Annotated in this window: 127 protein-coding genes, 11 tRNA genes and 1 other RNA gene (2 of these 139 running past the window's edge); 56 read left to right on the top strand and 83 right to left on the bottom strand. The window is 48.8% G+C overall.

The features are described 5' to 3' along the window. The 8 genes from ehbF to FVF72_RS05305 all read right to left on the bottom strand — a co-directional run. Positions 1 to 1,017: the 5' portion of an energy conserving hydrogenase EhbF gene (gene ehbF / locus FVF72_RS05340; protein WP_013296423.1), read on the bottom strand. 480 nt of this gene lie to the left of the window's left edge; only the first 1,017 of its 1,497 coding nucleotides appear in the window; its start codon is at positions 1,015 to 1,017; its stop codon lies beyond the left edge, outside the window. A 29-nt stretch (positions 1,018 to 1,046) separates the two neighbouring features. After that, positions 1,047 to 1,406: a cation:proton antiporter subunit C gene (locus FVF72_RS05335; protein ID WP_171770416.1), complete on the bottom strand. Its 360-nt coding sequence runs from the start codon at positions 1,404 to 1,406 to the stop codon at positions 1,047 to 1,049. Beyond that, on the bottom strand, positions 1,406 to 1,642 hold the full coding sequence (locus FVF72_RS05330; protein WP_013296425.1) for a DUF4040 domain-containing protein: 237 nt from the start codon (positions 1,640 to 1,642) through the stop codon (positions 1,406 to 1,408). Before FVF72_RS05330 ends, FVF72_RS05335 begins: the two co-directional genes overlap by 1 nt. Next, the gene (locus FVF72_RS05325) at positions 1,643 to 1,897 is read right to left on the bottom strand and encodes a DUF2109 family protein (protein ID WP_048901309.1); all 255 of its coding nucleotides are present in this window, start codon (positions 1,895 to 1,897) and stop codon (positions 1,643 to 1,645) included. A 14-nt stretch (positions 1,898 to 1,911) separates the two neighbouring features. Continuing rightward, positions 1,912 to 2,169, bottom strand: a complete 258-nt coding sequence (locus FVF72_RS05320) for a monovalent cation/H+ antiporter complex subunit F (protein WP_013296427.1) — start codon at positions 2,167 to 2,169, stop codon at positions 1,912 to 1,914. A gap of 10 nt (positions 2,170 to 2,179) precedes the next feature. After that, positions 2,180 to 2,491: a monovalent cation/H+ antiporter subunit E gene (locus FVF72_RS05315; RefSeq protein ID WP_013296428.1), complete on the bottom strand. Its 312-nt coding sequence runs from the start codon at positions 2,489 to 2,491 to the stop codon at positions 2,180 to 2,182. A gap of 103 nt (positions 2,492 to 2,594) precedes the next feature. Beyond that, the gene (locus FVF72_RS05310; protein ID WP_013296429.1) at positions 2,595 to 3,260 is read right to left on the bottom strand and encodes a metal-dependent hydrolase; all 666 of its coding nucleotides are present in this window, start codon (positions 3,258 to 3,260) and stop codon (positions 2,595 to 2,597) included. Between the two features lie 43 nt (positions 3,261 to 3,303). Beyond that, positions 3,304 to 4,035 carry a succinylglutamate desuccinylase/aspartoacylase family protein gene (locus tag FVF72_RS05305; RefSeq protein ID WP_013296430.1) on the bottom strand — a complete coding sequence of 244 codons (732 nt, stop codon included), beginning with the start codon at positions 4,033 to 4,035 and terminating at the stop codon, positions 3,304 to 3,306. A gap of 210 nt (positions 4,036 to 4,245) precedes the next feature. On the opposite strand from FVF72_RS05305, the gene FVF72_RS05300 reads away from it, so the two are divergent. Beyond that, entirely contained in the window at positions 4,246 to 5,430 is a 1,185-nt protein-coding gene (locus tag FVF72_RS05300; protein WP_013296431.1) for an argininosuccinate synthase, read from the top strand. Then, positions 5,430 to 5,699, top strand: coding sequence for a pro-sigmaK processing inhibitor BofA family protein (locus tag FVF72_RS05295; protein WP_013296432.1), 270 nt, complete (start codon positions 5,430 to 5,432; stop codon positions 5,697 to 5,699). The genes FVF72_RS05300 and FVF72_RS05295 overlap by 1 nt, the downstream gene beginning before the upstream one ends. 95 nt (positions 5,700 to 5,794) lie before the next feature. On the opposite strand, the gene FVF72_RS05290 is transcribed toward FVF72_RS05295, so the two are convergent. Next, entirely contained in the window at positions 5,795 to 7,297 is a 1,503-nt protein-coding gene (locus FVF72_RS05290) for a bifunctional ADP-dependent NAD(P)H-hydrate dehydratase/NAD(P)H-hydrate epimerase (RefSeq protein ID WP_013296433.1), read from the bottom strand. Positions 7,298 to 7,412: 115 nt separating this feature from the next. On the opposite strand from FVF72_RS05290, the gene FVF72_RS05285 reads away from it, so the two are divergent. Then, complete coding sequence (locus FVF72_RS05285; RefSeq protein WP_013296434.1) at positions 7,413 to 9,341, top strand: 3H domain-containing protein; 1,929 nt, start codon at positions 7,413 to 7,415, stop codon at positions 9,339 to 9,341. Positions 9,342 to 9,379: 38 nt separating this feature from the next. Here FVF72_RS05285 and fhcD read toward each other — a convergent pair whose 3' ends face one another. The 4 genes from fhcD to FVF72_RS05265 all read right to left on the bottom strand — a co-directional run bounded on the left by fhcD (position 9,380) and on the right by FVF72_RS05265 (position 13,367). After that, positions 9,380 to 10,273 (bottom strand): formylmethanofuran--tetrahydromethanopterin N-formyltransferase, encoded by an 894-nt coding sequence (gene fhcD / locus FVF72_RS05280; protein WP_013296435.1) that lies wholly within the window; start codon positions 10,271 to 10,273, stop codon positions 9,380 to 9,382. Between the two features lie 281 nt (positions 10,274 to 10,554). Then, positions 10,555 to 11,631: a sensor histidine kinase gene (locus FVF72_RS05275; RefSeq protein WP_147671389.1), complete on the bottom strand. Its 1,077-nt coding sequence runs from the start codon at positions 11,629 to 11,631 to the stop codon at positions 10,555 to 10,557. Positions 11,632 to 11,790: 159 nt separating this feature from the next. Further along, entirely contained in the window at positions 11,791 to 12,807 is a 1,017-nt protein-coding gene (locus FVF72_RS05270) for a UPF0104 family protein (protein WP_013296437.1), read from the bottom strand. 68 nt (positions 12,808 to 12,875) lie between these two features. Further along, a complete protein-coding gene (locus tag FVF72_RS05265) occupies positions 12,876 to 13,367 on the bottom strand; it encodes a metallophosphoesterase (RefSeq protein WP_333473121.1) in 492 nt (163 codons plus the stop codon). A 151-nt stretch (positions 13,368 to 13,518) separates the two neighbouring features. Between FVF72_RS05265 and FVF72_RS05260 the strand changes: the two genes are divergently transcribed. The 4 genes from FVF72_RS05260 to FVF72_RS05245 all read left to right on the top strand — a co-directional run bounded on the left by FVF72_RS05260 (position 13,519) and on the right by FVF72_RS05245 (position 16,542). Continuing rightward, complete coding sequence (locus tag FVF72_RS05260) at positions 13,519 to 13,740, top strand: TRAM domain-containing protein (protein WP_013296439.1); 222 nt, start codon at positions 13,519 to 13,521, stop codon at positions 13,738 to 13,740. A 148-nt stretch (positions 13,741 to 13,888) separates the two neighbouring features. After that, complete coding sequence (locus tag FVF72_RS05255) at positions 13,889 to 15,319, top strand: TrkH family potassium uptake protein (protein WP_013296440.1); 1,431 nt, start codon at positions 13,889 to 13,891, stop codon at positions 15,317 to 15,319. A 122-nt stretch (positions 15,320 to 15,441) separates the two neighbouring features. Next, positions 15,442 to 16,092, top strand: a complete 651-nt coding sequence (locus FVF72_RS05250; RefSeq protein WP_013296441.1) for a TrkA family potassium uptake protein — start codon at positions 15,442 to 15,444, stop codon at positions 16,090 to 16,092. A gap of 120 nt (positions 16,093 to 16,212) precedes the next feature. Next, positions 16,213 to 16,542 (top strand): hypothetical protein, encoded by a 330-nt coding sequence (locus tag FVF72_RS05245; protein ID WP_013296442.1) that lies wholly within the window; start codon positions 16,213 to 16,215, stop codon positions 16,540 to 16,542. A gap of 177 nt (positions 16,543 to 16,719) precedes the next feature. Here FVF72_RS05245 and FVF72_RS05240 read toward each other — a convergent pair whose 3' ends face one another. From FVF72_RS05240 to FVF72_RS05190, 11 genes are all read right to left on the bottom strand, one after another. Beyond that, the gene (locus FVF72_RS05240) at positions 16,720 to 17,340 is read right to left on the bottom strand and encodes an MBL fold metallo-hydrolase (protein WP_147671388.1); all 621 of its coding nucleotides are present in this window, start codon (positions 17,338 to 17,340) and stop codon (positions 16,720 to 16,722) included. Positions 17,341 to 17,366: 26 nt separating this feature from the next. Further along, a tRNA-Trp gene (locus tag FVF72_RS05235) sits at positions 17,367 to 17,508 on the bottom strand. Positions 17,509 to 17,526: 18 nt separating this feature from the next. After that, positions 17,527 to 17,598, bottom strand: a tRNA-Cys gene (locus tag FVF72_RS05230). Between the two features lie 46 nt (positions 17,599 to 17,644). Continuing rightward, entirely contained in the window at positions 17,645 to 18,055 is a 411-nt protein-coding gene (gene hjc / locus FVF72_RS05225; protein ID WP_013296444.1) for a Holliday junction resolvase Hjc, read from the bottom strand. A 96-nt stretch (positions 18,056 to 18,151) separates the two neighbouring features. Next, positions 18,152 to 18,448, bottom strand: a complete 297-nt coding sequence (locus tag FVF72_RS05220) for a hypothetical protein (RefSeq protein WP_013296445.1) — start codon at positions 18,446 to 18,448, stop codon at positions 18,152 to 18,154. 237 nt (positions 18,449 to 18,685) lie between these two features. Next, positions 18,686 to 18,761, bottom strand: a tRNA-His gene (locus FVF72_RS05215). Positions 18,762 to 18,779: 18 nt separating this feature from the next. Next, positions 18,780 to 18,863: transfer RNA gene (locus tag FVF72_RS05210), tRNA-Leu, on the bottom strand. A 44-nt stretch (positions 18,864 to 18,907) separates the two neighbouring features. Next, positions 18,908 to 18,982: transfer RNA gene (locus FVF72_RS05205), tRNA-Glu, on the bottom strand. 18 nt (positions 18,983 to 19,000) lie between these two features. Continuing rightward, positions 19,001 to 19,074 (bottom strand) — tRNA-Ile (locus tag FVF72_RS05200). A 4-nt stretch (positions 19,075 to 19,078) separates the two neighbouring features. Then, positions 19,079 to 19,151 (bottom strand) — tRNA-Asn (locus tag FVF72_RS05195). 140 nt (positions 19,152 to 19,291) lie between these two features. Further along, positions 19,292 to 19,690 (bottom strand): zinc ribbon domain-containing protein, encoded by a 399-nt coding sequence (locus FVF72_RS05190; RefSeq protein WP_147671387.1) that lies wholly within the window; start codon positions 19,688 to 19,690, stop codon positions 19,292 to 19,294. A gap of 78 nt (positions 19,691 to 19,768) precedes the next feature. On the opposite strand from FVF72_RS05190, the gene FVF72_RS05185 reads away from it, so the two are divergent. From FVF72_RS05185 to hisE, 5 genes are all read left to right on the top strand, one after another. Then, positions 19,769 to 20,770: a radical SAM protein gene (locus FVF72_RS05185; RefSeq protein WP_147671386.1), complete on the top strand. Its 1,002-nt coding sequence runs from the start codon at positions 19,769 to 19,771 to the stop codon at positions 20,768 to 20,770. An 81-nt stretch (positions 20,771 to 20,851) separates the two neighbouring features. After that, positions 20,852 to 22,201: an Asp-tRNA(Asn)/Glu-tRNA(Gln) amidotransferase subunit GatB gene (gene gatB / locus FVF72_RS05180; RefSeq protein ID WP_147671385.1), complete on the top strand. Its 1,350-nt coding sequence runs from the start codon at positions 20,852 to 20,854 to the stop codon at positions 22,199 to 22,201. Between the two features lie 5 nt (positions 22,202 to 22,206). Beyond that, positions 22,207 to 22,446: a DUF504 domain-containing protein gene (locus tag FVF72_RS05175; protein WP_013296449.1), complete on the top strand. Its 240-nt coding sequence runs from the start codon at positions 22,207 to 22,209 to the stop codon at positions 22,444 to 22,446. Position 22,447: 1 nt separating this feature from the next. Then, positions 22,448 to 23,257 carry a CBS domain-containing protein gene (locus tag FVF72_RS05170; protein WP_013296450.1) on the top strand — a complete coding sequence of 270 codons (810 nt, stop codon included), beginning with the start codon at positions 22,448 to 22,450 and terminating at the stop codon, positions 23,255 to 23,257. Next, positions 23,247 to 23,537, top strand: coding sequence for a phosphoribosyl-ATP diphosphatase (gene hisE, locus FVF72_RS05165; RefSeq protein ID WP_147671384.1), 291 nt, complete (start codon positions 23,247 to 23,249; stop codon positions 23,535 to 23,537). The genes FVF72_RS05170 and hisE overlap by 11 nt, the downstream gene beginning before the upstream one ends. 117 nt (positions 23,538 to 23,654) lie before the next feature. Here the strand turns inward: hisE and FVF72_RS05160 are convergent, their stop codons facing one another. Next, entirely contained in the window at positions 23,655 to 24,224 is a 570-nt protein-coding gene (locus FVF72_RS05160) for an N-acetyltransferase (protein ID WP_147671383.1), read from the bottom strand. Positions 24,225 to 24,531: 307 nt separating this feature from the next. Between FVF72_RS05160 and FVF72_RS05155 the strand changes: the two genes are divergently transcribed. Continuing rightward, positions 24,532 to 24,864: a helix-turn-helix domain-containing protein gene (locus tag FVF72_RS05155; RefSeq protein ID WP_305054846.1), complete on the top strand. Its 333-nt coding sequence runs from the start codon at positions 24,532 to 24,534 to the stop codon at positions 24,862 to 24,864. On the opposite strand, the gene larB is transcribed toward FVF72_RS05155, so the two are convergent. Continuing rightward, complete coding sequence (gene larB, locus FVF72_RS05150; protein WP_147671382.1) at positions 24,865 to 25,614, bottom strand: nickel pincer cofactor biosynthesis protein LarB; 750 nt, start codon at positions 25,612 to 25,614, stop codon at positions 24,865 to 24,867. A 139-nt stretch (positions 25,615 to 25,753) separates the two neighbouring features. On the opposite strand from larB, the gene hypF reads away from it, so the two are divergent. Beyond that, a complete protein-coding gene (gene hypF, locus FVF72_RS05145) occupies positions 25,754 to 28,054 on the top strand; it encodes a carbamoyltransferase HypF (RefSeq protein WP_147671381.1) in 2,301 nt (766 codons plus the stop codon). Between the two features lie 96 nt (positions 28,055 to 28,150). Here the strand turns inward: hypF and FVF72_RS05140 are convergent, their stop codons facing one another. Continuing rightward, positions 28,151 to 28,654 (bottom strand): ArsR family transcriptional regulator, encoded by a 504-nt coding sequence (locus FVF72_RS05140; protein WP_013296456.1) that lies wholly within the window; start codon positions 28,652 to 28,654, stop codon positions 28,151 to 28,153. 108 nt (positions 28,655 to 28,762) lie between these two features. Here FVF72_RS05140 and FVF72_RS05135 point away from each other — a divergent pair, with 108 nt between their 5' ends. From FVF72_RS05135 to FVF72_RS05120, 4 genes are all read left to right on the top strand, one after another. Continuing rightward, positions 28,763 to 29,287 (top strand): nucleotide exchange factor GrpE, encoded by a 525-nt coding sequence (locus tag FVF72_RS05135; RefSeq protein WP_013296457.1) that lies wholly within the window; start codon positions 28,763 to 28,765, stop codon positions 29,285 to 29,287. A gap of 14 nt (positions 29,288 to 29,301) precedes the next feature. Further along, the gene (gene dnaK, locus FVF72_RS05130) at positions 29,302 to 31,143 is read left to right on the top strand and encodes a molecular chaperone DnaK (protein ID WP_147671380.1); all 1,842 of its coding nucleotides are present in this window, start codon (positions 29,302 to 29,304) and stop codon (positions 31,141 to 31,143) included. Between the two features lie 81 nt (positions 31,144 to 31,224). Further along, the gene (dnaJ, locus tag FVF72_RS05125) at positions 31,225 to 32,355 is read left to right on the top strand and encodes a molecular chaperone DnaJ (RefSeq protein WP_147671379.1); all 1,131 of its coding nucleotides are present in this window, start codon (positions 31,225 to 31,227) and stop codon (positions 32,353 to 32,355) included. A 321-nt stretch (positions 32,356 to 32,676) separates the two neighbouring features. After that, entirely contained in the window at positions 32,677 to 33,096 is a 420-nt protein-coding gene (locus tag FVF72_RS05120; protein WP_370511816.1) for a hypothetical protein, read from the top strand. A 102-nt stretch (positions 33,097 to 33,198) separates the two neighbouring features. Here FVF72_RS05120 and rnpB read toward each other — a convergent pair. From rnpB to FVF72_RS05100, 4 genes are all read right to left on the bottom strand, one after another. Continuing rightward, positions 33,199 to 33,498: RNase P RNA component (gene rnpB, locus FVF72_RS05115), an RNA gene on the bottom strand. Positions 33,499 to 33,528: 30 nt separating this feature from the next. Next, positions 33,529 to 33,603, bottom strand: a tRNA-Met gene (locus FVF72_RS05110). Between the two features lie 92 nt (positions 33,604 to 33,695). Next, entirely contained in the window at positions 33,696 to 34,160 is a 465-nt protein-coding gene (locus FVF72_RS05105; protein WP_013296461.1) for a hypothetical protein, read from the bottom strand. A gap of 15 nt (positions 34,161 to 34,175) precedes the next feature. Continuing rightward, positions 34,176 to 34,589, bottom strand: coding sequence for a membrane protein (locus FVF72_RS05100; protein WP_013296462.1), 414 nt, complete (start codon positions 34,587 to 34,589; stop codon positions 34,176 to 34,178). 86 nt (positions 34,590 to 34,675) lie between these two features. Between FVF72_RS05100 and map the strand changes: the two genes are divergently transcribed. Further along, positions 34,676 to 35,566: a type II methionyl aminopeptidase gene (map, locus tag FVF72_RS05095; RefSeq protein ID WP_013296463.1), complete on the top strand. Its 891-nt coding sequence runs from the start codon at positions 34,676 to 34,678 to the stop codon at positions 35,564 to 35,566. Positions 35,567 to 35,644: 78 nt separating this feature from the next. Here the strand turns inward: map and frhB are convergent, their stop codons facing one another. The 4 genes from frhB to frhA are packed head-to-tail and all read right to left on the bottom strand — an operon-like array spanning position 35,645 to position 39,029. After that, entirely contained in the window at positions 35,645 to 36,490 is an 846-nt protein-coding gene (gene frhB, locus FVF72_RS05090) for a coenzyme F420 hydrogenase subunit beta (RefSeq protein WP_013296464.1), read from the bottom strand. Positions 36,491 to 36,502: 12 nt separating this feature from the next. Continuing rightward, positions 36,503 to 37,330: a coenzyme F420 hydrogenase subunit gamma gene (gene frhG / locus FVF72_RS05085; protein WP_013296465.1), complete on the bottom strand. Its 828-nt coding sequence runs from the start codon at positions 37,328 to 37,330 to the stop codon at positions 36,503 to 36,505. Beyond that, positions 37,327 to 37,803 carry a coenzyme F420-reducing hydrogenase, FrhD protein gene (gene frhD / locus FVF72_RS05080; protein ID WP_147671377.1) on the bottom strand — a complete coding sequence of 159 codons (477 nt, stop codon included), beginning with the start codon at positions 37,801 to 37,803 and terminating at the stop codon, positions 37,327 to 37,329. The genes frhG and frhD overlap by 4 nt, the downstream gene beginning before the upstream one ends. Positions 37,804 to 37,811: 8 nt before the next feature. Further along, positions 37,812 to 39,029 (bottom strand): coenzyme F420 hydrogenase subunit alpha, encoded by a 1,218-nt coding sequence (frhA, locus tag FVF72_RS05075; protein WP_147671376.1) that lies wholly within the window; start codon positions 39,027 to 39,029, stop codon positions 37,812 to 37,814. Positions 39,030 to 39,269: 240 nt separating this feature from the next. Here frhA and FVF72_RS05070 point away from each other — a divergent pair, with 240 nt between their 5' ends. The 4 genes from FVF72_RS05070 to FVF72_RS05055 all read left to right on the top strand — a co-directional run bounded on the left by FVF72_RS05070 (position 39,270) and on the right by FVF72_RS05055 (position 40,637). Then, the gene (locus FVF72_RS05070; protein WP_147671375.1) at positions 39,270 to 39,710 is read left to right on the top strand and encodes a PepSY domain-containing protein; all 441 of its coding nucleotides are present in this window, start codon (positions 39,270 to 39,272) and stop codon (positions 39,708 to 39,710) included. Then, entirely contained in the window at positions 39,710 to 40,420 is a 711-nt protein-coding gene (locus FVF72_RS05065) for a proteasome assembly chaperone family protein (RefSeq protein WP_255503638.1), read from the top strand. The genes FVF72_RS05070 and FVF72_RS05065 overlap by 1 nt, the downstream gene beginning before the upstream one ends. Positions 40,421 to 40,465: 45 nt before the next feature. Next, positions 40,466 to 40,540 (top strand) — tRNA-Arg (locus FVF72_RS05060). Positions 40,541 to 40,562: 22 nt separating this feature from the next. After that, a tRNA-Arg gene (locus tag FVF72_RS05055) sits at positions 40,563 to 40,637 on the top strand. Between the two features lie 83 nt (positions 40,638 to 40,720). Here FVF72_RS05055 and FVF72_RS05050 read toward each other — a convergent pair. From FVF72_RS05050 to hpt, 16 genes are all read right to left on the bottom strand, one after another. Beyond that, on the bottom strand, positions 40,721 to 41,881 hold the full coding sequence (locus tag FVF72_RS05050) for a TIGR00375 family protein (RefSeq protein WP_147671373.1): 1,161 nt from the start codon (positions 41,879 to 41,881) through the stop codon (positions 40,721 to 40,723). A gap of 28 nt (positions 41,882 to 41,909) precedes the next feature. Beyond that, complete coding sequence (locus FVF72_RS05045) at positions 41,910 to 42,683, bottom strand: proteasome assembly chaperone family protein (protein ID WP_147671372.1); 774 nt, start codon at positions 42,681 to 42,683, stop codon at positions 41,910 to 41,912. An 11-nt stretch (positions 42,684 to 42,694) separates the two neighbouring features. Next, positions 42,695 to 42,859 carry an RNA-protein complex protein Nop10 gene (locus FVF72_RS05040; protein ID WP_147671371.1) on the bottom strand — a complete coding sequence of 55 codons (165 nt, stop codon included), beginning with the start codon at positions 42,857 to 42,859 and terminating at the stop codon, positions 42,695 to 42,697. Then, on the bottom strand, positions 42,856 to 43,635 hold the full coding sequence (locus FVF72_RS05035) for a translation initiation factor IF-2 subunit alpha (RefSeq protein ID WP_013296473.1): 780 nt from the start codon (positions 43,633 to 43,635) through the stop codon (positions 42,856 to 42,858). The genes FVF72_RS05040 and FVF72_RS05035 overlap by 4 nt, the downstream gene beginning before the upstream one ends. A 14-nt stretch (positions 43,636 to 43,649) precedes the next feature. After that, entirely contained in the window at positions 43,650 to 43,829 is a 180-nt protein-coding gene (locus tag FVF72_RS05030) for a 30S ribosomal protein S27e (protein ID WP_013296474.1), read from the bottom strand. A gap of 14 nt (positions 43,830 to 43,843) precedes the next feature. Beyond that, the gene (locus FVF72_RS05025; RefSeq protein WP_013296475.1) at positions 43,844 to 44,122 is read right to left on the bottom strand and encodes a 50S ribosomal protein L44e; all 279 of its coding nucleotides are present in this window, start codon (positions 44,120 to 44,122) and stop codon (positions 43,844 to 43,846) included. 142 nt (positions 44,123 to 44,264) lie between these two features. Continuing rightward, positions 44,265 to 44,939, bottom strand: a complete 675-nt coding sequence (locus tag FVF72_RS05020) for a DNA replication complex GINS family protein (protein ID WP_147671370.1) — start codon at positions 44,937 to 44,939, stop codon at positions 44,265 to 44,267. Positions 44,940 to 44,958: 19 nt separating this feature from the next. Continuing rightward, the gene (gene pcn / locus FVF72_RS05015; RefSeq protein ID WP_147671369.1) at positions 44,959 to 45,693 is read right to left on the bottom strand and encodes a proliferating cell nuclear antigen (pcna); all 735 of its coding nucleotides are present in this window, start codon (positions 45,691 to 45,693) and stop codon (positions 44,959 to 44,961) included. A 51-nt stretch (positions 45,694 to 45,744) separates the two neighbouring features. Further along, positions 45,745 to 46,173, bottom strand: coding sequence for a hypothetical protein (locus FVF72_RS05010; protein ID WP_255503637.1), 429 nt, complete (start codon positions 46,171 to 46,173; stop codon positions 45,745 to 45,747). A 48-nt stretch (positions 46,174 to 46,221) separates the two neighbouring features. Further along, the gene (locus tag FVF72_RS05005) at positions 46,222 to 46,536 is read right to left on the bottom strand and encodes a transcription factor S (protein WP_147671368.1); all 315 of its coding nucleotides are present in this window, start codon (positions 46,534 to 46,536) and stop codon (positions 46,222 to 46,224) included. A gap of 78 nt (positions 46,537 to 46,614) precedes the next feature. Further along, entirely contained in the window at positions 46,615 to 47,034 is a 420-nt protein-coding gene (locus FVF72_RS05000) for an NUDIX hydrolase (RefSeq protein ID WP_013296480.1), read from the bottom strand. 9 nt (positions 47,035 to 47,043) lie between these two features. Next, positions 47,044 to 47,643: a DUF99 family protein gene (locus tag FVF72_RS04995; RefSeq protein ID WP_147671367.1), complete on the bottom strand. Its 600-nt coding sequence runs from the start codon at positions 47,641 to 47,643 to the stop codon at positions 47,044 to 47,046. 9 nt (positions 47,644 to 47,652) lie between these two features. Continuing rightward, positions 47,653 to 47,910: a DNA-directed RNA polymerase subunit L gene (locus FVF72_RS04990; protein WP_013296482.1), complete on the bottom strand. Its 258-nt coding sequence runs from the start codon at positions 47,908 to 47,910 to the stop codon at positions 47,653 to 47,655. 13 nt (positions 47,911 to 47,923) lie between these two features. Next, complete coding sequence (locus FVF72_RS04985) at positions 47,924 to 48,493, bottom strand: exosome complex RNA-binding protein Csl4 (RefSeq protein ID WP_013296483.1); 570 nt, start codon at positions 48,491 to 48,493, stop codon at positions 47,924 to 47,926. A 244-nt stretch (positions 48,494 to 48,737) separates the two neighbouring features. Next, entirely contained in the window at positions 48,738 to 49,727 is a 990-nt protein-coding gene (dph2, locus tag FVF72_RS04980; protein ID WP_013296484.1) for a diphthamide biosynthesis enzyme Dph2, read from the bottom strand. An 8-nt stretch (positions 49,728 to 49,735) separates the two neighbouring features. Next, positions 49,736 to 50,317, bottom strand: coding sequence for a hypoxanthine/guanine phosphoribosyltransferase (gene hpt / locus FVF72_RS04975; protein WP_013296485.1), 582 nt, complete (start codon positions 50,315 to 50,317; stop codon positions 49,736 to 49,738). 152 nt (positions 50,318 to 50,469) lie between these two features. Between hpt and FVF72_RS04970 the strand changes: the two genes are divergently transcribed. From FVF72_RS04970 to FVF72_RS04930, 9 genes are all read left to right on the top strand, one after another. Next, positions 50,470 to 51,798 carry a signal recognition particle protein Srp54 gene (locus FVF72_RS04970; protein WP_013296486.1) on the top strand — a complete coding sequence of 443 codons (1,329 nt, stop codon included), beginning with the start codon at positions 50,470 to 50,472 and terminating at the stop codon, positions 51,796 to 51,798. A gap of 26 nt (positions 51,799 to 51,824) precedes the next feature. After that, a complete protein-coding gene (locus FVF72_RS04965) occupies positions 51,825 to 53,033 on the top strand; it encodes a tRNA pseudouridine(54/55) synthase Pus10 (protein ID WP_013296487.1) in 1,209 nt (402 codons plus the stop codon). 189 nt (positions 53,034 to 53,222) lie between these two features. Beyond that, positions 53,223 to 53,513: a 50S ribosomal protein L21e gene (locus FVF72_RS04960; RefSeq protein WP_147671366.1), complete on the top strand. Its 291-nt coding sequence runs from the start codon at positions 53,223 to 53,225 to the stop codon at positions 53,511 to 53,513. Positions 53,514 to 53,518: 5 nt separating this feature from the next. Further along, positions 53,519 to 53,860 (top strand): RNA polymerase Rpb4 family protein, encoded by a 342-nt coding sequence (locus tag FVF72_RS04955; RefSeq protein ID WP_147671365.1) that lies wholly within the window; start codon positions 53,519 to 53,521, stop codon positions 53,858 to 53,860. Positions 53,861 to 53,899: 39 nt separating this feature from the next. Continuing rightward, positions 53,900 to 54,481: a DUF655 domain-containing protein gene (locus FVF72_RS04950; RefSeq protein ID WP_147671364.1), complete on the top strand. Its 582-nt coding sequence runs from the start codon at positions 53,900 to 53,902 to the stop codon at positions 54,479 to 54,481. Positions 54,482 to 54,507: 26 nt separating this feature from the next. Beyond that, positions 54,508 to 55,326: a 16S rRNA (adenine(1518)-N(6)/adenine(1519)-N(6))-dimethyltransferase RsmA gene (gene rsmA, locus FVF72_RS04945; RefSeq protein ID WP_147671363.1), complete on the top strand. Its 819-nt coding sequence runs from the start codon at positions 54,508 to 54,510 to the stop codon at positions 55,324 to 55,326. Between the two features lie 67 nt (positions 55,327 to 55,393). Then, complete coding sequence (locus FVF72_RS04940; RefSeq protein WP_147671362.1) at positions 55,394 to 55,834, top strand: hypothetical protein; 441 nt, start codon at positions 55,394 to 55,396, stop codon at positions 55,832 to 55,834. After that, a complete protein-coding gene (locus FVF72_RS04935; RefSeq protein ID WP_147671361.1) occupies positions 55,831 to 56,034 on the top strand; it encodes a helix-turn-helix transcriptional regulator in 204 nt (67 codons plus the stop codon). The genes FVF72_RS04940 and FVF72_RS04935 overlap by 4 nt, the downstream gene beginning before the upstream one ends. Then, entirely contained in the window at positions 56,021 to 56,638 is a 618-nt protein-coding gene (locus FVF72_RS04930) for a HemK2/MTQ2 family protein methyltransferase (protein WP_255503635.1), read from the top strand. Before FVF72_RS04935 ends, FVF72_RS04930 begins: the two co-directional genes overlap by 14 nt. Here the strand turns inward: FVF72_RS04930 and dapF are convergent. Continuing rightward, entirely contained in the window at positions 56,622 to 57,494 is an 873-nt protein-coding gene (gene dapF, locus FVF72_RS04925) for a diaminopimelate epimerase (protein ID WP_147671360.1), read from the bottom strand. The genes FVF72_RS04930 and dapF overlap by 17 nt on opposite strands. Positions 57,495 to 57,499: 5 nt before the next feature. Continuing rightward, on the bottom strand, positions 57,500 to 58,786 hold the full coding sequence (lysA, locus tag FVF72_RS04920) for a diaminopimelate decarboxylase (RefSeq protein WP_147671359.1): 1,287 nt from the start codon (positions 58,784 to 58,786) through the stop codon (positions 57,500 to 57,502). Between the two features lie 84 nt (positions 58,787 to 58,870). Here lysA and FVF72_RS04915 point away from each other — a divergent pair, with 84 nt between their 5' ends. Further along, positions 58,871 to 59,278 (top strand): NUDIX domain-containing protein, encoded by a 408-nt coding sequence (locus FVF72_RS04915; protein WP_147671358.1) that lies wholly within the window; start codon positions 58,871 to 58,873, stop codon positions 59,276 to 59,278. Between the two features lie 29 nt (positions 59,279 to 59,307). On the opposite strand, the gene FVF72_RS04910 is transcribed toward FVF72_RS04915, so the two are convergent. Continuing rightward, on the bottom strand, positions 59,308 to 60,474 hold the full coding sequence (locus tag FVF72_RS04910; protein ID WP_147671357.1) for an acetylornithine transaminase: 1,167 nt from the start codon (positions 60,472 to 60,474) through the stop codon (positions 59,308 to 59,310). A 79-nt stretch (positions 60,475 to 60,553) separates the two neighbouring features. On the opposite strand from FVF72_RS04910, the gene FVF72_RS04905 reads away from it, so the two are divergent. After that, positions 60,554 to 60,979 (top strand): peptidylprolyl isomerase, encoded by a 426-nt coding sequence (locus FVF72_RS04905; RefSeq protein WP_013296499.1) that lies wholly within the window; start codon positions 60,554 to 60,556, stop codon positions 60,977 to 60,979. An 82-nt stretch (positions 60,980 to 61,061) separates the two neighbouring features. Here FVF72_RS04905 and FVF72_RS04900 read toward each other — a convergent pair whose 3' ends face one another. From FVF72_RS04900 to hisF, 4 genes are read right to left on the bottom strand one after another with little or no spacing between them, the layout of a single operon-like run. Then, a complete protein-coding gene (locus tag FVF72_RS04900) occupies positions 61,062 to 61,571 on the bottom strand; it encodes a GAF domain-containing protein (RefSeq protein WP_147671356.1) in 510 nt (169 codons plus the stop codon). Position 61,572: 1 nt separating this feature from the next. Continuing rightward, a complete protein-coding gene (locus FVF72_RS04895; protein ID WP_147671355.1) occupies positions 61,573 to 62,067 on the bottom strand; it encodes a hypothetical protein in 495 nt (164 codons plus the stop codon). 34 nt (positions 62,068 to 62,101) lie between these two features. Next, positions 62,102 to 63,031: a DNA glycosylase gene (locus FVF72_RS04890; protein WP_147671354.1), complete on the bottom strand. Its 930-nt coding sequence runs from the start codon at positions 63,029 to 63,031 to the stop codon at positions 62,102 to 62,104. A gap of 7 nt (positions 63,032 to 63,038) precedes the next feature. Continuing rightward, positions 63,039 to 63,878, bottom strand: coding sequence for an imidazole glycerol phosphate synthase subunit HisF (hisF, locus tag FVF72_RS04885; protein WP_013296503.1), 840 nt, complete (start codon positions 63,876 to 63,878; stop codon positions 63,039 to 63,041). 132 nt (positions 63,879 to 64,010) lie between these two features. Between hisF and FVF72_RS04880 the strand changes: the two genes are divergently transcribed. Beyond that, a tRNA-Arg gene (locus FVF72_RS04880) sits at positions 64,011 to 64,086 on the top strand. A 53-nt stretch (positions 64,087 to 64,139) separates the two neighbouring features. Here FVF72_RS04880 and FVF72_RS09315 read toward each other — a convergent pair. From FVF72_RS09315 to FVF72_RS04870, 3 genes are all read right to left on the bottom strand, one after another. Next, positions 64,140 to 64,406, bottom strand: a complete 267-nt coding sequence (locus FVF72_RS09315; RefSeq protein WP_013296504.1) for a dTDP-4-dehydrorhamnose 3,5-epimerase family protein — start codon at positions 64,404 to 64,406, stop codon at positions 64,140 to 64,142. Then, on the bottom strand, positions 64,381 to 64,533 hold the full coding sequence (locus FVF72_RS09520; protein WP_370511839.1) for a hypothetical protein: 153 nt from the start codon (positions 64,531 to 64,533) through the stop codon (positions 64,381 to 64,383). Before FVF72_RS09520 ends, FVF72_RS09315 begins: the two co-directional genes overlap by 26 nt. Positions 64,534 to 64,663: 130 nt before the next feature. Further along, the gene (locus tag FVF72_RS04870; RefSeq protein ID WP_013296506.1) at positions 64,664 to 65,251 is read right to left on the bottom strand and encodes a flavin reductase family protein; all 588 of its coding nucleotides are present in this window, start codon (positions 65,249 to 65,251) and stop codon (positions 64,664 to 64,666) included. Between the two features lie 413 nt (positions 65,252 to 65,664). On the opposite strand from FVF72_RS04870, the gene FVF72_RS04865 reads away from it, so the two are divergent. The 5 genes from FVF72_RS04865 to FVF72_RS04845 all read left to right on the top strand — a co-directional run bounded on the left by FVF72_RS04865 (position 65,665) and on the right by FVF72_RS04845 (position 68,778). After that, positions 65,665 to 66,057: a hypothetical protein gene (locus FVF72_RS04865; protein WP_013296507.1), complete on the top strand. Its 393-nt coding sequence runs from the start codon at positions 65,665 to 65,667 to the stop codon at positions 66,055 to 66,057. A 263-nt stretch (positions 66,058 to 66,320) separates the two neighbouring features. Then, entirely contained in the window at positions 66,321 to 67,178 is an 858-nt protein-coding gene (locus FVF72_RS04860) for a C39 family peptidase (protein ID WP_147671353.1), read from the top strand. Between the two features lie 5 nt (positions 67,179 to 67,183). Beyond that, positions 67,184 to 67,663: a hypothetical protein gene (locus tag FVF72_RS04855; RefSeq protein ID WP_147671352.1), complete on the top strand. Its 480-nt coding sequence runs from the start codon at positions 67,184 to 67,186 to the stop codon at positions 67,661 to 67,663. A 270-nt stretch (positions 67,664 to 67,933) separates the two neighbouring features. Continuing rightward, positions 67,934 to 68,179 (top strand): hypothetical protein, encoded by a 246-nt coding sequence (locus tag FVF72_RS09415; protein WP_255503634.1) that lies wholly within the window; start codon positions 67,934 to 67,936, stop codon positions 68,177 to 68,179. Between the two features lie 251 nt (positions 68,180 to 68,430). Next, the gene (locus FVF72_RS04845; RefSeq protein ID WP_147671351.1) at positions 68,431 to 68,778 is read left to right on the top strand and encodes a hypothetical protein; all 348 of its coding nucleotides are present in this window, start codon (positions 68,431 to 68,433) and stop codon (positions 68,776 to 68,778) included. A 628-nt stretch (positions 68,779 to 69,406) separates the two neighbouring features. Here FVF72_RS04845 and FVF72_RS04835 read toward each other — a convergent pair. Both FVF72_RS04835 and FVF72_RS04830 read right to left on the bottom strand, forming a co-directional pair. Then, on the bottom strand, positions 69,407 to 69,922 hold the full coding sequence (locus FVF72_RS04835) for an FmdE family protein (RefSeq protein WP_013296514.1): 516 nt from the start codon (positions 69,920 to 69,922) through the stop codon (positions 69,407 to 69,409). A gap of 31 nt (positions 69,923 to 69,953) precedes the next feature. Next, on the bottom strand, positions 69,954 to 71,708 hold the full coding sequence (locus tag FVF72_RS04830; protein ID WP_013296515.1) for a helicase C-terminal domain-containing protein: 1,755 nt from the start codon (positions 71,706 to 71,708) through the stop codon (positions 69,954 to 69,956). Between the two features lie 92 nt (positions 71,709 to 71,800). Here FVF72_RS04830 and cobI point away from each other — a divergent pair, with 92 nt between their 5' ends. Further along, positions 71,801 to 72,499 (top strand): precorrin-2 C(20)-methyltransferase, encoded by a 699-nt coding sequence (gene cobI / locus FVF72_RS04825; protein ID WP_013296516.1) that lies wholly within the window; start codon positions 71,801 to 71,803, stop codon positions 72,497 to 72,499. 52 nt (positions 72,500 to 72,551) lie between these two features. Here cobI and FVF72_RS04820 read toward each other — a convergent pair whose 3' ends face one another. After that, positions 72,552 to 73,301 (bottom strand): V4R domain-containing protein, encoded by a 750-nt coding sequence (locus tag FVF72_RS04820; protein WP_013296517.1) that lies wholly within the window; start codon positions 73,299 to 73,301, stop codon positions 72,552 to 72,554. Between the two features lie 123 nt (positions 73,302 to 73,424). Here FVF72_RS04820 and FVF72_RS04815 point away from each other — a divergent pair, with 123 nt between their 5' ends. The 3 genes from FVF72_RS04815 to FVF72_RS04805 are packed head-to-tail and all read left to right on the top strand — an operon-like array spanning position 73,425 to position 75,594. Continuing rightward, complete coding sequence (locus FVF72_RS04815) at positions 73,425 to 74,639, top strand: FprA family A-type flavoprotein (protein ID WP_013296518.1); 1,215 nt, start codon at positions 73,425 to 73,427, stop codon at positions 74,637 to 74,639. A gap of 5 nt (positions 74,640 to 74,644) precedes the next feature. Next, positions 74,645 to 75,058 carry a ferritin family protein gene (locus FVF72_RS04810; protein WP_013296519.1) on the top strand — a complete coding sequence of 138 codons (414 nt, stop codon included), beginning with the start codon at positions 74,645 to 74,647 and terminating at the stop codon, positions 75,056 to 75,058. Between the two features lie 2 nt (positions 75,059 to 75,060). Continuing rightward, positions 75,061 to 75,594 carry a rubredoxin gene (locus tag FVF72_RS04805; RefSeq protein ID WP_013296520.1) on the top strand — a complete coding sequence of 178 codons (534 nt, stop codon included), beginning with the start codon at positions 75,061 to 75,063 and terminating at the stop codon, positions 75,592 to 75,594. A 103-nt stretch (positions 75,595 to 75,697) separates the two neighbouring features. Here FVF72_RS04805 and FVF72_RS04800 read toward each other — a convergent pair whose 3' ends face one another. Beyond that, positions 75,698 to 76,474: a hypothetical protein gene (locus tag FVF72_RS04800; protein ID WP_048901312.1), complete on the bottom strand. Its 777-nt coding sequence runs from the start codon at positions 76,472 to 76,474 to the stop codon at positions 75,698 to 75,700. Between the two features lies 1 nt (position 76,475). Continuing rightward, on the bottom strand, positions 76,476 to 77,828 hold the full coding sequence (locus FVF72_RS04795; RefSeq protein WP_013296522.1) for an FAD-dependent oxidoreductase: 1,353 nt from the start codon (positions 77,826 to 77,828) through the stop codon (positions 76,476 to 76,478). 139 nt (positions 77,829 to 77,967) lie between these two features. Here FVF72_RS04795 and FVF72_RS04790 point away from each other — a divergent pair, with 139 nt between their 5' ends. The 6 genes from FVF72_RS04790 to tusB are packed head-to-tail and all read left to right on the top strand — an operon-like array spanning position 77,968 to position 80,721. Beyond that, the gene (locus FVF72_RS04790) at positions 77,968 to 78,360 is read left to right on the top strand and encodes an arsenate reductase ArsC (protein WP_013296523.1); all 393 of its coding nucleotides are present in this window, start codon (positions 77,968 to 77,970) and stop codon (positions 78,358 to 78,360) included. Continuing rightward, positions 78,361 to 79,008 (top strand): DUF166 domain-containing protein, encoded by a 648-nt coding sequence (locus FVF72_RS04785; protein WP_013296524.1) that lies wholly within the window; start codon positions 78,361 to 78,363, stop codon positions 79,006 to 79,008. A gap of 57 nt (positions 79,009 to 79,065) precedes the next feature. Beyond that, positions 79,066 to 79,431, top strand: a complete 366-nt coding sequence (locus FVF72_RS04780) for a DsrE/DsrF/TusD sulfur relay family protein (RefSeq protein ID WP_013296525.1) — start codon at positions 79,066 to 79,068, stop codon at positions 79,429 to 79,431. Between the two features lies 1 nt (position 79,432). Continuing rightward, on the top strand, positions 79,433 to 79,789 hold the full coding sequence (locus FVF72_RS04775) for a DsrE family protein (RefSeq protein ID WP_013296526.1): 357 nt from the start codon (positions 79,433 to 79,435) through the stop codon (positions 79,787 to 79,789). Between the two features lie 9 nt (positions 79,790 to 79,798). Then, positions 79,799 to 80,398 carry a (Fe-S)-binding protein gene (locus FVF72_RS04770; RefSeq protein WP_013296527.1) on the top strand — a complete coding sequence of 200 codons (600 nt, stop codon included), beginning with the start codon at positions 79,799 to 79,801 and terminating at the stop codon, positions 80,396 to 80,398. Then, positions 80,398 to 80,721, top strand: a complete 324-nt coding sequence (gene tusB / locus FVF72_RS04765) for a sulfurtransferase complex subunit TusB (RefSeq protein WP_013296528.1) — start codon at positions 80,398 to 80,400, stop codon at positions 80,719 to 80,721. The genes FVF72_RS04770 and tusB overlap by 1 nt, the downstream gene beginning before the upstream one ends. 74 nt (positions 80,722 to 80,795) lie before the next feature. Here tusB and feoB read toward each other — a convergent pair whose 3' ends face one another. The 4 genes from feoB to FVF72_RS09410 form a co-directional block, all read right to left on the bottom strand. Beyond that, a complete protein-coding gene (gene feoB, locus FVF72_RS04760) occupies positions 80,796 to 82,742 on the bottom strand; it encodes a ferrous iron transport protein B (protein WP_242451276.1) in 1,947 nt (648 codons plus the stop codon). Positions 82,743 to 82,752: 10 nt separating this feature from the next. Beyond that, on the bottom strand, positions 82,753 to 82,983 hold the full coding sequence (locus FVF72_RS04755) for a ferrous iron transport protein A (protein WP_013296530.1): 231 nt from the start codon (positions 82,981 to 82,983) through the stop codon (positions 82,753 to 82,755). 132 nt (positions 82,984 to 83,115) lie between these two features. Next, complete coding sequence (locus tag FVF72_RS04750) at positions 83,116 to 86,565, bottom strand: cobaltochelatase subunit CobN (RefSeq protein WP_242451227.1); 3,450 nt, start codon at positions 86,563 to 86,565, stop codon at positions 83,116 to 83,118. Positions 86,566 to 86,570: 5 nt separating this feature from the next. Further along, entirely contained in the window at positions 86,571 to 87,110 is a 540-nt protein-coding gene (locus FVF72_RS09410) for a hypothetical protein (RefSeq protein ID WP_242451226.1), read from the bottom strand. A 246-nt stretch (positions 87,111 to 87,356) separates the two neighbouring features. Between FVF72_RS09410 and FVF72_RS04745 the strand changes: the two genes are divergently transcribed. Both FVF72_RS04745 and FVF72_RS09260 read left to right on the top strand, forming a co-directional pair. Next, positions 87,357 to 87,668 carry an ATP-binding protein gene (locus FVF72_RS04745; RefSeq protein ID WP_187239618.1) on the top strand — a complete coding sequence of 104 codons (312 nt, stop codon included), beginning with the start codon at positions 87,357 to 87,359 and terminating at the stop codon, positions 87,666 to 87,668. A gap of 203 nt (positions 87,669 to 87,871) precedes the next feature. Beyond that, positions 87,872 to 88,021, top strand: a complete 150-nt coding sequence (locus FVF72_RS09260; RefSeq protein ID WP_160322870.1) for a hypothetical protein — start codon at positions 87,872 to 87,874, stop codon at positions 88,019 to 88,021. 33 nt (positions 88,022 to 88,054) lie between these two features. Here the strand turns inward: FVF72_RS09260 and FVF72_RS04740 are convergent, their stop codons facing one another. Both FVF72_RS04740 and glp read right to left on the bottom strand, forming a co-directional pair. Continuing rightward, positions 88,055 to 89,212, bottom strand: coding sequence for a site-2 protease family protein (locus tag FVF72_RS04740; RefSeq protein ID WP_013296533.1), 1,158 nt, complete (start codon positions 89,210 to 89,212; stop codon positions 88,055 to 88,057). Between the two features lie 74 nt (positions 89,213 to 89,286). After that, positions 89,287 to 90,501, bottom strand: coding sequence for a gephyrin-like molybdotransferase Glp (gene glp, locus FVF72_RS04735; protein ID WP_147671347.1), 1,215 nt, complete (start codon positions 90,499 to 90,501; stop codon positions 89,287 to 89,289). Between the two features lie 97 nt (positions 90,502 to 90,598). Here glp and FVF72_RS04730 point away from each other — a divergent pair, with 97 nt between their 5' ends. From FVF72_RS04730 to FVF72_RS04720, 3 genes are read left to right on the top strand one after another with little or no spacing between them, the layout of a single operon-like run. Then, a complete protein-coding gene (locus FVF72_RS04730; protein WP_147671346.1) occupies positions 90,599 to 91,504 on the top strand; it encodes an ABC transporter ATP-binding protein in 906 nt (301 codons plus the stop codon). Further along, on the top strand, positions 91,505 to 92,587 hold the full coding sequence (locus tag FVF72_RS04725; protein ID WP_147671345.1) for an ABC transporter permease: 1,083 nt from the start codon (positions 91,505 to 91,507) through the stop codon (positions 92,585 to 92,587). It abuts the gene before it with no gap. Beyond that, positions 92,584 to 93,708, top strand: coding sequence for an ABC transporter permease (locus FVF72_RS04720; protein WP_147671344.1), 1,125 nt, complete (start codon positions 92,584 to 92,586; stop codon positions 93,706 to 93,708). Before FVF72_RS04725 ends, FVF72_RS04720 begins: the two co-directional genes overlap by 4 nt. 190 nt (positions 93,709 to 93,898) lie before the next feature. On the opposite strand, the gene FVF72_RS04715 is transcribed toward FVF72_RS04720, so the two are convergent. From FVF72_RS04715 to FVF72_RS04700, 4 genes are read right to left on the bottom strand one after another with little or no spacing between them, the layout of a single operon-like run. Next, on the bottom strand, positions 93,899 to 94,459 hold the full coding sequence (locus FVF72_RS04715) for a diacylglycerol/polyprenol kinase family protein (protein ID WP_147671343.1): 561 nt from the start codon (positions 94,457 to 94,459) through the stop codon (positions 93,899 to 93,901). Between the two features lie 8 nt (positions 94,460 to 94,467). Then, positions 94,468 to 96,612, bottom strand: coding sequence for a phosphoribosylformylglycinamidine synthase subunit PurL (gene purL, locus FVF72_RS04710; RefSeq protein ID WP_147671342.1), 2,145 nt, complete (start codon positions 96,610 to 96,612; stop codon positions 94,468 to 94,470). Between the two features lie 2 nt (positions 96,613 to 96,614). Next, positions 96,615 to 99,752 carry an isoleucine--tRNA ligase gene (gene ileS / locus FVF72_RS04705; protein WP_147671341.1) on the bottom strand — a complete coding sequence of 1,046 codons (3,138 nt, stop codon included), beginning with the start codon at positions 99,750 to 99,752 and terminating at the stop codon, positions 96,615 to 96,617. A gap of 22 nt (positions 99,753 to 99,774) precedes the next feature. Beyond that, positions 99,775 to 100,980: a methionine adenosyltransferase gene (locus tag FVF72_RS04700; RefSeq protein ID WP_013296541.1), complete on the bottom strand. Its 1,206-nt coding sequence runs from the start codon at positions 100,978 to 100,980 to the stop codon at positions 99,775 to 99,777. 93 nt (positions 100,981 to 101,073) lie between these two features. Between FVF72_RS04700 and FVF72_RS04695 the strand changes: the two genes are divergently transcribed. Beyond that, the gene (locus FVF72_RS04695) at positions 101,074 to 101,439 is read left to right on the top strand and encodes a DUF192 domain-containing protein (RefSeq protein ID WP_013296542.1); all 366 of its coding nucleotides are present in this window, start codon (positions 101,074 to 101,076) and stop codon (positions 101,437 to 101,439) included. Between the two features lie 40 nt (positions 101,440 to 101,479). On the opposite strand, the gene FVF72_RS04690 is transcribed toward FVF72_RS04695, so the two are convergent. The 7 genes from FVF72_RS04690 to FVF72_RS04660 all read right to left on the bottom strand — a co-directional run. Beyond that, positions 101,480 to 101,872 (bottom strand): HEAT repeat domain-containing protein, encoded by a 393-nt coding sequence (locus tag FVF72_RS04690; RefSeq protein WP_013296543.1) that lies wholly within the window; start codon positions 101,870 to 101,872, stop codon positions 101,480 to 101,482. Positions 101,873 to 101,978: 106 nt separating this feature from the next. Continuing rightward, positions 101,979 to 102,674, bottom strand: a complete 696-nt coding sequence (locus tag FVF72_RS04685; protein WP_013296544.1) for a dihydromethanopterin reductase (acceptor) — start codon at positions 102,672 to 102,674, stop codon at positions 101,979 to 101,981. Then, positions 102,675 to 103,946, bottom strand: a complete 1,272-nt coding sequence (gene glyA / locus FVF72_RS04680) for a serine hydroxymethyltransferase (protein ID WP_013296545.1) — start codon at positions 103,944 to 103,946, stop codon at positions 102,675 to 102,677. 192 nt (positions 103,947 to 104,138) lie between these two features. Next, a complete protein-coding gene (gene hdrA / locus FVF72_RS04675) occupies positions 104,139 to 106,118 on the bottom strand; it encodes a H(2):CoB-CoM heterodisulfide ferredoxin reductase subunit HdrA (RefSeq protein ID WP_147671340.1) in 1,980 nt (659 codons plus the stop codon). 182 nt (positions 106,119 to 106,300) lie between these two features. Then, positions 106,301 to 107,200 carry an AEC family transporter gene (locus FVF72_RS04670; RefSeq protein ID WP_013296547.1) on the bottom strand — a complete coding sequence of 300 codons (900 nt, stop codon included), beginning with the start codon at positions 107,198 to 107,200 and terminating at the stop codon, positions 106,301 to 106,303. A gap of 27 nt (positions 107,201 to 107,227) precedes the next feature. Further along, positions 107,228 to 108,163: a DNA repair and recombination protein RadA gene (gene radA, locus FVF72_RS04665; protein WP_013296548.1), complete on the bottom strand. Its 936-nt coding sequence runs from the start codon at positions 108,161 to 108,163 to the stop codon at positions 107,228 to 107,230. 21 nt (positions 108,164 to 108,184) lie between these two features. Then, positions 108,185 to 109,634, bottom strand: the 3' portion of a protein-coding gene (locus FVF72_RS04660) for an OB-fold nucleic acid binding domain-containing protein (protein ID WP_147671338.1). The gene runs 929 nt beyond the window's last position; 1,450 of the gene's 2,379 nt are visible here — the last part of the coding sequence; its start codon lies beyond the right edge, outside the window; it ends in the stop codon at positions 108,185 to 108,187.

Genomic DNA, 109,634 nt, shown 5'->3' with positions numbered 1-109,634 from the left:
CGATATGCTGGCTGCGGTTCCAAGGCCAAGGCCTATTCCAATGTACCCGAGTTCACCCACCGCAAGGAAACCTATCATCCTCCTTAGATCCGTCTGCATGAGTGCCATGCTTATACCAAGAACCATCCCTGCCAGTGAGAAGAACACCATGGCCCACCTCACAAGAGGCATATGGTAGAACATTCTCAGTATGACCAGTGCAAGGGCTGTGAAGGTGAAGACAGAGAAGGCCTGAAGAAGTGCAGCACCATGGGGCAGGGCCTTGCTGTAGACCGCTGATTTGATGGTGTGGAATGGTGGGAGCCCCGTTCCGTAGAGCCACCCGAAGAGTATGAGTGATGATGCAAGCAGGAATAGGGGGCTGCCAGGGTTAACAAGGCCGCTTCTCATTGAAAATACTATATCTGATATGTTAACGTTGCCTGTCAGCGCAAGGAGTATGGCCACCCCCAGGAGGAGCATGGGGGCTGCCACTCCACCTATCATCATGTATTTGAGTGCGGTTTCATAGCTGCGCTCCACCCCCGAGCAGAGTATCACACCAACCTGTGCAAGTGCCGCTATCTCAAAGAAGACATAGAGGTTGAATATGTCATCTGTGAGGACTATGGCTGTAACAGCTGCCGTTCCCATAAACATGAGGAATGCGTAGACGCCTGAAGGTTTCCTGACCTCATTGAGGGATGTTAAAACTGCCAGGAACGCCACGATTGATAGTATGAGCAGGAATATCCTCTGGGCACTTCCAAAGAGGTATGTTATCCCCGGGTGAAACGAGTAGAGGTACGATGACTTTACGGAGTCGGGCAGCCCTGATGCAATGGCAGGATTCTCTGATAAGGGGGCGTAGCCCCCAAAGTAATGTGCACCGTACCCTGCAAGGAGGGGTATGATTGGAAGCAAGATTGCCACTGCAACAGCCAGTGCCTTCACGGTTCTGTCCCTTCCATGAAGGAGGTTAAGTAGAAGTGCACACAGAATCGGTAAAACCACCATGACCGGTATAAGTGGATTCATAATTTCTCACCTGTTAAACTCCTGATTTTTCACTCTTCCAGCACCTTGGACGCGCTTATGGTGCCGTGTTTATGGTAAAGGATTATTATTATGCCGAGCATCACAGCAAGGGTGCTGGCCCCTATAACTATGCTTGTGAGTACAAGTGCAAAGGGCAGCGGGTAGGATGCGTTCTGTGCAAACCATGTCCCTGACATTCCTGGAAGGTAAATGTAGACTATGCCCCCGGGCCTGTAGCCCAGTGTCACAAGGAAGAGGTTAACGCCGTCGGCTATGAATGAAAGGGCTATAACCTTCTTTATGAGGTTGTCTATGAATATCACGGCCACAGCACCTATGACCATGAGACTTCCTGCTGTCAGTAGGGATGCCAGCTGTAAAGAGATCATCATTCTTCCTCCATTCTCATTGTCCTGTAAGCAGCAAGTGCAAAGAAGACAGGTATAATTGCGGATCCAACTATCGCCTGTGTCAGTGCCACATCAGGTGCCAGTAGCAGCTGGTAAAGGGCGGCTATCGCAGCCCCGGGGACCCCTGTGAGTATTGCTGCCTTCAGGAGGTCCCTCTGGACCAGTGCAAGCACCGCTCCAAGTATTGCTATGATCATTATCACGTATTCGATCATCTAATCCCCCTCCCCATAATAGTGGGCGTTTGCTATTGCATGTGAGACGAATGGTGCCAGTATGAAGTATGTTGCGGCCAGGAGTGGTTCTCCAAGGGCAAGGAGTGCCAGTATGCATGCAACATCGGCAATACCCAGGACGTGGATCCTTGCATACAGGACCCTCTCTATATCGTCCCTGAATCTGAGTATACCTATGGCTGCCAGTATCACGAGTATGGATGAAATGATCAGGATAGCGGACCTTAAAATCATGATGTACACTTCTATCAACCCCTCAGAACCCTCGCAAATGCTATGGTACCAACTGGCCCCAGAAGAACAAGGGCATAGGCTATATCACGGCAGAAGCCAACCCCATAGATCCTGTTTATGAGTATGAGTATCGTTGCGGTGGCCAGACTGAACGCTGATATACCAACAAGGCCCATCCCTATGCTCTTTCTTGTTGCGATCCTCACCGCTGCAATGGAGAATACTGCCAGTGAAGCCAGGAGAATATATTCTGATATCATCAGCAGATCCATGAAAAACCCCCTATTCAAGCATCCCCCTTATGTAGGGCTCGAATGGTATTATGTCCTCCCTGCTGCGGGGATATATTGCAGCGACCTTCAGGATTCTGTTCTCAGAATCAAGGTCAACCGAAAGTGTTCCTGGTGTGAGGGTTATGCTGTTTGCAAGTATCGTCTGGGACACCGGTCTTGTGAGTTCAGTCTCTATTTCCACTATTACAGGCTCAATGTTTCCATTCAGTGTTTTTACTGCCACGTCAGCTGTTGCCTTAAGTATCTCATATATCAGGACCAGGAAGTAGGCGATACCGTACAGAATCCTTGTGATAAACATTTTATAGCTCCCTTCTATTTAGTACCAGTTCTAATTAACATGATTATTTATGATAATATAAAGTTTTCTATATAAATCGTAATAAAAATGTGATAGTCGTTGATTACAGCAACAGGAGCACGTAGAGTACCACAAGGGCCCAGAAAATCAGCATAAGGATCCCAAAGCCCTTTCTGAAGGTTCTCCCTGAGAAGGGCCTCATGAACCTGACCCCTGATGGTGTGAAAGAATCAAGGACATCATGGCTGATGAAGCCAATAAGGAGGGGTCCCATTATTGTGTAGAGATTCATTGTGGGAAAATCCGTGAGGAAAACCCCAAGAAGAGTCAGAAGTACGAATGGTAAGATCATCACCCTGTTAAGGAACATGAACCCCAGAACCGTGAGTATGACCATGATTGATGCCTTCCCATCAAGGCCCAGTGACCTCAGAAGGAAGAACACCGATAGAACAAACACCGTCAGACAGGCAGAGATTATGAGGGCCCCCAGAATTGAATGTGTGAATCCCCTGTGCCTTGAAAGGTAGAATATGAGGGCAAGATCCATGAGGGCAATCCCCGCAAGGTAGGGAAGACCCAGGATATAAAATACAAGGAATATCACAAGTCCAAAAAGAAACACCGTTGACACATTCTCTGATTTAACCTCATGGTCCATATCCGGAATCATGGACCCCAGAAGTGCCAGTGCAACCGGGAAAACCGCCTGGAAAATTGGGGACGCCATTATGATTGAAAAGGCGGCATGTTTCTTATATGAGGACACTGACCCACCCCGCTCTACTGAAGGAACACATCCAAACACCTCATCATGATAGAATACCCATGTACTTCAGGAAAAGCCTCATCTGCAGGAGCGACCTCCCGTCACTGCCCTCCCTGACAACTCCATTCTCAGATAAAACCTCACAGGTTACAGAGGGGATGCCGGCAAGATTGCATTCATCCTCAAGGGCCCCCCTGTAATGGGAAGACGCCTTCTCATAGCATAGAAGTTTTGATGAGGTCCTTGAAGTTATGTAACGGGCTATCTCCATGCTTTCATGTTCAGGTTCCTCTGAACAGAAAACCCCCTCAACGCCGGGTTTGCTTCCAGGTGCCGTGGAGTGGAAATCTGCAAGGGCATCCACCCCCATCTCACATGCCCTCCTGAATATGGAATTTGTTACAGACCCCCTGATACTGGCCGAGCGGTTCAGATCATGGCCCGTGAACCATCTGCTGTTCTTCATCGTTGCCCATGGGGCAGCAAATGGTATCACATGAACTGTCCCCCTGATATCCATGGATAAAAGCTGTTCTGAAAGCCTTACAGCCGCTACCTGTGGGGGTATCTCATTGCCATGGACCCCAGCCACTATCATCACCACTGGCCTCCCCCCTCCAAAGGTGAGCATCACTGTACCCTTCCGGGAGTACTCTGCCAGTTCAAGGGAAAGTTCTGAGCTTAAATGTGGCCGTAGAGCATCATTGAGAGTAACATCACCCCCCGAGCCCTCATGTACAGTTGAAATTTTGATCGAGTCCTCCCTCACAAACATCATGGTCACCACGCACAGAACCATAAACCTAATAGAGTATCAGGGATCCCCATTGCAGATCTCTCAGTTAACCGGAAGCGATGATAGCACCTTGACCCCATCCATATGGGTCTCCGGCTACACCGGGGACAGACTTAATAACACCTACCCATTATATCTATAATGCTGGTAATAAAAACATGAGTATTTGATTCTTATAAGGTGATTGTTATGGATAAGGTGGTTCTTGCTTTCAGTGGAGGTCTTGACACATCTGTATGTATCAAGCTCCTTGAGGAAAAATACGGTATGGAAGTCATAACAGCCTGTGTGGATGTTGGTCAGCCGCGGGAGGAGGTTGAAAGACCAGCAAGGGTTGCAGAGGAACTCGGAAACTATAAACACCACACAGTGGATGCAAGGGAGGAGTTTGCAGAGAACTACATATTCCCCGCCATAAAGGCAAATGCAGTATACGAGGGCTACCCCCTCAGCACGGCCCTTGCAAGACCCCTCATAGCAGAAAAGATAGTTGAGGTGGCCGAATCCGAGGGCGCATCTGCAATAGCCCATGGATGCACAGGTAAGGGGAACGACCAGTTCCGTTTTGAGGCGGTTATAAGGTCAAGGACAGACCTTGAGGTCATCGCACCCATAAGGGACCTGAACCTCACAAGGACAGAGGAAATGGAATACGCCAGATCCTGCGGCATACCCCTGCCCTCCGATAAGCTCTACAGTATAGACGAAAACCTCTGGGGGCGTGCAATAGAGGGCGACATCCTGGAGGACCCCATGGTGGAACCACCTGAGGACGCATTCCAGTGGACAAGGCCCATCGATAAAACCCCTGAAGAACCAGAGGTGGTCGAGATTGAATTCAGGAAGGGTGTCCCAGTTGCACTGAATGGTGATGAGATGAAGCCCCTTGAACTCATAGGCCTTGCAAATGAAATCGCTGGTAAACACGGGATTGGAAGGGTTGACATCATGGAGGACCGTATCATAGGTATGAAGAGCCGGGAGATCTATGAAACACCCGCAGCCTTCCTCCTCCTGGAGGCCCACCGGGCCCTTGAGCAGCTGACACTTACCAGGAGCGAGCTGCGATTTGCTGATATAATCAGTGGCACCTATGCTGAACTCGTCTACAGTGGACTCTGGCATGACCCCCTCCGTGAGGACCTTGATATGGCAATAAACCACATGCAGAGGCGTGTAACCGGAATGGTGAGGGTCAAGCTACACCGGGGCAGTATGCGGGTCATAGGCAGAAAGTCACCCTACAGCCTCTACAGTGAGGAGATAGTATCCTTTGAGGACAAGACCCTTGACCAGAGGGAGATGGCAGGAATGGTCAAGAACTACGCCCTCCAGGCAGGGATATACAACAGGGTATGCAGGAAGGAGAACTGATGGAAGGGTTCTCATTCCTTGTTCTCATTGTGGTTGCCACATTCATAATTGCGGGGGGTCTTGCGTCCCTCAGAATACTTTTTGGTGTTGGAAGGAAGATACTGGCACTTGCAGGAAACATAGTGCTTGGTATTTTTCTTCTTTTTGGTGTTAATATACTGCCATTCGTAAACATCCCCATCAACCCTCTTACAGTCCTTGTGGCTGGTTTTGGTGGGGTGACGGGAGTCGGGATACTTCTCATTGGAAACATCCTTGGGCTGGTCTGAGGATACCCCTTTGATATTATTTTTGACGGCGCAGTGTAAAGGAGGCCCCTGTCAGCCTCCCCTTGCTATTAATTCAACTCTTACTTTTTGATGGCTCAGAAACCATAGGTCCGCATATCCATTGCCCCTGGAATAAAATCATGGATATCTGATGCTAAAAATCCTGTTCCATATTTCTCCATTGCCAGTTCCCCTGCCTTACCATTTATGAATGCTGCAAGTGAGGCGGAATCAAATGATGAAAGCCCCATTGCACATAGACCCGCAGTTAAACCAGCAAGGCAATCCCCTGTACCACCAACAGTCATCCCCTGGCAGCCCGTCCTGTTGAGGCGGAATCTGTCACCCTGGAATATCATGTCCACATGGCCCTTCAGAAGAACCGTTCCCCTTATCCTTGAGGAAACAGAGCTGAAGGCAGCCACCCGTTCACTGAAATCGGCGTATATCTCGGATCTGAGTTTAAAGAACTCCCTGAATTCACCCATATGTGGAGTTACAGTTAGATCCCTGTAGTCAGTGACATGGGAGTAATCAATCAGCCTGAGTGCATCGGCATCGAGTACCAGGGGTTTCCCCATTTCCTGGAGTGCTCCAATAAGTTCTCTGAAAGTTTCTGATGTTGATTGGTGCCTACCAGCCCCACAGCCCACAAGAACAGAATCGGCATTTTCTGCAAGTTCCAGGAGCTCCCCCAGGGACCCTGGCCCTATATATTTACCCTCAAGTTTCCTGACTATTAGATCAGGTGCGATGGATTTGATGGCGCTGGCTGCGCTGCCCGGTGCTGCAACGGTTACAACGTCTGCACCTGCCCTCAGTGCGGAGATGGCTGCGAGTGCAGGGGCCCCTGAGTAGTGATGGCTTCCACCGATAACCAGAACCCTCCCGTTTTCCCCCTTATGACTCTCAGGGCTCCTGGAGGGTATTCTTAGAAGATCCCCTGGACCCACAAATACCTCGGCTGCCCTTGGTATCCCTATGTCCCTCACCACGATTTCGCCTGTGATGGCAGGGTCCGCCTTTTCAAGTCCATCCTTCATCCTGTGAAAAGTCACCGTAAGGTCTGCAGATACAGCAACATCATCCACGGTACCAGTCTCTGGGCTGAGTCCGCTTGGTATATCCACAGAAACCTTAAATGCGTCTGAAAGGTTTATGAGTTCAATGGCTGACCTTGATGGTTCCCTTATAACCCCCCTGACACCCGTGCCAAGTACTGCATCAACAACCACATCTGCATCCACAGGAAAAAGCTCAGATGAATCACTGACTGCCCTTACACCGAGTATGCCTGGCTCCGGCTGCATGGCCATGAGAACATCCCAGTTACGCCGTGCCTCCGCTGACCCTATCCTTTCGGGGTGCGTGAGTAGGAGAACCTCAACCTCGAATCCCATGTTAAGGAGATGCCGTGCGGCAACAAACCCATCACCACCATTTCCCCCCGATCCGCAAAATAATATGACCCTTCCTCCATCCGCATAATTCCCTATCTCCTCTGCAACTGCCCTTCCAGCAGTCTCCATAAGGGAAAGTCTTGGAATACCAAGGTACTCGGCATTAATATCAGCTGCTGCCACATCAATCGGCTTCATGACTGTTTCACCATCCTTAGAATTTCAGGGTTAATTCCAGAGCCCCCACTCCAGATACTCTGAATTTATATTATTGACTGACAGATATTTAACATATCAAGAGGCGAGGTTTCCCATGCCACCCAAAAGGAATCTGGTGGAGAATATCCCATACGTTCCCCTATCAGTCATATACTATGCCCTCGCGGCTCTGGCGGCTCTCATAATTTATGGTATACTTGGCTCAATGTACATAATGGGTCTTGACCTCTACAATGCCATCTACTTCACAGTGATCACCATCGCCACTGTGGGTTACGGGGACATAACACCAGTCACGGTATCCCAGAAGATATTCTCTGTTACCCTTGCCCTTGGTGGTGTGGGACTCATAGCCTATGTTCTAAGCTTAACCGTTTCGGTGATCACGATGACACTGCAGGAGACCATATCAGGTGCCCGGATACGGAGGTTAATGCAGTCAATGAACAACCACTTCATTCTCTGTGGTTTTGGCCGTGTTGGATCCGCCGTTTTTAAGGAACTCCAGAAAAGGAATCAGAAGACCATAATAATTGAGAAGGACCGGGAAATAGTGGAGAAGGAACTCTGGGAGGATCCCAACGTACTTGCAATACCTGAAAGCGCCACAGATGAGGATACACTCAGGGCTGCCGGCATAAAGAGGGCCCGTGGGGTTATAATAACAACCGGGGATGATGTTGACAACCTCTTCATAACCCTCACCTGCAGGGAGCTGAATCCAGACATATGGATCGTGACAAGGTCCAGTAAGAGGGAAAACATAAAGAGGCTCTACCGTGCAGGGGCCAACCGTGTGATCTCCCCTGAGATCAGCGGGGGTGAGGACATCTACTTTGCAGCCATGGAGCCCACCATGGTGAAGATAACAGTTAAGCATGATGTTGAGGATATTGGAAAGGAGGCAGAGATAATACTCAAGTATGGCTGCACACTGGAGGATATAGAGTACCACCTCCCTGAGTTCAAGGAGCCCCTGGTGAGGAAGATCGGAGTATCCAAGAAAAAGGAACTTGAACGGTTTTTAAATGCCCTTGAGGGAGACCCCTCCAGAAAGAGCTCCCTTACAAGGATCTATGAGTCTGTGAGCGGAATACACTCCCACTGGATATCCGGGCCAGACCGGGAGAGTATAGATAAGGTCATAGATGAACTCAGAGAGGAGGGTATCCTTCTCGGCGTTAACCTAGATGACAATGAGATAAAGGAAGTTGCAAGGAAGCATGGGCGGCTTGTTGAGATAATAATTAAACCTGAGATGAGCATTGTTGAAAACCACGGCGTGGATGATATAAGAAGGGAAGCAGAGATCATAATAAAGAATGGCTGTACAATCGAGGACATAGAGTACTACCTTCCAGGTTTCTCAGAGCCCCTCAGAAGAAATGTGGGTGTTGACTCAATTGAGGACGTCGACCGTTTCATAAAGACCCTCAGGAGTGACTCCCGTAAACTGGAATCCCTTGACAGACTCTACACCCTCTCAGGTGGGGGCATACATACACACAGGATATCAGGACCTGACGCAAAAAGCCTTGATAGGGTGGAGGAGGAGCTCAGGAAGGAGGGTTTCCTCATAGGAGTTAATCTGGACCTCGCTGAGATCAAATCCATAATACAGGAATCAGGAAGGGTTGTTGAGATGCTCCTGAAGCATGACCTGGGTAACATGGACGACAAGGAGACAATTATAAGGAGGGGCGGTCGAATCCTTGACTCAAAGCACTACCTTCCAGGGGTGAGGCAGGTGGTCACAAGGAACCTCAACATACGGAACATGGATGACCTCCGGAGGTGCCAGGAGGAACTTGAAAAGCCAGACGCCAGGAGATCCCTGAAGGCCCTGTACAGCATATCAAGGAATATACACTCACACACCGTCGCTGCAAGTGACGTTAAGGTTATAAAGAAGATTGAGAGGGACCTCGAAAAGAGGGGTGTGCTCCTTGGTGTTAACCTCTCTGAAGATGAGATATGGGACATAGTTGAAAGTGAAATGATGGAGAAGTTCTGCATAGAATAAAAAATGCTTCAATTCTTAAAAATAAAAAAATAGAGTATTTAGAAGAGGTCATGGAGTTTGATCTGGTATGCTCCAAGGTTGCCGCCGTAGTTCCCTGCACTTATCTTAATTATGCCTGGAACGGTACATGCGGCCTTTATACCTTCCTTCATTGCCTCCCTTACAACCTCTTCGTTGACACCGTCTATAACTATCTCATATACCCCGTTGACGTTTTCAGGTATCTCGCTGCCCTCAACCTCATCCTTGAGTGTCACGCACATCTTCTCATTGGTTGAGGCGTTGAGGAACTTGTACTTGTTTGATCCAACCTTTGAACCTGAAGCCACCACACCACCGGGGAATGGTGTTACCGTGCCTTCAACTGCGGCTATTGCATCCACTGCAGCCTGGGCCGCAAGGAGGGCTGATGCCTGACTGTCACCCATGATGAAGAAGTTTCCGCCTGCAACCCCGTCCTTTATTCCAAATTCGCTTTCAATGAGGAAGTCGCCTGACATTATCGGGATTGAGTGGATTTTCCTTCCATCAATTTCAAGTTCCTTCTCGTAGCCATCCCCGAAGAACTTGAGTTTGAATCCCACATTGAGCTTCTCGTCCTCGTCATCGAGAGCATCGAATACTGCGGTTGTTGGTGCTGTAAGTATACCCATCCCTATCCTTTCAAGGAGTTCATGGTCCAGGTTCTTCTTTGATGGGTTGCAGATCATTATTATGTATCCGGGCCTTCCATCGGGTGTCTCCTCTGGTGGAACGTAGCAGTCTATACCTGCCTCTGCAGGGCACCCTATAACAGATGTACCGTAACCTGTTGCCTCGGTTGCAGCTATCTTTGCAAGTTTTTTGGTTGCTGCAGTTACAAGGACCCTTGAAACCTTGATACCGAAGGCCTCCGCAAATGTATCCTCTATTTCAACACCATTTATCTCCATAATTATCACCTAGTTGATTTAGTGGAAGAACTGCTAATATATTTTTCTAATTTTGTTTAGGTATTAAGGCCCGTTCAAAAATCAGTTATCTTCTCAGCACCCCAAGGGCACTTTAAATGAATCTAAATGATCTTCTGCAGAATTAAAAGTACTAAACCGCCGCCTTGAATCTACATGATGTTTTACAGAATTAAAAGTGACTTTGATGAGAAAACCTATCAGTAAACCAGAGTAAAGAATTGCAGGAATTATCCTCATGGAGGTTTAATCCAAGATGTGCTTCATTCACCGTCAGCGAGTTTTAGTACCTTTATCCGGAAACATGTTCCAGGTGAGAGCCTGTAATCAACCTTTGCCTCTATCTGATTCAGTAAACTCCTTACAAGCTGCAGACCCAGTGAATCTACATTCTCAAAGTCCACGTCCTCAGGGAAGCCACGACCATTGTCCCTGACCTCAAGCATGTAGTGATCATCCTTATTCCTGAAAACAGCCCTTATCTTTCCATCCTGTCCCTCGGCAAAGGCGTGTCTGAAGCTGTTGGATAGTAGCTCTGAGAGTATCATCCCAAGGGGCACCGCCAGGTCAAGGCCCATTTCAGCATCCTCAAAGTACATCTCAAGTCTCACATTTCCTGGTTCAGGGGAGTATGTGCTTAAAATCCCTGAAACAATGCTCCTGGCATACCCTGCAAAGTTTATTGACTCAAAGGATCCCTCATGGATAAACTTCTCATAAGCTTTCCTTATTGACCTTAAACGATTCTGAGTATCTCTGAGGAGCTCATAATCATCCTCGTCCTTTATATAAGGGAACTGGAGATTAACTATGCTTGTAATAAGCTGAAGGTTCCTGTCGATCTGCCTGTAGAGGCCATTTATTGTATTCCTCAGTTCAGATATCGTTTTACGGAGCTCAGCCACCTCATGAATCTTTTCTGAGGCATCCCTAGCAGTTACAAGGATAAAATCCTGGCCTGATAGCTCCAGGGGCCTGAAGCTCAATTCAAGGGGCACATCCCGGCCATCTGCATCCATGAACTCCATGATGGTTGTGCATGGGCGGGGTTCCTCGGCCAGACGGTCGAGTATTATCCTCAGCCTGGACTTCTGAATGAGGGGAATCACCCTCAATGTTGGAAGGTACCTTCCCCTCAGATTATCAGGATCATACCCCAGCTTATCAGCGAAGGAATTACTCAGGTCAAGTATGAAACCATTTATATCCTGTAATATCCAGGGTTCAGAAGATTCCAGAAGGAGGTTGAGGTAATCCGGTGATGAACGTATTTCCTCCACGAGGTTCTCATACATTTTTTCGTCGTGTAACTTATCGGTTAAGAAAACCCTTTCAAGCATGATTATCCCCCTAACCTGCTGCAGCGGTCCATCTATAAATCTGATTATTGGCCCATAAATCTTTTTCCAGTGTTGTGTCAGTTCACAATAACCCTGAAGTTTTACATCAGTTTCCCGGATACTTACCAGAGTAGTCAAATGAGTACTATGTTGACCTCCCTAAAGTTTCTCCATCAGTTTCTCAGATACAGAAGCCCCAAAGTAGGGTAGAGATGCCACACCCATTGCTGAGATCATCCAGAAGGATATGAGTCTCTCAACCACAGTTACAGCTGCGCTGACAGACGGCGATACGCCTGCTGCCGAATAGAAGACTATCATAACCCCATCAACGGCACCAAGGCCCCCTGGAAGGAGCGGTATCATGCCAATGAGTGTTGCCAGTATGAAGACCTCGGCTATCACAATAAGTGAGACGCTTGTGCCAAATGCCTCAAATACAAGGTATACCCTTATGATCTCAAGGATCCAGAGGAGAAATGAAAGTGGTATTCCATACAGCAGCACTCTCCTATCAGCCAGCATTATCCTCATGGTGCTCTGAAATTCCCTGAGAGCATTCATTAACCTTTTTTCAAGTTTTTCATAGTTCTTTCTGTAGAACCTCCTTACAATGCCAAGTATCCAGCCAAGTATCCTCTCACCGGACTCCCTGTCAATGGATATGTAGAGGGCCAGGAAGAAGGCCGCGGTTATTATTATAACCGAAACTATAAGTGCGACCACTATCCATGGTGACAGTTCAAAGTAGAGCACTATTGCGACTATGGTGAGTATGGCCAGAAATATAAAGGGGAATGTGTCAAGACCCCTGTCTGCTATCACGGTTGCAAAGGCAGCCTCCATTGAAGCCCTGGAGTATTTTCCAAGTATATATGCCCTTACAGGTTCACCCCCACCCCTTGCGCTCGGTGTGAGGTTATTTATTGCCATTCCCACAAGTAGCATTGGAAAGAGGTGCCTTTTTCTTATGTTTATCGAAACAGCCCCCGTGGTAATGGCCCACCTCACTGTGAAAAGGCCGAGAATTATGAATTCCAGGGCAACCGCCATGATTACATAAAGGGGGTCCGCCTTCCGTAGGGCCTCCTCAATCTCCCCAGGCCCTATGACAGATATCATAACCGCAAGGGCCAGTACCCCTATTGCAATAAGAATTGCGCCTTTGTGTTTCATTTAAACCATCGATATCCTTTCTCAGATATTATATCATGCATTAAGACCTGTCTGTTTCAGAGAGTAAATCAAAGCCTTACAAATTCACACGAAAGCCTGTCTGTGTCAAAGAGCGCCAGTGTACTCTCCCCTGAAAGGTAACCGCAGAGTTCACCTGGATTAACCTTTATGGTTTCTGCGCTCACAATGGTCTTCTCATGGGTGTGGCCGGTTACCACAAGGTCGTATCTACCACATCCAGCAACACAGTCAAGGATCTGCCTGTTATGGCCATGTATAACCGCTATTTGCAGGCCATCAAATTCCAGTTCCTTAAAGTCAGATAGCTCTGTGAGTTCAGAGTACGCGGCACGCAGCCCATCCCTTTCACCATCATTGTTTCCAAATATGGCCTCAAATCTCATCTCAAGTCTTCCAAATTCCTGTGCAGTGAATGGTGATATTAAATCCCCTGCATGTATAACAAGATCCACAGATTCCCTGTTGAATAAATTGACCGCCTTCCTTATTGAATCAAGGTTATCATGTGAATCAGCCACCAGTCCTATCAAACAAACCACCCGCAAAAGATACAGTGATCCTACATACATTTATATACTATGATGTTTAAGTTTATGTATGGGATGCGGTGAGGTCATTGATTATTTCTTACTGTTTCTGGTCGGAAGTAATTATATGATTTTGTGCGTCCCTACTTAAGGATGTGATGAATTGTTTGGAGATAGCTACTACAGGAAGGAAACCTACTCCACACCAGTAAATGTTGGTGAGGAGTATGAAGTTAAAATTGAAGACCTCGGCAGAGATGGCGATGGAATAGCCCGTGTTGAAGGTTTTGTTGTTTTTGTACCTGGTGCAGGTGTCGGAGACGAAGTTAAAATAAGGATAAGTGCAACCAGGCGCAAGTTTGCTTTCGCTGAAGTTGTAGAATAAACTGGATTGAATTTTATATAAACTGGAGTAGATTTATTCTACCCAAAGAACTTTATTTTTTGCCTACTCCCCCATTGAAGTATTACCATCTCTTTATCCATTATTCTAAAAATTTATATTGGAACACCCCCATTCTTTATATGGTAACATGAGATACGTTGGAAAGAGGGACCTTTTTACCGTTGGAAAGTATCTTGGCAATATAATGCAGGGGATAGGCTTCGTTGTTGCGTTACCCCTCATTGTTGCACTGATCTACGGTGAAGGCAATTTTTTAAGTTTTATTGTGCCCTCAATTATCTCGCTCAGCATTGGAACTGTGCTCAAGAGATATTCCCCTGAGGAATGCGCCATACGCCTGAAACATGGTATGATGGTTGCATGTCTTGCCTGGCTCTGGGCTGGATTCATAGGTAGCCTCATAATGATGTCAGCCCTAAACATCGATTTTGCAAATGCCTTCTTTGAGAACATGTCTGCCTGGACCGGCAGTGGACTCACAGTTTTCTCCAACGTTGAAGCGCTCCCAAAATCAATTCTATTCTTAAGAAGCTTTGAACAGTGGATTGGTGGGCTTGGAGTTGTTATAGTTGTTATAGGTGTCCTCATAAGGCCAGGTACAGCTGCTGCACGTTTATACAAGTCCGAGGCAAGGGAGGAAAGGATAAAACCCAGCATAGCAAACACCGTCAGGACTATCTGGTGGATCTACCTCACCTACACGGTCCTCGGGATCGTCCTCTATGGGCTGACAGGGATGCCACTCTTTGATGCCATCAACAACACCCTCACAAACCTCTCAACCGGGGGAATGTCCATAAAGAACCTCAACATCGGCTACTACCGTAGCGATGCCGTCTACCTTGTAACCATGTTTCTCATGATACTTGGGGGGACAAGCTTCCTTGTGCACTACCAGGCAATAAAGGGTAGATTCTCAAATGTTCTGAGGGATATACAGCTGCAGGCAACCTTTGCCTTTATAATCCTTTTCACAGTTCTTTCGATCTACATTGGGGGCGTGGCCCCCCTTGAATCCGTATACTATGTAATATCGGCCCTCAGCTGCACCGGTTCAAGCATAAGTTCAACCAGTCAGATGGTTGCCTGGTCAGGGTACTTCAAGATAGTTCTAATAATATGCATGCTCACAGGTATGGCTGCAGGTTCAACCACGGGGGCCGTGAAGATAATCCGTGTCATAACTGTACTTAAGGGTGTCTACTGGGACATCATGAGGATACTGGCACCTGAGGGTTCGGTTATACCGAGAAAGATATCATGCAAGTCTGTGAGTGACGCTGAGATAAGGGAGGCCGGGTCATACATAAGCCTTTACTTTATCCTTCTCTTTTTCACATGGTCGGTTCTTGTAACCTATGGATATGACCCCCTCAACTCCCTCTTTGAGGCTGCCTCTGCCCAGGGAAATGTTGGGCTCAGTATGGGGATAACCAGTTTCAATCTGCCCCTAATACCGAAAATGGCCCTCATACTCAGCATGTGGCTTGGAAGACTCGAGATAATCCCTGTTCTTGTATTAATACGTGGTTTTGTGGAGGCCTTCAAGGTTAACTGAGAGCCGAGAATAAGCGCGTTGTCATTATCTTCACTGAAAAACCTTATTAATGATGACGTTTAACACAAGTAAACACGAGTAATGATTATCTTTATTCTGCCTGAAGTCTGAAAGGTGTGGATATGTATGTTGTTATAATGGGCGGAGGAAGAGTTGGTTTAACACTTGCAAACCTCCTTATATCAGATGGAAATGATGTAACTCTCATAGAAAATGATGAAACACTCTGTGCCAATGCTGCAGTTGAACTGGACGCCCTTGTGATCTGTGGTAACGGTACAGACATTAAAACCCTTGAGGAGGCCAACATAAACAATGCAGATGTCTTTGTTGCGGCCACAGGAAATGATGAGGCCAACCTCCTAAGCTGCATACTTGTGAGGGAGTACAATATACCAAAGATCATAGCAAGGGTCAGCAACCCTGACCACGAGGACGCCTTCAAGAAGGTTGGCATAGATCACGTTATAAGCCCTGAGAGGACCGCTGCAGGTTACCTTGAGAAACTGATAACAAGGCCAAAGGTGGCTGACCTCATCGTCCTTGGGCATGGGGACGCCGAGATCCTTGATATGGAGATAAAGAGCAGTAAAATTGTTGGGAAGAAGGTCAAGGATGTTTCGCCAACTGAAAAGTACATCATCGTGGCCATATACAGTAACGGTGACCTCATCATACCCCAGCCAGACATGGTCCTTGAGAGGGGAGCCAAGATATCCGTACTTGTAAAGACAGAGGCTGTGAATGAGGTTACAAAGAAATTCACAGGCTAAATACTCTCAGTATTTTTAATTTCATTGCTTTTACTGAATCAATCCCTCAAAGATCAACCTGATCCGTATAAGCCATAGTTAGAAGGAGAATTGTGATTATACGTGGTGAACTATGGTTAAATGGTACTTCATGGCTGGCCTCATTACTGGACTGGTCACAGGTATTCTGATTGGCACTACCTTGAGAGCTGGATTTCAGACGACACCCAGACACACCTTGATGAAGGTGTAGAGTACACTGAGCCATTAAATGGGACGGCCATTATATCATACAAAAACACCTGCTCTCAGCTCAACCTATCAGACGTTGAGGAGAACCCATCCTTTCTAAAGGAGCGAAGGGTGTGGGTTGATGGAATAATATTCAGGAAATATGAATTTGAAAGTATCAACAGAACAGTGACCCTAGGTACTCAGCGTATCCCCAGGGCCCGGTTACGTGCTTGTTAAATATGGTTCACCAAGTCCCTGAAAAGCGGGGACCATGTGAGGGTCTACGGCGAGTATTTCTATCCAGCAGTGGATAAAATCACGCCTGAACTCATGAACAGGAAATTGCCGGGGATAAAGGCCGTTTACATACAGAAAATGGAAATAACATTACCCCAAATCTCGGACCCAAACCATTTACCCTATTCCAAGGAAGGCCGCAGCCAGTTCCACATGCATTGAACCGTTATCAACCCATGGCCCGTGCCCAGGGAACAGGTACTCGATGTCGAGTTTCATGAGTTTTTTAATGGACTCTGCGAGTTCATTTATGTCTCCGCCAACATCAACCCGACCGAATCCCCCATCAGCAAAAACCGTGTCCCCTGAGATAAGGGATCTACCATCATACAGACATATGCATCCTGGTGTGTGGCCGGGTGTGTGGATAACCTCAAAGTCACCTATGAAGTCCCCATCCCCAAGTTCAACAGCCACTTCCATTGGCTCCATGGATGCCGAGAACATGTAGGCAACCGTCTTCTCGTCGTTCCCCTCCCTGAGTGCTTCTGCATCAAGACTGTGAATTGCTATATCTGCATTGAAGAGCCTGTTTCCCCCGGTATGGTCAAAGTGGCAGTGGGTGTTCACTATATGTTTTATGCTGCCAGGCTCAACACCGGCCCCCCTTATCCTCCTCATGAGGTTATCAGGGTTCATTCCAGTCCCTGTATCAACCACCGTGTCTCCAAGGATGTATATGTTAGAATCAAAGAGTGTTCCTTCAATCGCTATTATATTATCAAATTTCTGTATCATGAAAGCGCCTCAGAAAAAGGGAGTGATGGGGTCACTGGGATTTGAACCCAGATCCTAGGATTTCTCTTGTCTCAGTACTCCAATCGGTCATCATACTGTAGTCAGAGCGCGCATTTTCTTCAAAGACAACTGGAGTCCCAGATGATAGCCTGGTTACACCATGACCCCATTTGATAGAAATGTTGAAGCCAAGGGTGAGATTTGAACTCACGTGTAATGGATCTGCAGTCCACCGCTTCGCCACTAAGCTACCTTGGCATAGAGTAACTAATATCAGAATTAATATTTAAAGTTTGCGGTCCCCTCATCTGAGGCGGGTCTGCCTTTCACGGCCGGTGATCTCATGTATATCCCTGCCCCTCTCAAGGGCAATATCAAGGTCAAGCCTGTAATTTTCCGATGGTGTCATCTCAAGGTCAGCCGGTGAAAGGAAAATCCAGTCCCTGTACCTGAATTTTACCCCGATATAGGGTTCTGCACCGAACATCTCTGAAAACTCCAGAAGCCCCTTTATCTTCCCTGAGTCAATGTATATGCGCTCACCGGATGTCATCTTAACCTCGATTGCAAGGTATATCTCTCCGTTCCCTGCAATGATGTCAGGGAGGGGCTTTTTTGTGGCCCCACCAGAGGCCGGTGCTCTCATGGCAGCAAAATCCTTTTCCCAGAGGAGTTTTACAAGGTCCCTCTCTCCCCGCGATCCATCCCTAACCATTAAAACACCCTGAGACCCACAATTCTTCCTTCCCAGATACACTAAATAACACTCTCTATCCTCTCTCCAGACACATTAAACAACAACCTGGACACACTAAACAACACTCTCTATTCTCCTCGCCCTGAAGGTCCCCCTTCCACTGTCACTGAGCCAGTCAATGAGCGCATCCTTTACAATGACATTCTGGTCATGGAGATGGATGTCAACTGTCAAACCGGACCTGTTGAACCTCTCATCAGAGGGTATGAAACGTATAAATGTCCCTGTAAAGTGGTACCTTGTTTTAAGGAACCACTGTGTCAGGTATATGCCCTCCATGATTCCTATCTCCTCGCCCTCCTGGATCACGGTAGCCCTGAAGGAGGCGCAGGTCCTTTCAATACGTATCATATAATCAGCCGTGGTGTTCTGAGATAATCTGATCTACGGAATCCGTAGCCGGTACTGAAAATCTTCATCATAACACAATAAATAATTTTCCATGGATGATTAATAAAACCTCTAAATGGATCGGTGATTTCACCTGGATCGCGGATAATCAGATGGATGACAATAAACCGTGTGCCGGTGCCCGAACTTTATATTTTCCAGAAGTTGATTCAGAACAGAAAAAATGATTGATGAGAATGGGGCCGGGGCCGAGATTTGAACCCGAGTCGCGGGATCCACAGTCCCGAAGGATAACCACCTACCCCACCCCGGCAGTTGAATTCTATCACAGTGCGGGGGCAGGGATTCGAACCCTGGTAGGCCTACGCCAACAGGTCCTAAGCCTGTCCCCTTTGGCCAGCTCGGGCACCCCCGCAGCAATGATGCTCAATATGAAGAATAATCATAAAAGGTAAGAAATGCTCCGGCCGGGATTTGAACCCGAGTCTTCGGCTCGAAAGGCCGAAATGATTGGCCGGACTACACTACCGGAGCCTCTGATTACCGATTAAGTGGGCCCAATGGGATTCGAACCCATGGCCGCCCGGTTATGAGCCGGGCGCTCTACCTGGCTAAGCTATGGGCCCATGACGCCGCCGACAGGGCTCGAACCTGTGACCAATCGGTTAACAGCCGAACGCTCTACCTACTGAGCTACGGCGGCACCTGCCAAGTACAAGTCCTTGCTTGCAACAAACCAGTGGTTTGTGGTGCACATCCCAAGGCGTACAATTAGATTTATACCCATCATATATAAAGTTTTCGGTTTAGCAGTGGTTTTGCAGACACCCCCTGAGGATGGGGTCATATGCTGAATAATGCTGATGCCGCAGCCGCCATCAGAAGAGCCGCGAACACAATCATCAGTGACTGGGACTTTCTCCTGGAGGAGGAAAGCACATAGATTACAGATACCATGAGGGCTGCTATAGCACCCATGAATCCAAATATTCTGCCAAGGATCACCATGAGGATCACAAGCACCAGTGCGCCGCGCAGGGCGGTATCCCACTCGAAACCCTCCTTTCTGGCATCACTGAACTCTTTCCTCTGGAGCTCCCTTTTAACGGGGCTTTCCCTGAAATCTCCAGACATGAACCTGGATTTGAGTGGTTTTTCCTCAAGGAGGGTTCCGCAGTTCCTGCAGAACCTTGAGCCCTCCCTGTTCCTTTCGCCACAGCTTGGGCAGTAAACCATATCCATCAGCCTCAATGTATCAACATCAAAGCTTATCTCAACGAAAGTTTATAAAGGTATTCTGCAGAGCAGAGAGTGTCAGATATGAATGTTATAGAATCACTGAAGGAAATGGATATACTCAAATTGATGAACAGGGCCAGTGAAATCACCCTCAAACATCATGGGGATATCATAACACTTGAAAGGGCAGTTTTTCTCTCATGGTGGTGTGAAAGGGGGGACTGTGCCTTCTGCTATATGAGCACACAGAAGCCACGTATAAGGGAACCATCAAAGGCCAGGAGAAACGTCAACGCCATACTTGCAGAGGCCGAAATATGTAGGAGACTGGGGTGGAACATAGAGTTCCTATCAGGAGGCTATGGTTCATTCTCCCCTGAGGAGATAAAGGAGATCGCAGAGAGGATAAGGGATATAACAGGATCCCCTGTCTGGCTGAACACAGGTATAACCACCGATCTTGAAATATATGGTGATGAGGTGGCAGGTATAACAGGAGCGCTGGAGGTTGCAAACCCTGACCTTCAGAGGAAACTGTGCCCCAGCAAACCCCTGGAAGACATAGCTGAGATGCTTGAGGCAGCCAGGGACCTGGGATTCAGGAGGGGCATCACCATAATACTGGGACTCGGTGAGACACCAGATGACCTCAGATACCTCTTCGAATTTATAGGGGATCTTGAAATAGACCGCGTAACCTTCTATGCCCTCAACCCCCATGAGGGAACGGTATTTGAAAATCAGCCCCAGCCCGCCACCCTCTATTATGCAGGAACAGTTGCCGCCACAAGGATAGAGTTCCCTGAACTGGAGATCATCACAGGGACCTGGATGGATAACCTGGGGAGCATAGGTCCTCTCATCCTTAGCGGGGCCAACGGAATAACCAAATTCCCCCTTTTCAAGATGTTCGGGACCTCCTATGGAAAGCGTGTTGAGGAGGAGGTTAGGTGGGCCGGGAGGAGACTTGCGGGTACATTCACAGATGTGGAGAGGCTCAGAAGGGGGAGATCATACCCTGAAATTGACCCCTTCATAGAGAGGTATGTTAACGGATGTCTGAAAAATCTTAAATTGCTTTAAGTTGATGATAATAAATATAATCTGATATGCTTTCCATCACGTTGAACCATGTTACCATGAAAAGGAGGAATAACCATTAAGATGAAATGTGGTCTTGAAATTCATGTTCAGCTTGACACCAGATCAAAGCTATTCTGCAGATGCCCGACAGATTACCAGGACGCCCCCCCAAACACAAATATATGCCCGGTGTGCCTCAACCAGCCAGGGGCAAAACCACATCCACCAAACAGAAGCGCCCTTGAGGGGGCTCTGAAAATCGCCCTCATGCTTGACTGCAGAATAAATCCTGAGATCACATACTTCATGCGTAAGCACTACAACTACCCGGACCTCCCATCAGGTTACCAGAGGACATCCATACCCGTTGGACTTGAGGGAGAGCTCAACGGCGTCAGGATCAGGGAGGTGCACATAGAGGAGGACCCTGGTCAGTATAAACCGGACCACGGTGTGGTTGACTTCAACAGGTCAGGCATCCCCCTCATTGAAATTGTTACAGAGCCAGATATGAGGTCACCCGAGGAGGCCAGAAACTTCCTCAGGGAACTCATAAGGGTGCTGGAATACAGTGGCTGTGCCCGTGGGGAGGGCACAATGAGGGCCGACGTCAACATATCCCTTGAGGGGGGCCGCAGGGTTGAGATAAAGAACATTAACTCAATAAAGGGTGCCTACAAGGCCCTTAAGTTTGAGATGGTCAGGCAGAAGAACCTCCTCAAGAGGGGTGTTGAGGTCAAACAGGAAACACGTGCATTTCTTGAATCCCAGATGATAACCGTTTCCATGAGGCTCAAGGAGGAGGCAGAGGACTACAGATACATACCTGATCCCGACCTCCCCCCAATGCACTTTGGAGATGAAGTGGTGGATGGCATCAGGGAAGGAATACCGGAGGCACCCCACCTCAAGGTGAAACGATTCATGGAGGAATACGGTTTAAGGGAGGAGGATGCAAGGGTGCTGACCTCGGAACTGGAACTTGCAGATGCCTTTGAGGAGGTTGCGGCATCCATAGACCCTGAGTTTGCGGCTCTCTGGATGAGGGACGAACTCAAAAGGGTGCTCTACTACAACAAGGTGAGCTTTGCAGAAAGCGGTATAAGCCCCCAGAATATTGTGGAACTCCTTGAGATGATACAGAAGAAGGAGGTAACCACCAAGGCCGCCAAAAAGATCATAGAGGAGATGCCGTTTAACACCAGGAGCCCCCGGGAGATAGCCGCCGAAATGGGGCTCATAGGAATCATAGATGAATCCCAGGTTATAGAGGCAGTTGAGCAGGCCATAAGGGAAAACCCCCAGGCAGTCCAGGATTACCATGATGGCAAGGAGGCCGCCATAAACTTCCTGGTGGGGCAGGTGATGAGGATCACCCGTGGAAAGGCAGAGCCTGAACGGACAGTTGAACTGATAAAGGAAAGGATCTGAGGTGCATGGCCAAGAACGTCCTGGATCTTCTTATGTGGCATCCTAAATGGGATATTAAAAGGTGCAGGATAAGTTACATCCACAGGGGGGCTCAGAGGAACCTCAAAACAGTTCAGGGATCGGATATTGAAAGGCTCGAAAGGGGCTTCCTTGTGCTGAGTAACGGTGCATCGATACCCTACCATCGTGTGGTTAAAATAGTATGCGATAACAGTTTCATCTGGAAAAAACAGAAGAAGGGATAGGATGAGCAATAAGGCACTTGTGAAGGATTACATGACCCGGGACGTTATAACGGTATCCTCAGACACGTCAACCGCGGAGATCATCAAGCTCATGAAGGAAACAGGTCACGACGGGTTCCCGGTCAAGGATAATGGTACCGTGATCGGGATGGTGACTGCCTTTGACCTCCTCATAAAGCCATGGGTCAAAACAGTATCAGAGATCATGTCAAGGGATGTTGTGGTTGCAGACCAGGATATGTCCCTCAATGACGCTGCGAGGGTCATGTTCAGGATGGGGATCTCAAGACTGCCTGTCATAGATAAGGAAGGTAAACTTGTGGGTATAATAACAAACACCGACATCGTGAGATCCCATATCGAACGTTCCACCCCCATGAAGGTTAACTACTTCAAGAAGACCCTTGAACAGCTCTATGGTGTTAAACCTGAGGTTAAACGGATGAAGGTCCCCATCGAAAAGCTGAGGCCCACCCAGAGCAAGGTATACGCCGATGAACTGCAGGGAAGAACCTATGAAATTAAAAGGGGTCTTGCAGAACCCACGATAGTTGTGAAGACAGGTGACAGGTATGTCCTGGTCGACGGTCACCACAGGACACTGGCATCCTACAGGCTGGGCTGCAAGGAGATAGACTCATATGTCATCGATATCAAGAAAGACATGAAGCTGGGTATGGAGAAGACAGCGGACCTCAACGGCGTTTATACTCTGGACGACATTGAGGTTATAGACGACGCCCAGCACCCCCTGATTGCGATAACAACCAGCATGAGAAAGGCTATGGCAGGTAAGAAGAATGGTGGATGAGGGAATTTTAAGGGAAATCTACGCTGTACTTGAGGACCGTCGCGATAACCCGGTGGACTCCTACACCTCCAGACTCATGAGGGATGATGAGAAAAGGGCTGAGGATAAGATACTTGAGAAGATCGGTGAGGAGGCAGCAGAGGTGATCATAGCCTCAAAGAATAATGAGCGCCTCGTGGAGGAGTCTGCTGACCTGATATTCCACACACTTCTACTCCTTGTATACAAGGGGATCCCCTTTGAGAGCTTGCTTGAGGAGTTCGCTGCAAGAAGAAAATAAATAACAATGCAGTTACCTCAGTGAAGTGTTACTTCCATCATAAAAAAATAACTGATAACCACACACCTCAGTGAAGTGTTACTTCCATCATAAAAAAATAACTGATAACCACACACCTCAGTGAAGTGGTAGTTCCATCTGATGGAATTCTCTTTTTAAAATTTTCATCTCCTTTTTACCTGTGAATCTGAATCCAAACTTACTGTAAAGGTTCACTGCAGGGATATTTGTGGGTGAGACATCCAGTGTGAGCCTATCAAGACCCCTCTCCTCTGCAATCATCCGGGCCTCCTGGAGGAGCCTGAAGCCAACACCCTGACCCCTCGCCTCAGGCGCCACTGCAAGGGATGCTATGTAGAGGTCACCATCCTCAACCTTCTGGGTGCTCAGGGAGTCAATGAGGTCCATCATCATGACCCTCAGGGCATCCATGGGTCCCAGCTTTCTGAATAAATCAATAAATTCAGATTCACTGCCTTCAAGGTCATAGGCCAGAACACCGAGAACCTCTCCTTCACTGACCGCTAGGATTATTCTCTCAGGGTCCCAGCAGACACCATTCCTTAGAAGTTTTTCCAGAGTCCCTTCGGGATTTTTGAAAAAGAGGTCAAAGAGTTGCCTGTCAGTCTCATAGATGAGCCTCCCCACAGTATCAGAGAAACGGGGTTCGAACCGGACAATATCCATAGTACCATCTTCATTGAATAGTTATTGACTTCTTTAGAGGAGTAATTTATAATTAGAAATAATAAAAACAGGGGGTGCTGTGAAAAAATGGGGGTAGTTAAAAAATAATTACTGCTCTGCGTCGAGCATTTCGCCGTATTCAATCTCTATCTGGCAGCCCTTGGGGCCACAGCAGAAGTGCTGCAGATCAAAGTTCACAAGCATGATTTCACCTCTCAACCTTCTTTACTATAATAAAGTAACTTAAAGTATTTAAATGATGTACTTACATAAACTGCATATACATACATAAAGTATACTGGATTACATGGTTGATACCATGAGTGATGACGACTACATATGCTCCGTTGAGGCCGCCATTAATGAGATAGGTGGTAAATGGAAGTCCCTTGTCCTCTGCGCCCTCAAGGATGGTAAGCTCCGCTTCAGTGAGATAAACAGGAAGATACCCCGAATAACCCAGAGGATGCTCACCAAGACCCTCCGTGAGCTTGAGGCAAACGGCCTCGTAAACCGGGTGGTATACCCTGAGGTGCCCCCAAGGGTTGAGTACTGCCTAACTGAAAAGGGGAAATCAGTCATCCCCATCCTCGACGAGCTCTGTGAATGGGGCAGGAAGTACGGTACACACGAAAAATGATCAATCACCTGCAAAGGCCCTCAGTATTTTAACCGCAAGTACAGCGGCCCCAAACCCGTTATCTATATTTACAACCCCTATCCCGGGGGAGCACGACTGTAGCATGGAGTTAAGTGCCGCAAAACCCCCCTCACCGACCCCGTAACCAACTGATGTTGGTACCGCTATAACCGGCACGTCAACAAGGCCCGCAACAACAGAGGGAAGCGCCCCCTCCATGCCAGCCACAACAATCAGCACCTTAACATCTGATTCAAGCATGTCCTGCAGTGGTTCAAGGAGCCGGTGGATGCCGGCAACACCAACATCATATGCAGTGAGAACCTCACAGCCAGACTCCTCTGCAACCACCCTTGCCTCCTCTGCAACGGGTATATCTGATGTTCCCGCAGAAAGTACCCCGATCCTACCCAGCCTTTCAGGTTCCCCTGACCTCACAGCAAGCACCCTGGCCGTTTCATGGTAATCGGCGGTGTAATCGTCTCCAAGATCCAGTCCATCCATGATCCCCTCAGCCCTTTCAGGCGGGAGCCTTGTTACAATAACATCCCCAACAGTTCTTATAATGTTGATTATATCCTCATCACTTTTTCCAGGGGCAAATACCGCCTCAGGAAACCCTGTTCTTTTCTCACGCAGTATATCAAACCTGACCCTATCACCCAGTTTAAGCTGGGCCGATTCAATCGCCCTTTCTGCCTCTTCAACCGAGATTTCACCCCTGAGGAGTTCCCTCAAAATCGATCTCACTGACATCACTACCTAATTTATAAGTTCATGAATATAATCTTAGCATGATACACTGAACTTTCATCTGTATAAGTTCATGAATTCTAATCCTAAATGATGTACCAAACTGTCGTCTGTGAAAATCCTTAAAGGAGATAGAATGTACCGTGCCCAGCTCACTGTTGAGGGAATAGTGCAGGGTGTTGGCTTCAGGCCAGCCGTCTACAGACTTGCACATGAACTTGGACTTACAGGATACGTCAGAAACATGGGAAACCTGGTTGAAATTGTCCTTGAAGGAGATGAAGAGAGAATAAAAAGATTCATCAAGCGTCTTAAGGCAGAAAAACCCCCCATTTCAAGGATAACCAGGATAAATAATGAGATAAGCGCCATCGACAGCCCATCCTTCAGCGATTTCAGTATAAAGGAGAGCTCCTCAGAGTCATCAGGGACATCCGTGATACCCGCAGACGTTGCAACCTGCAGCAGGTGCCTTGAGGAGATAATGGATGAGAATAACAGACGCTACCTCTACCCCTTCACCGCATGCACAGACTGCGGGCCCAGGTTCACCGTGATTGAATCCATCCCCTATGACCGTGAGAGGACCAGCATGCGTGAATTCCCCCTCTGCAGCTCCTGCATGGAGGAGTACCTCAACCCCCTTGACAGGAGGTACCATGCAGAGGCAACATGCTGCCCGGTATGCGGTCCCAGGCCATTCCTGTGGCGTGGAGATGTTATTGAAACAGATAACCCCCTGAAAATGGCTGCAGAACTTCTTGATGAGGGTGAAATACTCGCGGTTAAGGGTATAGGGGGCACACACCTTGTTTGCCGGGCTGACGATGAGGATGCCGTGATGAAACTCCGCTCAAGGCTTGGAAGGCCCAGCCAGCCATTCGCCTGCATGTCCCCTGATGTTCCCTCAGTGAAGGTCTATGCCTGCATATCTGAAGCAGAGGAGAAGGCCTTAACCTCCCGTCGAAGGCCAATAGTTGTCCTGAATAAAAACAGTGACTACCCCCTGGCGCCCTCAGTTGCACCGGGTCTCCACAACATAGGGGTCATGTTACCCTACTCTGGAATGCACCATGTCCTCTTCAGATACACCTCGGCCCCGGCCTATGTCATGACCTCAGCCAATAAACCAGGCGACCCCATGTTCATCAGGAACAGTGAGATAACCAGGGGCCTCAAGGGTATAGCCGATTACTTCCTTCTCCATGACCGTAAAATCATAAACCGCTGCGATGACTCTGTTGTCCGCTTCAGGGGTGGAGAGATGGCCTTCATAAGGAGGTCCAGGGGGTACGCGCCTGAACCCTATGACCTCACCCATCTATCAGAGAATCTGTCAGCCCTCTGCCTTGGACCGGAACTTGATGTGACCTTCTCTGTGCTCAAGGGGGGCCAGTGCTATGTATCACAGCACATAGGCAACACATCACGGTATGACACCCTCCTCTTCCTCAAGGACGCTGTGAATTACCTCATGGGTATAACAGGCACAGAATCCGTGGATGTAATAGCCTGTGACCTCCACCCCCAGTTCCTGACAACCTCCTATGCAGAGGAACTCTCTGAAAGGTTCTCTGCGGACATCCTGAGGGTCCAGCACCACCATGCCCATGCCCTGGCACTCATGCTCGATAATGGTGTCGGTGAGTGCGTGTGTATAGCTGCAGATGGTGTTGGCTACGGTGCAGATGGCACGTCATGGGGTGGTGAGATCCTCCACTGCCACGGCCCTGAATATTCAAGGGTTGGGAGCCTCATGCCCCAGAAGATGCCTGGGGGTGACCTTGCAACAAGGTACCCTGCAAGGATGTTGCTCTCAATGCTCCTGGACAGCTACGATGGGGACATCCGTGAACTCTTCATTGAAAGGTACCTGGATTACTTCCCCCACGGTGAAAGGGAGATTGATGTTGTATTAAAGCAGATGGAAACTGGGCTCAACACAGGCGTGAGCAGCAGTACAGGCAGAGCCCTTGATGCAATTTCAGCCGCCCTCAGAATATGCGGAATGCGAACTTACGAGGGCGAATGTGCCATGAAACTTGAATCAACCGCTTTCAGGGCTAAAGGAGAACTCAAAATACCCTTCAGAATCATGAAGAGGGATGGTAGGTACATCCTTGATACATCAGGCATACTCATGGATGTCATGGATTTTCTGGAATCCGGTGAGAAGAGGGCGGAAATAGCCCATGCAGCCCAGCGAGCCGTTGCAGAGGGGCTTGCAGAGATGGCTGTCCTTGCAGCCGAGGATCTGGGAGTTGAGGTTATAGGGGGAACCGGCGGTGTTTTCTACAATGAGGCCATAAGCCTTGCGGTGAGGGATTACGTTAAAGAGAGGGGTTACAGTTTCATTCAGCACAGAAATTCATGTGCAGGTGATGGCTCAGTTTCCCTTGGGCAGGCGGTTGCAGCTGCACTCGAATACAGAAAATAACTAGGGTCCTCTGATGTCCTCAGGAAATGGAATCTGGTGTCTCAGGAACTGCTCTACGGGCCTCAGATAAATGCAAAAAAGCCGGCTTGGTGGGAACTAATCCATCTTTCTTCTCATCTCTGCCTCGCGGAGGAGGTCCTCGGCCCGTTTCTTGAGGTGATCGTAGAGCCTTATGAGGTTCTTTAACTCCTCAATGGCCTCCCACTGGCCGTTCCTTATCTTATTTTCAAGGTTAAGCAGTCTGGACCACTCGTCACCTGGGGGGAGCTGTTTCCTCTGGAGGAGGTCATCCACCACATCCACCCTGAAGTTGTTCCTGTTTATGGTTATGCTGATGTGGATGTCCCTTGATATATCATAATATTTGCGGGGCCTTCCCCTCTCTATCTTCCTGAAGAAGGAGCTTAAAATCCCTGCCTCCTCCATCGCCCTGAGGTGCTCTATTATGGCCTTCTGGCCAATATCCAGTTCCTTTGATATTTCACTGACAAATCTGGGCTCCTCACGGAGGAGGTTTATGATCTCCCTCCGGGTCTTGCAGCCCATAACATCAAGTATAACTTCCATGTTCCGCTCTTCGGTGGATTTTTCTCTCATCATGGTATGGTATGTCGAAAGGTTTATATAACCTTTTGTAAGTATAATAGCTATAAGGTTATAGGTAACCTCTGGTAACTTTAATTTCTGTAAAAAATGAAAGGTGAAGCAATGTGCGAAGAGAAAAAAACTGATTCTAAGCCATCCAATAACTGTGAGGATGAATTAAAGGAACTTAAAAAACGACTGAAAGAACTTGAAAGTGAACTTGCGGTTAAGGAAGAGGAAATCAGCGAATACGTATCACACCTCCAGAGACTCCAGGCCGACTTTGAAAACTACAAGAAACAGAAGGAAAAACAGGAGCTGGAACTCATAAAAAATGCAAATGAGAAGCTCATACTGAACCTCCTGGACGTATACGAGGACCTTGAAAGGGCCATTGAAAACCGGGAGAATGATGGTGACGGCCTGGAGGTCATCTACAGGAAATTCAGGGACACCCTCAGGAAGGAGGGCCTGAGTGAGATACCCGCCGAGGGTGAAAAATTCGATCCATTCCTCCACGAGGCGGTTATGGTTGAGAGCCATGATGAATACGATGATGGAATCATAATAGAGGAGTTATCAAGAGGTTACAGACTCAACGACAGGATAATAAAACATTCAATAGTCAAGGTATGTAAGAAAAGCTGATTTGAGGTGATCATGTGGCAAAAAAAGAAAAAATTCTCGGTATTGACCTTGGAACAAGTAACTCTGCAGCCGCAGTACTTATAGGTGGAAAACCAACCATCATACCCAGTGCAGAGGGGGCTTCACAGTACGGTAAATCCTTCCCAAGCTGCGTTGCATTCACAGAGGACGGACAGATGCTTGTGGGTGAACCTGCAAGGCGTCAGGCAGTCACAAACCCTGAGAACACCATAACAGCCATAAAAAGGAGTATGGGTACAGACAGAAAGGTAAAGGTCCAGGGTAAGGAGTACACACCACAGGAGATATCCGCATTCATCCTTCAGAAGATCAAGAAGGACGCAGAGGCCTTCCTGGGTGAGGAGATAAAGAAGGCCGTCATCACAGTACCCGCCTACTTCGACGACAACCAGAGGACTGCCACCAAGGACGCAGGTACCATAGCAGGGCTCGACGTTGTAAGACTCGTCAACGAGCCAACAGCAGCAAGCCTCGCCTACGGCCTTGACAAGGAAGACGAGGACATGGTCATCATGGTCTTCGACCTGGGCGGAGGTACACTGGACGTTACAATCATGGAATTCGGTGGGGGCGTATTCGAGGTTAGATCAACCAGCGGTGACACCCAGCTGGGTGGAACCGACATGGACAACGCGATAATGAACTACCTCGCCGATGAATTCAAGAAGGAGACCGGCATAGACCTCATGGAGGACGACCAGGCAGTCCAGAGACTGAGGGAGGCTGCCGAGAAGGCCAAGATAGAACTTTCAACAACCCTCACAACCGAGGTGAACCTCCCCTACATCACCGTGGCCCAGGACGGACCAAAACACCTCATAAAGACCATCACAAGGGCAAAACTGGAGGAACTGGTTGATCCTATCGTTCAGAGATGTGCAGGGCCAATGGAACAGGCGCTGAAGGACGCCAAGATGAGCAGGGAGGATGTGGATAAAATAATACTGGTCGGTGGACCCACAAGGATGCCCATAGTCCAGAAATTCGTTGAGGACTTCATAGGAAAACCCGTGGAGAGGGGAATAGACCCAATGGAGTGTGTTGCCATGGGTGCAGCCATACAGGGCGGTGTCCTTGCAGGGGAAATAAAGGACCTTGTACTGCTTGACGTGACACCACTGTCCCTGGGTATAGAAACCCTCGGAGGGGTCTTCACCAAGCTCATAGAGAGGAACACCACTATACCCACGAAGAAGAGCCAGATATTCTCAACAGCGGCAGACAACCAGACCTCCGTGGACATACACGTCCTTCAGGGCGAGAGGCCCATGGCCGCAGACAACACAAGCCTTGGAAGGTTCCAGCTGGTGGGAATACCCCCCGCGCCACGTGGAGTGCCCCAGATAGAGGTGACCTTCGATATAGACGCAAACGGTATACTGAACGTATCAGCAAAGGACCTTGGAACAGGTAAGGAACAGGCCATAACAATAACAGCACCCAACAAACTCTCAGAGGAGGAGATAAAACAGAAGATAGAGGAGGCCAAAAAACACGCCGAAGAGGACAGGAGAAAACAGGAAGAAATCGAGATAAGGAACAACGCCGATTCAATGATCTACACCGCCGAGAAGACCCTCGAGGAACTTGGAGATAAGGTGCCAGCAGATAAGAAGGAGGCGGTTGAAAAACAGGTCAGTGAACTGAGGGAACTCATAGCAGGTGACGATGTCCAGGCCATCAAATCAAAGACCGAGGAACTCACAAAGACAGTTCAGGAAATCGGGGCGGTTATATACCAGCAGGCTGCCCAGCAGCAGGCAGAGAACACAGCATCACAGGGTGAAAGCCAGGGCAACGACACCATAGATGCTGACTTCGAGGTCAAGAACTGAGGCCTCCCCCACCCTTTTTATTCTCTGATGTGCAACTATTTTTAGCTGATCACTTCCAGATTCTATACCAGGTGAAAATCGATGGCTAAGCGTGACTACTATGAGGTTCTCGGTGTGGATAGGGGTGCCGATAAGAAGGAGATAAAGAAGGCCTACCGGAGGCTTGCAAGGAAGTACCACCCCGACGTCAGCGATGATCCTGATGCTGCCGAAAAGTTCAAGGAGATAAGTGAGGCCTACGCGGTCCTCTCTGATGATGAGAAGAGGAGAAGGTACGACCAGTTCGGCCATGCAGGTATGGAGGGCTTCAGTCAGGAGGATATATTCAACAACATAAACTTTGAGGACATATTCAGCGGCCTGGGATTTGATATAGGGAACATCTTCGACATGTTCGGTTTCGGTGGGGGAAGGAGACATGGTCCCCAGAGAGGTGCTGACCTCACCTACACCCTTGAGATAAGCCTTGAGGATGCCTACAGTGGCCTTGAAACAGATATAAGGGTCCCGCACACAAAGAAGTGTCCCGTGTGTCATGGGAGCAGGGCCGAGCCAGGTACCGGTACAAGGACCTGCTCCACCTGTGGGGGTAGCGGGCAGGTGCGGCAGGTGCGTAACACCCTCCTCGGGCAGATGATGAACATAACCACATGCCCTGACTGTCAGGGGGAGGGAACCCTTGTTGAAAAGCCCTGCAGCAACTGTAACGGTAAGGGAGTTGTCAGGAAAACCAGCACAATCCACGTGAAGGTTCCTCCAGGTGTTGAGACCGGATCCAGACTCAGAATCCCCGGTGAGGGGGAGATGGGTCTTCGTGGCGGGGAACCAGGGGACCTCTACGTGGTCATTAAGGTCAAACCCCACAGCATCTTCAGGAGGGAGGGGGCAAACCTCTACACAGAGAAACCAATAAGTTTCGTGCAGGCCGCCCTGGGTGACACCGTGGAGGTTCCAACCCTTGACAGACCAGTAAAGTTGAAGATACCTGCAGGAACCCAGAGTGGCACAACCTTCCGCGTCAAGGGACACGGTATGCCCCACCTGAAGTGGAATGGCTACGGAAACCTCTACGTGAAGGTCAAGGTTGTAACACCAAGAAAGCTGAGTCCAAGGCAGAAGGAACTCCTCAGGGAATTTGCAAGTATCAGTGGGGATGAGATCCACGAAGATAAGGGATTCTTTGATAAGGTCAAGGATGCCATAATCCACTAACCTACATCCCCCACCTCATTCTAAAGGTTAAAGATGCAATATCCACTAAAACCCTGTTTTACAATATTTTTTAGCTTTTACTGATCACAGGGCGAACCTCAGCCGATGGAATACTCCTTTTAATACATTAAGAACTAACCGTAATATTTATATTATCTTTTTCCTTAAAGTTACTATAAACTTTGAGGTGAAGATGAAAAATCTTGCAGGTATTCTAATTTTAAGGAAAATAGCAACAGATTTGAGGGGATGATCAGATGAAAAAGAGTTATTTTCTGATTCTCGGTATTCTTGCTGGTTTCGTTGTGGGTTACTGTGTTAGTGAACTTCTTGCAGAGTTGTCCCTCTCCCAAGGGGGATGATCTTCCTCAACCCTTAACAGACGCTGAAGCCGCTAAATATAAGGAGGAGTGCCGTGCACTTGACCTTTCCACTTCAGGGGAGGATCCATATGCCCTCAACGGTCATAGGGTCTGGGTTGAGGGAACGGTGTATAAAAAGGGTGAATCATACGGCATCAGGCCACAGGAAACCTTCATTGCCCTCAAGATCAACACCACACCAGAGTACATACTCCTAAGCTACGCCGGAACAACCCCAATAAAAATTGGAGACCGAATAAGGGTCTACGGCGAATACTTCTACCCTGCAGAGGACACAACCACACCTGAACTCAAAAATAAAGAACTTCCCATGATAAAGGTCGTCTACATTGAGAGAATAAGAGTCAAAAGTCCCTAAAAGATGTGAAACTCACCGAACTTCTGCGCACAGTAGCTCCAGTGAATGCAGAACAGATAACGCACTTGCGGGGTATCCTGCCGGGCTGAATATTGATAAAGGGCATGCCGGGAGTAACCCACCTTCTGTTTCGGCAGCATTCATCTCGGCGGACTACCTCTGCCTCCTACAGTAATCACAGGCAGTATTTGTCCTTGCATCCCGCGGAATGGCCGTTTCACCGGTCCTCCTGGTGTCAGTCTGCTCCTTTAAGGGTGAAGCTTCATTATCATCCACCAGAAGACGTGTCGTTTCTGCTCCAGGGTCCAGCCTCTCAGCTGATGCCTCACGGCACCGCGGTTCTGTATGATGGGTGGAGTTTCCTCAGCCCAAAAATGGGCCGTCAGCTGCCCTCCGGCTTGCCCGATAGATGAACATGAGAATAAAAACTGATAGCGGGGCCTAGATTTGAACTAGGGATCTCGGGGTTATGAGCCCCGCGGGATCACCAGACTACCCCACCCCGCTAAACATTAGATTTGTTATTTTAATATATAAAGGTTGTGGTGAGGTCTGGTTTTACTCCATCAAACTTTAAAATAGGATGGTTTTGAGGTTGGTTATTCTTCCTCCTTCTCCTCAAGCTTCCTGAGCCTCTTGTCAAGGGACTCAATCTTCTTGTTGGTGTAACCCCTGTACTCGTTGAAGCGGTGCTCCAGTTCATCTATGTTCCTTGATACCAGTTCAAGCCTCTTCTCAAGGTCAGATATATCGTCCTTGGTGGCCAGTGACCAGTCCTCTATGAGTTCATCGCTCTTCTCATTAAGGAATGCGTCTATCTTGTTTGAGATGACATCCGTGCTTATGGGAACCTCCCTTACCTTGCCCATGATCCTGTCACTGACATCTGAAACCTTCTCTCCAACACCTGCCATGTAACCTTCCCTCCCTTCACCTGGTTTTTCAAATGCGCCGTAAACTCTCGTTACCGGCGCCATGTTCCCTGATTCCATCAGGTAGTAGTATATTAGGACAATTATGGCCCCTGCAAGTATCAGGATTGCAAGAAGCTCCACCGGTCCCACATTAAAACCTCCAGATCATTTTTTAAGTTTTGCATTGAGTTCTGCTTCCTTCTTCTCAATATCCTTCAGCATCCTCTCCAGTTTCCTGAACTCTGTTCTTGCCTCAAGGAGTGCAAGTCTCTCACTTATCTCACTCTGAAGATAACCCACCTCATGCATTATCTCAGATGTGTTCTTCCTTATGGCAGCCAGTTTCTCCTGCTTGTCCTTTGGGAGAGGTATGGTTGTCTCCATCAGGCGCTTTGCCTGCAGGTCGTTCTCAACAAGGGATATCTTTTTAAGTTCGATCTGCTTTTCAAGAAGCTGGATGTCGTTCTGGGATTCCCTAACCCTCCTCCACTGTATAGCCACAATGATAACTGTCACAAAAGCCAGGATGGATATTATAAGCCACAGTATGTTCTGAGGTATTGTTGCGGTGCTCGCCATATAGCTCCCCCTTGAAGTATTATCTGCTGGAAATAATATATAACTCCTTATTTAAATAAGTATCAGAACTCAGTTAAGTGGTAACGATGATCGAATCATACTTAAAGGCAGGTAAAATTGTATCAAAGGTTCGAAAAGAGGCTTCAGAAATCATAAGGGATGGTTTACCGGTAATAGAACTCGTGAATTACGTTGAGGATGGTATCAGAAGCAGGGGAGGTGAACCGGCATTCCCCTGCAATGTCTCCATCAATGAGGTCACCGCACACTACACTTCCCCTCCAGGTGACGAAAGCACAATATCCGAGGGCGACCTTGTTAAGCTTGACCTCGGGGCCCATGTGGATGGGTTCATAGCCGACACAGCCATCACAGTCCCTGTGGGTGATGTGGATGATAGGTGTTACAGAATGATGGATGCTGCAAGGGAGGCCCTTGAGAATGCTATCTCCACCATAAGGGCTGGTGTTGAGGTTGGTGAGGTTGGCCGTGTTATCCAGGAGACGATAGAGTCCCATGATATGAAGCCAGTGTCAAACCTTACAGGTCACAGCATGGACAGGTGGATACTCCACTCAGGGCTTTCAATACCCAACATAAGGGAAAACAATCCCCATGAACTCGAGGAGGGGGATGTGCTTGCAATTGAGCCCTTCGCAACCGATGGTGTGGGGCTTGTTACAGACATGCCCCAGACCCACATATTCAGGTTCCTCCGTGAAAGACCCCTCCGGCTTGTCCATGCAAGGAGGGTCCTCGGTAAGATAAGGGAGGAGTACCATTCCCTTCCATTTGCACAGAGATGGCTTGAAGAGTACTTTGAACCAAAAAGGCTCAGCGCCTCCATGAGGCTCCTGATACAGTCAAGGGCCATCTACCCCTACCATGTGCTTCGGGAGAAGAGCGGTGCCACCGTGGCACAGTGGGAGCATACGGTCATCGTTGAGGGTGATGGGTGCACCGTGATAACAGAATGAAATAATAGGTTGATGGGATCAGAATGGTGCGGGTAATCCATCTCCTTCCTCAAAATAAAAGAAAAACAGTTGATGGGATTAGAATGGTGTTGGTAATCCCATCTCCTTCCTTGCGGCGATGTTCTTCTCTGCTTTTTCCTTTTTCTGTGCGGCAAGTTTTTCAAGCAGTCCCAGGCCAGGTTTAACTTCCTCTATTGGTTTTGTCTCAAATAGGCCTGCTTCAACTGCCTGCTTGAATATTGAGTCCCCTGCGTCTGTCCTGGTTATGACGGTTGACCATCCATCAGGTGACCCCACTGAACCGGTTGAGACGTCTGCAAGTTCAGCCACGTAGTCCTTGCAGATCTTGCATCCTGCCTGCTCGTATCCATGGGTCTCCTTGAGTGGGAGGGTGAGGACATCATCCTGGGTGTATACCCAGAACTTCCCTTTACCTATATCCATCTTCTCAACGAGTTCCATGCTTACTCCGAGTTTCTCGCAGATGAAGGTCTGGAGTGATGTGTATGGGAAGTTTTCCATGCAGTATATACCCACCAGCAGCTTTATCTTATCTGCAAGGAACCTGACACCGAATGGGTAGGTCTGCATTTTCCTTATACCCATTGTCTGGCAGGGTATGGCAACTGTACCGAGTTTCTCTATACCGTACTGTCTGACGGCCTTCTTGAGCATCATCACGTTGGGTGAGAATGTGTACTTGGTACCGGCTGCTGCCTTGAGTTCATCTGAGCTCATGGCAACCATTGGCTGTGGTTTCCAGAACTCCTCACCTGGACCTGCAACAACTGCACCCTCAATGATACCCTCATCAAGGGCGTAAGCTAGAAGACCTGTGACTATTCCCCCGTCCTGGGCTAGTTTCTGAATCTCCCTGTCAGTTGATCTGGCGGAAACAATTTCCTTGTAAGTACCTAAAACCATTTTTCCAGCCTCCTATAGCCCTAACTCCTTTTTAATCTGTTCTTCTGGCCACCAGCTTCTTGGGCACTGCACGTAGCAGATTCCACATTTTATGCAGCGGTCACTGTTCAGTTCCGGCCTTCCGTTGGTCATATCAAGGGCCCTTGTCTGGCAGGCCATTGCACATGTTCCGCATCCAATGCAGAGACCCTGGTTCACGACCTTTGTCTGAAGGTCGCATCCGCATGCTTCGGTGTAACCTGCAAGGTCCAGCATTGGCTGCAGGTAATCCATATCATTGTTGAGAAGTGCAACAACGGTCTTTGCTATTATTTCAGGTGATGGTGGGCATCCTGGCAGTGCAAGGTCCACATCTATGAGGTCTGCTATCGGTACAAAGGACTCGTGTGATGGCTGTGCCTGCTGGCCACCCCTTGAGTACCTTGTGAAGCAGCCTGTTGCTGCGCATGAACCGAATGCGCAGACCAGTTTAGCCTTTTCCCTGAGTTCCTTGAGTTCGTGCAGGCTGTGTTCGTCCTGCAGACAGACGGAACCCTCCACAAGGGCCAGGTCCATCTCTGGCATCTCCCAGAGATCCACCAGGGTCTGTCCATATACTATGTCCACCATATTGGTGAGCAGTTCTGCGAGAATGTCGTAATTTTCGGTTAACGACATGGCGTCTCCGGTACATCCACTCAGGTGAATGTAACCTATTCTTGGTTTTGCATTTTCTTCAGCCACTTTTTCAACCTCCTCTTTTGAAGCTCCAACAGGTTCCGATTTTTCCTTTTCGGGTTCTTCCCTCTTAGCTTCAGCCTCCAATCCTAAAAATCTTTTGATTCGGGCGATTAAACTCATTTAGAAACCCCAATCTCCTCTAAGATCATCTGAATGGCCCTGGGAATAGCCTTCTTTACCGGGGGTGTGAGGCCCATTTCCACATTGGGAGCTGATATCTCCTCGGGTTTACACCCAATTACCACAACGTCAATTTTTTCACTGAGTTCATGGAGGGGCTGGCTCACTGGCCATGTGTGCATATTCTCATAGGATCCCTTTGGAATCTCAGTTACCTCGAATTTTCTGAGGGTTCCGGGTTCTGCATTGAATTCAACAACGTCCACAACTATCATCTTCTTCCACTGTTCATGTGGTAGTGAGAAGACAAAGTGTGGACCGCCAGTTCCAGCGTCTATGAACATTACATTTTCTGGTTTTTCCTTATCCTTGAAGTATTCTTCAAGGGCCTTGATAACCTCTGGGCCGAATCCATCGTCCTTGAAAAGGATGTTTCCACAGCCCACCACTAGAATCTCAGCGTCGTATGGCATGTTATTCCCTAGATTCTGACCATTTCGTTTTTAATCACTGATTTGTCCTCATCATCAACAACCATCACGTGTGTTGCGCATGAGAGACATGGGTCGTATGCACGTATAACGTGTGGTCCGTATTCATGGTGGAATCCTTCGGTTGCGGGACCCATTGTTGGGATGTTCCAGGTTGTTGGGACAAGTGCGCTGTAGAACTGGATCTTGCCATTCTCAACCTTGGCCATGTGCACGTCAAGTCCCCTTGGACCTTCTATTGCACCTATACCCAGTTTACCTGTACCTCTCTCATCGAAGTCTGCCCTTACAGGTGCTGATGTGTCGAGTTCATCCAGTATTTCTATTGCCCTTGAGAGTGCAGTTTTCATCTCAAGTGCCCTTGCAACGTGCTGTGCCACAACACCTCTTTCCTTGAAGCCCTGGAATTCAACCATCCTTGCCCTTGGGCCGACCTCCACGTTTCTTCCATCGTAGAGTGGTATTGTTGAGCAGGCCCTCTTGGCTATTTCAGGGTCATCGTACCAGCTTTCTGGCATTACCTCTGTGAACCTGTCAAGGTCGAATTTTGTCCTGTCACCATATAGCTGGTGGCTTGCGAGTGTGGGCTGGTTGTGGACACCAAGGCCCTCTGGAAGGCCCTTGTCCTCGATGAGGCCAATCATCAACTCAACGTGTTCGTTGAGTTTGGGTTTGAGCTGTTTGAGTCTTGCGTAGAGCCTTTTTCTTGCAAGTTCTGTTATGTTGTCGGCCATTCCACCTATCCTCACGTCTGATGGGTGGATACCCTCACCTGCCACCATGTCAACTACGTACTGTGCGTTTTTCCTTATCTCGGAGATTGAGTTTATGGCATCAGCCATCAGGTTTTCAGGTACGAAGTCGGGTGCTATGAGGAACTGGTGGATCGCATGGCTGTTTACGTGGTGTGCAGCCAGTGTGAGTTCCCTGAGGAGTCTTCCGGCCTTTGGAACCTCAATGTCAAGGGAGTCGTCTATTGCCTCAACGGAAGCCAGTGTGTGGGGTATGGGACACACTCCGCATATCCTCTGGACAATGACTGGAGCTGTTTCAGGTGCTTTACCTGTCACCATTTTCTCAAGGCCCCTGACAGGAGTAATACTGAAGTATCGCCCCTTTGTCACGATTCCTTCATCATCGACTTCCATGACAAGTTCTGCATGTCCTTCTTGTCGTGATGTCGGCGATATAACAATCCTTTCGCTCAAATGTATCACCTCTTGTTTTTAAAGTTCAAAAAACCTTCAATATTATAACTATTTTTAAATGTTATAAGTTTTTCAATTATAAAAAAAGTGAAAACTATTTATATTATGTTGTAAGTGAATTATTATTAGTAGAAAATCTACTTTATAATATTAATTTTTTATTCAGTAATACTGAATATTTATTTATATATGTACCCACATAGTCCATATGTGTTGTCAAACACGCGAGAAGGTGAGTTGATGATAAACTCAAAGATCCTAGCATCAGTGGCAATAGTCCTGATAATTGGAGCTGTTGCAGCAGGTTATCAGGTGAGTCAGAATTCCGAAACACTGTGGAAGTTCACCAACCCCCAGGGCGGTCAGGGCCAGGGGCCACAGCAGGGTGAGTCAAGCGTCCACAGTGAATCCCCCTCAACCACATCATCTCAGGGTGGCAGTGGTTCAGGTTCAGGTGGGGCTTCAGATATGAATGTGAAGATCTCATCTTCAGAGGCAAAGAGCATCGCGCAGAAGTACATAAAACAGGAGGGTGCCACTGCAGGGACCCCAAGGCTTGTTACGTTAAACGGTAAAAGGGTTTACATTGTGCCCGTGGAGATTAACGGCCAGGCCGTTGGGGAGATCTACATTGACCCCGTCACAGGCGAAAACCTTGGAGGGGCTGGTGGTGCGCCATGATGATCAAAACAGAAACCGAATGCTGTACAATTTATGCGGAGGATGTTGAGGATGCCGTTGTCCTTGAGGGCTCCCCTGGTGTGGGGCTCATAGGCAACATCCTCGGGTGGCTCCTTGTTGAGGACCTCAAAATGAAGGAGATAGGGTACATTGACTCCAAGTACTTTCCTCCACTTGCGGTTCTCTACAAGGGGGTCGCAATACATCCCTTCAGGATATATGAGGGGGATGGGATAGTGCTCTTCCTATCGGATTTCATCCTTCCACCTGCAGTGGTATATGATATGTCGAACGCAATTGTGGACTGGATGACCCGCAACAACAGCAGGGAACTCATAACCTTCAACAGCATGGTTGTCCGTGAAAAGTCACAGCCAGTTGCAGGTGCAGGTAACAGCCAGGAGGTCATCCAGAGACTCGCAGATCTCGGAATACCCATAGTCCCCTTCGGTAACCTCAACGGCATTTCAGGAACACTGCTTACAAGGTGCGCTGTTAAGAATATACCTGCCTCATGCCTCTTTGCAGAGATACTCAACCCCTACCCCGATCCCAGGGCCGCTGCAAGTGTTGTTGAGGTCCTAAATGAGATGCTGGGTACCAGTGTCGACCCCGAGCCACTCCTACAGGAGGCCCAGGCCATAGAGTCACGCCTCAAGAAGCTCGCAGAGACCGTTCAGGGGGAGGCAGAAACACCCATATACATGTAAAAGTTTATATATGAAGAGATCCAATATCTTTTTACTCTTTTGGTAGGGCCCGTAGCCTAGCCAGGATAGGGCGTCGGACTTCTAATCCGAAGGTCCCGGGTTCAAATCCCGGCGGGTCCGCTAAAAACAGGTGAGTACGGAGGGGCCCGTAGCCTAGCCAGGATAGGGCATCAGACTCCTAATCTGAAGGTCCCGGGTTCAAATCCCGGCGGGTCCGCTCACATTTTTCTATTCTGATTTTAAGGGTTGACTTATAAAGTTAGTTTAAGTAAAAGAGTCATTTTTTTGTTGATTATAAATCTACCTGAAGTATGCGTCAAGTGTCTCGGCAGGGAACCTTATCTCACCGTATTTACCCCCACCGCCGGGTATAACGGTGAGTGAACCATTCCTAAAGGCCTCAACTGCAACAGCAACACCGGCATCGATCCTTCCAATATCCTCAATGGGGGCGCTGAGAAGAACATCGATCTCTGTCCCGAACTCCCCCACAAGGCCCTCCCAGATGCCCTGCACGAACTTTGTTGTGACACCCTTACCATACTTCATCCCTATTATCTCTGCAAGGGGCATGATATGGACATACGGCGGCCTGTGGGGGGGATGGTGTGGCTCATCCCAGGTTGAAAGTTCATAGATCCTGTAGTCAACACCCTTCTTGATCCTGCCTCCGCAGGGGCATTTCATCTTCATCTGAAGTGCCTCTTCAGGGCTGTAAATCCTGTAGCACCTTGTACATGCGGTCATATGGTACTTTCCAAGGCGGGGGTCCAGGCCATAGTTTGCCCTGATCCTGCACTTCCTGATTGACCTTTTGAGGGATGTGAAGGATATGTCATCCATTTCAAGCTGGTTGAACTCCCTCCCAAGCCTGTGGGGCCACGGTGAGTGGGCATCTGAATTTGTGAGGAATGGTATATCTGCAAGTTCAGATATCTTATCGGCCATTTCAGTGTCCGCAGAGAGTCCCAGTTCAAGGAAATCCGGTCGCTTCCCGTAGCAGTCCAGGTAGCTGTCATATGATTTGTACATGCTGGTCCATGGTGTGAAGGCATGTGCCGGACCCGCGATACCATCGTATTCATGTACCATTTCAAGTATCTGGGCCCCGTTCATCCGCACTCTGGGTCTTCCATCTGAGGTGGTGGTTGAGGGCATCCTCTCCCCCATTTCCTCTGCAGCCTCCAGGGATGGGAGTATTATGAGGTGGTGAATCCTCCTTGAGTCCTCAACCTCCGCGGTTATTATGAAGCTGCACTCATCCCGCACATACACACCATCCCCTGCGTATTCCGTGGATTCCTCAATGATTTTCCTCCACCCAGGGTGAAATGCGTCCCCTGTTCCCACGATATGGAGGCCCTTGAGTTTTGCCTGGGGCGCTATTGCCTCAATGACCATGTTGCGGGATGTTGCCCTTGAAAAACAGCTGTGTATATGTAGATCGGCATTTAAAATCATTTAATCAGCCAGAAAAAATAATTGAGAGTTAACCTATGTAACGGAGGTCCTCCTCGCCGGGCTTGAGATTCATCCTGTCAATCATCTCCTGCTCCATCTGCTGGGCCCTGGAGATCATCTTCCGTGTCTCCTCTGCACGCTCCTCGAGTTTCTCAAGGTCCACCTGTAGTTTTGTCATCTCAAGGAGCACCTCCAGAAGCGCCCTGGCAGCCTCCGCATCTATGAAGTAGCCTGGTGTTTCACCCATGAGGCAAACTCCACGCATACCCCTCATCCTTCCCATTCCAAGGAGGAGTCCTGAGGCACCTATTATACCCCCATCTGCAGAGCGAAGGATAACATCGTGCTCTTTAAGGCTCTCAGCAAGCTCCATATCTGTGGCTGCACCGTAAACCCTTGCCTTATCAACAGGCTGACCGGTTGCAAGTCCTCCAAGGGTGTATATCCTCTCAACCCCGTAGCCCTCAACAAAGTCTAGTATCATGCCGCAGATCTCATACTGGCCCTCAGGTGAAAGGCCCTGGGTGTTCCCAACAAGTATTATATAATCCCTTTTATCCTCACCAGCCTCCCTGAGGTAGTAGAACTCGTTCTTCATGGGTTCAACTATGCCATTCTCATCTACCAGAACCTGTGGTGGGAATGATGGAGAGTAGAGTTCAGCGAACCTGACAGCCTGGAGTTCATCTATTATATGGTCAGCTGCGAGTTTCCCGACATGCCCTATCCCTGGAAGCGCCTCAATGAAAACCGGGCTGGAAAGTTCAACATCCTCCAGAATATTTATGGTTGTTTCCCTCATTTTATTCACCACTACTCCTCAAGTAAAACCTCTCTTTTGAGTCTTCTCCGGTATTCGCCATACCTGTCCTCAGGGGAAAATTTTGGGGGATAAACAACCCCTGTTGATCCGCCGCAGCGGGGGCATACATCCCTAAGGGTGTACTCCATGCATGAACGGCATCTTCTCATCTTCATGTCAGTTCACGGAGGAATTCTCCCTCTCCACCCTCTTTTTCCACTATATCTATGCACCTCTGGGCCGCTTCCTTGAGCTGTTTCTCGGCCTTGAGGTAATCTGTTGATTTCACTATAAGCCTGTACCTGGGGGCCCCGACGGCCTGGACGGTTATGCCCTCATCCTGGGCAGATTTAAGGGCCTTCCTGATTATTTCAACACCGTTGGGTGCATAGGACTTTATATCAACATATCCTGTGATCTGAACCTCGGGGGGTGTTATGTTACGTTTGGCAACCTCTGTTATGACAGCGGCCCAGTCCTCTGGGACGCCCTCCTCCAGAAGTGCATTTTCACCCTCCTCTGCAGCGGTTTCAAATGCGCCGTAGAGGTCGCCGAATATGTCCATGAGTTCGTATCCGACCTCCTCGTAGGCCGTGTCAAGGTCCTTTCCCAGATCCTTTGCTGCCAGTTCAAGGAACTTTTCAGCCTTCTGTTCTATTTTCCAGGCCTGGATCTTCTTTGTACGCTGGTCCTCCCTTATCCTTTTCATGGAAACATCCACGTGCCCCTTCCTTGGGTTCACACGGAGGACCCTGGCAACTATCTTCTGGTTCTCCCTTACGAAGTCCCTTATATTCTTAACCCATCCAGAGGATACCTCGGATATGTGAATGAAAGCCTCCTTCCCTGGATATTCCTCCAGGGTTGCGAAGGCGCCGTAGTTGAGGACCTTGTGAACGGTCCCAACCACCAGTTCACCCTCTTCAGGCCATTCATTTTTTCTTCTTACCATGAAAAACACCTAGATTAATCCAGGACCTCTAGAATCTGGGCTTTGATCTTTGATTTTCCTCCTGTTGGCTCAACAAGTGTTTTACCGCAGATTATGCACTGGACGTATGATGCTGCCCTGTCAAAGACCACCTGCTGGTTACCGCAGTCCATACATTTAACCCGGAGAAAATTACCTTTCGTATTGTAGAACATCACACATATCACCCCTAGGCTACAAATTCAACTCTTCCAGCCCTGAAGGACCTTTTCTTGATGTGTGATTTTCCACATTCCTTGCATTTGAGCCTGAGGTCAAGCTTCTTGACGGGTTTGTTACCTGAGGGGAGTGGACGTGGGTAACCCCTGTAACCGGCTGTTACACGTCTGAACTGCCTCTGACCCCATTTGAGTTCACTTGCCTTTCTTCTTTTTGATTCAAGTACCTCGTGAACTGTGTGTTTTCTACAGTTTGGACAGTAAGTTCTTCTTTCCTTGGGAATCTTCATATCTAATCACCTCTTAAGTGAAAAAGTAAGCCTTTAAAATAACTGGAACTTTTTTTATACTGGGTTAGTATATCTCAAATCTCTATTTATACCTTTGTATGGAACCTTTCAGACAGACAGAAATGTACCAGGAGAATGGTATTTATGAGTACCTTATCCTCCTGCCCTTCCTTGCATTTATAAACACATCTGCATTGAGCGATGGGAGTGTAACAATGTCCTGTGGCCTGAATGGGCCGTAAATTTTTTCATCGACCCCCATTATCCTTGCAGGCACCTCCTCAAATATCAGCACCGTCTCAATGCCTCCCCTATCATCCAGTGCATTGGCCCTGATTTCATTTTCAGAGGGTTGGGAATCTTTTTTCTTCGGCTTCTGGATAACTTCAGGTTCTGCACGTGGTTTCTCTTTCTCCTTATCAAGTTCTATCGAAGGAATTATTTTCTCCCTGAATTCCCTCAGGGTCTCTATAAGTGAAAAGTAGAGTTCCTCCTCCTCGGGGGTCATGTTGAGGGGAGTTGTATCCTGGAGGTCAAACTGGGGTTTCCCGTTGAACAGGTGGTATGACCTCTGGACGTTCATCACTGCACTGTCTGTTATCTTGTGCTCCCTTCTCTCACATATCTCGGTGGCTATCCTCTGGGTGTCCCTTATAAGGTAGTGTTCCTTTGCAAAGGGGTCATTTCCAACCGCCTCGAGGAGATCCTCCAGGTAGCTGTGGACCCTCTCATAGAAGTCATCACCAACCCTTGCAAGACCGCTTTCAGTTCTCTCCTTTTTCTGAATCCTCCTCAGTTTCTGAAAGAATTCGTCCAACCCCATTCCTCACCAGCAGTTATTCCTCTGCCTCGATTCTTGGAGCAAGGAGGAAACTCAGCTCTCCCTCATTGCTGGCCATCTTCAGTGTTAGTTTAAGGGGCATGTCATCTCCCAGGTTGATGATTGCTGTCTCACTGAACTTATCGGCCTTGAGCATCTCCTTTATCTTGTCAAGTGAGTAAACACTCCTTGCAGGTTTACTTATCTTTTCACCATGGAGATATTCTATCTCGGCGTCTCCGAATTCCCCCTCGGCAGATGCCATGAAGCGATCCTCATCAACACGGAATGTTATCTTATCGGAGAATATGTCTATATCTGCTATTGAGTCCTTGAGGAGCTGGAATGGCACCTCAAATTCGTTCTCATACTGGATTTCAGGAGGACTTGGGGTTTCATATTCAATGTCAATCAGCCTTATCTTGAAGGTCCTTACTGCCTCTCCCTCAAACTGGACTATAAGGTTCCCCTCATCGGTTGATAGTATAACCCTGTCGTTTGCCTTGGCCCTCTTGAGGACCTTCATGAGTTCCTCTGTATCCACGTTTATCTTCTCTGGTTCATCGCAGACATATTCATCGAAGAGTTCAGATTTCAGTTCAAGGTGCACGTATGTGATATGGGACCTGTCAAGGGCGTCGAGACGCAGGCCTTCGGCACTGATCTGTATCTGAACCTCATCAACAATGGATGATATGGCATCGAAGCTCGTCCTTAAAATGTTAGGATCATTCAATTCTGCCTTGAACATTTTCGTCCTCCTTATCCTATATAGCTAGATATTGGGGTCATTCTTTATATACTATTTCTCCTCTTTTTCCTCTTCCCCTGTTTCAGCACTCTTAACCTGTTTATAGAATCTTTCAAGGGGGGTCCTGCCTACAATGCTCTGTACCATTGAGGCACCCAGCAGCAGGAGACCAGTGAGTATGAGGAATGCTGCAATGACTGTGTTCTCACCTGAGACAACGTTATCCACAACCCTCTCTGATGAGCCGATAATTGCGATTATTCCTGCGATTATAAGGACCGCTCCAAGGGCCATGGCTGAGTACCTGACTATTTCATCCCGGTACCTTATTATCAGTGTCACCGGGAACCCATGATCAGATTCATCATTCTGGATTTCTTCCCTTATCCTTGATATGAAACCCTTCAGAAAACTGGGTTCCTCTGGTTTTTCCTTGTTTTCAGCTCCGGAATCTTTGGTTCCGGTTTTTTCGGTGCTCATCGTGAACCGTCCTCAATCTTCAGAATCTAAAGCAGAGCACTTCATGCCTCAATCGTATTCCCTCCAGGTGTACTTGCAGCGGGTGCACCTGAAGAACCTTGTTTCAGATTCATCAGCCCTTCTTGTCTGCTGCAGCCACCAGAAGGCCTCCATGTTACCGCATTTTGGGCATTCCACCCTTGTTGTTGGTAGTGTGCTCACATCATCTCCTGTGAATATGACGTTGTCCTTTGATTCAACTTCCTCTGAAAAGTTGTATTTGTCCTTGAGTTTATCTGTGATATCCTTTTCATAGCCACACTGACAGCTGAATTTTCCCTTCGCAGGAAACATTACAGCTCCGCACCTGGGACAGAACTCCATTTTCTTCCTCCTGATAAGAGAAACTAAATTTTTTGATTTTTAAAATTTTTCTGCAATGACACTTATAATTTTTTTGATTTAATTTACTCCATTCTGGTTTCTAATGGATTTTATGAAGTCATCAAGTATCCGTGAATGGTCAAATGCAAGGTTATCATAGGGTATATCCTCAATATGAAACACCCTGGCTTCGGCAGCATCGGATCCTCCAACAGGTCTTCCTGAAGCAACTGCAGTGAAGCAGATGCTCACGGTGTGCCCCCTGGGATCCCTTGAGGGGTCCGAGTATACGCCAAGAAGACCCTCCAGTTCCACCTCAAGTCCGGTCTCCTCGAGGGCCTCCCTCCTTGCAGCTTCTTCCACTGTTTCCCCGTATTCAACGAATCCTCCTGGAATGGCCCATGAGCCCTCATATGGGGGTTTTCCCCTCCTTACAAGTACCAGGGTGTTCTCTGATAACCTTATTATCACATCCACCGTGAGTAGTGGTGTCCTCATATCAATACCTCATGCGCTGCCCCTTGACTCACCAAGTTTAACCCCTGATGCAATGAGATGTGCCGCCCGGAGGGGCTCGGGAATGGAACTTCTGGTCGTTGAGAGCCTCACAATCTCAGCTGCATCCTCCTGGTCTATACCGGCAGTCTGTATGTAAACTGTCTCGGCGGATTCTACCCGGTGGATCTCCCCGGCGTCATCTATCATCTGCCACCTCTTCTTCCAGTCAGGGAATCTGTGCTTCAGGGCTATCCTTATCCCCTCAAGGTCAGGGTATTTGCGTACAACCACTATGACAGGGAGTCCAGTTCTTGAGGATATCTCATTTATATCCGCCACGTTGAAGCCGCCGAAGGTGAGGCCATCCAGCATTATAACCCTCAGCTGGTTGAGGTGTCTTGAGCCATTCACCATTTCAACTATCTTCTCTGTGGCATCATCCCCATCCACCCTTATCTTCGTTGTGAGGACCCCGTCAAGCCAGTGCCCTCCCCTGAAGACTGTGCCCACGAGGAGCACGTCCTCGTCACTTTTGGGTGTGAATGGGGCGTCATCTATCCCGAGAATCCTTATCTCGGATTTTATCTGCCTGAAATTACGGTTCTCCATAAAAAATAGTTAGGCGGACTCTATGAGTGACCTGAACTCATCGCATCTCTCAATTAGAGTCCCAGCTGCCTTGATGAGTGATTTCTTGGGGCTCCTTGCCCTTATGTAAAGCTGTGGTTCCCCCACTATGGGGTGGTCGATGGAGTAGGCCGCGGCCTTAACGGTTTCATCCTCCATCAGTATGCTCCTCAGTACATTGCAGAGGGTGTGTGTTTCGCCCTCGAATACTATCTCCATTTCATATCTCTTGTTAAGAATGATTTCCATTTTTCATTACCCCTTAACCTTCATAATTCGCTGATAGTTTCCTTTTTTCCCTGTTTTCACAGTTGGGACACCTCACCTCGTCCCTGCCGTTCATCTCCATGAAGTGCCTGCACCTTGTGCACATGGCCTTTATGACACCAAGGTCACGGGATGAGGTCTGGAGGTCTATACCATCAAGGCCCATAACCTTCGTAACCCTTGCCTCCACTATATCCCCTATCCTGAAGGCCTCTGTAAGTTTAGAGAGGTAGCCCTTCTTTGCCTGTGAAACATGGACGCCCCCAACAAAGTAGGTTGCAAGGGCCCTCCTGTTACCCTTGATGCTGTGTATTCTCACAAGGGCCCTCTGGCCCCTCACATCTATTACCTCTCCAATAACCCTTGAGCCTGTCCTGAGGACGGGGGGTGTGCTGAACTTTGAGATTACCTTTATGCTCTTATTCCTATCATCCCTTGCAACCTCTCCAACAACAAGGGACTTTATTTCTCCATCGTCGTCGTAGGTCCCCTCTGAGGGGAGTACCTCTTCACTTACAGCTAAAAAGTCTCCGGGAAAAACTATGTCCCCAGATTTAACTTTCATCCATTCACCTCTTGAAGGTAAAAACAATACCTCATAGTTATAGTGGGTTATGATTACTTTCTGATTATATATATGCTTTTTGTATGATAAGTTGAGGATCGATCGTTACTCACAGCGTATGGCTGTAAGATGTCAACATGGTTTTCTGCAGGATTATCCGTCTGCTTCTCAGTGAACCACCGATCCCAGGTAAGATCGTTAACATGGTTTCTGCAGGATCCAGTTAAACCATCAGTGAAGCTATTCAAGAAATTATCTCATCGAGGACGTAATCCTCCCATTCCCTTTCACCAAGGGCTATCTCAAGTTCCGATGGGTTAAGGAGTGGTCTATCATAGATCTGTGAGTCGTCAATGGCAATCCTTGGGCAAGCTGTAACCACGAACGCCTCGATCTCCCTGAATGGCAGCAGTGCCTCCGGTGATACGTTTTCAAGCAGGAAGATGAATGCATCCCTTCCAGCAGCCTCCAGCTTCCTCTTTACCTCAAGGGCCAGTTTGAATCTCCTCTGCCCCTCCTTTGATGAAACTATTATCCCCCACCTACTGGCGGAGGAGGCCCTGTTTATCCTTGCGAATCTGATCCTGAGGACCCTATCTGCGAATTCATCCAGTCTCCTTACTTCACCATGGTAGGGGTCAGCCACCACAACATCCCTTCCTGTTAAAAGTTTTATGCCCAGTGGATGGAAGTTTCCGCTTCCGATGAAGAGGTATGCATCTGCATCGGTATTTCTGATGGCTGAAAAGTTACACCCGAGTACCTGGCCCTCGGCGGTGTTTACCCCTGAGCCCTTAACAACCTCAAATCCCCTCTCCTCAAGGAAAGACGCTGCCTCATCAAGGAGGTGGAGGTGCTGTGCGGTTGTTGCAAGGCCCACCCTTTCGTGGCCATCCAGGAGACGGGCAGCATCCTCAAGGACCCCCCTTACATCAACCCCTGAACGGGCCTCGATGAATATGACGGGCACCTCATAGTCAATGGGAAATGGTGTGTGCCCGTAGTGGATTATGAGATCAGCCATGCCCTTCATCTTCCTGTCTGAAACATCACATGCTCCGAAGCATGGGTCTGCAGATATAAGAGCTGTCGCATCCGTTTCTGATTCTATAATCTCTGCAAGTTCAACAGCCCTTGTTTTAAGTCCCTCAGGAAATTGAAGTCCAACAACATCTACTTTGAGGCGTTTTATTTCCCTGATAACCCTTTCTGTTTCAAGATCATAGAGTGACATTTAATCATTCAGCCCCCATCCGGGATGTCCTCAACGGTGACCCGCCCGTCAACAACATCTGCCTTCACAAGGCTCCTTACAGTGAACCCTGTCCTCTCCTTCACCACCCTTGAGCCCTCACCCTTATCTATGACGGTTACAACGTCCACAACCTCCACTTCCATCTCCCTGAGGGCCTCGAGGACAGCCAGCAGTGTTCCGCCGGTACTCACGACGTCATCTATTACCATTACACGGTCGTCCCCATCAACACCGTTTATGTAAAGTTCTCCCTCACTGTAACCTGTCATCTGGTGGACCGCAACCTCCCCGGGGAGGCCGTACCTCCTTTTTCTCACGACAACAAAGGGTATGCGGGTTTTGAGTGATAGCACCGTGGCATGGTGTATACCCATGGCCTCAATGCACACTATCTTATCCACACTGGCCGGATCTGGGTTGAATCTTCTCACTATTTCATCTGCAATTTCCTCAAGGAGTTCAGGCTCTGTGAGTGGTATCCCATCAGTTACAGGGTTAACAAAGTAGTCATACTCCCCCTTCTTTATTACAGGGGAATTTCTGAGGCTTTCCTTTAGTTTATCAAGCATTTTTCAATCACCCGTTATGGTCTGTGAACAGTGATAATAACCGGGACTATTCAGTGTATCCACAGCGTCACAGGATACGCTTTATAAAGGATCTTAATATATAAGTTGGCCCCAACAATAGTTAATGATTACTGATCACTGCAGGTGAAACTATGCTTGGAAATCTGGGCAGGAGTCTCAGTAAAACTATGAAAAAACTGGCAGGGATGACCATAGTTGATGAGGAGGTCGTGAAGGAAGTCATTAAGGATATACAGAGGGCCCTGATCCAGTCTGACGTTAACATAAAACTTGTATTCAACCTTTCAAAATCAATAGAGGAGCGGGCTCTTAACGAGGAGCCCCCAAAGGGGATAACACCCAAGGAGCACATCATAAGCATAGTCTACGAGGAGATGGTTAAGCTCCTTGGTGAAAGGTCCCATGAATTAAAGATAGAGGAGAAACCCTACAGGATACTCTTCCTGGGGCTTCAGGGAAGCGGTAAAACAACAACCATCGGTAAACTTGCAAGGTACCTTCGTAAGAAGGGTTTCACCGTGGGTGTGGTCTGTACAGACACCTGGAGACCCGCGGCCTTTGAACAGCTGAAGCAGTACACAGAGGGCCAGGATATCAGTGTCTATGGGGACCCTGAAAACAAAGACGCCCTTGACCTTGCAGAGAAGGGGCTTGAAAGGTTTCAGAAAAAGGATGTTATCATATTCGACACCGCAGGAAGGCACAAGGAGGAGAAGGACCTCCTCAGGGAGATGGAGGAACTTTCGGCCGTCATTAAACCCCATGAGGCCATACTCGTAATCGATGGGACAATCGGCCAGCAGGCAAGGGAACAGGCCCTTGCATTCAGGGAGGCCACAGATATCGGGTCAATAATCGTTACAAAGCTTGATGGGTCAGCCAAGGGTGGAGGTGCACTCTCAGCGGTTGCAGAGATTGGTGCCCCCATCAGGTTCATAGGTACCGGGGAGCGAATAGATGACCTTGAGGTATTCGACCCTGAAAGGTTCATATCAAGACTTCTTGGAATGGGGGACCTCAAGAGCCTCCTTGAAAAGGTTGAGGAGGTCTCAGATGAGGAACTTGCTGAGGAATCCCTCGACGCCATACTATCCGGGAAGTTCACACTGAAGGATATGAGGGTCCAGTTTGAGATGATGGGCAAGATGGGGCCCCTGCAGCAGGTCATGAATATGCTCCCGGGTGTCGGGAAACTCCCCAAGGACGCCACAAAGATGACCGAGGAGACCATAAGGAAGTACCTTATCATAATGGACTCCATGACAGAGGAGGAACTGGAAAAACCCGACATAATCAAGCAATCCAGGATCAGAAGGATATCAAGGGGGTCAGGTACCCGGAACGAGGACGTCAAGGAACTTTTAAAGTACTACAGGGTCACCAGGAAGGCCATGAAGGGCCTTGGCAGAAGGAAGATGGGTGGCCCAATGGGTCAGCTGATGAGGCAGTTCATGAGGTAGATCTGATTTAAACCAGGAGAATTAAAATGGACGTTCAGGAAAGACTTGATGCCATCTTGGATATCACAGACTCTAAAATATGTCCCCACTGCCTTGGAAGACGTTTTTCTGACGTCATGGAGGGTCCTGGAAACCGCCTGAGGGGTGAAAGGCTTGTTGAAAAATTTTCACTCCATCTGGAAGGCCCCTGCCTGGTATGTGGCGATGTGTTTGAGAGGCTCGATGAGGCTGCCCTGAGGGTCAGGGAGAAGGTGGATGACCTAAACCTGGAGTACTCATCGGTACTCGTGGGTACAAGGCTCCCTGATGATGTGCTCAGAATTGATGAAGAGATAGACAGGCGCCTTGGAATCCAGGTGGAGGGTATCAAAAGAGAGGTGAACCGTGAACTCGGCAAGAGGGTCACCTCCATCCTCCGATGCCCTGCGGACTTTGAATCACCTGACCTTGTAATAACTGTTGATCTCAGGGGGCAAATAAGGGTCCATGTTCAGATAAACCCCATCTTCATTGAGGGACGATACCGTAAACTTGTCCGTGGTATACCCCAGACAAAATGGCCCTGCAGGAGCTGCCGCGGGAGGGGGTGCAGCAGGTGCGATTATACCGGTAAAATGTACCCCACATCCGTGGAGGAACTCATATCAGAACCTGTCCTCGAGGCGACAGGGGGAAGTGACAGTAAGTTCCATGGCTCTGGCAGGGAGGATGTGGATGTGCGGATGCTTGGAACCGGAAGACCCTTTGTGCTGGAGATTAAGGAGCCGGCAATCCGCACACCGGATCTAAGGGCACTGGAGGATGAGATAAACAGAAGAGCGAGGGGCATGGTTGAGGTGGCTGATCTGAGGTTCTCCTCAAGGAACCGGAAGGTGGAACTCAAGGAGTCATCAAGGAAAAAGTACAAGGTCTACCGTGCCATTGTTGAACTCGAGGGTGCCGTGTCTGATGAGGACCTGGTAAAGCTTGAGAAACTTGACCTGATAAGGCAGCGGACCCCGTTGAGGGTTTCACACAGAAGGGCTGACAGGATCAGGGAACGCAGGGTCCTTGAAATATCCTGGAAACGCCTTGACGATCACCTGGAACTTATAATAAAGGCTGAGGGTGGACTGTACATAAAGGAACTGATCTCAGGGGACTCGGGCCGTACAGAACCCAGTGTGAGCAGCATCCTGGGTGTACCTGCAAGGTGCGCCAGCCTTGATGTCCTTGAGGTCGGGGAGCCCGCATGAAGCTTCATCTGACCCTGAAGACAAGCCTGATGATGATCTCCCCCTTCAACTTGAGAGATCCCCTGACCTGAGGAAAAATATATATTTATGGAAATGTTAAATACAGAACTTATAAGTTTAGATGTCTGATTCTTGTAAGGTTTCAATGACTGTTACAAGCCATCACAGGCTTTTTATGGAGGTTAAAAAATGAGAAGATCAAGAGGTTTCAGAAGTAAAACAAGACACAAGCTTCAGAAGGTTAAAAGACCTGGAAGATCAAACCCGATAACAAGGAAGATCCAGAGCTTCAGTGAGGGTGACCTTGTACACATAATAATAGATCCAAGCATCCACCGGGGCCAGCCCCACCCCCGCTTCCATGGTAAAACAGGCCGTGTTGCCGGTATGATGGGCAGATCATATGTTGTTACCATAAGGGATGGTAACAAGGAGAAACAGCTTGTGGTGAGGCCAGAGCACCTTCAGATGCAAGAGTGATTCCCATGATAGGGAAAAAGGTTCTGGAAAGTGAACCTGTTTCAATGGCAGAGGTTAAGGAGATACTTGAAAAATTCGGGGAAGAACATGAGCTCACCTACGAGCAGAACCTTGTCCTTGACCATGTAACCCGCTTTTCAAGGCTTGACCCTGAAACCAGCAGGAGTCTCATTGAGGAACTGATTGGTATCCCAAACATAAAGAGGAGGCATGCTGTCAAGATCGCAGATATCATGCCTGTGGACCTATCTGACCTCCGTTTAATCTTTGCCAAGGAAAGGGTCCCCATAAAGGCAGAGGACCTGCCAGGCATACTCGAGGTAATAGATAAATACCGGGTCGAATAAAAATAATATCTGACCTGAAAAATTAGAGTATGTGATTTCATGGAAGAGTACGCTATCATACTGGATTACCTTCCACTTGGCTACGTGAGTGAAGGTTTCGGTACATTCAAGAAGAGGCCTGTTGCCCAGGCTCTGGGAAAGGATGAGTTCACCCTCCTTGAATTAACACCCAGGCCAGATGTTGACCTTGAGATTCATGAGGAGGTCTACATAGGTAAGGGTAAAAGGGATAAGATAGCCAGGATCAACAGGAGACTCCGGCACAATGAACTCACAGCCACAGCCAGGGTTGAACTGCCCTACGTCATTGAGGAAATAATAAAGTCCAACGAGGACAGGTTCGTGCGTTTCTTCAATGAGGCGGGCCCCATAAGCACCAGGCTTCACCAGCTTGAACTTCTTCCAGGAATCGGTAAAAAGCATATGTGGGATATCCTGAAGGCCCGTGAGGAAAAGCCCTTTGAGAGTTTTGAGGACATAAAGAACAGGGTCCCGATGCTATCAGACCCTGTTAAACTCATCGTCAGGAGGGTCCTCATGGAACTGGACGTTGAGGGCGCCAAGCGGGGAAAAAGGAAGTACACAATATTCACAAGACCTCCCCAGAAGAAGAGGGACTGATTTTAACCCAATAACCAATTTATTTTATGACGGGACTCTACAGAGAGACAAGGGACGTTCTGAGGAAGTACGGTGTCAGGCTCAGAAGGAGTCTGGGGCAGAATTACCTTGTTGATGACGGCAAGAGGCAGCGCATACTGGGATATGCCAATCTGGGGCCCGATGATCATGTCCTGGAGATAGGGGCCGGCATAGGTACACTGACACTCCCCATGGCAGAACTTGCAGGTGTCACCGCAATCGAAAGTGACCCCTTCATCGCAGGGATCCTTGCCGATAGAATAAAAGGGGACAACGTGGATATCATTGTTGGCGACGCCCTAAAGGTGGGTTTTCCAGAGTTCAACAAGGTGGTATCCAACCTGCCATACCAGATATCATCCCCTGTAACCTTCAGGCTTCTGAGGCATGAATTCGAGTTAGGGGTCCTCATGTACCAGAAGGAGTTTGCTGCAAGGATGGTTGCAGAGCCGGGTACACGGGACTACTCAAGGCTCTCTGTAATGCTGCACTTCCTTGCAGAGGTCCAGATAGTTGATTACCTCAAACCGGGCTGTTTTTTCCCGAGGCCCCGTGTTGACTCTGCAGTCGTGACCGTAAGACCCACGGGGTTCAGGCCCCCAGCCCTTTTTGAGGATGTGTGCCGTGCCCTCTTTCAGCACAGAAAGAAAAAAACCTCCAAGTCACTCAGGGAGTCGTTCCACGAGATAAAGGCCGACCTGGACTTCAGTGAGGTTCTGGATGTTCTTCCATCTGAAATACTTGAGAAGAGGGTCTTTCAGCTGAAGCCAGAGGAGATACTTGAAATAGCAGAACGCATGGAGGAACTCTCAGCGTCCTCATGAGCACCAGGGCCCCATCTGAAGTGCGCCATAATAGAAAAATATAAATATTATGTAAACTATTTTTTACATGGTGGTTGTTTTGATAATAGCAAGACCCGAATGGTTTGGAAGAAGAAAGTATGGTGGCTGGGGAGTTTCAGTTAAAACCTGGCAGGGCGCTGCATACCTGGCATCTGTGCTTCTAATCCTTGTAGCGGTCCAGCTCCTGCCCCTCAGCACCATGGCAAGAATATATGTGACAGCAGCATGGCTGGTATTCCTCTTCCTTGACATGTTTGATGTTATGTGGAAGGTCAGGAGGGATGAAAGGGAATACATCCACGAGGCAGTAGCCGAGAGAAACGCGGCCTGGGCCATGATGCCGGTCCTTGTGGTGGGAATATTCATCCAGCTCATCTCAAGTTCCCTTAAGGGTGACCCCTACGTGGATCCAGTCCCGGTGATTGCACTGGTTGCAGGGGTTATCGCCAAATCAGTGACAAACTATCGCCTGGAGAGGGAAAATTGAAAACCCTGATAAGGGAATACAGAAATAGGCTTGGACTGACCCAGGAGGAACTGGCAGAGATGGTGGGGGTTACAAGGCAGACCATAATAGCCCTTGAGAGGGGTCGCTACAACCCCTCCCTCATCCTCGCCCACAGGATCACAAGGGCCCTCGGGGTGGAGCACATCGAGGATATATTCCTCCTTGATGAGGATGGTTGAAATGATAAGGTACGGTGATCTGAAAATTGAAACATGCAGGGACGTATATGAACCCGCAGAGGACACCTTCCTCCTTGCAGACAACCTTGATGTTGCAGAGGGTGAAAGGGTCCTTGAAATAGGCACCGGTACAGGGCTGGTTGCCATAAATGCCTCAGAGAAGGCTGATGTGACTGCAACAGATATAAACCCTGCTGCAGTTGAATGTGCCAGAAAAAACGCTGCCCTGAATGGTTCCAGGTTAAGGGTACTCCAGGGTGACCTCTTTGATCCTGTGAGGGGTGAGAAATTCGATGTTATACTCTTCAACACCCCCTACCTCCCTGTGGGGGAGGAGGATCTCACAGATGGCCCCATAGACCTTGCCTGGAATGGGGGGCCCGACGGGAGGAGGGTTATAGACCGCTTCCTGGATGATGTGGCCGAACACCTCAAGCCCGGTGGAAGAATCCAGCTCGTTCAATCCTCACTCTCAGACACCCGGAGGACACTTGAAAGGCTCCAGAGTCTGGGTTTTGATGCAGAGGTTACCGCGAGTGAAAGGTACTTCTTTGAGGAGATAGTCCTCATAAGGGCCATTATGAAAGCTAGGGATCCCTTATGAGTATCCCGTCGAACACGAGGACCGCATCACCCTCCATGTAGGCCCCCAGCTCTGTACCCTCCTGGTAGACGTCTATTTTAAGTTCACCCCCAGGTAGATGCACCAGGACGCTGTCATCCAGTTTTTCAAGTTTAACCCCTGCAATAACACTGGCAGTGGCCCCTGTTCCACAGGCCATTGTGGGCCCGGCGCCCCTCTCCCAGGTTACCATGATGATCTCAGATGGATCAACCACCTCAACAAAGTGCACGTTGATCCTCTCAGGGAAGAGGGGGTGGTTTTCTATTGCGGGGCCAAGCCGCTCCAGGTCCACCGATTCGGCATCATCCACGAATATCACCGCATGGGGGTTTCCGACGCTCAGGGCTGTGAGTTTGATATCCTCTCCCTCAACCGGGAGGAAACGGTCTATGAACTCGCATTCCCCCACATCCATGGGTATCTGGTCTGTCTTGAATGTTGCTGTGCCCATATCAACCCTTGAGGAGACCACTGAACCATCATCCCCAATCTCGAGCTCCACGGTTTTGATGCCTGCAAGGGTTTCAACATCAAGTTTTCTCTTTCTCACAATGGCATTGTCGTATACAAACTTTGAGAAGCACCTTATTCCGTTACCGCACATCTCTGCCTCGCTTCCATCGGCGTTGAATATCCTGAACCTTATATCCCCATCACCAGCTGCTGGCTGAACAAATATGGCGCCATCGGCCCCCACAGAGAATCCCCTGGTGCAGACTTCCCTGACGAATTCGGGCTTTTTATCCTCGGGTATGCATTCCTGTGTGCTCTCATCTATGACCACATAGTCATTTCCAAGTCCATGCATCTTGGAGAACATTATCATCCTTGTCATTCTATCTACCTCTTAAGGAGCCTTGCAGGTACAATCTGCCCTGCCAGTAGATCAGCGAATGTCTCCCTCCTCCTTACAACCTCGGCGTCACCATCCCTTACAAGCACCTCGGCCGGTCGTGGTCGGGAGTTGTACTGGGAGGCCATTGAGAAGGAGTAGGCACCTGCATTCATGATGGCAAGGATGTCGCCCTCACTGACCTGAGGCAGGGGTCTGTCCCTTGCAAATAGGTCCCCTGATTCACAGACATTCCCTGCTATGTCTATCTTTTCTGAGGGCCCGGCAAGGGGCCTGTCTGCAACCAGGATGTGGTGGTAGGAGCCATACATGGCAGGCCTCAGCAGTGTGTTGAAGCCCGCGTCAACCCCTGCGAATTTCCTGTAGCTCTCCTTTATTGTGTTAACGCGTGTTAGGAGATATGATGCATCCCCAACTATGTACCTTCCAGGTTCAAGGCACATCACAGGCTTTCCAAGTCCATAATCAGATAGTTTATCCTTGAAGAGGCCCGTTATCTGTGATGCGAATTCATCGATGTCCAGTGGCTCCTCATCGGGAGTGTAGGGTATGCCGAGACCCCCACCGAAGTCTATGAATTCAAATTCTATCCCTGTCTCCCCATGGACCCTTCCCGCGATATCCATCAGGGACTCAACTGCCAGCATGAAGGGCTCCGGGTCAAGTATCCCTGACCCTATATGGGCATGTATACCCACCGGTTTAAGACCAAGGTCAAGTGCGAGACTGTAGACCTCCTGGGCCTCGCTTTCCATGATACCGAACTTGCTCATCTCCCCTCCGGTGATGCAGTGCTCATGGTGGCCTGCACCCACAAGGGGGTTGACCCTGAACGATACCTCAAGTCCCTCAGGAGCCATCTCCGCCAGCCTCAGAAGCTGTGACCTTGAATCAATATTGATCCTCACACCCGCTTCAAGTGCAAACTGCAGCTCATCATCCATCACATTGTTGCCTGTGTAAAGGATCCTTTCAGGGTCAAAGCCTGCCATGAGGGCGGTGTAGATCTCCCCTGGAGACACGGCATCGATTCCACTGCCCTCCTCCTCCAGTATCCTCATGACCGCGAGGTTGGTGTTGGCCTTGCAGGCGTAGAATACCTGGAAATCTGAATAGTTCCTGGAGAATGCCCTGTGGAGCCTCCTGTAATTTTCCCTTATTCTCATCTCATCGATGACATAGAGGGGGGTGCCGTATTCATCTGCCAGTTCCACTGCATCGGCACCCCCAATCACAAGGTGTCCCTTATCGTTAACCTCAATATCAGAAAACATAATGGATGATCCTCCCAGATTAATTAATGAATCAATCAAATCTTTCATTCAACTGACTAATAAAAGTTCGTGGGATGTGAAAATATGAAACCATTCATACCGGTCGTTAGGGCCCTTATAAGGGGTGATGATGGTGTTCTCATTCTGAAAAGATCCCGTGATTCGGCAACAAACCCCTCACTGTGGGAGCTTCCCGGTGGAAAACCTGATGGTGGTGAAACACTGGATGAGGCACTATCACGGGAAGTCCATGAGGAGACAGGTCTTGAAATCAGACCTGTGCATGTTCTGGGTGCATTTGAGCAGGTTTTCCCGGAGAAGGTATCTGTCAACATTATCTTCTCCACTGAATTTAAAGGGGGTGTTCCGAAAATCAGCAGCGAACACGAGGACTGGTGCTGGTTCAGGGGTGGTGAAATGGACTTTTCACCCTGGCTTTGCGAATTTAAAAATAAAAATCCATGGCTTTTTGAGCACCCCAGACCTCGATGACACCCCTTAAACCATGAATCTTACTGAAACTAGGAGATGACCTGTCCGAGGACATCGACCGCTGCGTCTATCTCCTCCTTCTTTATGACAAGTGGAGGAACCAGCCTTATCACGTTACCTGCAGTGCAGTTTATAAGCACGCCCATCTCCCTTGCCTCGTCAACGACCCTGCTGCAGTCGCCGTCAAGTTCTATTCCGATCATGAGGCCCACGCCACGGATGTCCCTCACAGAATCACAGCCCTGCAGAACCTGCCTGAGCCTTGCCATGAAATAGGAACCCATCTTGGCCGCCCTCTCAGGGAGCTTCTCATCCAGCAAAACCTCAATGGTTGCTATGGCAGCTGCACACCCCAGAGGGTTCCCCCCGAATGTTGATCCGTGGTCCCCTGGTTTGAATGCCGATGCAACCCTTTCATCTGCAAGCACGGCGCCTATGGGGTATCCTCCACCCATTGCCTTTGCAACCGTGGTGATGTCAGGTCGCACATCAAACAGCTCCGATGCGAACATGGCCCCGGTCCTTCCAAACCCCGTCTGCACCTCATCGAGTATGAGGAGAACATCGTTCTGCCTTGCAAGTTCCCCCACGTCCCTGAGGTAGCCTTCAGGGGGGACGATAACCCCGCCCTCGCCCTGCACGGGTTCAAGTATTATGGCTGCCGTGTCATCGCCTATGGCATCTGCCATTGCCCCCAGGTCACCGTAGGGGACGTGTTTGAATCCCTCTGGCAGTGGCCTGAATGGTTCGCTGTACTTCTTCTGTCCCGTGGCGGTTACAGTTGCAAGGGTCCTTCCATGGAAGGAGTTCTCCGCGGCTATTATCTCGGATTTTCCTGTGAACTTTCTTGCAAGTTTTATGGCCCCCTCATTTGCCTCAGCACCGCTGTTTGCAAAGAAAACCCTGTCATGGGAGGATATTCCTGTGAGGAGCTTTGCAAGTTCCGCCTGCTCCCTGGTATAGTATATGTTGGATGAGTGGATGAGCCTCTGGGCCTGGTGACAGATTGCAAGGGCAACCTTTGGGTGGGCATGTCCAATGCTGTTAACAGCAACACCAGCAAAGCAGTCAATGTAGGAGTTACCATCAATATCCCATACAGTGGCGCCCTTGCCATGGGAGAGCACAATGGGCTGCCGAGTGTAGGTCTGCATGATAAATTTTTTTTCAAGTTCAATTACTTCCTCTGAATCCATGATATCACCGAAACATGTGGTGGACTTATATTAATCTTGAACCTAAATGGATAATAAATATGTATGTTATGGTGGTTAAATGAAAAGGGCTGTTATTGAAACCGTTAAAGGAGAAATAGAGCTCATCCTCTTCCCTGAGGATGCACCTAATACAGTTGCCAATTTTGAGAAACTTGCAAACACAGGCTTCTATGATGGACTCACATTCCACCGGGTAATACCTGACTTTGTGATTCAGGGTGGCTGCCCGGTGGGTGATGGTACCGGTGGGCCAGGTTACACCATAAAGTGTGAGATAAATCCCAATAAACACGTGAAGGGGGCCCTTTCAATGGCCCATGCAGGGAGGGACACCGGTGGTAGTCAGTTCTTCATAACACTCTCCCCCCAGCCTCACCTTGATGGGGTTCACACCGTCTTTGGGCGGGTTGTGAAGGGCATGGATGTTGTTGAATCAATAGAGAGGGGCGACCGGATGCTGAAGGTCAGGGTCTACGACGAATAAAATTCCCTTTTCGATTTCATTGAGGATTAGGATTAGGACATCAGGTCAGGGTCTACGAAGAGTGAAGATTCCCTAGAGGGTTCTATCTGAGGGGTATCTCGCCACGGTAGAACCTTCTAAGGACCCCAGCGTAGGCCTCTGCGATCTTCTCAGCCACCCTGAGGTGACCCTCATTGTAATTTTCAGGGGGATCCGCTGCCACTATCTGCCCGAGAATCCCCTCATCATCCTTCACTGCCAGAGATAGGAACCTTGAAACCTTTATGTGTCCCTCGGGTATCCCATGGGCCGCGGGGTGTCCTGCCGGGTTGTTGGTGAAGAATGACTCCCCTGTATCAAGGGAGTACCCGAGTAGGCCCCCGTAACTCCCGTTTTTCGGGAGCCTGAACCTTGCCTCGCCCATCTCCTCATAGTAACTGCAGTAATCGGTCAGGTGGGAGAACCTTATACCCACACTGTCACCATTTTCAGGGTCAACGTAGGCAACATAGCAGTACCTGCTTCCTGTTCTCATTTTTATTTCATCAAAGACAATATCAGAGGCTTCCTTAACAGACGAAACAGATTCAAGTTTTTCCCTCAGATCATTCATCCTAACCCTCCAGTGACCTTATATAACTGTAGAATGGGTGCCCGGGTCGAACCCTGTCAAGGACCCTGCCCCTCACCTCATAAAGGGGGTACCTTCCCCCATCAGTTATGACAGCGGCGCCATCCAGTCCCTCAACCCTGAGGATCCTGGAGCCAACCATGACCTCATGGCCCATCCTGAGGCCAGAGGTGCTATCCCTGATGATTATGTATCCCCCCTTATCCCTGATTATCTTAATGGTGGGCTTCTCAGTCTTATCCCTGATCCTTAAGAGTACACCTTCATGATAGTTCTCGCCGAGTCCCTTCACCTGTTCTGTAAGTTCCTCCTCAAGGGCCGATCTGAGACGCATCCATGCCTCAACCTCCCTGCAGCCTATTCTGTCCCTTGTTGACCGCTGAGGGCACTTCCAGCAGTATTTTTCATCCAGGACCCTTCTGAGTTTCCTGAAAGATTTCCCTGCGGTCCTCCTGAATTCATCAATAACATCCTTCATCTTAAAGGCCCCTGGCACAGGTTGCCCTTTATCCTTAGCCCCTGAGTTTTTCAAGTAGCCCTGACCTCCTTGCATGGTTGAAGAGGTAGAGCTGAACGTAACCAGCCATTTCACCGTACTCGCGGGCTGCAAATTCGGCAATCTCCCTGGCACTGAAGTTTCTATCAGGGTACAGGTGGTTCATTATCCTCCTCACCCACACATCAACAGGGAAGGCCTCGGTCTTCCTGAACCCATAAAGGAGTATGCAGTCAGCCACCTTCGGCCCGACCCCTGGCAGTTCAAGGAGGACCTCCAGGGCATCCGGGTAGTCCATCCTGTGGATTGTGCTGATATCAAGTTCCTCAGAGAGTATCCTTGAGGTCTCCCTTATGTATGGGGCCCTGTAGCCCACCCCACATGACCTGAGGTCAGTGAACCTGAAATCATCGGGTAGTTTATCCTCGCGCCTCTGAAGGTCCTCAAGTGATTCCTCCTCAACCCCTGCAAGGGTGGCAGGGGATGGGAAGGTGTAGAACCGCTCCCCCCTGAATAGGTGGCAGTCACCCCACCCCCTTTTGATGTCATCCACTGCCCTCGTCCATCTCTTAATGGAGCAGTTGGCAGAGGCTATGGATGAGATTATGCACTCAAATGGATCCTTTGCAAGGAATAGCCTCAGCCCCCTTGATGATTGAATGGTGTCTGAGAGCCCTTTATCCTCAAGAAAACTGTATAAATCTTCAATTTCAAATTTAAGGTCGAATATGTACTCTATCTTCTTCTTTAAAGGTTTTCTGGGGACATCAGAGTAGGGGTTCACCCTGAGGACTTCATCCCCAGCCCTCACCTCCACAGGGCAGGGCACTCCCCCGATTATGAGGAGCTCCCTGAAGGCGCCGTCAACCCTTTTCCATGGTGGCTGGGATGTCTGGCCGCTCTCCTGGGTCAGTTCAAGGTCGAATTCCCTTACAGGTATATCCATGTATAGTTTAACCCCGTTTTTCCTGTAGCCTGACCGGGATACCCCTTGAATGAAGGTACTCCTTCACAGCGGGGACCGGATACTCGTTGAAGTGGAATATGCTTGCAGCGAGGGCCGCGTCTGCCTTTCCATCTGTGAAGGCCTCGTATATGTGCTGGGGGTTTCCCACCCCCCCTGATGCTATGACAGGTATGTCCAGGTTCTCGCTCATGGTCCTTGTGAGTGGAATGTCATAGCCCTCCTTTGTGCCGTCGCGGTCCATGGATGTGAGGAGTATCTCCCCTGCCCCCATCTCCTGGCACTCCATTGCCCAGTTTATAGCGTCTATCCCTGTGAACTCCCTTCCACCGTATATGCTGCACTCGTACCAGCAGTAGCCGTCATCAACTTCTATTATGAACCTCTCATCTGATTCCCGGGGGTTTTCAATGTATCTCCTCTTGGCATCTATTGCAACGACACATGCCTGGGACCCCACGAGTTTTGATGCCTCACTGATGAGTTCAGGGTTTTTTATTGCCGCCGTGTTTGTTGAGCACTTATCTGCGCCGGCCTTCAGCATCTTAACGTAGTCCTCTGGTTTCCTTATGCCTCCCCCCACACATATGGGCACGAAGACGTTCTCGGTGGTTGCCTCTATCACATGGGTCATGGTCTCCCTTCTCTCATGGGATGCTGTTATGTCAAGGAAGACTATCTCATCGGCACCATCCTCGTAGTAGCGGGTTGCAAGTTCCACAGGGTCCCCCGCATATCTTATCCTCTTGAATTCAACGCCCTTCACGACCCTGCCATGAGGCACCTGGAGGTCGCAGTCAAGACATGGTATTATCCTCTTTGCAAGCATTTCAATCGCCACTGGCCCATAATATTCCTGAAACTTTATGTATATCTAAAGGGTACCCTCTATAAATCTGTGGTGGTGTACGGCTATGAGAAAATATTTAAATGGTTAAGTTTAAATAGAGAAGTGTCTGTAGGGCCCGTAGTCTAGCCTGGAATATGACGTGGGACTTCGGATCCCAAGGTCGGGGGTTCAAATCCCCCCGGGTCCGTATTTCATCTGGTTCTGAATTTATACCTGTTAATTATAAACTCATAAGGTCGTCTATTCCATTTTACAGCCCCATTCATAGGGTATCAAGTCATTATCATTAGGGTCCAGCCGTCTTTCATCAACGTTTTCAGGATCATATAGAAGGGACGGCATGCCTATGACCACAGCAATATCTGTACCAATATTCTTTGTTCCATGAAATATCCCGGGAGGTATGTAAACAGCTCTTGGGTATCTTTCGCCCATAAAGATTTCATTTATTATACCATAGGTGGGTGAATCCCTGCGGTAGTCATAGAGCCAGTTTAACCATTCCATGCACACAGATCAGGCGATCTTGTTGCCTGGAATGTATGTGCCACCCTTTAACCATCCCCGGATATGAGTAAGATGCTATTATCTGTTTTATATCCGCCGCTTTCATTCCATGATCATCCAGACGCATTAGCTCTATAAGAAACCCCCTTTCATCTGAAAATGTCACGAGGTCCTTTATCACCCCCCTTCAATGGGTCTCTCACCATTAAATCCTGGCATTTTCTGCACGCGGGGTTTATCCATTTCTTCAAATGTCTTCATGGACTTTCCTCCTTATACATCCATGAAAGGGGATCCTTCCCATCGGGGAACATTGCACCATAAGGTTCAAAATATTTAAGATCCGTTACTGTGCAGAAATGCATCCCCCTATCCGATTCTACCATCATCAATGGTCTGGCTGCTTCTGTATCCCATGAACCATCATTCCTGTTGTATATACGATCATCGACCTCCAGATGCACAACCTTACCTACTATCAGTAGATATGGTACCTCCATGTAGGTATCCTCATAAATTCTGTGAAGTTCGCATTCCATCCATGCATAGCATCCCCTGATTCCCGGCACTGTCACCTTTGCTGATGGTTTCTCTTCAAGACCAGCCAGTTCAAATTCATCAATCTCTGGGGGAACATGGGATGCTGTGGGGATTACTTTCTCAACCATGTCTGCACCTGGCAGATTTATAACAAACTCCTCTGTCTCCATTATGTTCACATATGTATCCCTCATCTTAGCTGATGCCACACAGATAAGGTCAAATGGCCTGAGAATGGGCATCAGACATGAATAGGGGGCTATATTCCTTATACCTTCACCACTCACGGTTGATATGAATGCCACCGAAGTGGTATTAATGATTCTCTCTTAAAATTTTTTAATATCATATAATCACCGTATTCTATATTAATTTAATAAATATATAAGGGTTTCAGTGTTATATAATTCCTAAATAATCGGACAGCCCGGTGGAAAAACCAGCCCCGAAAACCTAAGAAGAAGATCCAGACAACCAGCAACACAGAAAAACATCAGAACATCAAGCACCGAGGAAATGCAGAACATCAAAGGTAAATGCTGGCAGTTTGTGGGTGGTATTTTAGGAAGGGTCTTCTGGGCCTATTATACGGTCTATGGTCTGATTCAGTGGTATGGCGATAATATCAACCCCGGGTTTAAGAGGATCCCCCAGGCATACCGGTGGGTTCACAGGTACCATCTCGACAGATAAAAAAATAGATAAATGGTGGGTTTTAATGAAATCAGAGAAGAGTTATTTTGTAAGTATGGCTGGAATGGTGATTGTTCTCATATCAACACTCCTAATCCTATTCTCAGGGGGCATTCCGGCAAGCGGACTCTTTCAACTCATCTATCAGCGGCTGAACACAGCCCTCTTTTACCTGCTGCTCAATCTACTCCTGCTAAGTCTCCTGAAGGCATGGTGGGGGGAGAACTGGCCACCATGTCTCCTATCCCTTGCCATCATCAACATCACAGGTATCACCTATTCAACACTCATGGATATCAGTTTAACCAAAGGCACAATAGAGAGCCTATGGTCAGCCATTCTCCCAGCCGGAATAATCAACATCATCCCAGAACCCCTCAAACACAAAAGAACCCCAAAAGAGGGGATGAAAAAATAAATTAAATAAATCATCAACACCCTCGCCCATATCCACCAATTAACAGTATCCCCAAACCTGTACCAGAAAAAAAGGGGGATATACAGGGTTCCCGAAAACAAACCAGAAAAAAACCAATGACCCCGATGATCACCAGGTGACACGAAAGCAACCCCCCAGAAGAATCCTTTCCCATCAACGTGAATAATACATTAAAAGTGAACCGTAATATATATATGAGTTTTTCTTATAGATTTATTATCAATTTATGGTGGTGATAATGGATGAGAAAGTCGTGTCTTTGGGGTTTGCTGATCCTCCTCACACTCGCAGTATCCTTTAACGCTGCCGCAGCCGCAGAAACCCCGCAGGATAACAGCAGCAACCCCACCGATCCCATGGAACTATCCACAGCAGATAACCCTGAAGGGAACTTCACGGATCCAGCAGAGTTCACCATAGACGATAACATCACAGCAGATAACACCGGCGTGGTCCTGCAGACCAGGAACTACACCTGCGGACCGGCAGCACTCGCCACACTACTCCAGAACCTTGGAATAAACACAACCGAAGATGAGCTCGCAGACCTCGCCGAAACCACAGAAGACGGAACAACAATGCAGGGACTCATCAAAGCAGCAAAGGCCAAAGGCGTGAATGCAGTCGCAAAGAGGGTTTCTGTAGAAAACCTGAAACCTGGGATGATAGTCTACATGGACGGTCATTACAGTGTCATAAGAGATGTGGATAATGAGACAGTTTCACTGGCAGACCCCAGCCTCGGGAAGATATCAAGACCACTTGAAGAATTTAAAGATGAATACAGTGGTATGGCACTACTTATAAGTGGAAACAACACATCAGCGGACGGAACAGGAGATAACCTCTCAGAAAACACCACAGAAGAACCATCGCCAGAAGAAATTGAAAACATAAAAGGAAGATATCACACAAGCTACACGGAATACAGGAAAGTATACGTGCGTATAGAATATCGGTGGGTCTGTGGGTGGCACAAAGAGGTTGTAGGGGGTATACATACAATATTTGGAACTTTTCCACTTTACAGAGAAGTATGGGGCTGGTACAGAGTCTATGATCCGCACTATGAACTAAGAGTCATAGCCATTAAGAGGTGAAAAGTATGGATAGAAGGCATTTTCTGATTCTTGGTCTGCTTGCTGGCTTTTTTGTGGGTTACGGAGTGAGTGAGCTTCTTATAGCAGGTATTCCACTTCCATCCAGTGGAAATGATCTCGCTAAACCCTTAACAGGCGCTGAAGCCGTGAAATATAAGGAGGAGTGCCGTGCACTTGACCTTTCCACTTCAAGGGAGAATCCATACGCCCTCAACGGTCAGAAGGTCTGGGTTGATGGAACAGTGTATAAAAAGGGGGAATCATACGGTGTCAAACCACAGGAAACCTTCATTGCCCTCAAGATCAACACCACACCAGACTACATACTCCTAAGCTACGCCGGAACAACCCCAATAAAAAAGGGGGACCATATAAAAGCATATGGTGAATACTTCTACCCTGCAGAGGACACAACCACACCTGAACTCAAAAATAAAGAACTCCCCATGATAAAAGTCGTCTACATTGAGAAAATAAACAGCTGATAACATCAAACACATGGAACACAAAACACTCCAACATTCACTAGTTAATACAACAGTAACCAATTATTTTTTAAAAGAGGAGAAAAGCTATGAAATATAAAAGGTTTATATTAACGTTACTGGCGGTTTTTGCTAACTGCGGCTATAGTTCTATCAGGGCGGCTGCAGGGGTAGCTGACCACATTCTTCTATACTGTCCCAGGAAACCCTATTGATTCAGCAGCTATATTCTCATTTTTAGATGTCATTGCTATACTGTCCACGACTGGTTTGAAGGGGGTTATCAGAGACCCTGGTGGACGCTATGACCATGACTTTACCGGGACACTACTAATCAGCGCCCTGTTCACACTGGGATTCAACCTCATAGGTTTAACAAACGCCATCCTCACAAAAACACCCATCAACAAAAATGTTGTGGGCACCACATGCGTCGCGATTACAGTAACCGCCACCGCATATATCGCCTTTACAGTGTTAACCATAATCAAACCAGTAACTGATTCAAAAGATTGAGAAAAAAGCATCATTAAAATACAGCAAGCAAAAAACTGAAAGTATCGGTTGAAGATGAGGGGTGAATGGCATGGTGAGGAGTTTAACTGGTGGAAGGTTTATTATATGGTTTGCCGGGACAGTGTACGGGGGTCCCTGGGGCAAAGCGGGTGCCCTTTATCTCATCTTTGAACCTGCAGAAAGGCGTCGTACACATTGTGGGTGGTGGTATTAAAGTACCGCCATTCCTCCTTATTCAGGAGGTTTTATAAATGTCATTTGATGAAAGAAGGTTTTTAGGCCTATTCACGGTTTTGATGGTAATTTCATTCCTCTATGTGTTTGATGTCCATGGAGCCTCAGAATTCATGGTTTTTCTCTTGATGCTTACCATGCTCTCCCTCTATGGCTATAGAACTTCAAACCAGCACAAAGGGCAGCTTAAAATTTTTGTTGAAACGGTCCTAACAGCACTCCTCCTCTACATCATACTGGTACTTCAACCAGCGCTAAACACCTTAAACTGGTATGTTGCCATCATATTACTGACAACACTCCTGATCAACACACCCCAACTGAAAACCCTCCCAAGAACCAACAGTAAAAACAAAGAAACATAGAGTACCTTTTTGGGATGCTAAGCCCTAACTTATATCAATTGTTGAGGTAGAAGGGTGGCTTCATTGTGGAGATATTTGGGGGTTAGATTTCGATGGGTTCCAGGATTACAGTGAAAGCTAAATGGTCTGGTACCGTCACGAGGGTTATAGATTTGCATCATAATGGGGCCTCCCTACCCATTGGTAGGTGGTGATCTAGTGCGACGTGCATATGTACTCATGGCTGGGGTTATATTGCTCCTTTTTCCCTGGATGCTGAGCAGAAATTCAGGTTTCCTTCTGGGCCTGGCATTCGCCATCTTCACGGGACTCGTTATCGCACGCTTCAGTAAGCCTGCTGAAGAAAAGACCAACATGATAATATCAGCAGTATCCTGTTATACAATCCTTGTCCTGCTGCAGGCTCTTAGAAGTTTTCCATTAAATTCCTGGACATTGCTGTTCACAGCAGGGTCATTTTTCCTCTCACTGATCCTCATGCAAACAGGAAGCATTCTAAACAGCGCCCTCCCCCAGTAAACATTTAATTTCTGGGAAGCCAATGCTGAGACCAGGTAATCAATTTAACGTTTTTATCTGGATGATCATCTGGTGAACTGAATATAACCTAATGATAAAAAATAAAATTTTAGGCCCTGAAACATGGGATGCAGACTATTTCACCATTCTTTATTCTTGCCCTGTGCTCCGAAACCGGTTCTCCGCATTCAGCGCATCTCACCGATCCATAGATCCTCGCCTTCTCTGGAATCTCCTCCACCACATCGGTGACATCAAAGAGTTCATGGGGGTCCATTTCAAGTATCCTGTCTGTCATTTCAGCCCTGTCAGCAGCTCCCAGTTCATCCATGAGTTCATCAATGGTCTTTTTAAGGGATATCCTTATTCCCTCCCCTGTTTTTCTGTTCAGGAACGTGTAGACATGTTTTCCATGGTCCCTGAATATCAGGTTTCCCTTACCGAATGTGCATCCTGTCATAAACTGGATGGAGTCTATGCTGCAGCTGTCGTTCTCAACAACCGCGACTATCTCCTCATCCTCTGATCTTCCAAACCTATCTGCCACGATCTTTCCAACCTTGTATCCAAGGGCTGTCCCTGCACAGGAATGACCGTGAAATTTGACTATGTCACTATAATCCATTAAATCACCTTTTAGAGTCTATCATATGAAATTATTCATTGACTATGGCCTCCTTGAAGAACTCAGGGAGGAGCGACCTGTAGAGGGGGCTTCTGAAGAGCATCTCTATGTTACCGTCCAGTATGTAGGTGTAGCATGAGTCGTCATGCGCCCTCATCCCACGCCCATATGCCTGCATCAGTGTCATTATGGTCTTGTAGGCGTACCACCTCTGGTCCATCCTCTGCCTCCTGTTCACCTGCTTATCCCCAAGGTAGGGGAAGGGTATCTTGTAGATCACCTGGAACCTGCACTTATCATAGGGTAGATCAACACCCTCACTCATCGATGGGCTCACAAGGACCAGCGGTTCAGTGGAGTCCTCAAAGTATCTTAGAACGGCCTCCCTGTTGGATGCCTTGTGGTCGATGAGTCTCCTGTTTGGTATGTTCTCCATTATGAACCTCTGGCAGCGGTAGTTGTGTGTATGTATGAGTCCCTTATCGTTTCTGTGCCTTTCAAGTATTCTGTTCAATATGGGGATGGTCTCCGGGGCCGTCTGCTTTATCCGGTTCCTTGACATTTTCCCGGCGATCTTCAGTTCTATGGGTCTTCTTGATGCCGGGAATGGGCTGTCGACCCTTACGATGTAGGCCTCATCGGGTTTTATGCCCAGCCACTGGCAGAAGAGCCTCTCATTCAGTATTGTGGCGCTCATGAAGAGGCATGACTCAGAGTAGGAGAAGAGGCGGTCATGTGCATAGTGGTGGACCCTGAGGGGTTTGAATGAAACCGATTCACCGTCGGAATCAATAACCCAGTTTTTTGGTTCATCCTCAAGGCTCATTTTAAGTTCCGAAAGCCTCTTGATGGTCCTCTTTATCCTGTCCCTCCTCTTCCTGGGCAGTGATTCCAGTTCAAGGTCACTGTAGTGGTCGGCTATGGCCTCAACCTGGAGGATCCACTCGGCGGGGTCATCCTCCTGCATCATACTGGAGGGTATTGTCCTCTTAATGTCCTTCCTGAGGCGCCTGTTGGATATGGTGACCTCCAGTCGCTTCATGAGTTTATCCTCGATGTTGTGGGCCTCGTCCAGTATCATGAGATTCCTCCTGTCAAAGTGGCCCACGTAGTTCAGTTCAAGGAATGCGTAGTCATAGTTCATGAGGGTTATGGGGCTGTTTATGGCCTCTGCCTTCTGTTCCCAGTAGTGGCAGTGCTCATCTGTCCTGAAGAATACCCTGTTGCCATATGAGTCCTGGAATGCCTCCTCACCCAGGAGTGTTTCGCCCCTCACAACACCGTAGGGGCAGTGGAAGTTCTCTGATGAGGGGGTTGTCTGGCAGGTGCCCATGTCACAGGTTGACTCCAGGTCGTCGTTGCGGCAGAGGAAGTTGCCCCTCCCCTTCACAACCGGAAACCCGAATTCAGTGGCATACTGGTCCTGGAGCTGTTTTGTCATTGTGAGTATGTATGCAGGCTGGTAGATGCCTGCGAGGGTGCATGCTATTGCCGACTTTCCAGTACCTGTACCTGCCTCGAGTATAACGTAGCGGTAGCCGTCCTCAAGTGCCTGGTAGATGTCGTTTATGATATCAAGCTGCCCTGGTCTCGGCTGGGGAAAGGGAAAGTTCTCTATGATTTCGCAGGGTATGTGGGGATACCTCTTCTGGAGGTCCTCGTTGATGGAATCTGATTTCTCATCGGATTTTATGAGGTTCCTGAAGAATGAAAGGCGCCCCCTGCCCCTGCATGTGCAGTTATCCCTCATCATTCCACAGTCGGGACAGAAAAGTGGGTTTTCCATGGAGTCTATTTAAGGGTGAGGAACTATATAAGTTTAGAGAGTGCCACTGAAAACAAATTCATTGACTGCAGAATGATTATCAGGTGTTTCTAATGAATGGAAAACTCATAGGTGTGGGTGTTGGACCAGGTGACAGTGAACTTTTAACCATAAGGGCCCTGAAGGTTTTAAAATCAGTTCCAGTTATATGCGCTCCCCGTTCGTCATCTGAAAGGGACAGCATAGCCCTTTCAATTGTGAAGGATGTTTTAAGTGAACGTGACGATGATTACAGGGTGATTGATCCTGTATTTCCCATGACAGATGATAGGGGGGAACTTGAAAGGCACTGGGATGAGGCTGCCCGCCTGGTTTCAGGGGAACTTGCCTCAGGGAGGGATGTTGCATTTATAACCCTGGGTGACCCCTCCATCTACAGCACCTTCAGTTACCTTCAGAGGCGGATTGAGGATATGGGCTTTGAGACAGAGATGGTTCCTGGTGTGACATCGTTCACAGCGTGTGCTGCAAGTGCAGGTACGTCGATCGTGGAGGGTGATGAGATCCTTGTTGTGGTGCCAAGGGTCGATGAGCGCTTCAGGAACATAATTGAAAACGTTGATGCCTGCGTTATAATGAAGACCTCACGTCATGGGAGGCGCGCCAGGGATGTTGTGGAGTCTGACCCCCGGGAGAGGGATGTCGTATCTGTGGAGAACTGCAGCATGGATGATGAGGTGGTTGAGAGGGGCTTCCCGTCACAGGGGAGGTACCTTGCAACGACCATAGTGAGGTTCAGGGGCAGCATCTAATCGTGAAAGCCCTGGTGGGGTTCCTGGGTATCCTGACCATGAACCGGAACCCTCATGGGTTTATGAGGAACGAGCACCTCTCATCCCCCCTTGCATAGCATTCTGTCTCCTGTATTTCAACATCAGAATTGAAGTATCTGCCAAAAACGGCCTCAAGTATCCCTAAGTCCAGGGCACAGGCGGATTCCCCGATGTCAGGAAGCAGTCCGCATTCAAAGCAGTCGTAGGCCCTGATTATAAGTGGATCAGTGCTTTCCACCTTGAGTGTCCCCAGCCGGTTTATTCTCCAGAATCTTCTGAGGTTTTCAAGGAGATCCTCGAGGTTCCCTGCCCCTAAACTGGGGTATATGACCTCCCCTATCTTCAATCCCGCCTCGTGGAGAATGGGGTCGATGTTTATACCCTCCTTTATGAGTTCAACCCTGAGTACATGGAACATCAGCCTGAAGAACTCAAATGGGTCCCCCACTGAGGTCAGGTGTTTTGCAAGAAACTCTGTTTTTTCCTCATCCAGTTCTCCGCGCTTTTTTCTTCTGAGTTTACCCAGGTACCTTGAGTTTATTGAGAAGACCTTTATTCTCCTGTCTGCAGGGTCCGGCCTTTCAACGATGAGTCCGGCCATTCTGAGATCAGATAGGTGCTTTGATACCGTGGACTTGGATTTCCCGGTTATTCTGACTATATCCTGAAATCTGAGTTCCCTCTTTATGAGTTCTGATAGTATAAGTGATTTAACGGGACTCTCGATTACCTCTATTCCCCTATCCGTTGCGAATATTGTGAACTGCTGTCTTTCCCTCATTGAGCAGAGTTATGTTTCACCACCCATAAAATTGTTTCACTACCATAGAACAGAAAAAATTATATATTAGTTCGTAGGTTATAGTACATTCGATGACATACGAACTAAATATCCGGTGATAAGATGAAGGCCGCAGCAAAAAGAATATCCGATGGAGTATACTGGACTGGAGTCCTGGACTGGGATCTTAGAAACTACCATGGATACACCCTGCAGGGCACCACATACAACGCCTACCTTGTCTGTGGAGATGAGGGGGTTGCACTGATAGACAACTCCTACCCCGGCACCTTTGATGAGCTCATGGCAAGGGTTGAGGACGCCCTGCAACAGGTGGGAATGGAGAGGGTTGACTACATAATCCAGAACCACGTTGAAAAGGACCACAGCGGTGTCCTGGTGGAACTCCACAGGAGGTTCCCTGAAGCTCCCATCTACTGCACAGAGGTGGCTGTTAAGGGGCTCCTGAAACACTACCCCTCCCTCAGGGAAGCAGAGTTCATGACCGTGAAAACAGGGGATGTGCTTGATCTTGGCGGGAAGACACTGACATTCCTGGAGACCCCGCTGCTCCACTGGCCAGACAGCATGTTCACCCTACTTGATGAGGATGGGATACTCTTCTCAAACGACGCCTTTGGACAGCACCTCTGCTGCCCCCAGCGCCTTGACAGGGAGATACCAGAATACATCCTCATGGATGCTGCCAGGAAGTTCTATGCAAACCTCATAACCCCACTCTCAAAGCTGGTACTCAAAAAATTCGACGAAGTTAAGGAGCTTGGGCTCCTCGAAAGGATCCAGATGATCGCCCCATCCCATGGGCAGATCTGGACAGACCCCATGAAGATCATAGAGGCCTACACAGGCTGGGCCACAGGCATGGTGGATGAGAGGGTCACGGTGATCTACGACACCATGCACGGTTCAACCAGGAAGATGGCCCATGCCATAGCAGAGGGAGCTATGAGTGAGGGGGTCGATGTTAGGGTCTACTGCCTCCATGAGGATGACCGGAGCGAGATCGTGAAGGACATACTTGAAAGCGGCGCCATAGCACTTGGAGCCCCCACCATATACGACGAGCCCTACCCAAGCGTCGGAGACCTCCTCATGTACCTCAGGGGCCTCAAATTCAACAGAACCCTCACCAGGAAGGCCCTTGTATTCGGGTCAATGGGTGGAAATGGTGGTGCCACAGGCACCATGAAGGAGCTCCTTGCAGAGGCGGGATTCGATGTTGCCTGCGAGGAGGAAGTGTACTACGTGCCCACAGGTGATGAACTCGACGCCTGCTTTGAGGCCGGTAGAAAACTTGCAGCTGAAATCCGGAGGTGAGTGACATGAACGAAAACAGGACAGGCATATGCAGGGATACTGAGATCGAGAAGGTGGTTGATGCCAACTTCAGGGGAGAATGCAGCGAGGTTGGCATGTACCTTGCAATGGCGAGGCAGGCCCAGAGGGAGGGCCTACCTGAGGTGGCAGAGGCCCTCAGAACCATAGCCCTTGAGGAGGCTGAGCATGCCGCCAGGTTTGCAGAGCTCAATGGCGTGATCAGAGACAACCTCAAGGAGAACATCGAGATGATGCTTGAGGGTGAAGAGGCTGCCAGCAGGGAAAAGGGTGAAGCGGCCCTCAGGGCCACAGAGTGTGGTGTTGATGAGGCCCGTGACTTCTTCCATGAGAGCTCAAGGGATGAGGGAAGGCATGCCCGTATGCTCAGGGGCATTCTTGAGAGGTACTTCAAGGGATAGAGATGTACGTCTGCAGGATATGCCAGTACCAGGTCCCTGACAGGGATTTCAGCGAACTTGGGGATGGCTGGGTCTGCCCCCAGTGTGGTGTGGGAAGAGACGAGTTTGAACACTCAGCCGATTCATCATCCCCTGAGCAGCCATTCATGCTCATGTTCAGGGCCATCACAGAGAGCCTCTGGAAGGTCCTCGGCAATGGTTCCCAGGGAGTCACAAGGGAGATGGGCTTCGTCCTGGCAGAGATCATTGACCCTGAGGATCCTGTAAAATCAACAGCAGAATACTTCCTCAGCCATGGATTCGCGGCATCCATCGAGTGCTCTGAAGGAGAGAAGCATGTGATGGATGTGAAAAACTGCAGGTTCTATGGTTTCTGCCGCTCCCTTGAGGACGATGGGGTCACAGTATCCACCTGCCCCTATGCAAACACCGCTGCAGCGGCCCTTGAGACCTCCACAGGATACAGGTACAGGATAAGGAGGCTTCCAGGGGAATACGGTCACATCATCGAACTTTCAGGGGTATCAAAAAAATAGGGGCTACCAGATTCAAACCCTCCATCCTCTTAATTGAATTTTTTCTTATCCTTGCCAGATAAAACAGAATTTTTATGAATTTGAATAAAATCAGGGCCCTGCACTATTTTTTATTATAATAAAGGTTGGCGTAGGGTGGTTCGTCTGCAATTTCTCCAACTATCCTCTCTGCAAGTTCAAGTGATCTCTCACTGCCCTCAACCAGCATATAAAATGCCCCCTCGGCACCGCAGACTCCTCCAGCTGCAACCGGCTCTGCAGATGCGCCTGTTAGAAGTTCCAGGGCATCAACCTCGGTGAATACCCTGCCGGGTATGGGAAGCATGCCTGGCCCATCGGCAGCTGCTGAGTTGAGTTTGAGTGCAGTAGCATCAAGGTCCCCGGGTATTATCTTCTCAAGGCCCACGGGTACTATAAGACCTGTTTTTCTCCCCACCGCGGCCTGCAGTGCAGCAAGCACCGTGCCCCCCATGGGGTGACCTATGTAGACAGCGGCCCTTCCTGATCGATAGTCGAGGGCGTTGGCACCCTTGAGTACGAGGTCCCCCCTTCCAAGTTCGTCTGCAACATCAAATATTTCAAGACCACGCTCCCATCTGCCGTCTCTGATCACGACGTCACCTGGAAAATCTGTGCCCATGCGACCCATATCATCCCTTCTGATATTTGCGGGGACCGTTATACCCCTGTGAAAGCCCCTTCGATCAAATCCATCCTCACCGATTCCGGCCAGGATCTCCTCTGCTATGTAGCCATTGGTTGTCCCTGCAATTATAACAAGGGTTCCATCCTCAAGAACCCTCTCCACCTCTGGGTGCCGAAGCATTCCCCTGGCAATCAGGCGTTTACCCGCCGCAGGGGTTATGAGAAACTGCTTCATTTCAATCATCCTGCTTGCTGTTCACCCTTTTGAGTTTTTCACATGCAGCCTCCGCTGCAAGGATTATGGGGTCGATGACCATTGAAACAGGGGGCGCATACGAAAACTCTGTCCAGGCAAGATCTGAACATGTGAGTCCCTGTGATATGGCAAGTGACATGGTGTCAACCCTTTCAGCCACCCTCTCCTTTGCAACCATCTGGCACCCGATTATCCTTCCCTTAAGGTCACATATCATCTTCACATCAATCCTCTCGGCGCCGGGATAGTATCTGGCCTTTGTAAGGGCCCTCTTCTTTCCTGAGACCACCTTTATCCCGCTCTGGAGTGCCATGACCTCTGTGAGCCCAACAGCACCGAACTCGAGTTCACCTATCTTTGATACCATGGCGTTGAGAACCGGCCTGAAGGTTGCATCAAGACCCACTATGTTCCTTGCAGCCACCCGGGCCTGTCTCACAGCAGTTGAACCCAGTGGTGACTGGGTCCTGAAGCCTGTCACGGCATCGTAGACCTCAACGCAGTCCCCGACGGCATAAATGTCAGGTACGCTTGTCTGCATCCTCTCATTGACCCTTACCGCCCACTGTCCCAGTTCGCATCCCGCCATCCGCGCAAGTTTTGTCTCTGGCCTCACCCCTGTTGCGAGGACCACAAGGTCTGCCTCAATGCACTCATCTCCCACAGCAACCGCCTCGACCCTTTCGTCTCCGGTTATCCTCTCAAGTGCCTTTCCAAGGACAACCCTTATCCCCTTCTCCTCAAGGTACTCCTGTACTATGGCTGCCATGTCAGGGTCCAGGGAACGGGGGACGATCTGTGGCAGCATCTCTGTCACGGTGACTTCAAGTCCCATTTTCAGAAGCCCATATGCTATCTCAAGACCTATGAGCCCTGCGCCCACCACTACGGCTTTTTTACTTTTGGAGGCCCATTCACTTATCCTCTCACCGTCTGTGAGCGTCCTTATGGTGAACACCCCCTCAAGGTCAACCCCCTCAACCGGTGGTATGAATGGGGAGCCCCCGGTTGCAAGGACAAGGACGTCGTAGGGTATTTCATGGCGTTTACCATCCTTCACATAGGTCACGGTTTTTTTATGGGAGTCAACCTCTTCTACCTCGGTTTCTGTGAGGATATCTATGTTGCGTTCCCTGTAGTCCTCTGGCTGGTGCATCACTATATCATCAAAGCACTCAACCTCCCCGCACATAACGTAGGGTATGGCGCAGGGTGAATATGCCACGTGCTTATCACGGGTTATAACAGTTATCTCTGCATCCTTATCATATTTTCTTATGTTTGAGGCCGTTGAAAGTCCTCCGGCCCCTCCACCAACTATAACAACTCTCATTTATCCCTTTCTCCCTCAGAGTTATCACTTATGGTTTTATTTTTTATCTCATAAATAACTCGATATATTTATAAATTTGGATGTATGAATAGATTTCAGTGCACGGGTTTATGTGCCAGAAACTGTAAAGAGGATCACCATGAAGAAGAGGGTTCTTTTCATATGCAGAAACAACTCAGGAAGGTCCCAGATGGCTGAGGGTATTCTCAGAAACATGTACGGGGAACACTACCATGTCCAGAGTGCCGGAAGCCAGCCAAGGGAAATCAACCCCCTGACAGTGAAGGTGATGGAGGAGATTGGAATCGATATGAGCTCCCATAAGCCCACCGACCTCAGGGAACTCGAGGGTGAGGAGTTTGATGTGGTTGTGAGTCTCTGTGATGAGACATGCCCTGTATTCCCTGGTGGTAAGAGGTACATCCATGCTGAGTTCCCGGACCCTGCAGGTGGGGATATAGCCAGATTCAGAAGGATACGCGACGAGATCGCAGAGTGGATAAGGACTGAATTCAAGCCGGGGGATGATTGAATGGTCAGGGTTGCAATAGTGACAGACGGCCCCTACGGTGAAAGGACCCACGAGAACATAGGTGAGGAGTTTGAAACAGATTTCATTGAACTTGAGGCCCCCTCAGGCATATTCGCAGATGAAGTTGAAATACCAGAGGAAAAGATTGAGCAGATAGTATCAGCGGATATCGTTATAACCTACATACTCCATCCTGACCTCACACTTGAACTTGTGGACCGCATCCACAATCAGGTTGACTGGATAATAGTGGGTGCCTGGAGGGGTGAGGGCTTCAGAAATCAGCTGCTGGGCTACGGGAATGTCACAGCACCAGAGAACATGTGCGACCTTGAGGAGAACGGGAATCCCTCCTTTGATGAATTCGTATCGAAATTTGGAAAGCCAGTGGTTGAGGTTGATGTTGAAGACGACAGGGTAAAAGATATAAGGGTCCTCAGGTGTTCACCCTGCGGTGCAACACGGTTTGTTGCAGAGGAACTTGTCGGAACTGAGGTGAAGGATCTGCCTGTACGTGCAGGTCTTAAGATACAGCATTACCCCTGCAGAGCCGCCAAGATGAGGTTATTTGCAGATGATGAGTGCAAGAAGGAGCTGGCTGCCAGGATCCACTGTGAGGCCTTTGAGAGGGCACTTGAAAATCAGTGAAAACTATCATTATTATTCATAATAAATTATTTATTTTATGGATGCGAAGATAGATCCATGGAGAAAAAACTGCTCACAATAGTCCTCCTTGAGGGTCCCTACCGCCATCAGTATGCGGATATAGCATCAGAACTGGCAGAAAGCGCCATGAAAAATGGCTACGATGTTAACATATTCCTTTACATGGATGGAACACATGTACCGAAAAGGGACCAGGCCCCCCAGTCATTCCCCAATGTGGCGGAAAAATTCAGGGCCCTTGTAAGGTCCGGTGTTAATGTGATATCCTGCATAAGGTGCTCCACAGCACGGGGCTACACCTGTTCAGAGAAGCCCTACATAAAGGGCGTGGAGATAAAAAGTGTTTATGAACTGGCAGAATGGATAAAGAAAAGTCACCGTGTGATAAGTCTGGGTTGTTAAAATGAAATCCTCACTCATAATAATAGACAGGGCCCCCTATGGATCTGAAGATGCGTTCAGTGGTTTCTATGTTGTCATAGCATGTCTGAACAGTGGCCTTGACTCTGATGTTCTCCTAATGGAGGACGGTGTCTACGCTGCAGTTGCAGATCAGAAATCAGAGAGCATAGGGTACCCGAATGTGGAGGAGCTCACATACCTCATATTTCCAGAGGGTAGCATACTGGTACATGAGGGGTCCCTCAGGGAGAGGGGGCTTGTGGAGGAGGATCTTGTTGAGGCTGCAGAGATAATAAACGATGAGGAGCTCCATGAGATAATCTCTGCAAAGGGTGAAACCGCAGTTATCAGGATATGAGGTGCCGTTATGGAAATGGATGAGGTTAAAAGGGAGCTCATCCCTGATGGGTCCCTTGTAAGGGAGGTTACCCTCAAACAGGTTAAGCCATGCATTGCAAGTGAGGGGAAAATAAGGGTCCTTATGGAGCTTGACTCTGAAATCGGAGACATCATACCCCTCCTGGCAAATATGTATCCGCCAGGTGCTGTGAATTATGTTAAGAAGAAAAACATTCTCACTCTCACCATCTACGACAGGCTCATAAGCCTCTACCCCTCAGGGAAGGTCAGCATGAACAAAAACCATGACGTGGAGGAGGCCTTTGATATCATAAGGAGGATCATGGAAAGGATAAACCAGGCCTTCGAGGCCTACATGAGGGGTGTGCGTGGAAGGGACGTGGAAAGCATTGGACCCCTCGATATACAGAGGTGCCTCCCTGGTAGCAACTGTGGAGAATGCGGTGAATCAACATGCATGGCCTTTGCAATGAAGCTCCTGAACGGTGAGCAGAAACTCGATAACTGCTACCCCCTCAAGGAGCCATGGATGCAGGAGAATGTCCAGTGCCTTGAGAAACTTCTTGGTGAGCAGCTCATGGAGACACTGGGGTGGAGCGGTTACTGATGGGTTCTGTGGGGTTCCTTGTAACTAAAAGTCCATCTGAACTGGGTTTCAGGACATTCCTTGACCTTGTGGGGATATGGAGGGAGGATGAACTCACCGTGTACCTCATATCCAGTGGTGTGTATGCTGCAATGAAAAAAAACAGGTATTCCCACACCATCAGAGAACTGTCAGAGACCGAGGCTGTTTTTGCAAGGAAGGAGGATCTAATGGCAAGGGGCATAACCCGTGACATGCTCATTGATGGTGTGGAAATACTTGAGGGTTTTGACAGGATAGTTGTGGATATCATGGAGAAGCACCGGATGGTCTTCACCATCTAATCCTCTGGTTTTACAGGTTTTCTTGCACCCCTTATACCTCCACGGGAGACCATGATTTCACCTCCATTCTGTTATCATAAACCAGTCAGAGTACCTGCCGTGTAGACAAGGAATGACGCAATCCAGGCAACCAGCAGGGAATATGCGGGGGAGAAGAGGGCCCATTTTGTACCGGCCTCCTGCTTTATTACGGCAAGTGTTGCGAGGCAGGGGGTGTAGAGCAGTATGAATACCATGAAGGAGAAGGCCTCCAGTGGCGTGAATATCCCCTGAATGGTTGCTGCAACATCACCGGTGCCGTATACCGTCCCGAAGGTGCTTATTACAAGTTCCTTTGCGGCAAACCCGAATATGATTGCAACCGCGGACTGCCAGTCCCCGAAGCCCAGTGGCTGGAAGATGGGTGCTATCATGGACCCTGTAATCCCCAGGATTGATGATGAAACGTTCCCTCCCGGGAAGTTCGAGAGGAACCATATCACCAGTGAACCTGCCAGTATGATGGTCCCAGCCCTCTTTATAAACTGAACACCCCTCATGTAGGTGTGGATGAGAAGTGCCTTAAGTCTTGGAAGCCTGTAGGGTGGAAGCTCCATGAGGAAGAGTGAACCTTCACCCTCCAAGATTCTATCACCGAGTAAGCGGGCGGTCAGTATGGCCACCACTATCCCGAGAATGTAAAGTGAGAATATCACCCAGCCCTGGTAGATAACCGGGAAGAGGGCTGCTGTGAATAGCACATAGACAGGGAGCCTTGCGCTGCATGACATGAAGGGCACTATTAGTGCCGTTATTATCCTCTCCCTCTCAGAGTCTATCGTTCTTGTGGCCATGACGCCCGGTACGCAGCATCCGAAACCCAGCACCATGGGGATGAATGACCTTCCACTGAGGCCCCCCAGGGTGTTCATCACACGATCCATGACAAATGCAGCCCTGGCAAGGTAACCTGAATCCTCAAGGAAGGACAGGAGGAAGAAGAGGATGAATATGTTGGGTATGAATACCAGGACCGACCCTACACCACCTATCACCCCATCAGATAGAAGGGATGCCAGGATAGAATCACCCATGACGCCATGAACCGCATCTGCAAGGTATGAAAAGGCGGAATCCAGCAGGTCTGTCAGTGGGGCCCCTGCAGTGAATGTCAGCTGAAAAATCAGCCACATCACCCCAAGGAGTACCGGAAGGCCAAGGTACCTGTTGAGCGCAATTCTGTCAATAATCTCTGAACCTGTAACCCGATCCACCGGTGGCTTTCTGAGTGTACTCTCAAGGAGGGCCTCTATAAGCCCATACCTGGCATCGGATACAATCACGTCGGCCTTCACAGAGTATTCATCCTCAAGGATCCTGCGAATCCTCCTGAATTCATCATGAATTTCCTCTCCGACCATTGAGACCACCCTCTCATCGCCCTCAAGGAGCTTTATTATGATCCATTGCGGTGGAACTTTGAGTTCGCTACCCCTGATGAGTTCATATAATCTGTTCAGAGATTCATGTCTCAGGAATTCATATCCGGGGATCCTGGGTTCACCTTTACTCCATTCGATTACCCCTTCAAGGAGCTCATCCTGCTCGCCTTCAGTTGCCTCGATCCTCACAACAGGCACGCCAAGGAGTTCCTCAAGCTTCCCATAATCCAGACTGTAACCCCTCCTCTCAGCCTCCCGATTGAGGTTCACTGCGATGATGGTGTTAAGGCCAAACTCCATTATCTGGAGGGCCAGGTAAAGGTTTCTTTCGAGATTGGATGCATCGACAACGTTTATCACAAGATCCGGAGACTCCTCAAGGAGGTAATCAATCACCACCTCCTCCTCTGGAGAACCGGCTGTGAGACTGTAGGTTCCAGGGAGATCTATGACCTCAATGTCACATCCCCTGAAGTGCAGGTATCCCTCCTTCTTTTCAACGGTTTTACCTGGCCAGTTGCCGACGTGCTGATTTAGACCTGTGAGGCTGTTGAATAGGGTGCTCTTACCCACATTCGGGTTTCCTGCAAGGGCTATCATCAGTGACAAGCTAATCTCTCCTTACCCTTATCCTTGAGGCCTCCTCCCTGCGGATGGATAAGGGGTGGCCCCTGACCCTCACCTTGAGGGGGTCGCCGAGGGGTGCAACCTTTTCAAGGGTTACCCTGGACCCCCTGACGATCCCCATCACCGTGAACCTGTGCTTTATCTTACCAGTAATGTCAACTGAGGTGACCGTTACCATCTCTGATTCGGATATTCTGTCGAGTGTAGTTTCCATGACACCACCTTTTTAGGTATTCCTAAACTTTAGTTATACCTAAACTCCCATCACATATAAATTTTTAGGTTTTCCTAAAATGGGTTTCATGAGGGTGAAAAATCAGACATCAAAAAAATAAAAGATAGGGGTTTAATTTCTTCCCTGATAGAAATACCCTGCTCCAAGGAGGCATACAATTCCTATGATGCCAGCAAGAGCATAAAATGGTGTCTGGGTGCTTGCTGAACCGCTCTGACTTGAAGCAGCAACCTCATAGGCCTTACCTGACTCACTGGCAGGTTCCGACTGTGAAACCTCACTGGCCTCAGATGACTCACCAGAACTGGCAGCCTCACTGGGTGTGGAACCTGATATTCCACCGGATGAACCTGATGACGGTGCACCGGTTTCACCAGCACCAAGACCATCATCACCTGTCCCGCCAGATGTATCAGACCCCATATCAGATCCTGGTACATCAATGGATTTACCTGTTGCTGCGGCCATTGCACTTGCAAACTTCCTCAGGGCCGCCTGGTTAAGGGAGGAGAGCTTCACAACCCACTCATTGAAGACGATGTTAGCGCAGGTATGGTGACAGCAGACAACACCATACTCATTGACCGCCGAGATATATTCATCTGCAAGCCTCTGAAGCGTTGCTGAATCAGCCCTCCACAGGCCCCTTCTGCTGGCCTCAAGAAGCCATGCCACGGTGGAAGCATACGAGTAGGGCTGAACACTCCTGAACCTGTCCCTCACAGAAGAATCAAGGACATAGGTCTCAGCGACCCTCTGCCACATCCAGTCCTGTACAAGTTCAGGTGTGACTGCGCTCCACCCGAAGAGATATCCTATCTCCTTTGATATTTCATGACCCCCTGAAAAGCCCTGGCTGAGCATTCCCTCAATCCACTTGGGGTTGTAAAGCCTTGTTCTGAGTTCCTTGGCCAGAAAACTGTTCAGAGTCTCCACTTTAGGTGTTATTGAGGAATATGTGTCGCCTATGTAAACATTGATTAACTTTCCTGAAACTGATCTTGCAGCCATTGTGAGACCCCCAAGATATGAATACACGTCATCGTTATCAAGAACACCGTACATAGCAAATCTTATCTGCATTGTTGCATCGATCTTTTCAAGTTTGTTGCTGAATGCTTCCCTAGCCTTAAGACCATAAACACCCTTTCCATAGATGTAGGACATGTGATTAAAGTAGCAATCAATGAGTTCTTGATTTCCCTCCCATTTACTTGTACTTTCGACAAGATCGCTCACTCCATTTCCATAGGAGCCAGGTGCATCTCCAAATATCCTTGCACCAGCAAGTAGGGCTGCTGTCTCTGCATCTAGGTCTCTGTATCTCAAGAGCTCTTCAAGGTAATGTTTTCGGAGGTAATTATCTGTCGGAGACTCATTCAATGATATGATTGCTCTTATAGCATCATCCAGTTTTTCGATTGTATAGATGAAGGAATCTCTGAAAAGTCCTGATATTGTCACGAGGACATCGATCCGGGGTCTACCAAGCTCTGAGAGTGGTGTCGGCTTTATTCCTATAAATCTTCCTGACTTATCCCATACTGGTTCTGCTCCTATCAATCTCAGAATCATCGCCACAGTCTGCCCATAAGTATTCATGGTTTCAATTGCCCACAGTACTGTTCCTATAGACTCTGGATAGTGTCCCGTTAAATTATAATAGCTACTTATTAGATCATCGGCAAGTTTTCTCCCTATTTCCCATGCAGCGGTATCAGGCACACATCGTGGATCAAAAGAATAGAAATTTGTGCCTGTCGGTAACGCATCAGGGACCCTCAATGGATCCGCGCCTCTTGCAGGTGGAATATACCTACCTTCAAGAGCTGCCAGAAGTGATGACATTTCGTAATCTTCAGCCAATAACTTTCTAATCTTATCCCTGAAAACTGTATTGTTTCTGTTTTCTGGATCAAATGATACTATGGATTCGACCATGGTATCAAGTGTCTCATTGCTCAATGGGAAACCAAAGGTATGAAGTCCATATGGTATCAATGTGCTGGCGAGTTCCTCCAGTTTATGTTCAACTGTATCCACGATTCCATCGAACGGTTGGGCCGTGAAGTTGAGGGAAAGTTCTTTATCAATATCCAGTTTTTTGATTAACTCTTTTATTTCCCCTGATATGATCTCTTTTCTCTGGTAGTCCGTTGTTTCTTTGTAAAGACTCAGTTTAGATGATAGTTCTGCAAGCTCGCCATATAAACCGCTGGGTATCATTGGAGGAATGTTGTGGGATATTATAACCGCGTATCCTCTTCTCTTGGCCTGTGTGCCTTCGCCGGGGTTATTCACTATATAAGGGTAAATATCTGGAATGTTGCCTATTAATATGTCTGGCCAGTCCTCTGCGGATAAACCAACCGACTTTCCTGGCAGCCATTCAAGGGTTCCGTGTGTCCCAAGGTGTATGACAGCGTTGGCGCAGTATTCATTCTGAAGCCAGAAGTAGAATGCCAAGTACTGATGTGTGGGTGGTACTGTAAGGTTATGGATTATGTTCACCTGGTCTTCCCCGTATCCTCTCATCGGCTGGGGACCCAAGAATATATTTCCAAGCATCACGCCGGGAATCACAATATTTCCATTGTAAACCATTACATTTCCTGGTGCTTCTCCCCACTGTGCTATCACACTGTTTCTGAGTTCTTCTGGAAGTTTATTGAACCATTCAAGGTATTTTTCTATAGGAATTGTTATTGCCCCTGATTTTACAATCTTTTCAAGTTCTCCGGGCGCCCATGATCCAATATTGTTCCCAAGTGTGAGGAATATGTTTATTATTTCCGGTACAGTTTTTACTTCGGTTCTGTATCCCGCTGCTTGCATTGCCTGCAGTATTCTGGATATGCTCTCAGGTACATTGAGATATGTTGCGCTCACGCCATCCTTACCGCCTTCTATGTTGTAGTAGATGATAGCAATTTTTTTATTCGAATTAGGAATCTCCTGGAGTTTAATCCAGTTAACGACCCTCTCTGTAAGTTTATGTATTCTATCCATCAACGGAATGTCACAGTAGTAATTTATACCTGTTTCATCGTCTTTTTTTGTGATTCCACCCCCTATAACTATCGGTTCTATCCTTCCCTCAAGTTCAGGCATGGCCACATATGCATAGAGTATTGCAGATACTCCATCAATGCTTGAATTCCAGGCCTCAAGGTCCGGTACAACAATTGGCGCAAAAACAGGTATATCCAGAGTTGCAAGCAATTTTGTAGTGTTAACTGGATCGTTGTAGATGAGGTTGAATGCCATTGGTGCTATCAGCGCACTGATTCTGCTTTTATTACCATCCTTGAAAAACTCACTTATTAACTGGGAAACACTTCCGAAACCAAGTATAACATTGTAACCCCTTGACTCTAGGTTTTTGAGTATGGTTGAATGTATCTCATAATCTTCGCCCTTGTAGTAACTGTTATATGTTACCACGCCTATCCATGGTTTTCCAGGTTTGTAGTGGCTACTCTGAACATACCAAGAATAGTACTGGTTCCAAGTTATGAATATCTCTGATGTATCCGGGTGTGCCACAAGTGTGCTGGGCATTGTAACTATCGAAAGATCTTCCCCTTCCTTAAAGCCATACCTGATTCATTTAGTAGCTTTAGCATGATCCTCCTAAGGTTTTCCATGCCCCCTTGCCCCCAGTATGAAGCAAGGGTGCTGTTATCCTCTCCTCCTCGAGAATCATTTTTAAATAGATTGCCTGTGCTAATGGTAACTATTCGAGTATCCGAATCATTGAGCAACTGTTTAAGGCGTTGATCAGTTAGCATCTGAATTAGTATTACGTCTGCTGTTTTTGCATCATTTCTTATTTTGGAATCAATTTCAGGGTCATTTCTCTGGATATCACTGTATGTATATAACTTGAGGGTGAAATTGTACCCATTTTCTCTTGTCTTTTTATAGGCATCAATTATGGCCTTTGTGTATGACTGTGTTCCAGTGAGGATTAAAATACTGTAATCTGAGGAGTTTGAGGTGAGGGTATCATTTAAAGTGCTGTTGCTGCTGTTATCCGCTGCTGAAACACCTCCTGTAAACATGAGTGCAATGATTAGAATTAATGGAATCACCGATCTTCTCATCTTTTCACCTCCATTTAATTTTATTTTAAATCAAATATTGTTGAATTAAGATTTATATAAAATTTGCTTTAATAACAATAAAGTATATCTTAATATACATCCATGAATTTAAATATATTGAATAACATATAATCACTATGATACCTCTGAATCCATTGAGAGGTCAGACACAGCTGACCGGAATGTTATGGATTTATAGGGAGTTTCAATGAACTTTAAAGATCATCAAACCTCTGGGTGATGGAAATGCCATGGCTTGCTGGATATCCGCGTGAAAAAATAGAATGGTACCCCACAATAGACCTTGAAAAATGCGTGAAATGTGGTATGTGCATGAACTGTGGACAGAAGGTCTACAGATGGACAGAAGAAGGACCCGTGGTTGCACAGCCCTACCGGTGCGTTGTCGGTTGCAGCACTTGCGCAACCCTCTGCCAGGGAAACGCAATAACATTCCCTGATAGGGAAAAACTGAGGGACCTCTACAGAAAAGAAGGTATCTGGGCAAAGGTTAAAAAAGAACTGCTCAAAGAAGGTAAACTGAACCCTGAAGAGTGATGGATTTCTTTTAAAGCTGGGTCACTGAAAAATCTAATGACTTACTGTCTTAAGTGAACCCTGAAGAGTGATGGATTTCTTTTAAAGCTGGGTCACTGAAAAATCTAATGACTTACTGTCTTAAGGCAGTGAGATGGTGCATAAACCGCTCAGGTCAATGAAATCCGCAAAAAATACCCTGATGAACCAACATATCCTTATCCATGACAAAAAAGATGGTCGGTGTAAGGTGCCAGTGCCACGACCCCCCAGCCAGGAGCAGCGGCATGAGGACTGTTATGTGTCCCCGCTGCGGTAAGATATACAGGACCGATAAGGAAGACGATCTCTGCTTCAGCTGCCAGAGGCGCTGATCAGAACTCGGTCTACAGCGTATAGCTCAGCTATCAGAACATCATCAGAATACCGCGCCCTGTACCCCAGATTATACTCACCGCTATGATGAGTATAACAAATATGGAGACATAGCTGACCGCCGGTTTAACAATCCTCTCCGGTAACCTGTAGCGCAGGAGCTCCTCAAACATGAGGCCTCCATCAAGGGGCTTGGCAGGTAGAAGGTTAACCGTACCCACCGCGAAGTTCAGGAAGAATATCCAGAAGAAGAGCTCCTCCAGGTAGGTGAGGGCAAATGGAAGGGTACCTCCAAAGACCGATGCCACAGACTCCCTCACCTTCAGGTGGTTGCTGGTTCTGATACCCATGTAGGCCCTGCTTGAGTTGTTGGGGTTTCTGCCTGTCTTAAGCCTGAATGTCCCCTGATCAGTGTCTATTGTGATAACCTCACCAACCCGTATCCTCTTAAGGGCCATTCCATAGGTGGTGAGGTTTGTGGTTGGCATTCCATTTATGCTCTCAATGACGAGGCCCGGTTTGAGGACCTCGCTTGCAGGACTTCCAGGGACCACACTGTCTATCTGAACACCGTCGGCCTGGAAGGCAGCGGGCATGGCATATGCTGAAATACCAAAGAATAGTGCAAAGCATATACCTGCAAGTATGAGGTTCGCCACTGATCCGGCGGCATATATCCTCAGCTTTGAGATGGGGCTCACCTTCTTGATGTCATCCTCGTCAGGTTCAACGAAAGCGCCCGGAAGTATTGCCAGAAGAAGGAGGCCAATGGATTTTATACGGACCCCCTCAACCCTTGCAAGTATCCCATGGGCGAATTCATGCACCACTATGACCGTGGCAAGGCCCACTATACCGTAACCCAGAGGCACGTAAACCGGTGATCCCGGTATGTCAACACCCGGCACGATGAGTGAAGCCTGTGGAGTCACGAATATGTTCTGAAGGGACATCACCATGAGGTAGAGCATGTAGAACATGAAGAAGAACGCCACAGGGATGCCCGCATTCAGTATCCACCTCCAGAGTCTTGGGTGGCCTGACGCTATGCTGTCGATGAATCCCCTCATCCTCTTTGTTCTCCTCAGGAGGAGAGGTCCCTGTATCTCAATCTTGAGTCTGTCCCTGAAAAGAACAGCGAGTGTCCATATCAGGATAAATGCGATGACGTAAAACCACAGTGCATTCATATTACATAACACCTGTTTTAATGGTTGTTGAAGCGGTCATATAAAAGCTCCCATTTATATGTGCTGGCAGGGTTTCAGAGTGTCATTGAATCAAAGAGGAGGACCTCACACTCCTCACCTTCAGCTATACCCTCAAGGTTCTCATCTATCACTATGTAGGCATTTGACTCCACCATTGACCTTATTATACCCGAACCCCTGCTCTGGACGGGTTTAACTGTTCCGTTATCTGCATTTGCCCGCACGTATTCCGTCCTGCCGGGTCCAGATGCAACCTTACCAAGACACCGCCTCTTCACTGTTCTGTGACTGTAATCCAGGTGCTGCATTCTGAGAAGATAATACCTTGCAAGGACATCGAACTGAACCATGGCAGCGACAGGATACCCTGAAAGCATGAATACAGGTTTACCCTCAACAATTCCGAATGCCACAGGTTTGCCTGGCCTCATTGCCACCCCATGGAAGAGTACGTCGCCAAGGCTATCCACGGCATCCACAACCACGTCTCCACGGCTCACCGCTGTTCCGCCGGTTGTTATGACCATGTCATGTTCCTTCACTGCCCCTCTGATTTCATCCACTATGATATCCATGTCGTCGGGGGCGTGGCTAACCTCTGCATCACCACCTGCACTCTCCACAAGGGCCTTGAGGGTGTAGAGGTTTGAGTTGGGTATCTTACCTGGTTCAAGGTCCGCTGAAGGCTCCATGAGTTCATTACCTGTTATTATCACCTTTACCGAGGGCTTTTTATACACCCTCAGCTGGCTGTAACCTGCCGATGCCGCCATGGCAATTTCTGCAGGTCTGAGGAGGGTTCCTTTACTCAGGACGGTATCCCCTGCCCTGAAATCCTCTCCTGCCGGTGCCACGTTCTCTCCAGGAAACACCGGCCTTACAACACTGATCTCGGATCCTGAGCTGACAGTGTACTCCTCCATGACAACAGCGTCTGCCCCACGGGGTATGGGAGCTCCTGTTGCGATTTTAACAGCCTCCCCCCTATCCACATCCACATCAGATACATCCCCGGCCCCTATGGAATCTGTGACAGTGAATCTTGATGGATTCTCAGGTGACGAACCGAATGTATCCTCGGCCCTCACCGCGTATCCATCCATCGCTGACCTGTCAAAGGGGGGGGAGTCAAATCTGGCTTTTAAATCCTCCGCAAGAACCCTTTTATGGGCATATAAGAGATTAAGGGTTTCAGTCTCAGTTGATCTCTGATTTTCATCAAGAATCCTGAATGCATCCCTCACTGGTATGAGTTCTGATAGAAACATGTGACCATCACCGCTTAAGTACTGTTTATACTATTAATATATAAAGGGGGATATAAATTCCCGGCTGGAAAAATAATCTTTGATTCATGGAGGTTTCATGATAGAGGTGGACTCTGTCTCTAAAAGCTTTGGAAGAATCAGGGCCCTTGATAACCTCAGCTTCAGTGTGAGGGAAGGGGAACTCATGGGCATAATCGGCCACAACGGTGCCGGTAAGACCACTGCAATACGCATAATAGCAGGGATACTGCACCCTGACTCTGGGACGGTCCATGTGGGTGGCTATGATGTTACCAGGGACCCCCTCAGAGTTAAAGCAATGATAGGCTACCTGCCAGAGGAGCCCAACCTCTATGAGCGTTTCAGGGCTGCGGATCTCCTGAGGTACTTCGGTGAACTCTATGGTGTCCCCAGGGATGTGCTGGATGACAGGATAGATGAGTTACTTGAACTCGTGGGTATGAGTGAACGTGCAGAGGACCCCATAAACACATTCTCCAAGGGCATGCGGCAGAGGATCGGGATAGCAAGGGCCCTCATACATGACCCCCCAATCATAATATTCGATGAGCCCACCATGGGCCTTGACCCGGCAACAGCATTCTCAATAAGGGAATTCATAAGGGAGTTAAAGGGCTCAAGGACCATGATACTCTGCACCCACTACATGGAGGAGGCCGACTACCTCTGTGACAGGGTCGCCATAATAAACAGGGGGCGCATACTAGACATTGGAACCCCCGATGAACTCAAATCCAGGGTCCAGGGGGATCTGATACTTGAAGTTAAGGTCTCAGAGCCCTCACTGGTCAGCAGAGAATCTCTTATGGAGATAAGTGGTGTTAAATCCGTTGAAATCGATGGTAAAATCATCAGGTTATCCCTTGGTAGCCGTGAATCCATAACAGAGGTTATAGAGAACATCCCTGGAACTGTCTTCAGTGTGAACACCCGGGAGGCAACACTCAACGACGTATTCATACAGAGCCTGAAGGGGTCCTAGATGAATCTCCTAACAGTTACAAAATGGGAACTCAGGGGCACATTCAGAAGCCGTAAATTCCTCTTCATATTCATATTTCAGATACTGGTACTTTCACTCACCATATTCATGTTCAGCGGCTTCATTGAGATGATAGGTGAGGGAAACACCTTCACCCCCTCCCTAAGGGGTTTTGCAGAGCTCAGTGTTACCGACCCCTCAGGTATCATCTCAGGGCAGCTGAACCCCGACGTCCTCTATATACATGGAGGTGCACCATCAAGGCTCCTGGTCGATAACTTCACCGGCATCCCCCTGAATGCAACACTCTACCTTGACTATTCTGATCCAAGAAGGACCGTTGTGAGGGACGAGGTGGAAGCCGCGGTTGAGAGGGCCTCCACCATTATAACCACGGAACTCATCGAAACCCCAACGCCGAGACCTGAGGTCCGTGAGGAGACACAGGGTGAGGCCCTTCCACTTCAGCTTGTGAGGCGTGTCATGGTTTCCATTCTCCTATTTCTCCCGGTTTTCCTGTTCGGAAACCTGGTGGTGGACAGTATCGTGGGTGAAAAGGAGAGGAAAACAGGTGAAGCCCTTATTGCAATGCCCATAAGGCGCTCTGAGATAATCATCGGGAAGTGCCTCTCTGTTACCGCAACGGTGGCTTTGCAGGTGGGTGTATGGATGATCCTCATAATGGCGGCCGGTTTCAAGATAAGCAACCCGGCAGGTGCCTATCTAACCGTTGTGCTCTCATCAACACCCATCATAGGGCTCACGGCACTCATATCTGTTTATGCAAAGAATTACCGGGAGGCCGGGATAGGTATAACCTTCGCCTACATAATCGCAGCAGCATATCTGATTGTGCCTGCCCTCGCCTACATGGCGGGTTCCTCAGGGTCCCTCTCACCCATGACCCTCACCATAAAGCTGATATCAGGAGTTAACCTGAATGCAGCTGACCTCATACCGCCCCTCTTCTCAATCCTCATACTCAACATCCTCTTCTATGGACTTGCAGTCAGATTATTCAGCAGGGATGATGTGGTTTTTGGTCCAAGGCCCGGTATTTTAAGGTTGATGGTGAGACCATGAAGCTGAAGGCCCTTACAGTTAAGGAGGCACGGGACATATTCTCAAACAGGATCTACATGCTGCTTGTCCTGGTGCAGGTCATAATAATACTGGGTGCCTATGGACTTGCAGTTGTAAGTTCCGTTGCAGCGGATCCAGAGCTCATTGGGGAGTGGGGTGGTTCCAGGTTCCTCAAGGTGGGTGTTGTGGGGGATGAACGTCTGCTCATTGAGGGCCTTGAAAGGGAGGGTCTGGGTGTTACGAGATTCCCGAATCTTGCTGATGCCAGGAGAAGCCTTGGATCAGGGGTGGTTGCCATTGTCTACACCAGCGGTGGGGATGTCCGTATCGAAGCAGACACCGGCAGTGCATTCTACACCATCATGAGCGAAAGGCTTCAGCGTGCTGCCTCCTGGTACGCGGAGCAGAAACAGTTCAGGGAGGCGGGTATTCCAGCATCCACAGTTAAAGCCCTGGAGAATCCTGTTAAACTTAAAATTATCCCCATTAACAGGGACCGGTATGCTCCCCTTGCAGTTGACAGCTCCTACTTTGTGGAGATAATGTACGGGTTCATAATACCCTTCGTGGTTTTCCTCCCATTCTTCCTTGGTAGTAACATTGTAACCGACAGCGTGGTTGGCGAGAAGGAAAGAAAAACCTTTGAGGTCCTCCTCATGGTCCCTTTATCCGAGACCAGCATCATTCTTGGTAAGATAACCCCTGCACTCATTTTTTCGTTCATTCAGAGCCTCCTGTGGCTTGGGATAGTGATGCTCCTGGGGGTGCCGGTTTACAATATCCCCCTCCTGTCCATCATAATGTTCCTCACGGGACTGGGGTTCACAGGGACCGGTCTCTTCATATCCATCCTTGCAGACAGCACAAAGGAGGCCAACTCTGCCATCACGGTGGTGCTCTTCTTTGCAACGTTCCTGCTCTTCGTGCCCCTATTCATGGATATGGGCATCTTCAACCCCATAATACGCTTTATACCAAGCATCATAATGGTCAGGCTCTCATCGAGCCCATATCTCAACCCGGCTCTCATCTATGACATGTTACCGGCGGCCTTTTTATCTGTAATCCTCTTTGCGGCTTCCGTTGTCTCATTCAGGAGGGAAGGAGTCATAAGACTCTGACCCCTAACAAAACCATATTTTTTGTCTCATCAGGTGATAAGACTCTGACTGTTACCATCCACCTGACTACAATGCCCCTACTGAGTTGTCTCAAGTAAAGACGCTGATAAGGATCCTTTTTTAAAGAGGTGACGCAGGGATCAGTTGTTTCATCAGGTGAAAAGACTCTGAATCCTCACAAAAAATCTGTTCAGTGGACGAGGAGCAGCATCACAGCCCCGGCACCGATGGGAATGGTTATGTTATCCTCAACCGGGGTGTAGGCCTCCACCAGCATACCCGCAATAGCCCCTGTGAGTGCGGTTAGGGGGTCAAGGAAAAAGAGGGCCCCCAGGAACCCTGCTAAAAGGAAGGCCGCTGAACCCTCAATGCTCTTATCAGGGTTTAAGGGGAGGGGGTGTGAACCATACTCCCTGCCGATGATTGTGGAGAGTGAGTCACCCAGCGTGAGTATTATAACTGAGGCACTGGCCACTGAAATGTTAAAACCAAAGAGGGCATATGTGAGGGCCATTCCCAGAAAGTAGTAGATGAAGCCCCTCTCGGTATCATCCCTCCGGCAGCTCCTCAGAACATAGGAAAAGAAGGGGAGGGTGAACCTTCTGTCAAGCTGAAATATCAACTCACCCATGAGTGCTGCTGCGAGGGAGAGGGCCACCATGGGGAGGGAGCCAAGGTAGCCTGCAAGGATCACGAAGACTATGCCTGCTGCATGTATGATCTGCCTGAAGAACTCCCTCCGGTACCTCAAAAAAACACCTATGTGGACATGTATGCCTCAATAACCCCATGGTAGGCATCATAGAGTTCAGATACATCCAGTGCTACATCATCAAATTTCAGGGTGTCGCCTCCAGTGGTTCCTATCACAGCGCAGGGCACTTCAAGTTCCTGGATTATTTCCTCCACGGATCCCGTCACGGTTATGATGTACCTTCCATTTGATTCAGAGAATAGGGCCTCATGGATGTTACTGAAGCTTCCAGGGATCTTCCCTGTGTCTATGGTTGCCCCGATACCTGACTTTATGGCCATCTCAGCAACTGCAACCCCTATACCGCCTGCTGAACAGTCATGGATTGCCGTTACCTGATCCCCGAATCTCTCAATTATCTTCCTGACTGAGTTTGCAGCGTCAAATTCTGCCCTGAGATCTGTTTCGGGTGGCTTACCATCAACAATGCCATGAACTGTTCTCAGGTACTCTGAGGCTCCCAGTTCAGGTTTTGTATCCCCGATGACGATTATCTTCTCGCCCTCAGCCTTGAAGTCCATTGTCTTTATGCTATCAAGTGGTAGCCTCCCTGCAACTCCAACCACGGGGGAGGGGTTCACTGTAACCCCCTCGGTTTCATTGTAGAAGCTCACATTACCGCTTATTACCGGCGTGCCGAAGGTCTCTGCCATGTCAGCCATTCCCCTCACGCATTCCCTGAACTGCCAGAAAACCTCCGGTTTCTCCGGGTTTCCGAAGTTGAGGCAGTCCACTATGCAGAGTGGCCAGGCGCCCATTGAAACAACGTTCCTTATTGCCTCCCCCACAGAGGCTGCGCCGCCACCGTATGGGTCCAGCTTTGTGTGGATGCTGTTGCAGTCAACGGTGAGTGCAACTCCAGTCTTCTCATCGACCCTGAGGACCGCCGCATCATCACCTGGCTTCACAACGGTTCTTATCTGAACCTCATGGTCGTACTGGCGGTAAACCCACCTCTTGCTTGCAATGTTGGGTGATGACAGGAGTTTAAGGAGCGCTTCAGTGAAAGGGGGGTGCTGGACCTCCACCTGCCCCTCGGGTAAATCAGGTTTTTTTGCCTCCCTTTCAATCACAGGGGGATCCGCGAGGAGTTTTGCTGGCAGGTCCGCTATAACATTACCTTCGCTTTCAACAATCATCCTTCCGGTATCTGTAACCTCCCCTATGACCGAGGCCGGAAGCTCATACTTCCTGCAGATCTCCATTGCCTCATCAACCCGGTCCGGGCTGAGCACGAATATCATGCGTTCCTGTGACTCTGAGAGCATTATCTCATAGGGTGTCATTCCCTCCTCCCTGAGAGGTATCGCCTCCAGGTTGACCCTTGCACCGTTATCACACTTGGCCACGAGTTCAGAGATGCAGCACGTTAAACCCCCGCCCCCGAGGTCCTTCACGCCTGAAACCTCTATTTTCTCCATTATCTCAAAGCTCGCCTCCATCACCATCTTCTTGGTGAAGGGGTCGCCGACCTGAACCGCTGGCCGGTCCTCCAGTTCAGATGAACTTGTGAGTTCCTCAGAGGCAAAGGTTACGCCATGAATTCCATCCCTGCCTGTCCTACCCCCCATGAGGAGGAATACGTCACCTGGCCGGGGGGCTATCCCCCGTTTTATCTCATCCTTGCGCACAAGGCCTGCGCACATAACATTCACAAGGGGGTTCAGCTGGAAGTTATCGTCAAATTCAACCTCGCCTGCAACTGTTGGAACCCCCACACGGTTCCCGTAGTCAGATATGCCCTTAACCACGTGTTCAAAGAGGTACCTTGATTTCTGGTCCTCAAGGTATCCAAACCGAAGGGAGTCAAGGAGGGCTATGGGCATGGCGCCCATTGAGATTATATCCCTCAGAATCCCCCCTATACCTGTACCTGCACCCCCATAGGGTTCTATCGCAGAGGGGTGGTTGTGGCTCTCAATTCCAATGGCCATGGCCAGCTCATCGGTGACCTCAACCACACCGGCGTCATCACCAGGACCTATGATTACCCCCTCACCCTCGGTTGGGAAGAGGCCGAGGACCGGGCGGCTGCTCTTGTATGAGCAGTGCTCAGAGAACATCACATCCAGCATCCCGTATTCGAGGGGATTCGGATCCCTCCCAAGTTCTTTCCTTATGAATTCAATCTCTGAATCTGTTAAAACCATTTTCACACCTTATCTGAAGGTTTTATGGATATTATAAGGTTTTCATCCGATATCTTCCATTCCTTGGTGTATTCGAGTTCGGTGTAATCAAAGGAGAGATGGCTGGCCCTGACCTCATTCTCAACGAATTCCCTCTGGGGCTCGGTCAGTTCCCTGAATTCTGGGCTGCATTTCACTGAAACCTCTATCCTGGCCTCAACGTCCAGGTCAAGATCCTTCCTCATATCCTGGATCCTCCTTACAAGTTCACGGGCCATTGCCTCGCTCATTATCTCAGGTGTGAGTTCCGTGTCAACGAATACACTTCCGCCCTCAAACTGTGCATTCACGATGTTCTCAGGGAGCTCTGTCTCAAATATTATATCATCGGGTTCCAGGACGATTATTCTACCGTCCAGTTCAACCCTGAAGCTGCCCTCTGATTCCAGTGCGGCTTTAACCTCAGCGCCATCCGCCTCCTCAAGTTTTCTCATGACAGGTGGCATGTCCTGCCTGAGCTTTGGACCCAGGGTTGCGGGGTTTGGTTTGGCTATTATCTTCATATCAGGGAATTCGGTTGAAGTCCTGATGGACTTGGCGTTGGCCTGTTCCGCTATAACCCCCTTGAGGGATTCAGCAGCCTCCAGAACCTTCTCATCCTCTGATACCACAACTATCTCCCTTACAGGCCATCTCAGCTTGTACCTTGCAGTGTCCCTTGCCCTTGCACAGGCCTCTATTATCTCGCGGACGATGTCCATCTCTGCCTCGAGTTTGCCGTCCACCGCATCCTCACTCACCATCCAGTCCAGCATGTGTATGCTCTCAGGTGAGTCGGGTTCAGCCCCCCTCACAAGGTTCTGGTAGATGTCCTCGCATACATGGGGTGCTATGGGCGAGAGTGTCACTATCAGTGTCTTGAGGGCTGTGTAGAGGCTGTGGTAGGCTGCCAGCTTGTCTGGGTCGTCCCTCTCTATCCATGTGCGGCTCCTTATGAGCCTTATGTACCAGCGGCTGAGGTCCTCCACTATGAAGTCGTGGATTTCACGGGTTGCTCTGTGGAAGTGGAGGTTATCCAGGGCCTCTGTCACCTTCAGGGCCACAGAGTTAACCCTTGAGATTATCCATCGATCCTCATCCCTGAAGTGTAGGTCCTCCAGTCCATGGTCACCTGGCTGGAATCTGTCAAGGGACATGTAGGTTGTTGCGAAGACATAGACATTCCAGAGTATGTTGAACATCTTGTTAACATTCTTAAGTTCGTCCCATACGAATTTAAGGTCCTCCCATGGCTTGTTGGCCCATAGAAGGTAGAACCTCAGGACGTCTGCCCCGTACTTCTCTATGACATCCTCAGGTTCAACCACGTTCCCCAGGGACTTGCTCATCTTCCTGCCCTCTTCATCAAGGGTGAATCCGTGCATGAGCACCCGCCGGTAGGGTGTCTCATCGAGTGCTATCACACCGCAGCCAAGCTGTGAGTAGAACCAGCCCCTTGTCTGGTCATGTCCCTCGGTTATGAAGTCATAGGGGAACCATTCACTGAAGAGTTCCTTCTCTCTGGGGTAGTGTAGGGCTGCCCAGCCTGCAACCCCTGAGTCTATCCAGACATCCAGGACATCGGGTGTCCTCTTCATTCTGCCCCCGCATCTACCGCACTCGAGTATTATCCTGTCCACGTGGGGCCTGTGGATGAAGTCCCCTTCAAGCTGGCCCTCAACAGCCAGCTCCCTGAGCTCCTCTATTGATCCAACCACGTGTATGCTGTCGCAGTCCTCGCAGACCCATATGGGGATGGGTATCCCCCAGTAGCGCTGCCTTGAGATGGTCCAGTCCCTTGCATTCTCTATCCAGTTCCTGAACCTGCTCTCCCCTGCCCATGAGGGGATCCACTGTACCCTGTCAAGTTCACTGAGCATTTTATCCTTTATCTCTGTTATTTTGAGGAACCACTGCTCTGTGGCAAGGTAGATTATGGGTGTCTTGCATCTCCAGCAGAACCCGTACCTGTGACTGATGGTCTCTGCCCTCAGGAGGAGGTTCTTTGATCTGAGGTCATCTATTATGTCAGAATCGGCGTCCTTAACAAATTTACCATTATATTTCCCTGCATCCTCAGTGAAGACCCCTGCCTCGTCTACAGGGCAGAATACGGGGAGGCCATATTCTTTACCTATCTCAAAGTCCTCTGGACCGTGACCGGGGGCTGTGTGCACGCACCCTGTACCCTCTGTGAGTGTCACATGGTCCCCCAGGATGACCCTGTGCTCCATGTCCCTGTGGCATGGCACCTCCTCGTCCAGGGGGTGCCTGTAGGTGAGGCCCTCAAGTTCAGACCCCTTGAAGGTCTTTATGATCTCCGCCTCCTCCCCGAGGACCTTCTCAACGAGTGCCTCTGCCATTATGTAGGTTTCCCCATCCAGGCGGGCGTGGGCATAATCAAAGTCAGGGTGGACAGCAACGGCCATGTTCGCAGGGAGGGTCCATGGGGTTGTTGTCCATACCAGTATATACATGTCCCCTGAGACTGGGAACTTCACGTAGATGGATGGGTCCTCCTTCTCATGGTAGTCTATCTCTGCAAGTGCCAGGGCCGTTTCACAGCGCGGGCACCACGTTATCACCCTGAGGTCCCTTAAAAGGAGGTCCTTCTCATGGGCCCTCTTCAGGGTCCACCAGCATGATTCCATGTAAGCAGGGTCGAAGGTCACGTAGGGGTCATCCCAGTCCATCCAGACCCCAAGGCGCTGGAACTGGGATGTCATAACAGCCTTGTTTTCCATCGCAAATTCCCTGCACTTCCTGACAAATTCCTCTATACCGATCTTATCCTCAATGTCCTTTTTGCTCCTGACACCCAGGATCCCCTCAACCTTGTGCTCTATTGGGAGGCCATGGGTGTCCCATCCAGGCTGCCTCCTGACATTGAAACCCCTCATTGATTTGAACCGGAGGTAGGAGTCCTTCATTATCTTGTTCCATGCTGTTCCAAGGTGAATCCTTCCGCTGCAGTAGGGTGGGCCGTCCAGGAATGAGTACCTTGGGCCCTCCTCCCTCAGTTCCTTCACGCGTTCATAGATATCCCTTTCTTCCCAGAAACTCTGAACCTTTTCCTCTATCACATGGGGCTTGTAGGATTTTTCGGCTTCCTGGATTGGCATGAATTTCTCCCTCAGCTGGATATTAGAATGTCCGGAGCTGGCCCTTGACCAGCATCTCGGTTATGCTTGGTATGTCCTCAAGCCATGCGTCCATTACTCCTGAAACCTTTCCTGTGATGTCATCCATGGTGTAGCCGTCCTCAAGGATCACCTGGGCTGTGGCGGCCTTGGGGTGGTCGATTGGCTTTCCTATCTGGCTGAGTATCATTATATGGACCTGTTTAACTCCCTCGATGCTCTCCACTATGTCTGCGGCCATCTGGTTTGAGAGCAGATTGTAGATCTTACCTACATGGTTTATAGGGTTCTTACCTGATGTTGCCTCCATGGACATTGGCCTGTTGGGTGTTATGAGGCCGTTGGCCCTGTTACCCCGTCCCACTGATCCGTCATCACCCATCTCAGCGGAGGTCCCTGTAACTGTTATGTAAACGGATGGCTCATCGTCCTCACAGCGGTCGGCTGTATTTACAAAAACCTCAAGGTTTCTCTCTGTGATCCCTGAGGCCAGCTTGAATACCTCATCCTTCACCACATTCTTGATCTCAAGGTATTCCTCTAGGTCTGATACGTATCTGTCCACCATTGCACAGGCAACTGTAAGGGTTATGTTGTCGTTTTCCCTGAGACCCATGACCTTTATGTCCTCACCCACTGCGGGGTATTTCTTCTTGAATTCAGGGGAGTTGAGGAGGTTCTCTGCCTCCATCACTATCCTCTCGGTCTCTGAGAATGGTGCGAATCCAACCCCGAATGATGTGTCATTTGATAGGGGCGCCCTTCCCTTCCTTGCAAAGACATCCCTCAGGTCCCCTGAACCGTGCCCGATCTTGCACTCCACCACGGTGCAGGTCTCAACATCAAGGTTTATTATGTTGTCCCTGAGGTACTCCTTGGCTGCTGATATGGCTATCCTGTCAAGGCCTATCTTCTCTCCATCAACCTCGGCGATGCCCCTTCCCGTGAGGAGTATCTCTATCGGTTTTATAACCTCACCGCCTCCAAACTGTGGTGCGGATTCTCCGGCTGTTATCTGTACCTCGTCGGTGTTGTGGTGCATTATGGCACCGAATCTGTCAAGGTAGGCGTTGCAGAGGGCCCTGCTCACTGATTCAGCGATCCCGTCACTTATACTGTCAGGGTGTCCTATGCCCTTCCTTTCAACTATTTCCACCTTCTGGTCCTCGATTGGTGTCTGGTTAAGGGGTTCAACGATAATATTTCTCACACTGATAACCTCCTGATGAATATGCACAATAATGGTTTATGGTTTTGAGCTGATGATATAAATAAATATAACACAGTGTTTTCAGGAGAATCTATGATGGAGAAAGAGGTGTTCAATAAGACAAGGGGCGCCACTCTTGGTGCTGTGAGGTTTGCAGATACATTCCTTTCACGTTTCAGGGGTTTGATGCTCAGGAGGAATGTTGAGACTGGACTTGTACTTGAAATACCCGAGGGACGTGGAAGATATGGCTCGGGAATACACATGTTCTTCATGCTGGTCCCGCTTGACGTTCTATTCGTTGATAAAAATATGAGGGTGGTGGATATGGCTAAACTCAAACCATGGCAGGTCTACAATCCAGTGAAACCTGCAAGGTATGTTATAGAACTTAAAAAGGGAAAAATTGATGAAACCGGGACCCGAATAGGCGACACGCTGGAATTTAAGGATATCTGATTCCACCTCAGGAACCCTAAAATGTGAAATCCCATGGGAGCTAGGATCCCGCCCTCTTTTTTATCTCGGAGATTGCAACCTCCGCCACCCTCCGAACCATTGGGCTCTCATCGTCAAGGAGGCCCTCAAGGTCCTCGACTGAATCCTCATCACCGAGTATTCCAAGGGCCAGGGCACAGGCGTACCTCACACCGGGTTTCTCATCTGAAAGATGCTCCCTCAGGGGTTCAACAGCCCTTTTATCATCAAAGGTTGCAAGGGCGAGTGCAGCCGCCTCCCGGACATGGTAGTCCTCGTCATCAAGGGCCTCTATGAGTGGTTCCACAGCCCGGGGATCTGCAACCTCTGCAAGGAGTTCAACAGCGTCCTCACGCACAACCCAGTCAGGGTTCTTGAGTTCCTCAAGGAGAAAATCAATCCTCTTACCCTCCATTAAAACACCCCCTATCTCCATTATTTCTGTTGCAGATGATAATTAAATTTTATGAAGGAGAATGGGTGCTGACCTTAAAACGTAATGTTGGAGGGCTTTGGAATGGTCATATGTTCCCGAGAATTTCCCCGGGCCTCTCAAACACGGTTATGCCCTCCATTGAAGAGAGCCTCTCTGTGTTTCTGATGTCCACCTCCCTCATGTGGATGGTTATTATCCTCCCCCCTGAGACAGCACCATATGGACATGCGCTCTGACACAGACCGCAGCCCCTGCACTTGAGGAGCCTTATCTCAACCCCCGGCACTATGGCGTCCCCGGGACATGCAGCTGCAGCAAGGCACTGCTCGCATCTCCTGCAGAGTTCAAGTTCAAGTTTTGATGGGAGGACCGTTTCAACGTCCCCCTCCTCAAGGTCCACCGGGACGCAGTACACCGGCACTCCCCCCTTACCTGCCTGGGCCACGGCGTTTGTCACAAGTGTGTCGGCTATGCCATGAACTATCTTGGCCACGGTATTGGATGTTACAGGGGATACCACCAGAAGGTCATACCTACCCATGGAGAGCCTGCCTGTTATGGGGAAGCTGTAGCCCTCGTCACTTTCAAGGACAAATTCCCTGTAGTATCCGCCAGAAAGTTTCCTGACCCTTTCAAAGAGGCCGTACATCCTCAGAACCTCCTCTGCGGCACCTGATAGGAGTATGGTTACCTCGTGACCCCTGGAAACCATCTCCTCCAGTGCCTCCACACTCTCAAGGAGGAGGTGCCCGGCCCCTGTGAATGCCCAGGCAATTCTCATCTACAGGATCTCCATGTACTTGTAGGCCCCTGACTCCTCAAAGGCGTAGTGGACCTTTGTATAGGAGGACATGAACTCTGAAACCTCTTCCTTAACATTCCTGCCATCAATAACAACCTTCTTTATGTATTCTGCAACCTCTGACATCTCTGACTCCTTCATTCCGCGCCTTGTTATCTCCTGTGTACCTATCCTTATTCCTGATGGGTCGTCTGACCTGTTAACATCGTCCCATGGGAGAAGGTTCTTGTTGAGTATTATGTTGTTGGCCTCGAGTTTTTTGGATATCTCGGCGGCCCTGCCAATGTCTGATACATCCATCACAACCTGATGGGATTCTGTGAAGTCGAGGTGCTCACAGAGTACGTTGAATCCAAGTTCATTGAGGTTTTCTGCGAGTTTCTTTGCGTTTCTGATTGTCTGTGCCGCGTATTCACTTCCAAACTCAAGCATCTCTGCGGTTGCTATTCCAAGTCCTGCCACGTGGTGGAGGTGGTGGTTACTCACAAGTCCCGGGAAGACAGCCTCATCTATGTCATCTGCAAGTTCCTCCCTGCAGAGGATTATGCCGCCCTGGGGTCCGGGGAATGTCTTGTGTGTGCTTCCCACCAGCATATCGGCGCCCTCCCTGAGGGGATCCTGGAAGTATCCGCCTGCAATTAGGCCAAGGACGTGGGCGCCGTCGTACATTATCCTTGCACCCACCTCCTCTGCGGCCTCAACTGCCTCCTCCACAGGGTGGGGGAAGAGGAAGAGGCTTCCGCCGAAGAGTATTATCCTTGGTTTGACCTCAAGGATCTTCTTCTTCATTGCATCGGCGTCTATGTTCATGTTTTCAAAGTCAAAGGGGTGGGTGTATATTTTGAATCCCCTCACACCGGCTGCACTGACCTTGGCATGTGATATGTGGCCGCCGTATGGGACCTCCATGGCCATCATGGGGTCGCCAACATCTGCAGTTGCAAAGAAGCAGGCGAGGTTGGCCACAACACCCGATGTTGGCTGGACATTTGCATGTTCTGCCCTGAAGAGTTTCTTTGAGAGTTCAATTGTGATCTCTTCAATCTCATCTATGTACCTGCAGCCCTCATAGAGCCTCTCACCGGGAAGACCCTCTGCATAGCGGTGTGAAAGGTCAGAGATGAGGGCCTCCTTGACCCTTGAACTGGTTATATTTTCACTTGCTATGAGGTTGATGCTTGACTCCATCCAGCTGTTATGATCCTTCATGAGATCTCTTATCCTCTCGGTATAATCCTGATTGCTGACCATGAAAATCATCTCCATTAGGAAATAGTTAAAATTACAATATAAAATTGGTGCCGCTATTATACTTGCAGCCAATCATGAGCCAATCAGATGAAATCCTGCAAGATGATGCGAAACAGACGGCTACAGAATAGCATTGAAACAGAATCAAATCAGCAGAGATAAAAGAAAAGGTTTTGATGGGTCCCAGCCCATCTATTTTGAAGCGGGTTCGTTGAGTGCAGCTTCGATCTGAGCCATGATCTGCTCTGTTTTAAAGTGCTGCTGGTCCATTGCACCTGATGGGCATGCTGCCACACAGGTACCGCAACCCTTACAGAGGGCCACGTTGACGTTGGCATGCCCTTCCTCTATGCTTATGGCACCGAATGGGCAGAGCTCAATGCAGACCTCACAGCCACCGCAGACATCGGAATCTGTAACTGCGATTATTGGCTCAATTTCCACTTCACCCTTGACCATTGGTATTGCTGCACGTGCAGCTGCACCTGAAGCCTGCGCAACAGCGTCAGGAATGTCCTTTGGACCCTGAGCCACACCTGCAAGGTACACACCGTCTGTCAGTGTGTCAACAGGTCTGAGTTTTGGGTGTGCTTCCATGAGGAACCCGTCTGCAGATTTGGATAGACCGATTGTCTGCCTCAGTGTCTCTGCACCCTCTGGTGGCACGAGACCAACACCAAGGACAACCATGTCGTAGTCGTACTCTGTGACCTTACCCAGGAGTGTGTCCTCTGATCTCACTGTGAGTGTGAGGTCAGGGTTCTCGATGACCTCAGCGGGTCGTCCCCTTATGAATTTGATTCCATATTTCTCCTGTGAGCGTTTGTAGAATTCCTCGAATCCTTTACCGAATGCCCTTATGTCCATGTAGTAGAGTGTGACCTCTGTGTCAGGCATTTTGTCCTTGATGAGCTGTGCGTTCTTCATGATGTACATACAGCAGACACGGGAACAGTAGGGTTTTCCAATCTGTTCGTCCCTTGAACCCACACAGTGGATGAATGCAACCCTCTTTGGTTTTTCGCCGTCTGATGGTTTGAGGACCTTACCATCGGTTGGTCCTGAGGCGTTGATCATCCTTTCGAGTTCAAGACCTGTTATGACGTTGGTGTGTCGGCCGTAACCGTATTCGAGTTTCTCTGTTGGGTCATAGGCGTCGTATCCTGTTGCCACGATTATTGTACCAACTTCGATTTCGATTTCCTCTGGTTCCTGGTCGTGTTTAACGGCTCCCCTTTCACAGACCTCATCACAGAGCATGCACTCTATACAGTAGTCCTTGTCAATTGTTGCGCAGAGGGGGACAGCCTGTGGGAATGGTATGTAGACAGCCTTGGTCATACCGATTCCCTCGTCGAAGTAGTTTGGCATTTCAATTGGGCATACCTCTACACAGGAACCGCATCCGGTACAGAGTTCCTCGTCTATGTACCTTGGTTTCTTCTCGATTTTGACCTTGAAATTACCTATGTAACCGTCAACTTCCTTAACCTCTGCGTAGGTTATGAGTTCAATGTTGTCGTGTTTACCGACATCCACCATTTTTGGTGCAAGGATACACATTGAACAGTCGAGGGTTGGGAAGGTTTTGTCCAGCTGCCCCATTCTTCCTGAGATACTTGGCCTCTTTTCGACCATGTAGGTCTTGAATCCCATGTCCGCCAGGTCAAGGGCGGCCTGTATACCTGCAACACCTCCACCGATGACAAGGGCCTTGTCATCCACACTAACCTTTGATGCCTCGAGGGGCTCCAGGAGCCTTGCCTTGGCAACCGCCATCCTCACAAGGTCCTTGGCCTTTTCTGTTGCACCCTCAGGGTTGTCCATGTGGACCCATGAGTCATGTTCCCTTATGTTTGCAAATTCGAATAGGAACTGGTTGAGTCCTGCCTCTTCAACACATCTCCTGAAGGTTGGTTCGTGGAGCCTTGGGGAACATGCAGCCACAACTACCCTGTTTATCCCGAGTTCCTTGATGTCCTTCTGTATCTCGAGCTGACCTGGGTCAGAACAGTAGTACTTGTAGTCCTTTGCAATCACAACGTTTGGTAGTTTCGCAGCGTAGTCCCTTACAGCCTCAACGTCGACCACACCGCCGATGTTCACACCGCAGTGGCAGACGTAAACACCGATTTTTGGTTTTTCCATTGTTTCTTTTTTTTCTTCTGCCATTAGATCACCTTGCATAGGGATATCTAGCAATGATATTTATTTGATGTAAGGTATAGCACAGTGCTAAATAAACATTTCTATCAAAAACTTTAAGTAAGATTTATATAGTATTACATTTATTTTCATTCGGTGGCTAAAAATTAAAAATATTTTCATTATACTCTGGATTTAAAATAAACTTTTTAGAGTATAAGTGACCATGCTGGCAGTGACACGAGACCCAGTATTGTGCTCATGAATATGCACGATGATACAAGGTCAACATCAAGGTCATTCTCAATTGCAAGTACCGCTGCAAGCATGGCCGAGGGCATTGATGCCTCAAGGACCGTTACAGAGAAGTCCAGACCCTTAAATGATAAGAGGTAAACGATAAATGCGGCAATAAGAGGGGATACTATGAGCCTCAAGGCACTCACAAATGTGGCATCAGCCAGTGAATCCCTCAGGAACCTGAAGTTCAGTGAAAGACCAAGTGAAATCATTATTAGGGGAACCGCTGCACCGGCCAGATAACCAAGAACCGTGCCTGCAATTCCCACAGGTAATCCCATCAGGTTGAAGGTAACCCCCAGTATGAATGCCCAGAGGGGTGGAAAGGTGACTGCCCTTTTAACGACTGCAGTCCCCTCAGCCCCTGAAATAAATGATAGTATAAGCCCAAGGGATGTGAACATAACTGTTGTGCCTGTATCATAGAATATTGCCCTTAAAAGACCCTCAGATCCAAATATTCCTTCAGTTACAGGGTAACCCAGGAAACCTGAGTTCATCATTGCTGCAGCCACAATTATCCCCCAGGTTTTTCGGGAATCCATACCCCTCCTTCTTGCCCACAGGGATGCTATGGTCCCAGATAATGCACCTGTGGTTATACAGACGAGTGGTATCAGGAACAGGTCCGCTATTCCACTTAAATCAGCCCTGTAGAGTGACGTGAATATCAGGGAAGGTATTGCAAGATTGATGACAATCCTGTTGAGGGATGATGCATCCTCCTCCCTCAGCATGCCACTCAGTTTAAGTGCATGTCCTGTGAGGACAAGGATCAGTATGGACAGAACCGTTTCAAACGAGCCCATAAAAATCAAATAAAAATTAATTAGGGTTTAATCAACAATACCTGCTTCTGTTATCTTGAAGACACACTCACCCTCTGGGAGGTGGGGGCTGTCAACAAGTCTCGCTATCCTCTTACCTGCAAGTCCCTTCTTGAGCCACAGGCGGTAGGTCGCTGCATGGCCCAGGACGTGTCCGCCTATCGCCTTTGTGGGGCTTCCAAAGAAGGCGTCGGGTCTTGCCTGAACCTGGTTTGTTACGAAGACAGCTGCATTGTAGGTGTTTGCTATGTTCTGGAGGGTGTGGAGGTGCTGGTTGAGCTTCTGCTGCCTTGTTGCCAGGGCCTCCCTCCCAACATACTCCGCCCTGAAGTGGGCTGTGAGGGAGTCCACAATTACAAGGCGTATGTTCTTGCCCTCCTGTATGAGCTCATTCACCTTTTCTGCCATGAGTATCTGGTGACTTGAGTTGAATGCCCTTGCAATGTGTATCTTATTTAGAACCTCCTCAAGGTCCAGTTCAAAGGCGTTGGCTATCTGCTCTATCCTTTCAGGACGGAATGTGTTCTCTGTATCTATGAAAACCGCCTCAGCATCCAGGCCACCCCTTTCCTCTGGTAGCTGCACGGTCACGGCAAGTTCATGGGATAGCTGGCTCTTACCTGACCCAAACTCTCCGAAAACCTCAGTTATTGCCTGTGTTTCAATCCCGCCGCCTATGAGTTCATCCAGGGCCTTGCTCCCTGTTGTTATTCGGCCCACGTCCTTTCGACGTTCCATCACATCAAAGGCTGTTTCAAAGTCTATCTTCTCAGCCCTTCTGGCGGCCTCTATCACCTTTTCAGCCACGCCCTCACCAATTTCAGCCTTCACAGAGAGTTCCTTGGCGGTGGCTGTGGCAAGACGCATCATGTCCCCGAATCCTGCGTCCCTTAATTTCTGTGCCGTTTTGGCCCCTACATTTGGTAGATCTTCCAGTTCAACCATTTTAATCTCCCTTAGATCATTTTAAAGTTCAATATTCACAACTTTTCTGGGTATAAACCTCGGTTCCTCATTGTATTCATCAAAATCCGCGTTTCCGATAACCTCCACAGTGACGCCATTAAGGTCCTCAACCCTCTCCTCAAGTGCTGATTCATCTGCAGACTGGTTTATGATATCAACAACCTCCCTCGTGGACATCCCCAGGAGTTTCTCGGCCTCCCTTCCAAAGAAGGTTATGAGGACCTCGCCGGTATCATCCATGATCCTTCCAGGGATCATGAGGAGGTATCGTGGCTCATCCACAAGGGCGCCGCAGAAGTTACAGATGTTCTCGTCAGAGAGTTCAAGCCTCTCATTGCATGATGGGCACTTTATGGATAGAATTCTCCTGCCTGACATTTCTGTAAGTTCACCCTTTATCATGACATTTCTTGAATCCTCCTGAAGGTCCTCAATGTTTACAAGCGGATATAGGATCTCCTGGAGCTCCTCAAATGAGGGCAACCCGCTGATATCCCTTTCAGTTGCCGGTTCAATCCTTGAATTTCTCCCTATGCTGAGTTCAAGTCTCTCTCCGCCCATATCATCCCTGTAGATTACGCGGGGGTTTTCTATTCTCACCGCATCTCCGATGCTCAGTGGTTTCTCCGCAGCATCATCCCAGAGGCTTGCCCTTATGGATCCTGTGTCATCAGCAAATTCAACGGTTCTCACAAGGCCGGGTGTCCCGTCACCCCTCTGGAACTCCCTGGGATCAAAGAGATCAACCACCCTCGCAATTATCCTTATGTTCCTGTCGTCCTCCTCAAGTTCATCGATCTTCTTTGTGGTGTAGAGCATCTCCTCAAGCTCCTCAAAGGAGGGCAGGTTCTCAATATCCTCTGGGAGGGGCTCCACTATCCTGGTTGTTCTTCCTGTGTTGAGTTCCACACTGTAAAGCCCGAGCCTTATGCGTGCATTCTCTATTCTCACGGCGTCCCCCACATTCAGGGGTTTTTCTGCCTTCTCATCCCAGAGGCTGACCCTTATCTTGCCTGTCTCATCTGCAAGTTCCATTGACCTCACGATACCGGTCCCATCCTGCCTCTCAAATTCCCTCGGGTCGCTGAGGCTGAATATCCTGCCTACAACATCTACCTCCTCACCCTCATCCTCCATTTCAAGTATCTCGGCTATCTTGAGAGGTCTCAGATGCTCCCTGTACTCCTCAAGGACCTTAAGGAGCGAACCATCAGATTCAGGGTTGACGGTGATGCGGGTGTTGAAGTTTGTGTTTATGCGGTATGACTGGTTGAACTCATCAAATTCAACCCTTGCACCGGATACCCTTACAATGTCCCCCTTGTTGATTTTTATGCGGGTGTCATCATCCCAGAGCGTTACCCTTGCAGAGCCGGTATCATCTGTAATCTCAATGGATCTTACAGAGCCTGTTGTTCCATCGTTTCTTTCAAACTCCACAGGGTCATGA

This window comes from Methanothermobacter sp. KEPCO-1, assembly GCF_008033705.1.
In the GTDB taxonomy this organism is placed as follows: Archaea; Methanobacteriota; Methanobacteria; order Methanobacteriales; family Methanothermobacteraceae; genus Methanothermobacter; species Methanothermobacter marburgensis.
The sequence above is the reverse complement of the archived record's forward strand: the minus strand, read 5'-3'. Positions and strand labels throughout refer to the sequence as shown.

What these genes read in the sequence shown, in the direction of transcription:
- FVF72_RS05185 (WP_147671386.1), top strand. Translation starts at nt 19,769, where the DNA reads ATGAATGTTATAGAATCACTGAAGGAAATGGATATACTCAAATTGATG.
- FVF72_RS05250 (WP_013296441.1), top strand. Translation starts at nt 15,442, where the DNA reads ATGTATGTTGTTATAATGGGCGGAGGAAGAGTTGGTTTAACACTTGCA.
- dnaJ (WP_147671379.1), top strand. Translation starts at nt 31,225, where the DNA reads ATGGCTAAGCGTGACTACTATGAGGTTCTCGGTGTGGATAGGGGTGCC.
- FVF72_RS09410 (WP_242451226.1), bottom strand. Translation starts at nt 87,110, where the DNA reads ATGAGAAGATCGGTGATTCCATTAATTCTAATCATTGCACTCATGTTT.
- FVF72_RS05255 (WP_013296440.1), top strand. Translation starts at nt 13,889, where the DNA reads ATGAGATACGTTGGAAAGAGGGACCTTTTTACCGTTGGAAAGTATCTT.
- FVF72_RS05275 (WP_147671389.1), bottom strand. Translation starts at nt 11,631, where the DNA reads ATGCTTGAAAGGGTTTTCTTAACCGATAAGTTACACGACGAAAAAATG.
- frhG (WP_013296465.1), bottom strand. Translation starts at nt 37,330, where the DNA reads ATGAGTTTAATCGCCCGAATCAAAAGATTTTTAGGATTGGAGGCTGAA.
- FVF72_RS05155 (WP_305054846.1), top strand. Translation starts at nt 24,532, where the DNA reads ATGGTTGATACCATGAGTGATGACGACTACATATGCTCCGTTGAGGCC.
- FVF72_RS04695 (WP_013296542.1), top strand. Translation starts at nt 101,074, where the DNA reads ATGATGGAGAAAGAGGTGTTCAATAAGACAAGGGGCGCCACTCTTGGT.
- FVF72_RS04770 (WP_013296527.1), top strand. Translation starts at nt 79,799, where the DNA reads ATGGAAATGGATGAGGTTAAAAGGGAGCTCATCCCTGATGGGTCCCTT.
- purL (WP_147671342.1), bottom strand. Translation starts at nt 96,612, where the DNA reads ATGGTTTTAACAGATTCAGAGATTGAATTCATAAGGAAAGAACTTGGG.
- FVF72_RS04810 (WP_013296519.1), top strand. Translation starts at nt 74,645, where the DNA reads ATGAACGAAAACAGGACAGGCATATGCAGGGATACTGAGATCGAGAAG.
- FVF72_RS05070 (WP_147671375.1), top strand. Translation starts at nt 39,270, where the DNA reads ATGATAAACTCAAAGATCCTAGCATCAGTGGCAATAGTCCTGATAATT.
- FVF72_RS05030 (WP_013296474.1), bottom strand. Translation starts at nt 43,829, where the DNA reads ATGTTCTACAATACGAAAGGTAATTTTCTCCGGGTTAAATGTATGGAC.
- FVF72_RS04995 (WP_147671367.1), bottom strand. Translation starts at nt 47,643, where the DNA reads ATGGAGAACCGTAATTTCAGGCAGATAAAATCCGAGATAAGGATTCTC.
- pcn (WP_147671369.1), bottom strand. Translation starts at nt 45,693, where the DNA reads ATGTTCAAGGCAGAATTGAATGATCCTAACATTTTAAGGACGAGCTTC.
- FVF72_RS04685 (WP_013296544.1), bottom strand. Translation starts at nt 102,674, where the DNA reads ATGAGAATTGCCTGGGCATTCACAGGGGCCGGGCACCTCCTCCTTGAG.
- FVF72_RS04865 (WP_013296507.1), top strand. Translation starts at nt 65,665, where the DNA reads ATGAAATCAGAGAAGAGTTATTTTGTAAGTATGGCTGGAATGGTGATT.
- FVF72_RS04805 (WP_013296520.1), top strand. Translation starts at nt 75,061, where the DNA reads ATGTACGTCTGCAGGATATGCCAGTACCAGGTCCCTGACAGGGATTTC.
- hisF (WP_013296503.1), bottom strand. Translation starts at nt 63,878, where the DNA reads ATGCTTGCAAAGAGGATAATACCATGTCTTGACTGCGACCTCCAGGTG.
- FVF72_RS05325 (WP_048901309.1), bottom strand. Translation starts at nt 1,897, where the DNA reads ATGATTTTAAGGTCCGCTATCCTGATCATTTCATCCATACTCGTGATA.
- lysA (WP_147671359.1), bottom strand. Translation starts at nt 58,786, where the DNA reads ATGTTTTCTGATATTGAGGTTAACGATAAGGGACACCTTGTGATTGGG.
- FVF72_RS05295 (WP_013296432.1), top strand. Translation starts at nt 5,430, where the DNA reads ATGGAAGGGTTCTCATTCCTTGTTCTCATTGTGGTTGCCACATTCATA.
- hdrA (WP_147671340.1), bottom strand. Translation starts at nt 106,118, where the DNA reads ATGGCAGAAGAAAAAAAAGAAACAATGGAAAAACCAAAAATCGGTGTT.
- FVF72_RS05190 (WP_147671387.1), bottom strand. Translation starts at nt 19,690, where the DNA reads ATGGATATGGTTTACTGCCCAAGCTGTGGCGAAAGGAACAGGGAGGGC.
- FVF72_RS04670 (WP_013296547.1), bottom strand. Translation starts at nt 107,200, where the DNA reads ATGGGCTCGTTTGAAACGGTTCTGTCCATACTGATCCTTGTCCTCACA.
- FVF72_RS04800 (WP_048901312.1), bottom strand. Translation starts at nt 76,474, where the DNA reads ATGAAGCAGTTTCTCATAACCCCTGCGGCGGGTAAACGCCTGATTGCC.
- FVF72_RS05065 (WP_255503638.1), top strand. Translation starts at nt 39,710, where the DNA reads ATGATCAAAACAGAAACCGAATGCTGTACAATTTATGCGGAGGATGTT.
- FVF72_RS04745 (WP_187239618.1), top strand. Translation starts at nt 87,357, where the DNA reads ATGCCATGGCTTGCTGGATATCCGCGTGAAAAAATAGAATGGTACCCC.
- hisE (WP_147671384.1), top strand. Translation starts at nt 23,247, where the DNA reads ATGGTGGATGAGGGAATTTTAAGGGAAATCTACGCTGTACTTGAGGAC.
- FVF72_RS05175 (WP_013296449.1), top strand. Translation starts at nt 22,207, where the DNA reads ATGGCCAAGAACGTCCTGGATCTTCTTATGTGGCATCCTAAATGGGAT.
- FVF72_RS05305 (WP_013296430.1), bottom strand. Translation starts at nt 4,035, where the DNA reads ATGTTTGTGAGGGAGGACTCGATCAAAATTTCAACTGTACATGAGGGC.
- FVF72_RS04755 (WP_013296530.1), bottom strand. Translation starts at nt 82,983, where the DNA reads ATGGAAACTACACTCGACAGAATATCCGAATCAGAGATGGTAACGGTC.
- FVF72_RS05160 (WP_147671383.1), bottom strand. Translation starts at nt 24,224, where the DNA reads ATGGATATTGTCCGGTTCGAACCCCGTTTCTCTGATACTGTGGGGAGG.
- FVF72_RS05220 (WP_013296445.1), bottom strand. Translation starts at nt 18,448, where the DNA reads ATGATACGTATTGAAAGGACCTGCGCCTCCTTCAGGGCTACCGTGATC.
- FVF72_RS05330 (WP_013296425.1), bottom strand. Translation starts at nt 1,642, where the DNA reads ATGATCGAATACGTGATAATGATCATAGCAATACTTGGAGCGGTGCTT.
- FVF72_RS04915 (WP_147671358.1), top strand. Translation starts at nt 58,871, where the DNA reads ATGAAACCATTCATACCGGTCGTTAGGGCCCTTATAAGGGGTGATGAT.
- FVF72_RS09315 (WP_013296504.1), bottom strand. Translation starts at nt 64,406, where the DNA reads ATGGAATGGTTAAACTGGCTCTATGACTACCGCAGGGATTCACCCACC.
- FVF72_RS05010 (WP_255503637.1), bottom strand. Translation starts at nt 46,173, where the DNA reads ATGAGCACCGAAAAAACCGGAACCAAAGATTCCGGAGCTGAAAACAAG.
- FVF72_RS04815 (WP_013296518.1), top strand. Translation starts at nt 73,425, where the DNA reads ATGAAGGCCGCAGCAAAAAGAATATCCGATGGAGTATACTGGACTGGA.
- glp (WP_147671347.1), bottom strand. Translation starts at nt 90,501, where the DNA reads ATGTTTCTATCAGAACTCATACCAGTGAGGGATGCATTCAGGATTCTT.
- FVF72_RS05290 (WP_013296433.1), bottom strand. Translation starts at nt 7,297, where the DNA reads ATGAAGCCGATTGATGTGGCAGCAGCTGATATTAATGCCGAGTACCTT.
- hpt (WP_013296485.1), bottom strand. Translation starts at nt 50,317, where the DNA reads ATGCTTGATAAACTAAAGGAAAGCCTCAGAAATTCCCCTGTAATAAAG.
- FVF72_RS04940 (WP_147671362.1), top strand. Translation starts at nt 55,394, where the DNA reads ATGGTGGTTGTTTTGATAATAGCAAGACCCGAATGGTTTGGAAGAAGA.
- FVF72_RS05035 (WP_013296473.1), bottom strand. Translation starts at nt 43,635, where the DNA reads ATGGTAAGAAGAAAAAATGAATGGCCTGAAGAGGGTGAACTGGTGGTT.
- fhcD (WP_013296435.1), bottom strand. Translation starts at nt 10,273, where the DNA reads ATGGAGATAAATGGTGTTGAAATAGAGGATACATTTGCGGAGGCCTTC.
- FVF72_RS05100 (WP_013296462.1), bottom strand. Translation starts at nt 34,589, where the DNA reads ATGGCGAGCACCGCAACAATACCTCAGAACATACTGTGGCTTATAATA.
- FVF72_RS05005 (WP_147671368.1), bottom strand. Translation starts at nt 46,536, where the DNA reads ATGGAGTTCTGTCCCAGGTGCGGAGCTGTAATGTTTCCTGCGAAGGGA.
- FVF72_RS04960 (WP_147671366.1), top strand. Translation starts at nt 53,223, where the DNA reads ATGAGAAGATCAAGAGGTTTCAGAAGTAAAACAAGACACAAGCTTCAG.
- FVF72_RS09260 (WP_160322870.1), top strand. Translation starts at nt 87,872, where the DNA reads ATGACAAAAAAGATGGTCGGTGTAAGGTGCCAGTGCCACGACCCCCCA.
- FVF72_RS04955 (WP_147671365.1), top strand. Translation starts at nt 53,519, where the DNA reads ATGATAGGGAAAAAGGTTCTGGAAAGTGAACCTGTTTCAATGGCAGAG.
- FVF72_RS04950 (WP_147671364.1), top strand. Translation starts at nt 53,900, where the DNA reads ATGGAAGAGTACGCTATCATACTGGATTACCTTCCACTTGGCTACGTG.
- hypF (WP_147671381.1), top strand. Translation starts at nt 25,754, where the DNA reads ATGTACCGTGCCCAGCTCACTGTTGAGGGAATAGTGCAGGGTGTTGGC.
- ileS (WP_147671341.1), bottom strand. Translation starts at nt 99,752, where the DNA reads ATGCCAATCCAGGAAGCCGAAAAATCCTACAAGCCCCATGTGATAGAG.
- FVF72_RS05050 (WP_147671373.1), bottom strand. Translation starts at nt 41,881, where the DNA reads ATGATTTTAAATGCCGATCTACATATACACAGCTGTTTTTCAAGGGCA.
- FVF72_RS04795 (WP_013296522.1), bottom strand. Translation starts at nt 77,828, where the DNA reads ATGAGAGTTGTTATAGTTGGTGGAGGGGCCGGAGGACTTTCAACGGCC.
- FVF72_RS05245 (WP_013296442.1), top strand. Translation starts at nt 16,213, where the DNA reads ATGGTACTTCATGGCTGGCCTCATTACTGGACTGGTCACAGGTATTCT.
- feoB (WP_242451276.1), bottom strand. Translation starts at nt 82,742, where the DNA reads ATGATAGCCCTTGCAGGAAACCCGAATGTGGGTAAGAGCACCCTATTC.
- FVF72_RS05335 (WP_171770416.1), bottom strand. Translation starts at nt 1,406, where the DNA reads ATGATCTCTTTACAGCTGGCATCCCTACTGACAGCAGGAAGTCTCATG.
- hjc (WP_013296444.1), bottom strand. Translation starts at nt 18,055, where the DNA reads ATGGTTAGGGATGGATCGCGGGGAGAGAGGGACCTTGTAAAACTCCTC.
- FVF72_RS05315 (WP_013296428.1), bottom strand. Translation starts at nt 2,491, where the DNA reads ATGTTTATCACAAGGATTCTGTACGGTATCGCCTACTTCCTGGTCCTG.
- FVF72_RS04845 (WP_147671351.1), top strand. Translation starts at nt 68,431, where the DNA reads ATGTCATTTGATGAAAGAAGGTTTTTAGGCCTATTCACGGTTTTGATG.
- FVF72_RS05170 (WP_013296450.1), top strand. Translation starts at nt 22,448, where the DNA reads ATGAGCAATAAGGCACTTGTGAAGGATTACATGACCCGGGACGTTATA.
- FVF72_RS04790 (WP_013296523.1), top strand. Translation starts at nt 77,968, where the DNA reads ATGAAGAAGAGGGTTCTTTTCATATGCAGAAACAACTCAGGAAGGTCC.
- FVF72_RS04990 (WP_013296482.1), bottom strand. Translation starts at nt 47,910, where the DNA reads ATGGAAATCATTCTTAACAAGAGATATGAAATGGAGATAGTATTCGAG.
- FVF72_RS04690 (WP_013296543.1), bottom strand. Translation starts at nt 101,872, where the DNA reads ATGGAGGGTAAGAGGATTGATTTTCTCCTTGAGGAACTCAAGAACCCT.
- FVF72_RS05135 (WP_013296457.1), top strand. Translation starts at nt 28,763, where the DNA reads ATGTGCGAAGAGAAAAAAACTGATTCTAAGCCATCCAATAACTGTGAG.
- FVF72_RS04775 (WP_013296526.1), top strand. Translation starts at nt 79,433, where the DNA reads ATGAAATCCTCACTCATAATAATAGACAGGGCCCCCTATGGATCTGAA.
- FVF72_RS05040 (WP_147671371.1), bottom strand. Translation starts at nt 42,859, where the DNA reads ATGAAGATGAGAAGATGCCGTTCATGCATGGAGTACACCCTTAGGGAT.
- FVF72_RS04890 (WP_147671354.1), bottom strand. Translation starts at nt 63,031, where the DNA reads ATGGATATACCTGTAAGGGAATTCGACCTTGAACTGACCCAGGAGAGC.
- FVF72_RS04725 (WP_147671345.1), top strand. Translation starts at nt 91,505, where the DNA reads ATGAATCTCCTAACAGTTACAAAATGGGAACTCAGGGGCACATTCAGA.
- rsmA (WP_147671363.1), top strand. Translation starts at nt 54,508, where the DNA reads ATGACGGGACTCTACAGAGAGACAAGGGACGTTCTGAGGAAGTACGGT.
- radA (WP_013296548.1), bottom strand. Translation starts at nt 108,163, where the DNA reads ATGGTTGAACTGGAAGATCTACCAAATGTAGGGGCCAAAACGGCACAG.
- FVF72_RS05025 (WP_013296475.1), bottom strand. Translation starts at nt 44,122, where the DNA reads ATGAAGATTCCCAAGGAAAGAAGAACTTACTGTCCAAACTGTAGAAAA.
- glyA (WP_013296545.1), bottom strand. Translation starts at nt 103,946, where the DNA reads ATGGTCAGCAATCAGGATTATACCGAGAGGATAAGAGATCTCATGAAG.
- map (WP_013296463.1), top strand. Translation starts at nt 34,676, where the DNA reads ATGATCGAATCATACTTAAAGGCAGGTAAAATTGTATCAAAGGTTCGA.
- FVF72_RS04895 (WP_147671355.1), bottom strand. Translation starts at nt 62,067, where the DNA reads ATGAAGGATGTTATTGATGAATTCAGGAGGACCGCAGGGAAATCTTTC.
- dph2 (WP_013296484.1), bottom strand. Translation starts at nt 49,727, where the DNA reads ATGTCACTCTATGATCTTGAAACAGAAAGGGTTATCAGGGAAATAAAA.
- FVF72_RS05270 (WP_013296437.1), bottom strand. Translation starts at nt 12,807, where the DNA reads ATGAAACACAAAGGCGCAATTCTTATTGCAATAGGGGTACTGGCCCTT.
- FVF72_RS04930 (WP_255503635.1), top strand. Translation starts at nt 56,021, where the DNA reads ATGAGGATGGTTGAAATGATAAGGTACGGTGATCTGAAAATTGAAACA.
- FVF72_RS04740 (WP_013296533.1), bottom strand. Translation starts at nt 89,212, where the DNA reads ATGAATGCACTGTGGTTTTACGTCATCGCATTTATCCTGATATGGACA.
- FVF72_RS04910 (WP_147671357.1), bottom strand. Translation starts at nt 60,474, where the DNA reads ATGGATTCAGAGGAAGTAATTGAACTTGAAAAAAAATTTATCATGCAG.
- FVF72_RS05300 (WP_013296431.1), top strand. Translation starts at nt 4,246, where the DNA reads ATGGATAAGGTGGTTCTTGCTTTCAGTGGAGGTCTTGACACATCTGTA.
- FVF72_RS09520 (WP_370511839.1), bottom strand. Translation starts at nt 64,533, where the DNA reads ATGCGTCTGGATGATCATGGAATGAAAGCGGCGGATATAAAACAGATA.
- FVF72_RS04900 (WP_147671356.1), bottom strand. Translation starts at nt 61,571, where the DNA reads ATGAATGATCTGAGGGAAAAACTTGAATCTGTTTCGTCTGTTAAGGAA.
- frhB (WP_013296464.1), bottom strand. Translation starts at nt 36,490, where the DNA reads ATGGTTTTAGGTACTTACAAGGAAATTGTTTCCGCCAGATCAACTGAC.
- FVF72_RS04780 (WP_013296525.1), top strand. Translation starts at nt 79,066, where the DNA reads ATGGAGAAAAAACTGCTCACAATAGTCCTCCTTGAGGGTCCCTACCGC.
- FVF72_RS04750 (WP_242451227.1), bottom strand. Translation starts at nt 86,565, where the DNA reads ATGCCCAGCACACTTGTGGCACACCCGGATACATCAGAGATATTCATA.
- frhD (WP_147671377.1), bottom strand. Translation starts at nt 37,803, where the DNA reads ATGCCATACGACGCTGAGATTCTAGTGGTGGGCTGTGGAAACATCCTT.
- FVF72_RS04820 (WP_013296517.1), bottom strand. Translation starts at nt 73,301, where the DNA reads ATGAGGGAAAGACAGCAGTTCACAATATTCGCAACGGATAGGGGAATA.
- FVF72_RS05240 (WP_147671388.1), bottom strand. Translation starts at nt 17,340, where the DNA reads ATGATACAGAAATTTGATAATATAATAGCGATTGAAGGAACACTCTTT.
- FVF72_RS04830 (WP_013296515.1), bottom strand. Translation starts at nt 71,708, where the DNA reads ATGGAAAACCCACTTTTCTGTCCCGACTGTGGAATGATGAGGGATAAC.
- FVF72_RS04860 (WP_147671353.1), top strand. Translation starts at nt 66,321, where the DNA reads ATGAGAAAGTCGTGTCTTTGGGGTTTGCTGATCCTCCTCACACTCGCA.
- gatB (WP_147671385.1), top strand. Translation starts at nt 20,852, where the DNA reads ATGAAATGTGGTCTTGAAATTCATGTTCAGCTTGACACCAGATCAAAG.
- FVF72_RS04730 (WP_147671346.1), top strand. Translation starts at nt 90,599, where the DNA reads ATGATAGAGGTGGACTCTGTCTCTAAAAGCTTTGGAAGAATCAGGGCC.
- FVF72_RS04965 (WP_013296487.1), top strand. Translation starts at nt 51,825, where the DNA reads ATGGACGTTCAGGAAAGACTTGATGCCATCTTGGATATCACAGACTCT.
- FVF72_RS05000 (WP_013296480.1), bottom strand. Translation starts at nt 47,034, where the DNA reads ATGAGGACACCACTACTCACGGTGGATGTGATAATAAGGTTATCAGAG.
- FVF72_RS04970 (WP_013296486.1), top strand. Translation starts at nt 50,470, where the DNA reads ATGCTTGGAAATCTGGGCAGGAGTCTCAGTAAAACTATGAAAAAACTG.
- dapF (WP_147671360.1), bottom strand. Translation starts at nt 57,494, where the DNA reads ATGACAAGGATGATAATGTTCTCCAAGATGCATGGACTTGGAAATGAC.
- FVF72_RS05045 (WP_147671372.1), bottom strand. Translation starts at nt 42,683, where the DNA reads ATGAGGGAAACAACCATAAATATTCTGGAGGATGTTGAACTTTCCAGC.
- FVF72_RS05285 (WP_013296434.1), top strand. Translation starts at nt 7,413, where the DNA reads ATGCCACCCAAAAGGAATCTGGTGGAGAATATCCCATACGTTCCCCTA.
- tusB (WP_013296528.1), top strand. Translation starts at nt 80,398, where the DNA reads ATGGGTTCTGTGGGGTTCCTTGTAACTAAAAGTCCATCTGAACTGGGT.
- FVF72_RS04785 (WP_013296524.1), top strand. Translation starts at nt 78,361, where the DNA reads ATGGTCAGGGTTGCAATAGTGACAGACGGCCCCTACGGTGAAAGGACC.
- FVF72_RS04905 (WP_013296499.1), top strand. Translation starts at nt 60,554, where the DNA reads ATGAAAAGGGCTGTTATTGAAACCGTTAAAGGAGAAATAGAGCTCATC.
- cobI (WP_013296516.1), top strand. Translation starts at nt 71,801, where the DNA reads ATGAATGGAAAACTCATAGGTGTGGGTGTTGGACCAGGTGACAGTGAA.
- FVF72_RS04720 (WP_147671344.1), top strand. Translation starts at nt 92,584, where the DNA reads ATGAAGCTGAAGGCCCTTACAGTTAAGGAGGCACGGGACATATTCTCA.
- FVF72_RS05140 (WP_013296456.1), bottom strand. Translation starts at nt 28,654, where the DNA reads ATGATGAGAGAAAAATCCACCGAAGAGCGGAACATGGAAGTTATACTT.
- FVF72_RS05320 (WP_013296427.1), bottom strand. Translation starts at nt 2,169, where the DNA reads ATGGATCTGCTGATGATATCAGAATATATTCTCCTGGCTTCACTGGCA.
- FVF72_RS04985 (WP_013296483.1), bottom strand. Translation starts at nt 48,493, where the DNA reads ATGAAAGTTAAATCTGGGGACATAGTTTTTCCCGGAGACTTTTTAGCT.
- FVF72_RS04835 (WP_013296514.1), bottom strand. Translation starts at nt 69,922, where the DNA reads ATGGATTATAGTGACATAGTCAAATTTCACGGTCATTCCTGTGCAGGG.
- FVF72_RS04855 (WP_147671352.1), top strand. Translation starts at nt 67,184, where the DNA reads ATGGATAGAAGGCATTTTCTGATTCTTGGTCTGCTTGCTGGCTTTTTT.